Below are 114,568 nucleotides of genomic sequence, written 5' to 3'. Positions count from 1 at the left end.
CGGTGCCGCCCAAGGACATCGTTGGGGGCGGCCCGGCACCGGCCCACCTCTGCGGGCACGACATCCACACCACGGTGGCCCTCGGCGTCGCACAGGTCCTGGCACGGCTGCGCCGGCACCTGGCGGGAACGGTGGTGTTCCTCTTCCAGCCCGCCGAGGAGAGCCTGTCGGGGGCCCGTGCACTGATCGGCACAGGTGTGCTGGAGCGCACCCACGTGGCGGAGATCCACGCGCTGCACTGCGGGCCGTTCCCCGTAGGCCGGTTCGCGCTGACCGCGGGCTTCGGGATGCCGGGCCAGGACAAGGCGGAGGTGACTGCCTCCGGGCCGGACGCACCCGATGTCGCGCGGCGACTGGCCGCCGAGATCGGCGCGCTCGCCACGGTGGCACTGCCGCAGACTCCCGCGGACCTTGAGCGGATCGTCGCCGACGCCCAGACTCCTCACGGGCCGCTGGCCGAGTTCGTGGCAATCCGGGCCCGAGCGCAGGAGGCCAAGGTGAGTGTGTCCTACCGCTGCTGGCCTCCGGAGCGGTACCTGGAGGTACGTCAGGACATCCAGCGTCTGGCCACGTCACACCCGGGGGCCGGAGTGAGCTTCCCCGGCGAGCCGTTCCCGGCCATGGTCTGCCCGGAACGCGACGCCCGCGTGCTCGCCCACCATCTGCGGCGCGCACTCGGCCGGGATGCGGTTACCGAGCTCCATGCCGCCTTCCCTCCCTTCAGCGGCGAGGACTTCGCCCTCTACTTGGACCGCGTCCCCGGCACGTTCACCTTCCTCGGCGTCCGCGCCCCCGGCGCCGCCATCACCACCAGCTACCCGCACTACCCCGACTTCGCCCCGGACGAGCGCGCCATCGGCGTTGGCGTACGGGCCATGGCGGGCTGGGTCGCGGAGCGGACCCACGGAGCGCAGAGCCTGACCGGCGGGGAGGGCTGAGCTTCCAGCAGGTACGGCACCGCGCTGTCACGCTCGGCCTGCCAGCAGGTCGTCCAGTTCGGCTGCGAAGAACAGGGCCGGGTCGAAGCCCATGTTGGTGAAGTGGCCGGCGAGTTCCAGGGACAGCACGCCGTGCAGCCGGGTCCAGAAGGCCAGGGCCCGATGGAGGGCCGCGGGCGGGGCGGGGTGGTCGCCGGCCCAGTCCCGGTGGTCGTTCAGGTGGGCGCTGAACGAAGCCGCGTGGTCGTCCGGAGCGAGCGCCGTGCACGCGTCGAGCAGCGTCCTCATGATCTCGGACGCGATGCCGGTGATCTCCTCGGGCGCGTGGTACCCGGGGACGGGCGTGCCGTAGATGAGGAAATACCGCTGGGGGTCCGCCAGCGCCCAGCCGCGCAGGGCGTGGGCGAGTCCGGCCAGGTCGGCGCCGTTGGTGGCGGCCGCGCGAATGGTCTCGCCAAGGCTCCGGTACGCCTCGCGGATGAGTTCGGTGATCAGCTCGTCGCGGCTGGCGAAGTAGCGGTAGAGCGCGGGGCCGCTCATGCCCATCTGCTTGGCGATCGCGTTGAGCGAGAGCGCGGACGCGCCCGCCGTCGCGATCTGCTCCCAGGCGCGCTCCATGATCTCTGCGCGCACCTGGGCGCGATAGCGCTCCCGCGGGGTCCTCGTGTCCGTCTCCGCGTCCGCCTTCACCACGACCTGCCACCTTCCCCACTCAATTGGCTACATCTTCCAGGTTTCGTTAGAGGTTATCACGCACCTATTGCTCCCTCGCGGAGCGCGGGTTATAACTTCTAACAGGGCTAATAAGGTCTAGCCCGTGCGGGATGTGCAGTACGGCTGCGCACCGTGCACGCCACCGAACGCGGGGAACCCCCATGACCCCCATAGCCGAGTCACCTCAGCCCCACACAGGCCGGCCCGCTCCACTGCCCACCAACTGACAAGGGAGACCTCATGTCCGGCACCCCCACCACCCGCACCTCCACCACCCGCACCCCCAACACCCGCCTCCGCGCTGCCCTTTTCACCGTCCCGCTCGTCGCCATCGGAGTCCTCGGCACCGCTGCCGCACCGGCCGGAGCCACCACCTCTCCGGCCGCCAGGTCCCTCACCTGCCGCGGCGAAGGCGTCAATCCCCACGCCCTCATCCGCTACCGGACCGAAACCGTGATCCACGCGCCGCTGCGCACCATTTGGAGACTTCAGACCGACGTGGAGCGCTGGCCGTCCTGGCAGGACGCCGTCACGACCACGGAACGCCTCGACCACGGCCCGTTCCGCAAGGGTTCGGCCTTCCGGTGGACAACTCCGGTACCTCCCAACCCCACCCCCGCCACCAGTCTCGAGATCACCTCGACCGTCGAGCAGCTCAAGCGCCACTCCTGCATCCGCTGGACCGGTCCCGCGGTCGGCGAAGGTCTGCGCATCGACGGCGTGCACGTGTGGAACTTCACCAGGGTCAGGGGCGGCGTCCGCGTGAGCACCGAAGAGACCCACACCGGCGCCGAGGTCGAAGCCGACGTTCCCACCGCGACCAAGCTCCTCCGCCAGGGCCTCGAAGCCTGGCTGCGCGACCTCAAAACCGCCGCGGAAGCCCCCACCCAGAGCCGGCCGCGCTGAACCAGGGACCAGGGACCAGGAACGAGGACCGGAGCCTCGCCGTCGTTCTTCTCAGCGTCCTACGCGAGGAGGCCGGCGGCTCGGCACTACGGGCACGGACCGGCAAACGCGGGTCGGTTGACCGGTCCCCTCAGTGGCCGTGGCCGTGACCGCCGCTGTGGCCGCCACCGTCAATCCATTTTTCGTAGTCCGCCTGGTAGCCGGCTGCGTCAATCGGCTGCCTGTTCAGCACCTGGAAGTTGACGAGGTGGACATGCATCGGGTGGGCGTCGTGGTTGGGGTTGATGTACTCCCAGATCTCGGTCGAGCCCGCCGTGATGAAGTCCTGCGACGGCTCCATGAAGGGCACCGCGTTGAAGGTCATGGTGCCGAAGAGCTTGTGCTGGTGCAGGACCCACTCCCGCCGGCGAGTGTGCGGTTTCCGCTCCAGGGGAGCAACGGCCGGCAGGTTGAGTTCTTGGGCGGCGTTGTCGGGTCCGTGCCTCCGGACAACGGTTTGGTGACCTGGAATTGCATGATTTCCGAGATTTCCGGGCCCCGGCCGGGCATGCCGGGGTAGTGGACCGGCGCGTGGTAGTTCGTCAGAGTGACCTTCGTACCCATGGGAATCTGGCTGAAGTCGACAATCAGGTCGTACCGCTCGGCCGGCCCGATCAGGAAGTTCAGCATGTGCAACGGGGCACGGAATCCGCCGTCGGTGCCGATCAGCCAGTGCGGTCCTGGGAACGTCGAACCTCAGCCCTGCCGCATCGTGATCTCGTAGTAGTCGGCGCCCGGATAGACGGAAGGGTCCGGGATGGCCGTCAACGGCGTGGGCAGCGGGTCAACGTACTTCTCCAGTGGAGGAGTTGACGTCACCGAGGTGTCCGCAGGCCCTTCCCCGTGAGACGAGGACGCATACCTCTGCGCTCCCAGAACACCCAGTGGAAGCATGGCCGCGCCCCCAGGGCACCGGCCATGAGAAATGAATTCCAGGGCCCCGCGATCCTCGCACCCGGAGATGTCCCGGCCGGCCGACGAATGGCCGGCCGGGACATCGGGCTCAGGCGAGGTCGAACCGATCGAGGTTCATCACCTTGTCCCAGGCCGCCACGAAGTCACGCACGAACTTCTCTCCCGCGTCCTGGGACGCATAGACCTCCGAGAGGGCTCGGAGCTGGGAGTGCGAACCGAAGATGAGATCGACGGCGGTGGCGGTCCACTTGATCTCGCCCGTGACGCGATCCCGGCCCTCGAACACGTCCTCCGTTGAGGCCGACGCCTTCCACTCCGTGCCCATGTCGAGCAAGTTGGCGAAGAAGTCGTTGGTCAGTGTCTCCGGCCGCTGCGTGAAGACGCCATGGGGGCACCCCGCGAAGCCGGTGTTCAGGGCGCGCATCCCGCCCATCAGCACCGTCATCTCGGGAGCGGTCAGCGTCAACAGGCTGGCGCGGTCCAGCAGGAGCGTCTCCGGTGACAGCTTCTCTCCCGCCCGGAGGTAGTTGCGGAACCCGTCTGCCTTGGGTTCGAGCACGGCGAACGACTCCACGTCGGTCTGCTCCTGCGAGGCGTCCGTACGTCCAGGTGCGAACGGGACGGTGATGTCGTGCCCGGCGTTCTTCGCGGCCTGCTCGACGGCCGCGCAGCCGCCCAGGACGACCAGGTCCGCGAGGGACACCTGCTTTCCGCCGGTCTGTGAGCCGTTGAAGTCCTGCCGGATCCCTTCGAGGGTCTGCAACACCTCGGCCACCTCGGGCCGGTCGTTGACCTCCCAGTCCTTTTGCGGCGCGAGCCGGATCCGTGCGCCGTTGGCCCCGCCACGCTTGTCGGTGCCGCGGAAGCTGGACGCCGCCGCCCAAGCGGTGGTGACCAGCTGGGAGACGGACAATCCCGAGGCGAGGATCCTGCGCTTGAGGTCGGCGATGTCGTCGTCCGCGACGAGTTCGTGATCGACCGCGGGGACGGGGTCCTGCCAGAGCTGTGGCTCGGGAATCCACGGGCCGAGGTAGCGCGAGACGGGTCCCATGTCGCGGTGCAGCAGCTTGTACCACGCCTTGGCGAACGCCACCGCGAGCTTGTCCGGGTTCTCGTGGAAGCTCTTCGCGATCGGTCCGTAGACCGGGTCCACCTTCAGCCCGAGGTCCGTCGTCAGCATCATGGGAGCGTGCCGCTTCGACGGGTCATGGGCATCCGGCACGGTCCCCTGGGCCGCGGAATCCTTGGGAGTCCACTGATGCGCACCGGCGGGGCTCGTCGTCAGCTCCCAGTCGTACCGGAACAGGTTGTCCAGGTACTCGTTGTCCCACTTCGTCGGCTCGGAGGTCCATGCGCCTTCGAGCCCACTGGTGAGCGCGTCGGCGCCCTTGCCGCTGCCGTATGTGTTCCGCCAGCCGAGGCCCTGCTGCTCAAGGGGAGCCGCCTCGGGCTCCGGGCCGATGTACGAGGGATCGACCGCACCATGGCACTTGCCGAAGGTGTGTCCGCCGACGATGAGCGCCACCGTCTCCTCGTCATTCATCGCCATCCGCCCGAAGGTCTCGCGGATGTCCCTGGCGGCAGCCATCGGATCCGGGTTGCCGTTGGGTCCCTCCGGATTGACGTAGATGAGCCCCATCTGCACGGCACCGAAGGGGCCGGTGAGTTCCCGGTCGCCGGTGTAGCGCTCATCTCCCAGCCAGGTGTCCTCGGGTCCCCAGAAGATTTCCTCGGGTTCCCAGATGTCCTCTCGCCCGAAGCCGAAACCGAACGTCTTGAAGCCCATCGATTCCATGGCACAGTTGCCGGCGAAGACCAGCAGGTCGGCCCAGGAGATTTTCCGGCCGTACTTCTGCTTGACCGGCCAGAGCAAACGGCGCGCCTTGTCGAGGCTCGCGTTGTCCGGCCAGCTGTTGAGGGGGGCGAAGCGCTGAGCGCCGGCGCCGCCACCGCCCCGGCCGTCGGCGATGCGGTACGTTCCCGCGGCATGCCAGCTCATCCGGATGAAGAGCGGCCCGTAGTGGCCGTAGTCGGCAGGCCACCAGTCCTGCGACGTTTTCATCACCTCGAATACGTCCCGCTTCAGCGCGTCGACGTCGAGGGTCGAGAACTCCTCCGCGTAGGTGAAGTCCTCGTCCATCGGATTGGACCGGGACGAGTGCTGATGGAGAATCTGAAGGTCCAGCTGATTCGGCCACCAGTCCCGGTTCGTCCTGGGCCGGGTCGGCGTGGGGGCCGGGGAGGGGATTACCGGGTTCTCGCTTTCGCTGCCGGACACGTCCGTCCTTCTTCCTGTCTCGGTGTTCCTTCTGCTGGCTGCTTGCTCTTGACGTGGGTGAGAACCCACCCTTGTGCACGACGCCGGTGATCGATCCTGTGTCGGCGTCCGTATGGTCGCGCACCGCGGGCCGCACCGTTACGAGAACACGCTGAGCACCCCGCGTAACCAACACGCGAAGTCCAAAGAGAGTCGGTCAGGGTGGACACGGCGGCTCCGTGCGGGGCCGCCGGGAGACCAATCGGGCGGACGGGCGATCAGAGGGGGAGCAGCACCCCGACCCCGCGTTCCAGCGCGCGGTGCATGAGCGCGTGGCCCACCGCGATGTCGCAGACGGCCATGCCGATGTTGCTGTTGACGATGATCTCGTCGGCGTTCTCCCGGCCGGGCTTCACCCCGGCCAGCACCTCGCCGGTCTCGGCGAAAACCGCGGGCAGGCCGTCGGGGAAGTACCCCATCGACGCGAACAGTTCGTGCTCCTCGACGCTGTCGACGAGGTACTTGTCGGCGCGCCGGGACGTGCGCGGATCCCAGAAGGTGTTCAGGTCGCACGGGAGGATCGTCTGTCCGGCGCTGACCCACTCGTCCTTCACCACCGCGAGCGGCTCCCGCAGGATGACCGTCGCCGAGCTCAGCACCTCCGCGCTCTTGGTGACCGCCTCGGCCGACTCGCCCTTGACGATCCGCACGCCCAGCTCGTGCCGCAGTTCCGCGATCAGGGCATCCGCCGCGGCCTCATCGGTGTCGTGGACGTAGACCGTCTCCAGACGGGGCAGCGCCAGGGTCGCGTAGCGGACGTGTTCCCTTCCCTGCACGCCACAGCCGAACATCCCGAACGTGGTGGCACCGGGGTGCAGTGCCGCGGCGGCCAGAACCGTCACCGCCGGCGTCCGCATCGCGGTCAGCCACGCCGAGTCCATGACGGCCAGCGGCACACCGGATTCCACGTCGTTGAGCACCAGCAGCCCGGTGGTCTGCGGAAGGCCGAACCTGCGCGGGTTGTCCGGGTAGCACCCGATCCACTTCGCGCCCACGATTTCCGGCCCCGGCAGGTAGGCCGGCATGGCGTGGTAGAAGACGTTGTCGTACGGGTGGACACCGATCTTGGCCGGCATCTCGTAGCGCCGGTGACCGTGCTCGACCAGGGCCTGGCGGGTCAGCGGCAGAATGGCGTCCCGCGTCAGCTGTAGATGCTCGACGTCCTGGCGGGACAGGTAGAGCAGCTCCGAACCGAGCTTCAGCTGGTCAGCGCGGCGCTGTCGGTCGGTGGGGAAGGTCATGGCGAGGTTCCTTCACGATCGGTCCTCACCCGGGAGCCGTCGTCCGGGTCCCGCGCAGTCTCCGCCGGCCCGGTCCCCACCGGCATCGTCGCGGATCAGGAACCTCCGCGCCGCGCGTCCTCGCCGCGTAGCAATGCCGGGATGCCGCTGTCGAGGAGACGCCGCATCTTCAGCCCCAGATGCAGGGTCAACCGGTCACGGCCATTCTTCAGATCCCACCCGGTCTTGTTCTCGACCTGGGCCAGCCGGTAGTAGAGCGTCGTCCGGTGAATCGTCAGCTGCCCGGACGCGGTCGCGGTGTCCCCGGCGGCGTCCAGGAACACCTCGGCGGTGCGGGCCAGGGAGTCGGTGCGGGCACCGGCGCTGAGACGGGCGATCTGTGGAGGTACCGCCAGCTCCGGAGAGGTCATCGCGGCGAGCATGAGCGGGCCGTAGACGCCGGTGTCCCGCCAGGAGACGACGGGCGCCAGCTCCGGCAGCTCGGCGGCGGCGAACGCCGCCAGCACCGCCTGACGCAACAGCTCAGGAGCCTCGTCGAGCCGCCCGGCGTTGCTCAGGCCGACGTGGACGCCGCCGTCCGCAGGCCGGCGCCGCATCCCCCGCCGCAGCTCCTCGGCCCACCATGCCGCTGCCCGCTCCACCCCCTGCCGGCCGACGACGAGGGCCACACCGCGCTCCCCCACCGCGGCCGGGAGCGCCCGCGCCGGCGGCTCGTCGCCGCCCCGGCGGGTGGCGTCCGCGATCACGGCGGCGACCTCCTCGGGGTCCGTGGCCGCCGCGGCCGCGATGACCACGGCCTCGTCCTCCGCATCGACGAGCCCCTGGCCGACCAGGTCCGCTGCGGCGCGAGCGGAGCCCTCTCCCCCGTGCAGGAGGCCGGTCACCAGGGCCCGGCGGCGCCGCTCCTCCTCGGTCACCCGGAGCGACCGCTCCCGAAGCCGCGCCGACAGCTGCCCCACGCAGTCGCCCACCACGTCGTCAAAGCGCTCCGCGTGCGCGCCGATCAGCCACAGATAACCGAGCAGCCGCCCGTGATCACGAATCGGATAGCACCGCCGTTCCTTGAGCCCGAAGGACGGGTTGGCGGGAATCGACCGGGGTGTGGCAGAGGTGGCGATGCCGAAGCTGTTGACGTACTCGGCGACGGGGGCCGGCAGCCGCCGGGACAGCACCACGTCGATACGGAGCCGGTCCTCGTCCCCGTAGTGGCGGCTGCACACGACGAGGCTGCCGCGCTCGTCGTCCACGGCGACCGAATGCCGGATGCGGGCGGCGAGCGAGTCGACCAGCCGCTGGATCGCGTCGGTGTAGGGCAGGACCACTGCGACTCCCACTGTGGATGGACGTCGTACTCAGGTGCAACATAGCCCCGGACCTCCGCCGGCGCCGAAGCCGGCGGCTACCGCGTGCCCCGCTGGGCCGCCGCGACCTCGTTGATGGTGCGCTCGGCGCCGGAGCCGCGCTGTGCCTTCTCCGCGAAGCCGGGGAACTGGCCGGCGATGGCGCTGAGCGCCCTCAGCTCCACGGGTGCGACGTTGACTTCGCACAGATCGCGCTCGACGGCCCGCACCACTCCCGCGACCACCTGGCCCGGGGAGACCATGCGCACACCGGTCGGCGGGGTGGCGCCCGTGGCGGCGAACATGCCCACGTCGCGTACGGCGCCGGGCTGGACCAGAGAGACCCCCACCCCCGTACCGTGCAGGTCCTGGCGGAAGGAGAGCGCGAAGCCGCGCAGCCCGAACTTGGCGGCGCTGTAGAGCGAGGAGTACTTGGTGGCCGCCTTCCCGGAGATCGAGCCGACGAGGACGATATGGCCCCGCCCCGCCGCGACCATCCGGGGCGCGAGCGCGCGGGCCAGCATGATGGGGGCGCGCAGGTTCACGGTCAGTGAGCGGTCGATCTGCTCGGGCGTGTAGTCGAGGAGATCGCCGGTGGCGGGCATCGCGGCGTTGGCGATCAGGATGTCCGCGTCGGAGGCCGCCTCGGCGAGGTGGTCGACCTGGGCCGGATCGGCGAGATCGGCGATCACCGCCCGGGCCCCGAGCTCGTCGGCGAGCGCCTCCAGGGCATCGGCACGGCGCCCGGAGAGGATCAGCTCGGCCCCCTTGGCGGCCAACTCTCGGGCCATGGCCTGACCGATGCCGCCCACGGCCCCGGTCAGGAGAACGGTGGAACCTGCGATGCGCATGAGCTGCACCTCCGAAAGACTGTTCGTTCGAACGAACAGTATGGAGGGCGGGCGACGGTGTCAACAGCAGATCTCCAGGAGGGCGGCGCTGGCAGAATGACGCCATGGCCAAGCCCGCCGGAACCCGGCAGAGCATCATCGACGCCGTCCTGCGCATCATCGCCGAGGACGGCATCGCCGCGGTCACCAACCGGCGGATCGCCAAGGAGGCCAAGGTCTCCCTCGGATCGGTCACCTACCACTTCGCGACCCAGCACGAGATGCTGCGGGAGAGCCTGCTGCACTTCGTAGCGGAGGAGACCCGGCGCCTCACCGAGCTCGCCGGGCAGTGCCAGACCGACGGAATGGACGCCGACCGGGCCGCCGCCACAGTCGGCCAGGTCGCCGGGGGTACGCCGTTCGACAACAGGCACATCGCACCCTTCGAGCTCTACATCCAGGCCGGCCGCGACGAGCGGCTGCGCACCGCGGCCGACCAGTCCTTCGCCGCGTACGACCAGTTGGTCACCCGGATCTTCACCGGCCTCGGCGTACCCGACGCCGAGCGGCTGGCGAGCAGCGCCGTCGCGCTGATCTTCGGTCTGCAACTCCGCAGCCTGGCCACCGGCCGGCCCGCCGAGGAACTCGTCGACGCCCTCATGCTGCTGGCACGCGGGGCGCAGCACGCCTGACCCCGGAACCGGCCCCGGGAGCGCCGGCGACGAACCAGCACAAGCACCCCCACTTACTGTCCACATGACGCACCGTCAGCACTCGGGGATCTCGCGGCCCGGCCGATTCGGGCATCGCCGCCACGGATCCACATCGCCCTTCCCACTCGACCCACATTCCGTTCAACAGCCCTACAGGGAGAGGAAGAAGAGCGGCGGAATTCCGCATCCGCGCCGATGACTGCGGGGCCACCCGACCGAATACTGACGGGTCGGGTGCCTGCGCCCGGGTGAGAGCGACAGCCGAGGACACCTCATGCTCGCCGGACGGGCCCAGCCGGACAACGGTCGGTCGCCACGGCGGCACGACGCAGACGCGGCCGCACTCCTGATGCGCCGTCAAAGAGCTGACAACAGCAAGGGAACTTCCCGAAGAAGCGCTGAGCATCTTCGCCCGACTGGGCGCGGTGTTGGGACGCGCGGCAAGCGGAATCGCGCGTGCGCACCGTCGCAGCGGACCGGCCCGGGCGCCGACGACGCACCGTCAGCACCCATGTGTCCAGCATTCTCAGCAGCTGACACCTCGGGCTCTGCCGCTCGATGACGCGCAAGTGACCGCCCCCGGTCGGGATCAGAGCCGGACCGGGGGCGGGTCACGTCGTGCGAGCCGGCTGGTCAGCGACGCGAATCCGGAACCTCGCGCGGGGCGGACGGTGCCTGGTCTCCGGGCCGGGAGACCCAGCCGGCGGTGACGGCCAGAGTACGCAGGAAGGTGGCGCCGGCGAACACTGCCGAGGAGACCGGCCGTCCCATCCATCGCGTCAGATCGCCTCGCAGGTCGGGATCGACCTCGACGGTCACCCGGAGGTATCTGGTCTGGAGCCTGGTGACCTCGGTGGACCGAGGTGCCGAGACATCCTGCCCGCGCCGCAATGCCGCGCGGTAGCTGTCCTTGCGCCGGCTCATGAGCTCTCCTTGCGCCGGCTCATGTCTCATCCTGACGCTTCATCAGTTCCTCCGCGAAGTCCATGTACGCCGATCCCTTGGCCTGGACCGGGCTCCCGAAAGACTGGGCGTACAGGTCGAGCCGCGCGATCTGGGTCTCCAGCACCTCGAAACCCCGCTCGGTGAGCGCCTCGCGCGCGTCCGCATCGGGCCCGGTGCGCGTGGCATCGGGACGGTTGGTGCGATTGAGCAGCACCGCCGAGCGGGCCGGCTGGGCACGCAGGGACTGCACGTCCGCCATCTCGCCCCGGATGGGTGCCATCCGGTCCAACTCGATGGGGGCGGGGGTCACGGGCACGATCCACTCCCCGGCGTACCTCATGATGCTGCGGGCGATGCGGGGATGGTCCTCCAGCTGGGGCGCATCGAGCACGACGGACTGCCGGTTGCCGAGGAAGTCGTTCACCCGACGGTGGACGTCCCCCACCGGCAGGGCGATCACCGGAAACGGAAAGCCACCGGCCAGCTCGCTCCAGCGCAGCGCGGAAGCGGCCGGGTCACCGTCGACCAGCAGCGGCGGCATACCCGACTCGTAGAGCGCGTGGGCCAGCCACACAGCGCTCGTCGTCTTTCCGACGCCCGGCTTGAGATTCACAAACGCACAGCTCAAAGGCACAAGAACAGACAATAACGGGCATGATCGTCCAGTTTCGGCCGACACGAGGGCATGGTTTCGTGGTTCACCCGCAAGCAGTGAGAACCGTCGGACACCCGGTCGTGGTCGCGGCCGACCCTTTGTGCCACCGGCGCCCCGGGCGTCGGGCGGCCGGTTCCGCCGCCTGCGGTGACAACCCGGGCGTGTGCGGGTGTAGGTGACTGATTCGCCCTCGGCCGGCGCTCAGACGTTACGCCGTGTTATCCGAGCGTCACCGTGCACGGCCTGCTCCCACGCGCCTGAACCCCCCACCGCTGGGAAGACCACCCCACCCGCGCCCCTCATTCCGGGCGAGCCCCTAGGATCACTTGGCGTTCTCCGACGAACGCTGACGCCCACTGGATCGTGCCCGCCACCCAACGCCCCGCACGACGACTCCACCGCACGGCGATGGAGTCGAGCATCGAGGAGAGGAACGTTCATGCGCGCCCGGAGCATCGCCACGGCCACCGCAACAGCACTGGCACTGGTGGCCGCTCGTGACCTTGTCCAGAAGAAGCACGCATTGCTCCGGAACTTCCCTGTGCTCGGGCATGCCCGGTACCTGTTGGAGACCATCGGGCCGGAGCTGCGGCAGTACATAGTCACTTCCAACGACGAGGAACGCCCCTTCAGTCGTGACCAGCGCACCTGGATCTACGCGTCGGCGAAGGGGGAGAACAACTACTTCGGGTTCGGAACCGACAACGACGTCGAGCACATCCAGGGGCACGCCTACCTGAAGCAGCGCACGTTCGCCGGCACGCTGCCCGACCTGCACGACCCGCAGGCCCCACTGCCGTCGGCCAAGGTGCTGGGCGGGCCGCGCGGGCGGGCCAAGGCGTTCCGGCCGGCGAGCGTGGTCAACATCTCGGCGATGAGCTTCGGGTCGCTCTCCGGCGCGGCGGTCACGGCGCTCAACAAGGGGGCGGCGCTGGCGGGCACCCTGCACAACACGGGCGAGGGCGGTCTCTCGCCGTACCACCGCAACGGCGGCGACCTCGTCCTTCAGATCGGTACGTCCTACTTCGGCTGCCGCAACGAGGACGGCAGCTTCAACATCGACAAGCTCAAGGACGTGGTCGCGGGCGCCCCGGTCAAGGCGATAGAGATCAAGCTCTCCCAGGGTGCCAAGCCCGGGCTGGGCGGGATGCTGCCGGGCGCGAAGGTGACACCGGAAATCGCCGAGATCCGCGGCATCCCGCTCGGCGAGGACTGTGCTTCCCCGTCGCGGCACACCGCGTTCGACGACGTCGACTCGATGCTCGACTTCGTCGAACTGCTCGCCGCCGAGACCGGTCTGCCGGTCGGGATCAAGAGCGCGGTGGGCGAGATGGAGTTCTGGCAGGAGCTGGCCACGCTGATGGCGCGTGGTGACCGTGGTGTCGACTTCGTGACCATCGACGGCGGCGAGGGCGGCACCGGTGCGGCGCCGCTCACCTTCTCCGACTCGGTGTCGCTGCCCTTCCGGATGGGCTTCTCCCGGGTCTACGGCACCTTCGCCGAGCGGGGGCTGACCGACGACCTGACGTTCATCGCCTCCGGCAAGCTCGGCCTGCCCGAGAACGCCGCGGTCGCCTTCGCGCTGGGTGCCGACATGATCAACGTGGCCCGTGAGGCGATGCTGTCGATCGGCTGCATCCAGGCGCAGAAGTGCCACACCGACAAGTGCCCCACCGGCATCGCCACCCAGAGCCCGTGGCTGGCCCGCGGCCTCGACCCGGCCTCGAAGGCCACCCGGGCCGCCGTCTACCTGCGCACCCTCCGCAAGGAGCTGCTGAAGGTCTCGGCGGCCGTCGGCGTCGCCCACCCGGCGCTCATCACGGCCACGGACATCGAGATCATGAACGGCGACTACGAGGCCCGCACCCTGGCCGGCGTCTACGGCTACAAGGACGGCTGGGGCGAGCTCGGCCCGCACCTCGCCGAGGAGATCACCGCACTGCTCACCACCGGGCAGTCCGCCGACCAGAAGCCGACCGCCTGACACGCCGGTCACGGCAGGCACCGCGCTCGCCGCTCCCCTGCCCGGAGCGCGGGCGTGGCGCCGGCCAATGGCACCCTTGTCTTCCCTGCTCCACGAACAGCCCCTGCCTAGGTGAACAACATGAGCGAAAAAGTCAGATTCCCGAGCGTCGTCGGCCCCGAACTGGCCGGAGCGATCGACCTGCCGGACGGCGAGATCCGCGGCTGGGGGATCTTCGTGCACGGATTCACGCTCGGCAAGGACTCGCCGGCCGCGTCACGTGTCAGCAAGCAGCTGGCACGCGAGGGCATCGGCATGCTGCGCTTCGACAACCTCGGGATCGGGGACTCCGACGGCGACTGGGGGGACGGTTCCTTCACCGTCAAGGTCCAGGACACGATCCGTGCCGCAGCCATGATGGCGGAGCGCGGGACTCCGGCGGACCTGCTGGTGGGGCACTCATGGGGAGGCGCCGCCGTCCTGGCCGCGGCGGCCGAGGCAACCGGCGTCCGCGCGGTCGCCACGATCGGGGCGCCGGTCGATCCCAGCCACGTCGAGCGACAGTACGACGCGGTCGTGGACCGCGTGCTCAGTGACGGGGCGCACGAGTGGTTCGTCGGCGGGCGGACCCTGGTCCTCAAGCGCGCCTTCGTCGAAGACGTCCGCCGTGCTCATCTGCGGGACCGGATCGGCGAGTTGGACCTGCCGCTGCTCGTCCTGCATTCGCCGACCGACAACACCGTCCACATCGACAACGCCGGAGAGATCTTCCGCGAGGCACGACACCCGCGAAGCTTCGTCTCCCTCGAAGGCGCAGACCATCTCCTGACCGCCCGAGGACAAGCACAGCGAGCCGCCCACATCATCAGCGCCTGGGCCGATCAGTACATCCCCGGGTGACGGCCCGGAGCCGAGACGTCTCCAGGTGAGTCGCAGGCGGAGCGGTAAGCACCACGGCGCCGAGCGCAATGTCACTTTGTGTTACGCTCAGGCGTTTGGACGGCTGTGACGGCTGTGACGGCTGTGACGGCTGGCGATTCTGCCCGTCCGATTCCCTTGTTCGTTGGCTGCTCATTTCCTGCCGGGCCTTCCTCGGTACGTTCCGCATACGGAAGGCCCTTCATGAACCACCCGGACCACCCCGGCACCTCGCACGGCGACCTCGCCCGGCCAGTGCCCCGCACCCCGACGGTGCCCCCGGTCGTCTCCTTCGCCGACCTGGAACTGCCGGCCGAGGTGCTGCGAAAGCTCACCGAGCTTGGCGTGTGCGAGCCCTTCCCGATCCAGGCAGCCACGTTGCCCAACGCCCTCGCGGGACGCGACGTCCTGGGGCGCGGGCGCACCGGATCGGGCAAAACCCTCGCCTTCGGCCTGCCGCTGCTCGCACGGACGGCCGGGCGGCGCGCGGAACCCAAGCACCCCCTCGCCCTGATCCTCGTGCCTACCCGGGAGCTGGCCCAGCAGGTCACCGAAGCACTCGCGCCGTATGCCGAGGCGCTCCGGCTTCGGATGGCCGCGATCGTCGGCGGCATGTCGATCGGGCGGCAGGCCGCTGCGTTGCGCGACGGGGCCGAGGTCATCGTCGCCACCCCTGGCCGCCTGCATGACCTCATCGAGCGCAGGGCCTGTGGCCTGGGGCGGGTGCGGATCACCGTCCTCGACGAGGCTGACCAGATGTGTGACATGGGCTTCTTGCCGCACGTCACGGAGGTGCTCGACCAGGTGCACCGCGACGGTCAGCGGATGCTGTTCTCCGCCACCCTGGACCCCGACGTCGATCACCTGGTCCGGCGCTACCTCCATGACCCCGTCGTCCACTCGGTCGACCCGTCCGCGGGCGCGGTCACGACCATGGACCACCATGTGCTGGTCGTTCATGGCCCCGACCGGTATGCCGTCACCACCGAGATCGCCGCCCGCGACGGCCGCGTACTGCTGTTCCTGGACACCAAGCACGCGGTCGACCAGCTCACCCGGCACCTGCGGGCCAGCGGGGTGGACGCCGCGGCCCTGCACAGCGGTAAGTCCCAGCCGCAGCGCACCCGGACCCTCGCGCAGTTCAAGAGCGGCCAGATCACCGTCCTGGTGGCGACCAATGTCGCGGCCCGTGGCCTGCACATCGACGACCTCGATCTGGTGGTCAACGTCGACCCGCCCACCGACCCCAAGGACTATGTGCACCGCGCGGGCCGCACCGCCCGGGCCGGTGAGTCCGGCCGGGTCGTCACACTGGTCCTCTCGGGCCAGCGCAGGGAGATGAGCCGCCTGATGGCAGCGGCCGGCATCGAGCCGACGACCACCAAGGTGCGCTCGGGTGAGGCGGAGCTGAGCCGGATCACCGGGGCCAAGGCCCCCTCCGGCACCGCGCTCGACGGCAGGCCCACCGCCCACCGGGCCAAGAACACCCATACCCCCTTCCGCGGCCTGGGCACCAGCAAGGACGCCTCCCGCACCGGTGGCAAGTCCCGCAGAGCCACCGAGGCCCGTAAGCTCGCCGAGGCCCGCAAGGCAGCCCGGGTGCGCCGCGGCGCCTGAGAGCCCGCCCCGAACGCCGGAACCTCCTGATCGCATGATCGAGAGCCACGCCGGCGCCGTCTTCCCGAGTCCGTCATCCCCTGTCACGGTCCGCTGCCGCTCGCGCCGGGACTCAAGGCCCCGGCAGGCGTGGAAAGACCACCGCAACAGGGCTGACCGACGCCGGGAGGGCTACCCGGCGGCCAGCACTGCCGCGAGGCCCTCTTGCAGGTCCTGGACGAAATACTCGGGAACCTCCAGCGACGGGAAATGTCCCCCGGCTTCGGGCGACCCCCATCGGACGATCTGCCGGTAGCGCTCCTGTGCCCAGGGGCGCGGACACTTCTCGACGTCGCGCGGGTACATGGTGATTGCTGACGGGACGTCGACCCGAAGTTCGGGGTCCAGCGAGTTGTGGCTCTCGTAGTAAATGCGGGCGGACGATGCGCCGGTCCGCGTCAGCCAGTACAGGGTGACGTCGTCGAGAACACGGTCTCTGGAGATCGTCTCGAACGGACTGTCCTCGGTGTCCGACCACTCGGCGAACTTGTCAAGGATCCAGGCGAGAAGCCCGACCGGTGAGTCGACGAGCGAGTAGCCGATGGTCTGCGGCCGGGTCGCCTGCTGCTTCGCGTACGCCGCGCGGTGGCGCCAGAAATCCCGGGTGTCCTCGGCCCACTTGCGCTCGGCCGCCGTCAGCCCGTCCGTCGTCAGGCCGGGCGGTCCCTCCGCGAACGTCGTGTGGATGCCGAGCACCTGCGCCGGGAACCTGCCACCGAGAACCGTGGTGATATTGCCTCCCCAGTCGCCGCCGTGGGCTGCGAACTTGCTGTATCCGAGCCGTCCCATCAGTTCCACCCATGCGGCCGCGATCTTTTCGGTTCCCCACCCGGTGGTGGCCGGCTTGTCGCTGTACCCGAAGCCCGGCAGCGACGGGACCACGACGTGGAACGCCGGCGCGTCCGCATCTTTCGGATCCGCCAGCTCGTCCACTACATCGATGAACCGGGCGATGCTGTCCGGCCAGCCGTGCGTCAAGATCAGTGGCGTGGCATCCGCGCGCGTGGAGCGGCGGTGCAGGAAGTGGATTCCCAGATCATCAATGATGGTGCGGAACTGCCCGATCTGGTTGAGGCGCTCTTCGAACCGCCGCCAGTTGTACCCGGTGCGCCAGTAGTTCACGACATCGACGAGGTCGGCGAGCGGAACGCCCTGGTCCCATCGGCGAGGGCCGGGCGCGGCGCGAGGGACCGTCTCGGCCTCCGGTAGCCGCGCCGCGGCCAGTCGCGCGCGCAGATCGTCGAGGTCAGCGTCCGTTGCGTGGGCTTCAAATGCGTGCACGTCGCTGGTGGGACGGGGCATGAGACCTCCTGGCCATCGCGGAACCGGCTATGGCGGTTCTAGCAGCTTCCCGAACCACCCTGCAACCGCCTAAGGTGGTTCCATGCGCGCTGGATTCCCTGACTTCCGCCTCGGCACCGTGCTGGCGACCAGCTTCACGGGGACTCTGTCGGAGCGTCATGGCAACGCCGTGGAGCGCATTCCCACGCCGCACCGACTCGCCGACTGGCTGGCGGTGAACGGCCTCGCCGTGGACTCCTGCACCACTGCCCAGCTCGACCTCGCCCGGGAACTGAGGGAGGCGATTCACGCCGCCGCGAGAGCAGCCGCGATCCAGGACGCTCTCCCCGCATCTGCTGTCCAAGTCATCAATGACTTCAGCGCTCAGGGCCGGGCCGCGGCGATCCTGACGCCCGAGGGCAAGCGGCACTGGCGGCTCAACTCGGCTTCCTGCGTGGAAGATGCCCTCGGCGTGATCGCCGCCGACGCGATCAGCATCATCGCAGGCGAACGAGACGGAAAACTGGCCTTGTGTGCCTCACCGACCTGCCGAGCCGCCTTCTTCGACACCAGCCAGAGCCGCACCCGCAAGTGGTGTGACATGAACACCTGCGGGAATCGTCAGAAGAAAGCGCGCTTCCATGCCAACCAGCGCAAAAACCCCAGATCAGCGGAGTGATCGTTACCGCGGTAGATCCTGGGCGGCTCGTCCGCCCTCCCAGCTGAGCTTGACCGTCAAGTGGCCGTCGAGGCTGGATTTGGCGATGACGGCACCGGCTTCGGTGCTCAGGCGCACCCCGAACTCCACCTCGATCTTGTCCGGGCACACGGAAGCATCGCGGAACTGGCCGAGGATCGTGGACGAGGCGTCCCGCACACTGCTCAGTGCGGACTCCAGCGAGGTCGCCGCGGACCGGACCACGTCCCGGGAGCGGGACACCGGGCTGATCTCGGGGCCATCCTCCGCGATCTCCACCAGCACCTCTCCGCCGTTGTCCAGCGACCAGCGAGCGATCTCAGCCATGTGACTCCTCATCCATGAGTGATGTGCGTGCTGCGTAGGCAGTCCCGGCTCAGGGGCACAGGGACCCGTTGTACGCCCCGGAGGGGATCACATCCTTGATGTGGTGCGCATCGTTGACCTGGGGGCCCAGGAGCGCGCACAGGCGGTCGGCCCCGGGTGGCTTCCTGACGGCTTCGCGTGGGCCGGCCTCGGCCGCGTCCGCCACCCGCTGGAGCGGGCTTCGCCCGCCAGAGGCCGCCGACACCACGCCCAGCGCCGTGTGGTCCACGAGCAGGACCGGGCCATCGGGAGAGTCACCCAGCGGCATCAGTGTCGACCAGTCCCCCGGATAGGAGTAGCGGCCCACGCCTTTTCCCGTGGCCAGTGACCGGATGGATACGCGGCTCCTTGCCTTGGCGACGAAGTCGGCGTCGTCATTGATGGCGTCGGCATCGGGTGGGAGGGAGAACCATGCGGCGGTCCCGGTGGAGTTGAGCGCGAGCGTCCCGTCAGCCTCCGCCGGGTCGAGGCGCGGAATGTACCCCGTCTGCGCGCCGGTGGCGATGTTCCAGGCCCTCAGCTCGGCCGAGGCGCCGGGCGCGCCCTTGAGTACGGCAGCGACGGTCCGGCCGTCCGGGCTCGTGATGAAGTTCTGCGTCCGGGACGGGTCCGCCAGCGCGGTGCGGGTGACTCGATCGGATTCCACGCCCACTCGGGTCAGGGTGATCGCGGTACGGATCGATGACCCGTCCGACTCGCTCTCCCCCAGGATCGCGGACTTGCCGTCCGGCCCCAGCCAGAAGTTGAACACCGCGCTCTGCCACGGCAATACGGACTTGCGGAGAAGCTTGCCGGTCTTCAGGTCGAGGAGGTACAGGGTGTTGCGCCGGCCCGCGGCCGTCATGGGATCCATGCTGTCCGGCAGTACGAGCCCGAGTACCCGGTTGGTCGGGTCGATGCTCATGGAGACCACGCCGACCCGGGGCAGCGGGGCGAACTCGGTACCGAGGACGACCCGGTGTCCGACCGTGTCGTAGACAACCAGGCAGACCTTGTTGGTGGCGCTCGTCATGTCCGGCACGGAGCAGGAGCCGGGCACCCTCCGCTTCCCGTCCAGGTCCGGAAAGGGCTCGTCAAGGAACGCGATGTACCGTCCGTCGCGGCTGATCACTGCATGGTCGGTCTGGTCCTTCTCCTTCAGCACCCCGTCCAGGGGCTCAGCCACCAGCCCGCGCCCGGAATCCCTCCACGGGACGATCTGGCCCTTCGGGGCGCGCGTGACCAGGGTCCGGCCGCCGGCCGCCACCAGTGGGGTCAGATCCTGGAGTGCCATCTGGTCGGCGTACGACAACGGCGGAATCTTCTGCGCGGTCGGTGTCGACGTCGGGGATTCGTCACGCGGTGCCGTGGTCGCCGCATCGAGGTGGGGCACTATCCGGTCGACGGGACCCAGTCCGTCGAAGACGTCCGGCAGACCGCTGTCAGGGTGCGTGCGGTAGGCGCGCAGGCCCAGCTGCATCGCGCCGTAGGGGTCGTAGGAAGCCCGCTCCTCGGCCTTGGTGCGCAAGGTACCCGCGAGGGACGCCTCCACCTGCTCGCTGCGGTTCTGGTAGATCAGCGTCCCCGCCACCAGCGCGAGGGCCAGGGCGGCGGAGACAGCGCCGTTCACCCGCCAGCGGCGCACCCGGCCGGCCACGATGTAGTGGGTCTCCTGGGCGGAGAGATGGGCCTCATGAGTGCCCATCCACCGGCGGGCGTCCCTCAGCTCGGCGCCGGCGAGCAGCCGCCTGCCCGGGCGTCCCTGCTCGGACCAGGTGGCCATGCGCTGCCGGAGGGCGTCCTGCCAGACGCGGAACGCGCGGTGCTCGTCACAGAGTTCGCGCAGATGCCCCCAGTGCAGCAGGAGCGAGTCGTGCGCCAGCTCGATACCGGAGGTGCCGCCCGGGTCGCCGCCGATCCGGTGCATCACCAGGAGCCGTGACGTGGCGAGGCGCTGCCCGACGGTCCACTGGTTCTCGTCGCAGTCGTCACGCAACGCGGTGCGGCGTACGGCGAGGTCGCCGTCGGGCAGGGGCCGGACCAGCTGGATGAGGAGCCGGTCGGCGACCTTCCGGCTCTCCGGGTCGATGCCGGCCCAGATCCGGTCCGCGTAGCGGGCGAGTGCCTCTGAGATGCCGCCCAGTTCCTCGTACGCCGCGTGGGTCAGCAGTCCCGCCCGTCGGCGCGCCCACAGCTCGGCGAGCGTGAATTCGAGCAGGGGCAGGGGATTCGGGGTGTGTTTCAGGTCGTCCAGGATGCGTTCGACCAGCCCGTCGGCGAAGGCGACCGTGCCGACACCCTCCAGCGGCCCGGTCATGACCCGGCGCAGTTCGCCCTCGGTCATCTCGCCCACGGTGACCGGCAACCACGTCCTGGCGAGGTCGGCGGCGGCGCGGTCGGCCAGCGCCGTCCCCAGGAAGGTGTCACGCAGGTTCACCAGCACACACAGCCGGGACCCGGAGGACAAGCAGGGCAGTAGAGCGCGGACGAACGCGGAGCGGTCGTTGCCCGACGCCGCGAAGACCTCCTCGAACTGGTCGACGCACACGACCAGTTGGCCCGCATGGTGCTGCTCCAGCACGGCCGCCACGATGTCCGGCAGCTGCCCCCTGGCCAGCCGGCCCTCGGTCGCGGCGACCGACTCCAGCCGGGCCGCCGCTGTGAGGTCGGTACGCATCAGCCGGTCGAGGGCGAAGGCCAGTGCGGTCAGCGGGGTGGCGGCGTCGGACGGGCGTAACGCCAGGGTGAGCCGGATGGCGCCCGAGGAGTCGGTGGCGCGCAGCCGCGGCACCACGCCTGCGTGCCACAGCGAGGACTTCCCGATACCCGATCCGCCGATGACGCTGATCAACGGCACTCCGGAGCGGATGCGGTCGGCGAGCTGACCGGCCAACTCCTCGCGCCCGTAGTAAAGATCGGCGTCCTGCTCGGTGAAGGGGCGCAGTGCCCGGTACGGGACGCGCCGCTCGATCACCTCGGCCAGCTCGGGCCACGCCGCCAGCAGCATGTCCACCGGGAGCATGTAACCGATCTTCGTGCCCGCGCCGGTGACCCGGTAGCCGACCATGCCCACGGCAGCGTCCGCGTCGGTGCTCCACACCGGGGCTCCGGAGAAGCCGGGGGCCAGCATGGCCTGCCGTGCCGGGTCGCTCTCGATCTCCACCCAGCCCGTGGCGACGGGACCGCCCTGGCGCCCGTGTACCCAGGTGCCGAGCTCCAGACCACGGGGAAAGCCCACCATGACCAGCGAACCGTCCAACTCCCCGTGCCGCCGGCTCAGGACGAGCGGCCGGGCGTCCGCGGGCGGTGGCTCCCGCAACCGCAGCCCGACGACGTCCGTCCCGTCCTCCGGCACGGGAGGCCGCCAGGCGACGATGTCCGCGAGCTGCCGTCTGCCCGGGGCGAGCAACGGGAAATCAAGACTGACCGAGGCCCCCTCGGGCGGGGTCTCGTCGGCGGACAACCCGAGAACTCCGGCGACCACGTGCGCAGCCGATACCAAGTGCCGGGGACCGGCGAGAAAGCCGGCCCCCACGGGCTCGTCACCGTCCCAGATCCGCACCAGCCCAGCCTCAAGAGGCACGCGCATATCAGACCCCCGTGTACTGACATCTGCCTCAACGGTACCGGCATACCACCCCGCCCGGGCGGTATGCCTGAACCCTTCGGACTCGAATGGGAGAGATCGTTTTCACCGTCGAAGAGGACAGGGAACGCTGCACATCGCTGCGCCGGACGCGCCCTCACGATGGTGGATATGGCAACTTCGGTGGAACCGAGCGGTCCGCTGGTGACGTGCCCCAGGACATCTTGGTCACCCCAGGAAGCTCAGCCGGACCTGCCGGTTCGGGTTGTCGACGTTGGTGTCGACCAGGCAGACGGACTGCCACGTCCCCAGTGCCAGGCGGCCCGCTACGACGGGGAGGGTCGCGTGGGGTGGGACGAGGGCGGGGAGGACGTGGTCGCGGCCGTGGCCGGGGGTGCCGTGGCGGTGGCGCCAGCGGTTGTCGGCGGGCAGGAGGTCGTGCAGGGCGGCCAGGAGGTCTTCGTCGCTGCCCGCGCCGGTTTCCAGAACGGCGATGCCGGCGGTGGCGTGTGGCACGAAGATGTTCAGCAGGCCGTCGCGGCCGTCGGCTGCCTCGCGGAGGAAGGCGGCGCAGTCGGCGGTGAGGTCGGCGACGGTTTCCGTGGAGCCGGTGGTGACGTCAAGGGTGCGGGTGGTGAATGCGGTGCTCATGCCGTCATTTTCGTATGGCCGGCCCGCCCTCGTCCGCAGCCCCGTGGGTGTCGTCCGCAATGCCGTCTCCATGCTCCGGCAACAAAGGTCCATCAGCCGAGACCACGATTGACCCCGCTCGGAGCGCGCCGCTACGTTCGGCGGCATGTCTCCATCAGCCCTGCTCACCACGCGTGGTCACATCGACCTGGTGCGGGTGGCCTCGGCCACGTGTCACCGCGGCGGCCGTTGCTGATGCGCTGCTGTCCTTGATAGCGGCCACTGTTCACCCCTGTCGCCTTTGTTGCTTGGTGAACCTTCTGGCGTAGCGGCCTTTCCTGGCCTTGCCGCGAGAAGAAGGCCGGACTGACGCCGAAGGGTGTCACGCTCACCTACCTTCAGCCGGCCGACGCCCTCGCCGCTGCCTGGGCCAAGGCATGGGCGAAGGAGACCGGGCTGCCGGACAAGATGGCGCTGGACGCCGTCAAACGCACCCGGGGGACGGCGGTCGCGGTGGACGTGGACAAGGCGGCCGTCGCCTCCGAGCAGCGGATCGTCGGCACGTTCGCGGCGCTGAAGCCGATCCCCCTGTCCTTCGGCTTCGGCGCGTTCGTCGACCCCCGTTTCGACGGTGACCTGCCGCCCTCGGGCACGGCGCCGCGTACCTATGGAAAGGGCCACTGAGATGTCCGTACACCTGCACTGGTTTCTGCCGACCGGCGGCGACGGCCGGACCCTCGTCGACCGGCACGCCTATACCGACGGCGGGATTCGACGGGACCGCATCACCCCGGTGAGCGGGGTACGGGCCCCGGACATCGAGTATCTGGCCCAAATCGCCAAGGCGGCCGAGCAGTTGGGGTTCGAGGCGGTGCTCACACCGACGGGTACGTGGTGCGAGGACGCCTGGCTGACGACGGTGGCGCTCACCCAGGTCACCGAGCGGCTGAAGTTCCTGGTCGCGTTCCGGCCCGGGGTGATCTCGCCGGTGCTGGCGGCGCAGATGGCCGCGACCTATCAGCGGATCTCGCGGGGGCGGCTGCTGCTGAATGTGGTGACCGGCGGCGACTCGACCGAACAGCGGCGGTTCGGCGATCATCTCGACCATGACCGGCGGTATGCGCGTACCGATGAGTTCCTGCGGATCGTACGGGGCGTCTGGGGTGGCCGGCCGTTCGACTTCCACGGCGAGCACTACCAGGTGGCGGGCGGGCTGACGGCGCTGCCGCCGGACCCGCTGCCGCAGATCTTCTTCGGCGGCTCGTCGTCGGCGGCGGGGCCGGTCGCCGCCCGGAATGTGGATGTGTACCTGACCTGGGGTGAGCCGCCCGAGGAGGTCCGGCAGAAGATCGACTGGATTCGCGGGCTGGCGGAGAAGGAGGGGCGGACGGTCCGGTTCGGCATCCGGCTGCACACCATCTCGCGGGACACGTCGAAGGATGCCTGGGCGACCGCCGGCCGACTGCTGGACGACCTCGATCCGGCGACGGTGGCGGCCGCACAGCAGGCGCTGGGCAAGAGCGAGTCGGTGGGACAGCAGCGGATGCTGGCGCTGCACGGGGGCTCGCGCGACAAGCTGGAGATCTCGCCCAATCTGTGGGCGGGGGTCGGTCTGGTGCGGGGTGGTGCGGGGACCGCGCTGGTCGGAAGCCATGCGGAGGTGGCCGACCGGATCGAGGAGTACCACTCCCTGGGCATCGAGCACTTCGTGCTCTCCGGCTATCCGCATCTGGAGGAGGCGTACTGGTTCGGGGAGGGCGTACGGCCGGAGCTGGCCGCCCGGGGGCTGCTGGCGGCGGGCCCTGATCCGCTGGCCGGCGTACCGGCGGCCAATGGCCGGCCGGCGTCCGCGCCGGGCGGGGCGCCGCTGCTGATCGCCGGCGGTCGCTGAACGCCGGCCGGGGCAGGGTGGCCGGGCCGCTGGGGCGCGGGGTTGCCTCTGCGGCCCGGCCGTCGTGGCCAGGGGACCGGCCGTCATGGCCAGGGGCCTAGCCGTCGTGGCCAGGGGCCCGGCCCTCATGGCCAGCGGCCCGGCCGTCATGGCCGGGGCCCCGCCGTCGTGGCTTACGGCGCTCGGTCCGGTGCACGCGGGCGGCCGGACGCCGGGCGGGAAGAGCCGGTCGGCAAGGCGGGAAAAGCCGCCATCCACCGCGGGAAGACCTGGCCCCCTCCCCCAGTTAGTAGAAGCATGAACAACACCGGGGTGCGTGCGGTCGAGGTCGTGGTGGTCGGTGCCGGGCAGGCCGGTCTGGCCGCCGCCTTTCATCTGCGGCGGATCGGCTATCGGCCCGACCGGAACTTCGTGGTGCTCGATCACTCGCCCCGCCCGGGCGGCGCCTGGCAGTTCCGGTGGCCCACGCTGACGTACGACAAGGTGCACGGGATGCATGCGCTGCCGGGCCTGGAGCTGACCGGCGCGGATCCGCGGCGGCCGTCGTCCGAGGTGATCGGCGGGTACTTCGACAGCTACGAGCGGACCTTCGGGCTGCGGGTGCACCGGCCGGTGAGCGTGCTGTCGGTGCGCGAGGGCGCTGCGGACCCCTCCTGGCCGGAACCCGCCGGAGCCCTGGGGCGCGGGCGGCTGCTGATCGAGACGTCGGAGGGGAACTATGCGGCACGGGCGCTGATCAATGCGACCGGGACCTGGGACCGGCCGTTCTGGCCGCGGTTCCCCGGGCAGGAGGTCTTCCGCGGCCGGCAGCTGCACAGTGCGCAGTACCGGGGCCCGGAGGACTTCCGTGCGGCGCGCGTGGTGGTGGTCGGCGGCGGGACCTCGGCCGTGCAGCAGCTCCTGGAGATCGCTCCGGTGGCGGCCGCCACGACCTGGGTGACCCGTCGGCCGCCGGTGTTCCGCGCGGGGCCGTTCGGCGAGGAGCAGGGCCGGGCCGCGGTCGCCCTGGTGGCGGACCGGGTCCGGCAGGGGCTGCCGCCCCGGAGCGTGGTGAGCGTGACCGGACTGCCGATGACCGAGGCGATCCGGCAGGGCCGGGAGAGCGGCGTACTGGAGCGGCTGCCGCTCTTCGAGCGCCTCACGCCCACGGGTGTGGTCTGGGACGACGGGCGGACGGCGGAAGCCGACGCGATCCTCTACGCGACGGGCTTCCGCCCCGCCCTCGACCATCTCGCCCCGCTGCGGCTGCGCGAGCCGGGCGGCGGCATCCGGATGGACGGCACCCGCACGCTCCGTGACGCGCGGGTCCATCTCGTCGGTTACGGGCCGTCGGCGAGCACCATCGGCGCCAACCGCGCGGGCCGGGCCGCGGCCGTCGGCGTCCGCGGACTGCTGACCGAGGACCCGCAACCGGCCTACGGGGTCCCGGAGTTGGCGGGCAGCCTGGCCTCGTAGGCCGAGGCCGCGTGCTCGACCAGCCCGATCAGCACCTCCTTGCAGGACGCGCGCTCCCGGGCGTCGCACAGCAGCACCGGGGTCGCCGGATCGAGGTCCAGGGCCCGTGCCACCTCCTGCGCCCGGTGGGCGCGGACGCCGTCGAAGCAGTTGACGGCGACGACGAACGGGATGCTGCGGTGCGCGAAGTAGTCGACGGCCGCGAAGCTGTCGGCGAGCCGCCGGGTGTCGGCGAGCACCACCGCGCCGAGCGCGCCCTGCGCCAGCTCGTCCCACAGGAACCAGAACCGGTTCTGCCCCGGCGCGCCGAACAGATACAGCGCCAGGTCGTCGTGGATGGCCGACCCGTTCGGCGCGTACCTGCACCTTCGTCTGCGGGGGCGAGAACATCACCGCGTTCTCGACGAGTTCGGCCAGCAGATGGGTGAGGCCGGCCACCGCGCCGCCGGCCAGCCGGGCGTCGACGACGGAGTGCACCTCGGCCCGCGGGAAGTCCTCCACCTCGGCGACGGCCGCGCGTACCACGTCGAGCAGCGGGGCGGGATGGCGCCAGCCCCGGCCGGGCGCGGCGCCGGAGAGGATGATCAGGCTCTCCGCGTGCCGCCGCATCCGGGTGGTGAGGTGGTCGAGCCGGAAGAGGTCCTCCAGTTCCACCGGGTCCTCGGTGCGGCGTTCCATGGTGTCCAGCAGGGCGAGCTGGCGGTGCAGCAGCAGCTGGCTGCGCCGCGCGAGGCTCACATAGACACCGGAGATACCGCTGAGCGCCTCGGCGCGGCCGGCCGCCGCCTGGAGCGCGGCACGGTGCACCGCCACCAGGGCCTCGCCGACCTGCCCCACTTCGTCGCGGCCGGTGCCGCGGTCGCCGAGCGGCGCGACGGCGTCCATGTCCACCTTCTTGCCCGCGTGCAGCAGCCGCATGGAGGCGGGCAGATCCCGGCGGGCGACCCGCAGCGCGGAGTTGCGCAGCTGCTCCAGCTCGACGACCAGCCGACGGCCGATCTTGACCGAGATGAGGAGCGAGAGCAGGACACCGGCCAGACCCAGGACGACGGCCATGCCGGGTCCGCCGAGCGTCCCGGCGGACAGCGGGTCGGCGTCCTGGGCCGCCCCGGTGCTCGCGGCCCGCTGTGCGGTGCGGAGATCGTGCAGGACGGTGTCGCTGACATCGGTCCAGCGCACGGCGGGGACGGCGGTGGCGGCCCGGGTGCCCGCGCCGGCGTCCCGTACGGCGTTCTCGGCGGCGCGCAGGTCGCGGTAGGCCGAGCCGTCCAGGATCCGGTGGTAGGCCGCGGCGTCCCGGGGCCCGAGATCGTCGACCGCGCCGGTGAACAGTGCGCGCTGGGTGTGCACCGCGCCGGTGAACGCGTCGAACTGCCCCGGTGACATCCGGCCGGAGAGCTGGGCGGCGCCGAGGACCGCGTCCTCATGGGCGAGCGCCTCGCGGGCCCGGGAGAGTTCCAGGACGACGCGCGCCTCCGAGGAGACCGGCGTCTTCTCCAGGCCGGTCAGCGCGCCGACGGTGGCGAAACCGTCCTCGATGACGCCGGTGTAGTCGGCGACCAGACGGTCCCGGTCGGGCTTGTCGCCATCGACGCGTCCGCGCAGCGCGGCCAGGCCGTCGGCGTCGTGCAGCAGCCGGTCGATACGGCCGGGCAGCCGGGCGTCGGTGGTCTCCGCGTCCGCACTGCCGGCGTCGATGCCGTTTCGAAGGGCGAGCGCGGTGGAGTCGGTGGCCCGCTGCCGTTCCCGCAGCGTCTGCTGGCGTCCGGGATCGGGGGAAGCGAGGGCGCGGGCCGCGGCGCTGCGCTCTTCCTGTACGGCGGAGACGAAATCCCCGACCGGGGCGACGACGGTGGCGTTGACGTCCTTGAGCTGCTGGAGGCCGGAGACATTCCGCGCGGTGGTGAGGGTGGCGAATGCCCAGAGGGCGATCAGGGACACCACGGGCACCATGAGCAGCGCGACGATCTTCGCGCGCACCGAGCGGGGCATCAGGCGAACGCGGTAATCCGTCGCGAATTTCCAGGACTTGGCGACCGTGGGCAGCGCATGCCGGGGGCGTCGGTTCCCGGGCGGCTGGGCTTCCCCTGCGGGCCCGGACCGGTCCGGGGTCTGTCGTATGTGCATGAATTCCTCAACAGGTCTGACGAGGTGCGGAGTTCAGTGCTCGGGCAGCGAATCGACGGAGGCGGCTGCGGCACGCTCGCGGGCGGTCGGGGACAATGCGACAAAGGCCGCTGCGAGGAAGAGAAATGAACCGAGTGCGACGGCCAGCGGAAAGATGAATTCCATTGCGTTGACACCGGTCAACGGCGCCCGGCTGGGGTCAATTCGATGCGTACGGCGGCCATTCTCTTGACACACCGTTTTGCTACCGGCGAGTTCAGTGAGCCCACTTCCGGGTATATGTCCATCATTGCCCGGGCGTCCGGGACTTCTGATCGCACGTCAATTCCGGGTGAATGCCGCCCGGCTCATTTCAGCAATGAGAAAGGTCACGCATAACGCGACCACCATGCCTCCACAAGCTCCGCCATGCCCTCTTGAAGGGCGGCAGGGGCGTCATATGGGGCATCGCGAAGACTCCACACGATGCGAACAAGCACACATGCGGGCGAGCGTTCGCCAGAAAACATGATCGAAAAGGCCGGGCCTTCAATTGACTCGTAGCGACGAGCCATGATGACGGGGCGCGAGCGACGTGCTGCAGACCGTTATGGCGCCTCCGGTCGAAATCCCTTGCTGGTCCGGAGAGTTGAGTCCCGCAACTTCAAGGAGACGAATCCCCATGGACATCCTCACCAATCTGCTGGCCAACATCCTGCACTTCGTGGGTTGGCTCGTCTGACCGGCTTCACCCCCCAAGGCGCCGCCCGTCCCCGTCCCGGGGCGGGCGGCGCCTTCGTGTCCGCCGGGCTACTTGTCCAGCTCCTGCCGGGCCGTCTCCGGCAGCGTCAGATAGACGAGGAACGACACCAGGCACAGCGCGGCCACGTACCAGGGGAAGAGATCGGCGTGGCCGGCCTGCTTGAACCAGGTGCCGACGTACGGAGCGGTGCCGCCGAAGAGGGCGACGGTGAGCGAGTACGGGAAACCGATGCCGGCGGCGCGCACCCGCGCGGGGAAGACCTCGGCGTTCACGGCCGCGGCGACCGCGGTGTATCCGGTGAGCAGCACCATGCCCGCGCACTGCACCAGCAGCAGCGAGATGAACGCGTCGGTGACCAGGTGCAGCAGCGGCACGGCCAGGACGGCGAAGCCCAGGGAGAAGCCGAGCAGCAGCGGTTTGCGGCCGATGCGGTCCGAGAGCATCCCGCCGAGCGGCTGGAGCAGGGCGAAGAAGGCGAGTGAGAGGGTTCCGACGGTGAGCGCATCCCCCTTGTCGAAGCCCGCGTTGACCTGCGCGTAGGTGGGCAGGTACGTGGTCCAGGTGTAGTAGGCGATGGTGCCGCCCGCGGTGATGCCGCAGATCAGCAGCGACTGGCGGGGGTGGCGGCGCAGCGCCTCGAAGAGGCCGGGACGGTCGGCCGCCTGCTGCGCGTCGGGGAGCTCCCGAAGGGTCTCCTGGGCGCCGCGCCGGATCCACAGTCCCAGCAGGCTCAGCAGCGCCCCGATGAGGAACGCCACCCGCCAGCCCCACTGCCCCATCTGCTGCTCGGTGAGCAGCGCCGCGAGCAGCGCCGCGGTCCCGGACGCCAGCAACTGCCCGGCGGTGGTGGACACGTACTGGAAGCTGGAGAACAGCCCGCGCCGGCCGGGCCCCGCCGATTCGACGAGGAAGGTCGTGGAGGCCGCGAACTCGCCGCCCACCGACAGGCCCTGGACCAGGCGGGCGAGGACCAGCACGAGCGGGGCCAGGACTCCGGTGGCCGCATAGGTGGGGGTGAGCGCGACCAGCAGGCTGCCGCCGCCCATCAGCAGGATGGTGAGGGTCAGTGCGGTCCGCCGGCCGCGGCGGTCGGCGATCGCGCCCATCAGCAGTCCGCCGACCGGCCGCATGAAGAAGCCGACCGCGAAGACCGCGAAGGTCGAGAGCAGCGGCACCAGGGAGTTGCCGGCGCCCTTCGGGAAGACCTGCTCGGCGAAGTAGACCGCGAGGAAGGAGTACGCGTACCAGTCGTACCACTCAACGGCGTTGCCGATGGAGGCGGCGGCGAGCTGCCGCAGCCGTGACGGCGGGCGGGCGCCGCCGGGCGCCCGCTCCTCGGCTATGTGCTCGGCGTTGGTCATGGTCCTCCTCCGCTACCGGTTCTGCTCCTCGGCCGGCTGCTGGGCAGGATGAGCCGACAGGTGATCATGTACCGCGGAAGCGGGGATGGTCCAGGGGGATGAAGGGGCCGAGCACCCGCCGTATGAACTCCCTTGTAAGAGGTCGCGCGGGTAGGCACGGTGGCGCACCGATACGGAGAGGTGAGCGCGGAGTTCCGGTGATCACGGGGCTGTGACGCCACGTGATCACAGAGGTGAGTGTCCTTGTGGGCACCTCCTCACTCGGCCACCGTCGCCTGCCACGCGCCCGGGCGTTTGCCCGTGGCCTTGTGGAAGAACACCGAGAAGTTGGATGCGTCGGAGAAGCCGAGTATGTCGGCACAGCGGGCGGCGGTGAGGCGGTCGTGTGCGAGGAGCCGTTTGGCTTCCAGGGTGATCCGTTCGACGATGTACGCCTTCGCGGTGCGGCCGGTGGCCTGCTGCACCGCTCGTGAGAGGGTGCGGGGCGCGTATCCCAGCGCACGGGCGTAGTAGCCGGCGTCATGGTGTTGCCGGAAGTGCGCTTCGACACTGGAGCGGAACAACCGGAACACCGGATGTGTGAGCCGTGCTTCGGCGTGCGGTGGGTGCAGCCGGGTGATGAGCGCGGAGAGCAGGATTTCGGGCAGCTCCGTCGAGGAGTCACCGGGTGGGGCGGATGCTTCGAGGAGGAGATGGCTGCGCGCCGTGTCGACGAAGGGCCAGTCGGCGTCGGGGATGCTCCAGTGCGCGGCCAGGTCCGGGGAGGCGACGAGTTCTCGGGTGGTGTGGGTGACCGGCGCGGTCGGCACGAACAGCACGAGGTGCCCTGCCACTTCGGCGATGTCGTCCCACCGGTGCACCGCGCCGGGGGGAATCCACACCGCGGACCGATCTTGGAGCGGGTGGAGGTGGAAATCGACCGTGACCGATCCGGGTCCGGCGTCGACGACGGCAAGGACGTGGAAGTCGGCGCGCTGCGTGCCGCCGTCGTTCAGCTCGCGAAGGCGGCCGAACGTCATCGTCTCGACCGAGGCGGCGCGGCGTCCTGCGGGCTGGTAGGTCATCTGCTGGATCACGCTCACGTGTCCAGTTTTCACCATCGGGCGACCAGTCACGCCGATGCCCCGTCCGAGTGCAGAAGTTTCAATGAATACACAGGGAAATCGCCTGGAGCATCGACCGGAAGAGCCATCATGAACACGACGCAGCAGACGCTTCTGCCCGCTTACGACCATCGGCCGGGGACCGGGCCGACTCTGGTGTTCCTGCACTATTGGGGCGGTTCTGCCCGCACCTGGGACCTCGTCGTCGACCGCCTGGCGGGCCGTGACGTGCTCACGGTCGACTTCCGCGGGTGGAGCCGGTCGAGCGCTCTGCCCGGTCCCTATACGCTCGGTCAGCTCGCCGACGACACGCTCGCCGTGCTCGCGGATGCGGGGGTCACCGACTACGTCCTGGTGGGGCATTCGATGGGGGGCAAGGTCGCACAGCTGGTCGCGGCCACCCGGCCCGCCGGCTTGCGCGGCATCGTTCTCGTCGGCTCCGGCCCGGCGAAGCCCGCCGCACAGGTCACTCCCGAGTACCAGGAAGCCCTGTCGCACGCCTACGACTCCGCCGAGTCCGTGGCCGGGGCACGGGATCACGTCCTCACCGCGACCGAGCTGCCCGCTCCGGTCAAGGCGCAGATCGTGACCGATTCGCGGACCGTCACCGACGCCGCCCGCACCGAGTGGCCGCGGCGCGGCATCGCGCAGGACATCACCGAGCACACGCGCATGGTCAGCGTGCCCGCTCTCGTCGTCGCCGGAGAACACGACCAGGTGGAGCCCGTCGGCGTGCTCCGCGACAACCTGGTGCCCTACCTCTCCCAAGCCGACTTCGTGGTGGTCCCCCACACCGGTCACCTGATCCCGCTGGAAGCCCCGGCCGACCTCGTCGACGCCATCACCGCATTCGCGCCGGCAGGCTGACCGTCCCCGCGGCCCGACGACGGGCTGTGCCCCTGATCACCCGCCCACGGGGGAGGGAGCCCCTGATACAGAGGCTCCCTCGGTGCGCGTCCGTGCTCGTGCTCGTGCTCGTGCTCGTGCTCGTCAGAGCTTTCCGCCGATCTCGCACGCCTGGCACGGCGGGCGGCCGCACGTGCACTGCATGATCGCTTCCAGCACCTCGCGGTCGTGGTAGAGGCACTCGTCCTTGCAGGTGTGGCGGGGGATGAAGCCGGCCGGGATTTCACCGGGCCACGGCTCGTGCCCGTCCCGGCAACGGAGGAACCGCTCCGGGTCGGTGGAGTGCAGGTCGTGCATGCTCGACCGGGCCTCGTCCTCCAGCTCCCGCACCCGCGCCACCAGGCTCTTGAGCTCGGCGGCGATGCTGGAGTACCGGTCGGAGCCGGTCCGCACGTGTGCGGACCGCAGCGCCATGGCGGCGTTGCCCAGAAATCTGCCGGCGTCCTGGAGGTCGGTCACGTGATGCATCTGGATGCCGTTCACGCCACGTACCCACACGGCGTCGATACTGCTCACTGATCCACCTTCCCGGCGGGTTCACCTTGGTTTTCTTGCGAAACAGTATGCGCGGCGCCGGTGCCTTCGCATAAGGAAAAATCAATCTAATTACGGACGCTAAGGGCCGTGCCTCGCGCCCGTCCAGGAATTTCGGCGTGAGTCGGCTCACAGGCGGGATGGTGGATCTTCCGCGGCAAATTTCTCCTGGAATTCTGGATCTTTCAAGGACTCCGGGAATTCTCCGGTTTTCCCTGGTCCGTCGTGGCCGTCGGGGCCGTCGGGGCCGTCGTTCGTCATCCGGCGACCGTGTACGAGTGTGCGCCCGCCCCGGCGAGCCCGCCGCCGTCGACGATCAGGTACTCCGGGCGGACCGGGCGACCGTCGAGCCAGTTCTCCAGGATCTCCCGGGTGCCGGCGGCGTAGCGGGCCTGCGCCGACAGCGTCGTGCCGGACACATGCGGGGTCATCGCCTCGTACGGCATGGTGCGCCAGGGGTGGTCGGGCGGTGGCGGCTGCGGATACCAGACGTCACCGGCGTAACCGGCCAGCTGCCCGCTGTTCAGGGCCCGCACCACGGCGTCCCGGCTGACGATCAGCGCGCGTGCGGTGTTGACGATGTACGAGCCGCGCTTCATGGCGCCGATCAGGTCGTCGTCGAAGAGGTTCTGCGTCTGCGGATGCAGCGGGGTGTGGATCGACAGCACATCGATCGCGGAGGCCAGCGCGCGGACGTCGCGGTGATAGGTCAGCCCCAGCTCCCGCTCCACCTCCTCGGGCAGCCGGTGCACATCGCAGTAGTGCAGGGTGACGTCGAACGGCTTGAGGCGGCGCAGCACCGCCTGGCCGATCCGGCCGGCGCCGAGGACGCCCACGTCCATGCCTTCGAGGTCGTAGGCGCGCGACGCGCTGTCCGCGATGTTCCAGCCCTTCTTGGCGGTCACCCAGTCATGGGAGGGCAGGTAGTTGCGCACCAGGGTCAGGATCTGCATGACGGCGTGCTCGGACACGCTGATGCTGTTGCTGTACGTCACCTCCGCCACCGTCATGCCGTGCTCGATGGCGCTCGGCAGGTCGACGTGGTCCGACCCGATCCCGGCGGTGATCGCGAGTCTGAGGCGCGGGGACGCGGCGATGCGCTCGGGGGTCAGGTAGGCGGGCCAGAAGGGCTGTGAGATCACCACGTCCGAGTCGGGCAGCTCGCGGTCGAGGGTGGAGTCCGCTCCCTCCTTGTCGGACGTGACGACGAAGGTGTGGCCCCGCTCCTCCAGGAAGCGGCGCAGTCCCAGCTCTCCCGAGACGCAGCCGAGCAGCTGTCCCGGGGTGAAATCGATGGCTTGTGGGGTCGGCGCGGTCTGACCGCCCGGATAGCCGGTGATGGTGGGAATCGCATCGCGGGCGTAATCGGGGGGATATCCGCCCACGGGGTCCGGATAGAGCACCGCAAGTATCTTTGCCATGGCCGTCCTCCGTCGGTGGGGGCCATTGCTCCGGCAAACCGGTCGGTCACCTCGAACCGGTCGGTCGGCGCCGGTGATCAAATTTTAGTCGCGTGGGCATTGCCGCGGCAATCCCGGCGATAATGGAGGAGCTGTGCCAGTGGACGAGGGATACGGCTATTCCGATGTGGCCTGCGGCAGGCACTCGGGGGCCCGAGCCGGATGGTGGGCCCGGACGGCGCGAGCCGTTCCGCGCCCGTCTGCATCGGGGTGTCCTGGCGATGGTCGCGCTGGGCGGCCTGCTCGGCGGGACGGCCCGCTATGTGCTGGGCCTGGCCTTTCCCACACCTGCGGGGACGTTCCCGCTGACGGCCTTCGTCGTCAATGTGTCCGGAGCGTTCCTGCTGGCGCTGCTGCTCGTGTACGTGCTCGAGATCTGGCCGCCGACCCGGTACGTGCGGGCGTTCGCCGGCGTCGGATTCCTCGGCGCGTTCACCACCTTCTCGACCTGGATGGTCGACACCGACCGCCTGCTGGCCCACGGCCACCACACCGCCGCGGCGGTCAACGTCTTCGGCAGTCTCGCCGCGGGCCTGGCCGCCACCGTGCTGGGCCTCGCGCTCGGGCGGCTGGCGCTGGCCAGGCGGGCACGGAGGGCCGCCCGGCACGGCCGCGCCCGCCGGTACGGCTGGTGGGTCCGGTGATCACCCTGCTCGCCGTCGCCGCGGCGGCCGCGGCCGGGGCGGTCGCGCGCTACATACTCGACCAGTACGTGCGCTACCGGAGGCCGGGTGTGTTCCCGCGCGGGATCTGGCTGGTCAACATCACCGGCTCGTTCGTACTGGGGCTGGTGGTGGGCCTGGGCGCACGGCACGGACTGCCGGCGCAGGTCGTGACCATCCTCGGCGCCGGATTCTGCGGTGCCTACACGACGTTCTCCACGTTCAGTTACGAGCTGGTTTACCTGTGCGAGAAAGGGCAGGTGAGGACGTCCCTGCTGTACGCCGCGGTGAGCCTCGCGGCGGGAGTGACGGCAGCGGCGTCGGGGCTCGCCGTCGGGGCACTCTGACCGGGGACGGGCCCGGCCTTCCGGGGTTGACACGTGGATCTGCCGGACGTCTCCTGGAAGGGAGGAAGTGAACTGTGGCGGACGCCTGTCGGGGCGTCGCGCACAGTCGGGTTGACCGGCGTCCACCGGAGTCCGGAGGCTGCTGATGGCAACCTATGAATACCTGTGCAACCGCTGTGGACCGTTCGACGTGAAGCTGACGATCGGGACGGCGCCCACGACTCATGACTGCCCTGTCTGCGCAGCCGCCGGGCGACGCGTGTACTCCTCGCCCGGACTTGCGCGGACCTCGCCCGCGGTCGCCGCCCTCCATCGCCGGGAGGAGCAGGCCCGTGAGGCCCCGGCAGTGGTCTCCGAAGTGCCGCCGGGCAAGAGGGTGCCGAGGCGCCCGCATCCCGCGCTCTCGCGGTTGCCGCGACCCTGAGGGCGGTGGTCGACCAGGCAGAACGTCACAGGCGGGATTCAACGATTCCGTCCCCCACGCGGACTGAGGAGGTGCGTCCCCGTGGGCAACGTGGGACTGCTCTTTGTCGGTGCGGTGCTCTTCATCAACGGAATGCTGTTGCTGGGAAAGGTCGATGGCCGGGCAGCAGCGGTGTTCAACCTCTTCGTAGGTGCATTGCAAGTACTGACGCCGACCTACCTCATCATCGCCGCCGCTGGTGACCCCATCAAGATCCTTGCGGTGTCCGGCATTTATCTGTTCGGCTTCACCTACCTCTACGTAGGTATCGGACTGCTCACCGATCTCGACAGCACCGGCGTCGGCTACTACTCGTTGTTCGTGTCAGTCGCGGCCCTGGGATACTCGTTCGTCAACTTCCATGTCCTGAAGGACTATCCCTTCGGTGTCATCTGGCTCTACTGGGCATTCCTGTGGTTCCTGTTCTTCCTGCTGCTCGGTCTCAAGTGGGACAGCCTTACCACCTATACGGGCTATGTCACGGCCATCGAGGGCTGGGTCACCGGCGCGATTCCCGCGGCGCTGCTGCTCTCCGGTTACTGGAAACACCCCACCGAAACCGCCATCGCACTCGCGGTCTTCGGCGTGGTGGTGTTCGCCGCGCTGTGGCCGCTCACCCGGAATTCGCGGAAGCCGGCCCCGGCGGCCCCGGAGGCCGGAAGCGTCGGCGCAGCAACGTGACCGGATCGGAAATGAGGAACTGTCATGCCCGAAATTCTCTTCAATGTGGACCAGAGCAAGTCGATGCGTGACCAGGACGTCCCCGGACACAACAGGTGGCACCCGGACGTCCCGACCGTCGCCATGGTGAAGCCGGGAGCGGAATTCCGCATGGAGTGCCGCGACTGGACCGACTGCCAGGTGGGCAACAACGACACCGCCAACGACGTACGCGACATCGACCTGACCATCCCTCACATGCTCAGCGGCCCCATAGGCGTGGAGGGCGCCGAACCCGGCGACCTGCTCGTCGTCGACATACTCGACCTCGGCCCCGTGCCTCAGCAGGCCGGGGACGCGGCGGGCCAGGGCTGGGGCTACACCGGCATCTTCGCCAAGGCGAACGGCGGTGGCTTCCTGACCGACTACTTCCCGGACGCGTACAAGGCGATATGGGACTTCCACGGGCAGCAGGCGGTCTCCCGCCACCTCCCCGGCATCCGCTTCACCGGGATCACCCACCCCGGTCTGTTCGGAACGGCCCCGTCCACCGAGATGCTCGCCCGCTGGAACACCCGCGAGAAGGCACTGATCGACACCGACCCGAACCGGGTCCCGCCGCTCGCCGTCCCGCCGGACAGCAACAACGCGCTCGCCGGCACGGCCACCGGAGACCTCGCCACGCGCATCGCCGCGGAAGGCGCGCGCACGGTGCCGGCCCGCGAGAACGGAGGAAACCACGACATCAAGAACTTCACCCGCGGTTCACGGGTCTACTACCCCGTGTACGTCAAGGACGCCAAGCTCTCGGGCGGCGATCTCCACTTCAGCCAGGGCGACGGAGAGATCACCTTCTGCGGCGCCATCGAGATGGGCGGCTTCATCGACTTCCACGTCGATCTGATCAAGGGCGGCATGGAGACGTACGGCATCAGCACCAACCCCGTCTTCATCCCGGGCAACGTCGAGCCCAGGTACACGGAGTTCCTCACCTTCATCGGTGTCTCCGTCGACCACGACACGGACACCAACTACTACCTGGACGCGACGCTGGCCTACCGCCGGGCCTGCCTCAACGCCGTCGAGTACTTCAAGAAGTTCGGCTACAGCGGAGAGCAGGCATACCTGCTGCTCGGCTCCTCCCCCATAGAGGGACGTATCAGCGGCATCGTCGACATCCCCAACGCCTGCTGCTCGCTGTACGTGCCCACCGCCATGTTCGACTTCGACGTCCGCCCGACCGCCGCCGGCCCGATGAAGGCCGACCGCGGCCAGTGCGCGATGGCCGCAGCCTGACCTCACATCGGAAGGACCTGCCCTTTCGGCCCCGCGGCCTTGAGCCGGGGGCCGAAGTCCTGGCCGGACGGGCCGGGCGGGTGTACGGGCCGGGCGTACCGGCCGGGATGGGCTGCGACAGGTGTGCGACCCCGCTGTCAGTGGGGATTCCTACACTGATCGGGATGCCCTTCGCACAGGCGGTGCGGGGGCGCGCGCCCGGGGGGAGGGAGCAGCAGATGGTGCTGCGGCAGGACTTACCACCACGGCGTTCCGGTGCGGCCGACCGCTCGCCGGTGCCGGATCCCGGCCCGCCGTCCGCCGCCGCCGCGAGGGCCCTGGCGCCGTCCCGGCTGCTGCCGTGGCTGGGGCGGCTGGGCGTGCCGGCCGCCGCATTCGCCGTGTTCCAGGCGCTGTTGGGGATCCTGCCGCAGAATCTCGCGGGTGAGGCCGCGCGCTACTGCGTGGCGGCGACCGCCGGGGCCGGTGTCGGCGCCGTGGTGTGGCTGGCGGCGGCCCTGCTGCGGGCCCGCGCCGCGGCCGCCTCCGCCGCACCACCGCCCGCCCCCGTGCCGGCGCCCGCCGGGTCGCTGCCCGAGCTGGCGGACGGCACGTACCAGGCGCTGCGGCGCGGCCTCACGGTGATCGAGGTGCCCGGCCGCGGACCGCTCACCGGCTGGCCGCACTCCCTCGCGGAGAGCGAACCGCCGGTGCATCCGACGGCGTTCGGCACCGCGTACGGGCTCCATCTGCTGCTCGACATCGCGCCGTACGACGGCCGAATACGGGCCGGTGAGGTGGCCGAGACGCTGTGGCGGCTGCGGCTTCCCGGTGGCGGGTGGGCCGCGCGGTCCCAGGGCACCGGGGCGCGCCCCGAGGTGTCCGCGATCGTGCTGGGTGCGTTGGCGCGGGCCGGTGCCGATCCACGGCTGCTGGAGGCCGAAATACGCTCCTGCGAGGTGCTGTGGGACCCGGACCACGATGCGTCGGGGCTGGCGAACACCTACGTGGTCACCAATGTGCTGCGCGGGCTGCTGCGGGCGGCGCCCGGGGCCACCGCGCTGGACGGACTGCGGGAGGTGCTGGTCAATGGCGCCACGGCCGATCCGGCGCGCGGCCATCACCGCTGCTGGGGCGCGGCGCTGGCCACCGGCCACGGCAATCCGGCGCCGTCCGCGGTGCACACCGCGCGGGCGGTGGTGACGCTGGACCGGGCCGCCCGGGTCCTGGGCGAGGACGAACGGCAGCGTGCCGTACGCGAGGAGGGGTTGCGCTGGCTGCTGGCCGGCCCCGCGGCGCCAGGGGGCGGCGCGTCCGATCTGCTCAACTGCCAGGAGGAGGTACGGCGGCCGGTCCAGGAGGATCCGCTGCATCAGGAGCTGCTGTCCGTACGGCACTTCGCGGCCGCGTGGGTGGCCCGTGCGCTGATGACGGACGGCGCCCGGCAGGTGGCGGCCGAGGAGGTGGGGCTGCCGGTGTGGGAAGCGCAGCTGACCGCTGCCGTGGCGCGGGTGCACGGTATGCAGCAGGGCGGGGTGTGGCGGTGGGACGACGGGCCCATGGGCCACCCGGTCTGGATGGCGTATCAGGGCCTGTCGGTGCTGCGGCGGTACGCCTTGATGGTCTACCGGCCGTGAGGCGGACCGGGCCGGGTTCCGCGCGGGGGGATCTCCTGGGCCGGTTCGGTTCAGGAGGCGGGTGCGGGGCCAGGAGGCGGGTGCGGGCCAGGAGACACGTTCGTTGCCGGAGGCCGGTGCGGGCCGGGGGGCGGGAGCGAGGCGGACCCGGTGCGGACCAAGGGATCGGTGCGGACCAAGGGATCGGTGCGGGCCAAGGGGGCGGCGCGAAGCAAGGGATCGGTGCGGGCCAGGGGGTCGGTGAAGGGGAGGCGGAGATGCAGATCGAGGAGGCCCGGCGGCTGCTGGTGGAAGGGCTGGGCGTGGGGCCGGAGCCGCCGTCGCCCGAGTCGGCGCGGCAGGTGACCGCCCGGCTGGCGCACCCCGGCACGCTCGGTCCGCTGGTGCGCCGATTATCCGTCGGCGATCTGGAGCTCGCGGAGTGCGTCCGGCTGTCGTACCGCCACGTGCTGGGCTTCGACAAGCTGTTGCTGCTGCCCGGAGCCCCCCGCTTCATGCTGCGGGTCCATTTCTGGCACGGCGCGGCCGGCGCCGTCTCCGAGGACATCCACAATCACCGCTGTGCGATCGCCTCGGCGGTGGTCCGCGGCCGGGTGCGGATGGAGTGCTACGAGCCGGCCGCGGACGGGGTGCCCGCGGTCGCCTACCGGGAGACCATCGACGGCCCCGGCGGGGCCTGGCGACTGCGGCGGGTCGGCGACGCACGGCTGCGGCTGCTGCACACCGAGCAGTACGGCGCCGGGCGGAGCTATGGCCTGGCCGCCCGTACGCTGCACCGGGTGGTGAGCGAGGAGCCGACGGTGACGCTGTTCCTGGAGACCGCACCCCAGCGGTCGGTGACCGATGTCTATGTCAGGAGCCGCGGCCGCGTCGGGGGCAGCGGCTCCGTCAGGACCGGCGGCAGTGAGCCGGGCCGGAGCGGCGGCACAGGCCGGTCCGGCAGCACCGACCGGACCGGCAGCACGGACCAGACCGACCGGACCGGCCCCACCGACCGGCCCAGCAGCCCCGACCGGGCCGGCCGGACCGGCGACGAGATCAGCTCCGGCGGCGCCGGGCGCGCGGATCCGCCGCCCAAGACTCCGCTGCCGCCGGCCGTCTACCTTGCTGAACTCGACGCGCTGGCAGCGTCTTTGGGCTATTGAAAGGGGGCGGGCCAGGGTGCCCGAAGCGGGCCGTCATGGCACGCAGCCCGGCGGCGTCCAGCCGGCCGCCGAGCGCCTGCCGGATCACCGTGAGGTTGTAGGCGTCCACCCCGGCCCCGGCCAGCTCGTCGGGACGGACCCAGCGGTAGACCTGGTCCGGGCTGGGCAGAACGACATCCAGCGTCAGCGGACGGACGACGAAGTTCTCCTGATGGTTGTGGACGCGGCGGCCCTGGTAGTCGCTCAGGAAGCTGGTCGATCCGGTGTGCGCGACGATGGTGCCGAGCAGCCCGGTCTCTTCCTTCAACTCCCGTAGGGCACCGCTCTCGGCGGACTCCCCACGATCGAGCTTCCCGCACGGCACCCCCCAGGCGCCGGGCAGAAAACGCTCGCGGTAACTACGGCGGACGATCAGCACACGGGCGTGGTGCACCACCACCGCCGCGGCCAGATAAGTGTCGGCTGCAATCTGGTTCATCGGACTTCTCGCAATCCGAAGAGACGGGCCTCGGGCCCGTGGCGGACGTCCACCGTACCGGCGATGAATCACCGAAGGACCGGTTCCGGAGCACCCGACATCCGGGGTTCCGGCGGAGCGGCGGCACCGGCCCCTACCCCCGCAACTCCGCAAGACGTTCGAGGTCGTCGGGTGCCGACTCCCGCTCCTGTGCGGTGAGGTGGACCGCGGCGGCCTCGGCGAGGAAGGACGCCGCGGTCGCATCGTCACCGAGGCGCCCGGCGACCTCCGCACGGAGTACGAGAAGGCGGAGCAGCTGCACGGGCGTGGGCCGCTCGTCCGTCATACGCAGCACCCGGTCGATGGTCTTCGCGGCGCCCGCCGGGTCGTCCTTCGAGTCCGCGAGGAGGGCCGCGTGGTGCAGGGCCCGGGAAAAGGTCTCCTCGGGTGCGGGCCGGTGGTGGTGTTCCCGGCTGGTCTGCTGCCCGATGCGCAGGCAGTTGCCGCCCGGATCGGTCATGAGGAACTGCCGTACGCCGTGCGAGGTGTCCTTCAGCGGCCCGATGCGCGGCAGCCCGCGGGCCGGGATCCTGCCGTACGCCGCCTTGAGCCCGGTCCGGAAGTCCTCGTACAGCCCGTCGATGTCATCGGTTCGGATGCAGCAGGTGCTGTAGGACTCCGCGGGGTCGTACCGCTTCATCCCGAAGAAGTGGAGCTGGATGCCGCCGCGCGCCACGACCGCGTACGGATTGGGGCTCTTCTGCTGGAAGGTCACCTCGAACCCGAGGACGGTGTAGAAGTCGAGAACGGGCTGGAGGGTCCGGCACGGCAGCATCGGAATGGTTTTCTCGCTCATGACCGGCAGTCTAGTCAAAGTTGAATAGTGGCGGGTGGGTTTACTGGTGGTGGCGACACCAGGTTCAGCACACACTGTCGGTCATCGCGCCCTGCCCGCAGGCTGGTTGCCATGACGCGACGTACCACCTTGATCACCGGCGCCACCCAGGGCATGGGCCGCGGCCTGGCCCTCGAACTCGCCGCCCACGGGGGCACCGTCCTGCTGCACGGCCGCGACCCTGCCCGGCTCGGGAAGGTGGCGGCCGATGTGCGCGCCGCCGCCCCCGACGCCACCGTCCGTACCTACCTCGCGGATCTGGCCGACCTCGACCAGGTGTATGCGATGGCCGACCGGATCCGGGCGGCGGAACCCCGGCTCGACGGCGTGATCAACAACGCCGTCGCGGGCGGCGGCACCGAGCCGCTCCGGCGCGAGGTGAGCCGGCAGGGCCATGAGCTGCGGTTCGCCGTGAACCACCTCGCCCCGTACGCCCTCACCCGTGCGCTGCTGCCGCTGCTGACCGCGTCGGCGCCGGCCCGCGTGGTCAACGTGGCCTCGATCGGGCAGGAGGCCCTCGACTTCGACAACCTCATGCTGGAGCGGGACTACGAGGGGCTGCGCGCCTACTGCCGGAGCAAGCTCGCGCTGATCATGGCGACCTTCCACCTGGCCGCCGAGCTCGCGGACACCGGCGTCACGGTCAACACGCTGCATCCGGCCCACCTGATGGACACCGACGGAGTGCGCGCCTACGGGCTGACTCCGGTCACCGGCATCGAGGAGGGGGTGCGCCCGACCGTCCGGCTGCTGCTCGATCCGGAACTCGCCACCACCACGGGCCGCTACTTCGACCAGTTCACCGACACCCGGGCACACGCTCAGAGCTATGACCTCGACGCCAGGGAGCGCCTGATGCAGCTGACCCACGCCCTCATCGACCGGCCGGCCGCCGGATAGCCGTCGCGGCGCCCGGAACCACCGCGGCTCACCGGTCCAGATCGGCGGCCTTGAGCGCGCGCCGGGCGAAGACGTCCGCGCGACGGTCCTCCATCTGCCGCAAGGCGTCCTTGCGGTCCCGCTTGGCGAGGCGGTCAAGGTAGGTCTGGCCGTTGAGGTGATCGGTTTCGTGCTGGAGGCACCGGGCGAAGTAGCCCGTCCCCTCGATGGTGAGAGGGCTGCCGTCCTTGTCGAAGCCGCGGACGACAGCGCGGTCGGTGCGGGGAACCGCCATGGTGGCACCGGGCACGGACAGACAGCCCTCGAAGTCGTCAAGGAGCCGGCGACTGCCCGGACCGGGCAGCTCCAGCACCGGGTTGATGAGGTGGCCGACATGACGGATCCCGTCGTCGTCCGGGCAGTCATACACGAACAGCCGCAGATCGACGCCGACTTGATTGGCCGCCAGGCCCGCGCCGTCGGCCACATACATGGTCCGGAACATGTCGTCGATCAACGCCGACAGCTCCGGGGTTCCGAACGCGGTCACCTCCCGGCACCGACGGCTCAGCACCTCCTCCCCCACCACCGTGACCCGGCGCTCCGCCCCCCGTTCCGCCTCCGCCGGCAGCGCCGGATACGAGTCGACGGGACGGCCCTGCACCCGCGCCCGCCGGTCGACGGGACGGGACCGCTCGTGACGAACAGGCATGACTGTCTCCCCTTTTGCGCACGCCACAGATGCCGCGGAGGTCACCGCGGCTGAATACCGGCAGCAAGGACTGCCGAAGGACCGTCGCTTGCCAACTCCTTTGCAAAGTAGCAGACTTTGCAAAGTGACTGAAGATGACCTCAACGCCCCGGACGAGCAGACAGCCGGTACCGACGGCGCCTTGCGCGAGCACGAAGTCCGCACGGCTCTGCTGGAGTTGCTCGCCGAAGTCGGCACCGTCACGGCGACCGAAGCCGCCGCGCGGCTGGGCCACAGCTCCGGTCTCTGCTCGTTTCACCTGCGGCAGCTCGCGCGGCACGGATACGTCGAAGAGGCCCCGCACCGTGGGGGCCGCGCACGCCCCTGGCGGCTGCGGCAGCACACCCCCGCCGCCGACCGGCCCATGGCGGAGCAGTTCGGTGACTTGGCCCGAGGGCTGGAGGACGAGAGCTGGCAGCGATGGCTGACCCAGCGGGAGGAGGCGCCGTCCGCATGGCGCCAGGACGAAGCCTTCAGCGCCGTCGCCTACCTGACACCCGAGGAGATGAGCCGGGTCGCAGACGTGATCCGGCGGGCGCTCGCGCCCTACCAGGACCGCGAACAGCGGCCCCTGGCCCGGCCGGACGGCGCGCTGCCGGTGGCCCTGATCACGCGGCTGTTCCCGCTGCTCCCCCACACGGGAGACGGTGCGGACCAGGATTGAGAGTCGCCGCCCGTCCCGCGGGGGCGAGGCGACCGGCCCGTCCGTACGGTGCCCCGCAGCGGGACGCCGCCACCGGCCAGCGCCGGGGCGGCGGGCAGCCGACGAATGAGTGCGGCGGCCACCCCGACCAATGAACTGGCCGCCGCGCCTCCGACCTTACCCGTGGGTCACTTACGGGGTCATCACCTGATCGGCGACCGGGGTGAGGTATGCGTCACGCCGTACCAGCGCCGCATAACGCCCGTCGGCGGCGAGCAGCTCGTCATGGGTGCCGCGCTCGGCGATCCGGCCGGCGTCCAGCACGACGATCTGGTCGGCGTCGCGGACCGTGGACAGGCGGTGCGCGATGGTGAGGGTGGTGCGGCCCGCGGACAGCTCGTCGATGGCCTGCTGCACGGCGTGTTCGGTGCGGGTGTCCAGAGCACTGGTCGCCTCGTCCAGGACGAGGACCGGCGGGTCGCGCAGGATGGTGCGGGCGATCGCGAGACGCTGTTTCTCGCCACCGGAGAAGCGGTAGCCGCGCTCGCCGACGAGGGTGTCATAGCCGTCGGGAAGGGCGGCGATGTGGTCGTGGATCTGGGCGGCCCGGGCGGCGCGTTCGATCTCCTCGTCGGTGGCGTCCGGTTTGGCGAAGCGGAGGTTGTCGGCGACCGAGGCGTGGAAGAGGTAGGTCTCCTGGGAGACCACGCCGACCGAGCGCGCGAGGGTGTCGAAGTCGAGGTCGCGGACGTCCGCGCCGTCGAGGGTGACCCGGCCCCCGGTCACGTCGTAGAGCCGCGGCACGAGATAGCTCAGGGTGCTCTTGCCGCTGCCGGTGGGGCCGACGATGGCGAGGCTGCCGCCGGCGGGGACGGTCAGTTCGATGCCGTCGAGGGTGGCGGCGGCCTCGGGGTCGTAGCGGAACGTCACGTTCTCGAAGCGGACTTCGCCCCGGGGGGCCGGGATACGGACCGGCTCGGCAGGCTCGGTGATGGCGACCGGCAGATCGAGGTACTCGAAGATGCGCTGGAAGAGCGCGAGTGAGGTCTGTATTTGGACGCCGGTCGAGAGCAGGGAGACGGTGGGACGCAGCAGGCCCTGCTGGAGCGAGACGAAGGCGACCAAGGTACCGAGGGAGAAGACCGGGCCGCCGAACTGGAGGACCAGGCCGGCCGCCCAGTAGATCAGCGCGGGCATGGCGGCCATGACGATCCCGATGGTGGCCATCCGCCAGCGGCCGGCCATGTTGGCGCGGACCTCCAGGTCGACCAGGCGCTCGGATTCACCGGCGAAGGTCCGGGTGAGGGAGTCGGCGCGGCCCATCGTGCGGCCGAGCAGGATGCCGCTGACCGAGAGGGACTCGGTGACCATCGCGGACATGGCGGCCATCTGCTTCTGCCGCTGGGTGGTGATCTTCTTGCGTTCGTTGCCGACCCGGCGGCTGATCCAGACGAAGAGCGGAAGCAGCAGCAGCGAGACGACGGTCAGCCGCCAGTCCAGCGCGAGCATGGCGCAGACGGTGGCGAGGACGGAGGTCAGGTTGGAGACCAGGGAGGTGGCGGTGGAGGTGACCGTCGCCTGCATCCCGCCGATGTCATTGGCGATCCGGGACTGGACCTCGCCGGTCCGGGTGCGGGTGAAGAAGGCCAGCGGCATCCGCTGGAGCTTGGCGTAGACCGCGGTGCGCAGATCGTGCATCACCCGCTGGCCGACGGTGGTGGACAGCAGGGTCTGGAGCACACCGAACACGCTGGTGGTGACGGCGGTGACGATCATGCCGAGGGCGAGCAGGGTGAGCAGTCCGGTGCGCCGGCCGGGGATCGCCACGTCCAGGATCTCGCGGAGGAGGAACGGGGAGGCGACCGAGACCAGCGAGGAGGCGCCGACGAGCAGGCCGACGAGGGCGAGCCGGGCGCGGTAGGGGCGGAAGAGCGCGAGGATCCGCCGCACCGGGACCGGCTTCTCCGGGTCCTTGGGCGGTGGGGTCCACTGGGGTTCGTCGCTGCGCATGGGCTCCTTCGAGGGGGTGCGGAAGACAGGTGGGTGCGCACAGGCGCACCAGCATCGCGGAGCTTAGCCCATTGTTACCTAAGCTCACAATGAACAAGATCCTGCTTTCCGCTATCCTCGCGGTATGCCCTCCCCCGAGCCGACGGTCAGCACCACCAACCTCGCCGAGCAGCTGGTACGGCTGACCCGCCGGATGCACCGCGCCCAGAAGCACCATCTGGAGCACCTGGACCTCTCCTTCACCCCCGCACAGTCCCGGCTGCTGCGGATCGTCGGCCACTACGGCGACACCCCGCCACGGATGGCCGACCTCGCCGAGCGGCTGGAGGTCGTCCCACGCGCGGTGACCACGCTGGTGGACGCGCTGGAGGACCGTGGCGCGGTGCGCCGGGTACCCGATCCGGCCAACCGGCGGGTGATCCGGATCGAGCTGACCGACACCGGCCGTTCCACTCTGCGGGCGTTGCGCAGTGCGCGGCGGGCCGCGGCGGAGGAGATCCTGGCACCGCTCACCGCCGAGCAGCGCGAGGTGCTCGGCGGACTGCTGTCCACCCTGGTCGACGGGCCGGGGGCCGCGCATTGAGCCAGGGCCGGTCCGGTGGGCCGGTGGTGCACGCCCGTTCATCGGGGCCGGCCCTGACACCCAGTCAACCGGAGGAGTGCCGCCATGCCCCTGCTGGAGCCGGACCCCCAGACCCTGCGGCCCACCGCCCCCGGCGGCCCGGCCCCTGACCGGGTGGCCGGCCCGCGGGCGGCCGGCACCCCCGAGCCGCTGCGCGGTGACCTGATCGCGCTGCTCGGTCCGGACAAGGTGCTGCATTCCCTCTCCGACCTGGTCCGCTATGCCTCCGACGCCAGCCCGTACCGCTTCGTACCGCAGGTCGTGGTGGTGGCCGAGGACCTCGACGACATCTCCGCGGTCTTCTCCTACGCGCACGGCAAGGGCCGCAAGGTCGTCTTCCGGGCCGCCGGGACCTCGCTCAACGGGCAGGCGCAGGGCGAGGACATCCTCGTCGACGTACGCCGGCACTGGACCGGCATCGAGGTGCTCGACGGCGGGGCCCGCGCCCGCATCCGGCCGGGCACCACCGTGCTGCGCGCCAACACCACCCTGGCCCGGTACGGCCGGCTGCTCGGGCCCGATCCGGCCAGCGCGGTCGCCTGCACGCTGGGCGGCGTGGTCGCCAACAACGCCTCCGGGATGACGGCCGGCACCACCCGTAACTCCTACCGGACGCTGGCCTCGGCCACCCTCGTGCTGCCCTCGGGCACGATCGTCGACACCGCGGAACCGGACGCCGATACGGAGCTGGCGCATGCCGAACCGGCGCTGTGCGCGGGCCTGCTGGCGCTGAAGGCGGAGATCGAGGCGGATCCGGAACTGGTGGCCAGGATCCGCGCCAAGTACGAGATCAAGAACACCAACGGCTACCGCCTGGACGCCTTCCTCGACGGCACGACCCCCGTGGAGATCCTGCGCGGCCTGATCGTCGGCTCCGAGGGCACCCTCGGTTTCCTGGCCGAGACCGTCTTCGACACCCTGCCGCTGGACCGGTACACCTCCAGTGCGCTGCTGTTCTTCCCGACGCTCGGTGCCGCGGCCGCGGCCGTACCGCGGTTCAACGCGGCGGGCGCACGGGCCGTGGAGCTGATGGACGGCAACACGCTGCGCGCCTCGGTGCGGGTGGCCGGGGTGCCCGCCGACTGGGCGGCGCTGCCCAAGGAGACCACCGCACTGCTGGTGGAGTTCCGGGCGCCCGACGAAGCGGGCCAGGAGGCGTACGAGCGGGCCGCGGCGCGGGTGCTGACGGAACTGGAGCTGGTCGCGCCGGTCCCGTCCGTCACCAATGCCTTCACCCGGGACGCGGCGGCGATCGGCGGCTACTGGAAGGCCCGCAAGGCGTTCGTGACGGCGGTGGGCGGCTCCCGGCCGCCCGGGACGACACTGATCACCGAGGACTTCGCGGTGCCGCCGGCCCGGCTCGCCGAGGCCGGTACGGCCCTGCTGGAACTCCAGTCCCGGCACGGCTTCGACGCGGCCGTGGCGGGCCACGCCGCACACGGCAATCTGCACTTCCTGCTCGCCTTCGACGCAGCGGAGCCGGCCGACGTGGCGCGCTACGCCGCGTTCATGGACGAGTTCTGCCGGCTGACCGTCGAGCGCTTTGACGGCTCCCTGAAGGCCGAGCACGCCACCGGCCGGAACATCGCGCCGTTCCTGGCGCTCGAATGGGGCCCGCGGGCAACGGAGTTGATGTGGCGGATCAAGGAGACCGTGGACCCGCACGGCATCCTGGCACCCCGTGTCCTGCTCGACCGTGACCCGCGGGCGCATCTGCGCGGGCTGAAGACCCTCCCCCGGGTCGAGGCCCGCGCCGACCCGTGCATCGAATGCGGCTTCTGCGAACCGGCCTGCCCCAGCGGGGACCTGACCACCACACCCCGCCAGCGGATCGTGCTGCGCCGCGAGATGCTGCGCCAGCCGGCCGGCTCCCCCGTCACCACCGCGCTGCTGGACGCCTACGGCTATGACGCGGTGGACACCTGCGCCGGCGACTCGGTCTGCCAACTGGCCTGCCCGGTGGGGATCGACACCGGCGCGCTGATGAAGGACTTCCGGCACCTGCGGCACACTGCGCGCGAGGAGCGGATCGCCGCGCTGTCCGCCCGGCGGTTCAAGGCCGTCGAGCGGGCGGCGCGGCTGGCGGTGGCCGCCGCCGACCGGATCGGCGACCGGCTGCTGCGGCCGGTGACCGGCGCCGCCCGTAAGGCCGTACCCCCCGGCCTGGTGCCCGAGTGGCTGCCGCACATGCCCGGCGCGGCGCCCCGTACGCGGCCCGCGAGCCGGCGGGTGGGCGCGGCCGCGGTCTACTACCCGGCCTGTGTGAACCGGATCTTCGGGCCGCCCGCCGGGTTCCCCGGGCTGTCGCTGCCCGAGGCGGTGGTGGCGGTGTCGCGGCGGGCGGGCCGGCCGGTGTGGATCCCGCCGGACGTGGCCGGGACCTGCTGCGCCACGATCTGGCACTCCAAGGGGTACCGGCGCGGCACCGAGGTGATGGCCAACCGCATCGTCGAGGCGGCCTGGGGGTGGACCGCGGGCGGGCGGCTGCCCGTGGTGGTGGACGCCTCCTCGTGCACGCTGGGCCTCGCCCATGAGGTCGTGCCGTATCTGACGCCCGGTAACCGCGCGCTGCACGAGGAGCTGACCGTCGTCGACTCGGTCGTCTGGGCCGCCGAGGAGCTGCTGCCCCGTCTGGAGACGGTGCGCGAAGTCAGCTCGGCGGTGCTCCATCCGACCTGCGCCATGCAGCACTTGGGCGACGCTTCGCAGCTGCGCCGGGTGGCCGAGGCGTGTGCGCGGGAGGTCGTGGTGCCGGACGACGTGGGCTGCTGTGCGTTCGCCGGGGACCGCGGGATGCTGCACCGGGAGCTGACCGAGTCGGCCACCGCGAAGGAGGCGGCCGAGGTGACCGCCCGGCACTTCGATGCGCATCTGTCGGCGAACCGGATGTGCGAGGTCGGGATGGACCATGCGACGGCGGGGCGGGGCTACTACTCGGTCCTTCAGGCGCTGGAGCTGGCGACCCGGCCCGCTTGAGCGCGTGGCCGGGCGGCGGGCGGCCCGCATCCGCCGGGAGCGGCAGGTCCGCCCGGCGGATGCGGGAGTGCGGGTCAGCGCGTGCGGTGCAGCGCCACCGCTCCCTTGGCGGGGACCGTGAGCCGGGCCTTGCCGTCGTCCCCCACGGTGACGGTGTGGCCGTCGCACGCGGACGGCGCGGCCGCCACGACGTTGCAGTAGGTGCCGGCGGGCAGCGAGGTGGCGAAGGTCTGCTTCAGCTCCCCGTCACCGTTGTTGAGGGCGACGAACCCCTTGCCGCCCCGGCCGAAGGCGATCGCGCTGCCGCCGTTGTCCCACCAGTCGGTCAGCTCCGCCGAGCCCACCGCGTTGCGGAAACCGACCATCCCGGTGATCGCCTGCTTGGCGTGCTGACCGGTCCAGCCGTCGCGGCCGCTGGGCGGTCCGGCGTCCTTGTCGGACCACTCGTAGCCGGAGTAGACGTTCGGCGACCCGTAGGGCGAGGCGAGCATGAAGACATTGGCGAGCGTGTAGGCCGCGCCGTCCTTGTAGGTGAGCGTCGAGCCGTTGCGCTCGGTGTCCCAGTTGTCGACGAAGGTACGGGCGCGATCGCTGCCGAGCTTGCCGTCCGCGATGGACTTGAGCTGGGCGAGGTTGCCGCCCTGGAAGGCGCTCTTGAGGTGGTGGCCGTAACGGAACTCGTCGACATCGCCGTTGCCGGTGTACTCCTCGGGCTGCACCGCCTCACCGGCGCCGTGGATGACCTCCTGCACCCAGTAACCGGGGTCGTGCATCTTGCCCTTGATGGCGGCGAGGTCGGCGGCCGAGATGTGCTTGGCGGCGTCCACCCGGAAGCCGTCCACGCCCAGTGACCGCAGGTCGTCGAGGTACTTGGCGAGGGTGGTGCGGACGTGGTCACGGCCGGTGTCGAGGTCGGCGAGGCCCACCAGTTCGCAGGTCTGGACGTCATCGCGGTCGCCGTAGTCGGAGATGCTCTTGCGGCAGCCGTGGAAGTCCTGGTCCTGGTAGGTGCCGGGGTAGTCGTACTTGGTGTACTTGGTGCCGCCGGTGCCCGTACCGGAGCCGGCCGCCATGTGGTTTAGGACGGCGTCGGCGATGACCTTGACGCCCGCGCCGTGGCAGGCGCGGACCATCGAGGCGAACGCGGCCCGGTCGCCCAGCCGGCCGGCAATCTTGTAGCTGACGGGCTGATAGGAGGTCCACCACTGGTCGCCCTGGATGTGCTCGGAGGCGGGTGAGACCTCGACATAGCCGTAGCCGGCCGGGCCGAGCTGGTCGGTGCATGCCTTGGCGACGTCCGCGTACTTCCACTCGAACAGCGTGGCGGTGACGGTCTTTTCGCCGGGCGGGGCGGCCTGGGAGGCCCACGGCGCGAAGGTGGCGAGGCCGGCCGCGGCCAGCACGCCGGCCAGCGCCCCGCCCACCAGACGGGAACGTTGCTGCATCTTGCGGCTCCTTGGTCATGGGGCGCGGCAGCGCGCACCGCGCCCACGAGAGCAGCCACGCGCCGGCCGCCATGGGGGGATGTCCGTACCGGAGCCTGCCGTTTGCCTTGTGGACACGTCAAGGCTTTCTGCAAGGCTTTTCAGCGCCTTGCGAAAGGTGTTGACGGCGGCGCGTCCGGCCTGGCCGTGATGGATCCGCTCTTGCGGCAAAGAGTCCAAGTGTGCCGTAACAAGAGTCCAATCGGCCCTCTTGTGCCTCAGGCCAACGGCCGACAGGGTCCTGACCGAGGTTCACGTATGCCCCGGCACCCCACCGCTCCTGGAGGACCGATGAACGAGGCACCATCGCAGAACCACGACCCCAACGAGGCCGGTCCGAGCCGCCGTTCGGTCCTGTGGACCGCCGGTGCGGCGGGCGCCGGACTGGGGCTCGGCGGCCTCTCGGCCGGACCGGCCGCGGCGGCCGCACCCGGCGCGGCGGCCCCCGCGACGGCCGCCGCCGCGGCCCCCCGCGCCACCGGCAGGACGATGATCGGAGTGCCCTTCGAGCGGCGCGGCACCGTACGCGTCGGCATCATCGGCCTCGGCAACCGGGGCGGCAGCATGATCGACCTGTTCCTCGCGGTGCCGGGCGTCCGCGTCGTCGCCCTGTGCGACCCGGTGAAGGAGAAGACCGCCAAGGCCGCCAAGAAGGTCACCGACGCGGGGCAGCCGGCGCCTGCCGTCTACACCAAGGGCGACCATGACTTCGAGAACCTCTGCAAGCGCGGCGACATCGACTTCGTCTACGCGGCCACGCCCTGGGACTGGCATTTCGACATGGCGAAGACCGCGATGCTCAACGGCAAACACGTAGGCGTGGAATGCCCCCTGGCGCTGCGGCTGGACCAGCTGTGGGAGCTGGTCGACCTCTCCGAGCGCACCCGCAGACACTGTATGCAGCTGGAGAACTGCTGCTACGGCAAGAACGAGATGCGGGTGCTGCGGATGGCCCATGCGGGCCTGTTCGGCGATCTGCTGCACGGGGCCGGTGCGTACAACCACGATCTGCGCGGCCTGATGTTCGACCCCAAGTACTACGAGGGGCCCTGGCGCCGGCTGTGGCACACCCGGCTGCGCGGCGATCTCTACCCCAACCACGGGTTCGGTCCGGTCGCCAACTACATGGACATCAACCGCGGCGACCGCGCCGTACGGATCTCCAGCTTCGGCACCCCCGCCCTCGGTCTCGCCGCCTACCGCAAGGAGCACATGCCGGCGAACGACCCCAGCTGGAAGGAGTCGTACATCGAGAGCGACCGGACGATCAGCCTCGTCCAGACCGCCAAGGGGCGGGTGATCCGGCTGGAGCACGATGTCTCCACCCCGCACCCCTACAGCCGGATCAACAGCCTCGGCGGCACCAAGGGCGTCTTCGAGGACTATCCGGAGCGGATCTACATCGAGCCGGACCAGAGCAACGACGAGTGGGGCGACTTCAGCAAGTACGCGGAGTGGGACCACTGGCTGTGGAAGGAGCACGCCAACCCGCCCGGCGGGCACGGCGGCATGGACTACATGCTGGTCTTCCGGCTGATGCAGTGCATGCGGCTGGGCCTCGTACCGGACTTCGACGTCTATGACGCGGCGACCTGGACCGCGCCGGTGCCGCTGAGCGATCTGTCGATCAAGGCGAAGGGCGCGCCGCAGGAGATTCCCGACTTCACCCGCGGGCTGTGGAAGAAGGCACGGCCGGGGATGGATTCGAAGAAGCCGGAGGAGTAGGAGGGAGCGCTCCGGGGCCCGGCGGGCGGTGGTGGCACGCTGCCGGCCGGGCCCGGTGCCTCAGGTGTCGCGGGGCGGGGCGGAGGCGGTGCCCGGTTCGGCCACCGACTCCTTCGGCGGGTCCGGCACCGGTTCGGCCCGCTGGGGCAGCCGGCCCTGCTCCGCCCGTCCGTCGGCCGGGGAGGCGGCCGGATGTTCGCCGTTCAGGACCTTCTTCGCCGTCACCCGGTCCAGCGCGCCCTCCCAGCGGGAGACCGCGAAGACCGCGACACAGTTGCCGAGCAGATTGGTCGCCACCCGCATCGAGTCCATGATCCGGTCCACGCCGAGCAGCAGGGCGACCGCGGCGGCCGGGATGACGCCCAGCGCGGAGGCCGTCGCGGACAGCGCGAGGAACGCCGAACCCGGGACGCCCGCCATGCCCTTGCTGGTCAGCATCAGTACCAGCACCACCGTGACCTGCTGACCGAGCGTCAGATCGACCCCGATGGCCTGCGCGATGAAGAGCGTGCCGATGGAGAGGTAGATCGAGGCACCGTCGAGGTTGAAGGAGTAGCCGGTCGGCAGCACCAGACCCACCGCGTCGTCCCGGCAGCCCGCGGCCCGCAGCTTCTGCATCATCCGCGGCATCACGGTCTCGCTGGAGCCGGTGCCGAGCGCCAGCAGCAGCTCCTCACGGGTGTATCGGACGAACTTCCACAGGCTCAGCCCGGTGACGGCCTTGAGGGCCCCCGCGAGCAGGACCAGGAAGGCCAGCGCGACGCCGTAACAGACCGCGATCAGCTTGCCGTACGTTGACATCGCGCCCAGGCCGTACTCCCCGACCAGGTGGGCGGTGGCACCGAGGACCGCGAGCGGGGCGAGCCTCATGATGAAGCCGACGACGGTGAACACGACGTCCTGGGCCTGCTCGATCAGCGGCAGGATCTGCGGCACCTTCTTCTGCCCGAGGTGCAGCAGCGCGGCGCCCACCAGGCAGGCCAGCACCAGGACCTGGAGCAGCGCGTTCTCGGCGAACGCGCCGACCGCGCTGTGCGGCAGCGACTCCAGGACGAACTGGGCGGCGGAGGGCAGCTGTCCGCCGCCCGTCTTGGCGTCCACGGCACCCTCGTCCAGGGTCGCGGGGTCGATATGCATTCCGGCGCCGGGGGTGAAGACATTGGCGGCCAGCAGGCCGACGACGAGCGCGATGCTGGTCGCCACCTCGAACCAGATCAGGGCCTTGACCCCGATCCGGCCGAAGGCCCTGAGGTCGCCCGCCTTGGTGATGCCGGCGACGACCACACAGAAGACCAGGGGCGCGATCATCGCCTTGATCAGGCGGACGAAGCCGTCACCGAGCGGCTGGAGCGACGAACCCGCCGCCGGCCACAGGCGTCCGACGAGGACGCCGAGCGCCAGGGCGAGGAGGACCTGGGTGAACAGGCTGGTGCGCAAGTGACGGCCGGCGCGGCGGGCGAGAGTTCCGGTGGTGTGCGGCACGGGCACTCCTCCATGGACGGATTCTGGGATGCGGAAGTGGACTTCCGCGGTCCGTCACTATGGCCGCTTGTTGTTCGCCACGAAAGAGGGCGGGACAACTTCCCCGGAAATCTTGGAGCTTGATCCAAGGCGGATCGCGCGCCCCACCACCTCAGGCCGCGAGATGCGGCTTGTCCCCCATGACGACGACGGGGTGCCGCGCCGGATCGAGGGCGCGCAGCAAGGCCCGCATCCCGGCCTTCGGGACGCTGACACAGGCGGAGGTGCCGCTGCCGTGGTCCAGATGCAGCCAGACCCCACCGCCCTTGGACTGCCCCTGCGGCCGGGTCGGGTCCAGCGGGGAGGTCCCCTTGACGCGGTTGTAGTTGATCGCGACGACGTAGTCGAAGTCGTGACGGGTGCTCTTGGCCCAGTACGACGGCGGGGTGAAGGCCGAGGAGTGGGTGTAGGGCAGCTTGGCGCCGGGGTCCGGGAGCACACCGCCCGCATCGGTCAGCGGGAACACCCCCACGGGGCTGCGCTTGTCCCCCTCGTGATGATTCACCGTCCAGCCGCGCCGGCCGTTGTGCGCGTCCCAACTCCCCTTGCGGTCCCAGCCGTTGGCGCCCTTGTCGTAGAGGACGACGGTGGCGTCGGCGGAGTTCACGCCCGCGCCGTAGACCGCCACCACCTGCCGGGAAGCGGCCGGGATCCGTGACCGCAGGGCCGTGCCGACCTCGGGGATGTGCTTGAGGTGTGTGGTGGACGACCCGCCGCGGGCCGGGCCACGGGGGCGCTCCCCCTTCGCCGCACCGTCATCCTTGCCGTCGCCGCCCGCACCGCCGCCGCAGCCCGCCAGAAGAACCAGCCCCGCCGCGGCCACCGCCGCCGTCCGCATCGCACTGCCCGCTGTCCGCATGGCCCCCATGCTCGCACCCCGCGGACCACCGGCCACCGCACGACTGTCCGAATCACCTGGCCACAGCGGAAAAACCGTTTGAAATCCGCCCAGTCCGCGGGCCAATCTTCCAGGACCTCCACCGACGACGAGCATGCGCGGAGGGGCATTTCGCCTGCCGGGACGGCCTGCTGCCGCCCCCTCACCACGACTCCGGCTGGAACACCATGCACCTTCGTGACCTTCCGCACCCCGACCCGGGCGTCCCGGACGTCCGTACGGGCGGCGCCTTCCTCCGGTGGCTCTGCCGACAGCAGCTCGGCGGCCAGCTCAAGGCCCTGGCCTGGGGGCTGGTGAACATCGGCGCCATCGCCGCCTCCCCGCTGCCGGTGGGCCTCGCCGTGCAGGCCGTGGTGGACCGCGACGGCGAGCGGCTCCTCCTGGCCGGCGGCCTGATCCTGGCCCTGGGCGCGCTGGTCGCGGCCGGCGACACCATGCTCCACCGCGCGGCGGTCACCAACTGGATCACCGCCGTGGCCCGGATGCAGCAACTGCTCGCCCGCAAAACCACGGAACTGGGCTCGGTCATGACCCGCCGGGTGGCGGCCGGCGAGATCGTCACCGTCAGCACCGGCGACCTGGAGAAGATCGGCTGGTTCGTCGAGGCCCTCTCCCGGTTCGCCGCGGCGGCCCTGACCACCCTCGGCGTCTCCGTCGCCCTGGCCTTCTACCAGCCGGAACTGGGCATCCTGGTGGCCGTCGCGGTACCCGTCCTCGCGCTGGCCGTCCTGCCGCTGCTGCCGCCCGCCACCCGGCGCGCCGACGCCCAGCGCGAGAAGGCCGGCCAGGCCACCGAGCTGGCCTCCGACACCGTCGCCGGGCTGCGCGTGCTGCGCGGCATCGGCGGCGAGGAACTCTTCCTCGGCCGCTACCGCAGCGCCTCCCAAGAGGTACGCAAGGCCGCCGTCCGCAGCGCCCGGATGTGGGCCCTGATCTCGGCCGTCCAAGTACTGCTGCCGGGCCTGCTGCTCATCGCGGTGGTCTGGTACGGCGCCCGGCTCGCCCTCGACGGCACCATCGCCGTCGGCGATCTCGTCACCCTCTACAGCGCGGTCACCTTCCTGCTCTTCCCGCTGCGGCGGTTCGAAGAGATCGCCCAGGCATACTCCTTCGCCAAACCCTCCGCGAAGCGCACGGCCCGCGTCCTGGCCCAGCACCGGCCCGCCGGCGGACCGGGCACGGCCCAGGGGACGACGCCCACCGGCGCACTGCACGACCCGGTCACCGGTCTGACCGCCCCGGCCGGCCGGCTGACCGCGGTGGTCTGCGGCGACCCCGACGCCGCGGGCCGGCTCGCCGAACGCCTCGGCGGACACCCGCCGCAGGCCGACGAGGACGGCGAGGACGGAGCCGGTCTGTCCGTCGTCCTCGGCGGCACCCCGCTGGACGACCTGCCACGGGACACCGCCCGCAGGACCGTACTCGTCCAGGACAAGGACCCGATGCTGCTCTCCGGCACCCTCGGCGAACTGCTCGACGTCCCGGCCTCCGGGCGGGTGGGCGCGACGGACGCACTGGCCGCGGCCCAGTGCGGCGATGTGCTGACCGCGCTGGCACAGTCCTCGGTCGACGACTCGGGCGACCCGATGCACACCTACATCACCGAGCGCGGGCGGTCGTTGTCCGGCGGGCAGCGACAGCGGCTGGCACTGGCCCGGTCGCTGGTCACCGACCCGGAGGTGCTGGTGCTCGACGAGCCGACCAGCGCCGTCGACGCCCACACCGAGGCCCGGATCGCCGACGGTCTGCGGGCGCTCAGGACCGGCCGGACGACGGTCGTCCTCACCTCCAGCCCGCTCCTCCTGGACCGGGCCGACCAGGTGGTGTTCCTCCAGGAGGGCAAGGCGGTCGCCACGGCCGGCCACCGCGAACTGCTGCTCAGCCACCCCGCCTACCGCGCCGTCGTCACCCGCGAGACGGACCCCGAGCCGGCGCTGTCGACCGGCCAGATCGAGGAGACCGCATGATCGGCCTGGCGCCCCCGGAACACGATCCGGACGCCCCGCAGACCCTCACGACCCTCCCCGTCGGCTCACCGGCCACCGTCCGCGGCTACGTCCGCGGCCTGATCCGCCGTCACCGCGGGGCGTTCACGGTGCTGATCGCCGCCAACGCGGCCGCGGTGATCGCCTCCATGGCCGGCCCGTATCTGCTCGGCGGCATCGTCGAAGCGCTGTCCGCGGGCGCCCGCGACCTCCCACTGGGGCGCACGATCGCGGTGTTCGCCGTCGCGCTGGCCGCCCAGACGGTGTTCGTCCGGATGGTCCGGCTGCGCGGGGCGATGCTCGGCGAGCGGATGCTGGCGGATCTGCGGGAGGACTTCCTCGTACGCTCGGTGGCGCTGCCGCCGGGCGTACTGGAGCGGGCCGGCACCGGCGATCTGCTGTCGCGGATCACCACGGACATCGACCGGCTCTCCAGCGCGATGCGCGAGGCCGTACCTCAGCTGGCCATCGGTGTGGTGTGGGTGGCGCTGCTGATCGGCGGACTGACCGTGACCGCGCCGCCGCTGGCCCTGGCCGTGCTGGTCGCGCTGCCGCTGCTGACCGTCGGCTGCCGCTGGTACTACAAGCGGGCGCCGGGCGCCTATCGTTCGGAGGCCGCCGGATACGCCGCGGTGTCCGCCGTGCTCACCGAGTCCGTGGACGCCGGGCGCACGGTCGAGGCCCACCGGCTGGGGGCCCGCCGGATCGCGCTGTCGGAGCGCCGCATCCGGGAATGGATCCAGTGGGAGCGCTACACGCTCTTTCTGCGCTCGGTGCTCTTCCCCGTCATCGATATGGCGCATGTGCTGCTCCTGGCCTCGGTGTTGCTGCTCGGCGGCGCCTTCGTCCTGGAGGGCTGGATCAGCCCCGGGCAGCTGACGACGGGGGCGCTGCTGGCGCAGATGATGATCGACCCGGTCGGCATCATCGTGCGCTGGTACGACGAGCTTCAGGAGGCCCAGGTGTCCATCGCGCGGCTCGTCGGCGTCCGGGAGATCGCCCCGGAGGCCACCGATGCGGACCGGCACCCGGACGGCCGGGACGTCCGCGCCGACCGGGTGAGCTTCGGCTACCGCGCGGACGTCGATGTGCTGCGCGAGGTCTCGCTGCGGGTGCGCCCGGGGAGCCGGCTGGCGCTGGTCGGACCGTCCGGCGCCGGCAAATCGACGCTCGGCCGGCTGCTGGCCGGTATCTACGGGCCCCGCGTCGGCAGCGTCACCCTGGGCGGCGCGGAGCTCTCCAGGATGCCGGCCGAGCGGCTCCGCGAGCAGGTGGCGCTGGTCAACCAGGAACACCATGTCTTCGTCGGCTCGCTCCGCGACAACCTCCTGCTGGCGCGCACCGGAGCGGCCGATGCCGAACTGTGGGCCGCGCTCGGCGCGGTGGACGCCGACGACTGGGTGCGGGCCCTGGACAAGGGGCTGGACACCGAGGTCGGCTCGGGCGGACACGCCCTGACCCCCGCGCAGGCCCAACAGATCGCGCTGGCCCGGCTGGTACTGGCCGATCCACACACCCTCGTGCTGGACGAGGCGACCTCCCTGCTCGACCCGAGGGCGGCCCGCCACCTGGAGCGCTCACTGGGAAGAGTGCTGGACGGCCGCACCGTAGTGGCCATTGCGCACCGGCTGCACACCGCACATGACGCCGATGTGATCGCGGTCGTCGAGGACGGCCGGATCAGCGAACTGGGCAGCCACGACGAACTGGTCGCGGCCGACGGTGCCTACGCGGCACTCTGGCGGTCCTGGCACGGCTGATGTGGGAGGCCGGCCCTGATGCCGCTACGGCGGCCGGTACGGCCCGGCGGCGCAGACCTCATTGAAGTCCGCGCCGCCGTTCCGATGTGCGGAACGGGTCAGCCGGCGGAGCCGCCGCGCATGGCCTTGCGCAGGTCGCTGGTCTGCTGCGCCAGCGTCTTCAGGTCGATCTTCTTGAGGGAACGCGTGGACGCCTCGCCCACGCCGATCACGTCACCGACCGAGGTGCTGTCGGCCCAGACACACAGGGGGACGTAGTCGCCCCCGCTCTCGGCGACCCCGCAGCGCAGCACGGCTCCCTTCGCGTCGGGGTCCTGGAGATCGAAGTCCTTCGGCGCGACGGCCATCGAGTTGGGGCCGAAGGCCGCCGTCACCCGCTGCGCGGGGTCGGACACCGTACCCGCACCGGTGTGGACGCCCAGGGTGACCGAGGGCCGGTTCTGCGGGCGGTAGACCGCATCGGTCTGGGTCAGGCCCTTCAACTCCGGGTACATCGCGGGCTTCCGCTTCTCCGGCGGGTACATCTGCGCGGTGGCCTTCGCGTCATAACGAAGTTCCGACGGGCCCGACTTCACCACCTTGGGCGTGGTCAGCTTCACCCCCGTGGGGTTGCTCTCCCCCTCACCCTGGCCCTGGCTCCCGCCCTGACTCTGTCCCCCTTCCTGGCTCTGTTCCCCTCCCTGGCTCTGCCCCGGCCCCTTCCGCGCCTCGGTATCGTCCCCACCACCGAGCTGCGACCACGCCAGATAGCCACCCCCGGCGAGCAGCACGACGGCAACCAGGACGACGGTGAGGATCAGGCCGGTGCGGCGCCGGGGAGGCGGCGGGGGCGGCGGCGCGAAGCCCGGGCCCCCACCTTGGCCCGGCAGTCCGGTCGGCGGCGTCGGGCCGTTCTGCGGCGCAACCGGTGCACCGGGATAGGACGGCAGCGGGGCGCCATATCCGGATGGCGGTGTCTGCGGCGGCTGGTGGGTCACAGTTGTCGGTTCCCTCGTCGTCGGTTGGTCGGTTGGCCGGTTGGCCGGTTGGCCGGTTGCAGGAGCCCGGACATCCTTCCGTATCGCTCGAAGCCGCCGACGTCAGGGGGCCGGTGCGGGACACCGTGGGCAGCCACCCACCCGGCCGGTGGCGGACGTTCGTCCAGCCGGCATCAGGTGCTCGTGAGGATCACCAGTCGCTGGGTCGCCCGGGTCATCGCGACATAACGGTCGACCGCTCCTTCGATGCCCGGGCCGAACTCCTCCGGGTCGATCAGGACGACCAGGTCGAACTCCAGCCCCTTCGTCAGCTCCGGGGGCAGCGACCGGACACGGGAGGTCGCCCGGAAGGTGGGATCGCCGATGACGCAGGCGATCCCGTCGCTCTGTGCGGCGAGCCAGGCGTCGAGGACCGAGTCCAGATCCGAGGTGGATCCGTGCACGACGGGGATGCCGCTGCTGCGGATGGAGGCCGGCACATTGGCGTCCGGGAGCACGGCCCGGATGACCGGCTCGGCCTCCGTCATGACTTCTTCCGGCGTCCGGTAGTTGATGCTCAGGGAGGCCAGGCCGACCCGGTCGAGACCGACCCGCTCCAGCCGTTCCCGCCACGACTCCGTGAACCCGTGCCGGGCTTGAGCACGGTCCCCGACGATGGTGAAGCTCCGGGACGGGCAGCGGAGCAGCAGCATCTGCCACTCCGCGTCGGTCAGTTCCTGTGCCTCGTCCACGACGATATGCGCGAACGGGCCCGCGAGCAGGTCCGGTTCGACGCTGGGCAGGGCGGACTCATCGACCAGGGTGTCCCGCAGGTCCTGTCCGCGCAGCATCGTCACCGCACCCTCACCGTCGTCATCGGCCGCGAGCACGTTGTCGATGACATCGGCCATCCGCTCGCGTTCGGCGGCGACCGCGGCCTGGTGCCGGCGCCGTCGCCGTGCCGTCTCCGGGTCGCCGAGCCGCTGCCGTGCCGCGTCCAGGAGCGGCAGGTCGGACACCGTCCAGGCGTGCGGAGCGTCCTTGCGCTGCAACTTCCGTACCTCGTCCGGGCTGAGCCACGGTGCGCACATCCGCAGGTAGGCGGGCACCGACCACAGGTCTCCGACGAGATCGGCCGCCTCCAGCAGCGGCCAGGCGCGGTGGAGGGTGGTCACCAGTTCCTCGTCGCGCAGCAGCGACCTGCGGAAGGCGTCGGGCGAGACCTCACCGTCGTACTTGTCCCGCAGGATCGTGAGCAGCTCCTCCCAGATCTGCTCGCGCGCCTCGTTGTGCGGCGTGCCGGGTTCCGGTGCGTCGAACGCCTCGGCCCAGTCGTCGGCGCTCAGCCAGAGGTCGGCCCAGTCGGTCGTGACCGTCATCCCCTCGGCGGGCGGCTCTTCGTAGAGCCTGACGGCCGCCTCGATCGCCTGCACCAGCTTCGCGGACGACTTCAGCCGCAGCACATCCGGATCGGCCTCGATCGCCGCGGTGGCTCCCTCGGCGACCAGGTCCCGCAAGGTGCAGGTCTGCACGCCCTCCTCGCCAAGACTGGGCAGGACGTCGGCGACATAGGCCAGGTAGGGCCGGTGCGGACCGACGAACAGCACCCCGCCCCGACGGTGACCGAGCCGGGGGTCGGAGTAGAGGAGGTAGGCGGAACGGTGCAGCGCGACAACGGTCTTCCCCGTACCCGGGCCGCCGTCGACGACCAGCGCGCCGCGGGACCCCGCACGGATGATGGCGTCCTGATCGGCCTGGAGGGTGCCGAGCACATCGCGCATCCGTGCCGACCTGTTGCCGCCCAGGCTCGCGATGAAGGCGGACTGGTCGTCGAGCGCGGCATGCCCGGCAAACCCGTCCGAGGTGAACACCTCGTCCCAGTAGTCGCTGATACGGCCGCGGGTCCACCGATACCTGCGGCGGCTCGCCAGCCCCATCGGGTTGGCGTGGGTGGCGCCGAAGAACGGCTCGGCCGCGGGAGAGCGCCAGTCGAGCAGCAGCCGGCGCCCCGCACTGTCCGTAAGACCGAGCCGTCCGACGTACACCGGCTCGGCGTCGTCCGCGCTCACCATGTGCCCGAGGCACAGATCCAGTCCGAAGCGCCGCAGTGCGCGCAGGCGCGCGGTCAGCCGGTGGATCTCCGCGTCCCGGTCCATCGCCTGCCGGCCCACGCCGCCGGGCGCCCGGCGCTCGGCATCGAGACGGTCGGACAGTTCGGCGATCGTCTGCTCAAGGCTCTCCGCGAGGGCCGCGAAGTGCTGCTCGTCATCGGCGATCAGCGCCGGGTCGGCCTTGAGGGAAAGGCGGTCGGGAAGGTCAAACACGCTGGTGGTCAGCGGGTGCACGGCATGGGCTCCGATCTGAGGGCGCGCGGTCGTGGCGCGCGGCGAGGGGGTGGGGATGGCGTGAGGGAGGAGGCTGGTGGCTGTGGCCGTGGCTGGGGTGAGGGGGCGACGGGCGTGACGGCATGACGGGCGTGACGGGCGTGACGGGCGATGCTCCGCCGGGTGTGGGCGGCCGGGGGGCGTTGTTGGTTCAGCCGTGACGTTGTTGGTTCAGCCGTGACGTTGTTGGTTCAGGCCGTGGTCGTTGCTTCAGCCCGTTGTGGTTGTCGGTTCAGGTCGCCAGGGTCTGTCGCGAGGGCTGTCGCCAGGGGCTGGGGGTTGTGGTGTGGTTCCGCGTCCTGGCTGGACGATGACGATCCGACCGGGTTACGCGGACATCGCCGGCTTCTCCCGGGTGACCGCGTCGCGCAGCAGCTTCGCGGCCACCGCCGCCCCGTCGGTGCGGATCGTGCCGGCCACCGCCCTGGCTCGTACGTGGGTCTCCGGGGTCAGGGTCGTCCTGAGCGCGGCGGACAGGGAGTTGAAGGTCGGCGCCTGACCGTCGTGTGCCGTGCCGATGCCCAGCTCGGCCACCCGGCGGGCCCAGTACGGCTGGTCCGCCGCCTGGGGCACCACCACCTGAGGCGCGCCGGCCAAGGCAGCCGTCATCGTGGTGCCCGCGCCGCCGTGGTGCACTACGGCGGCCACCCGGCGGAAAAGTGCCTGCTGGTTGACCTCGCCGACGACGCAGCAGTCGTCCCGGTCATCGATCAGGTCCAGGCCGGCCCAGCCGCGCCTGACGAGTACGCGGCGGCCCTGTGCCCGGACCGCCTCGATGGCCACCCGGGCGAGGTCCGTGGAGGCGTGCAAGGGCATGCTGCCGAAGCCCACGTACACCGGTGGTTCACCAGCGCGCAGGAACGCCTCCAGGCCGTCGGGGAGGGGACGTACGTCGGGCCGGATCCACGCGCCGGTCTGCACGACATCGAGCTCCGCCGGCTCCTGCCACGGATCCAGGACCGGGTCCGTCGCCAACCACGGCCGGTCGCCGACGACATAGGCGCGGACGTCGTCCACCGGGGGCAGACCGATCGACGCCCGGTTGGTGTTGAGCGCCGCACCGAACAGCACGTTGACGCTCTCCGCGTCCAGGTCCCACAGCACCCGGTTGTCGGTCACCCCCGGCGGGAACGGCCGGCCCGGATACGCCAGCGGCGGATGGTGCGGCGACGGCAGACCGAGCTGCTGGAAGGTCACGGAAACGGAGCGGACGTCCAGCTTCTCGGCCACCGACAGCGCCCCGGCCACGGCCGGCAGCATGCCGGTCGCCACCAGCACATCGCACCCCTCGGCCGCCGCGGCGACCGCGCCGAGCTGGCCGGCGATCAACTCGGCCGCGTAACGGGGCAGGGCTGACGGCGGCGGCGCCGCAGCCGTCAGCTCACGCGCCGACGGCCCCACAGGCACCAGCGGCACGCCGACCCCGGCCAGCAGGTCCCCGAACTCCTCGTCCGGCGGCGCACACACCCGCACCTCCGCACCGAGCGCCCGCAACTGCACCGCGAGCCCCACCAACGGTTCCACGTCCCCGCGCGATCCATACGTGGACAACACCACACGCATTTCGCATCCCCCATTTTCCTGCATTCCGGCTCAGGCCGGTGATTCTGCGGCACAACGGGGGCCTTGCCGCAAGCCCCCCAGTGCGCTATATCTTGAGAGTGGAAAGGAGCGAGGGATCTCCTTTCCTTTTCTTTTTTCCCTCCGCGCTCTCTTTCCCCTGCTCACTCTCCTTCTCCTTTGCCGCCCTCTGTGGGTGGATGGAGCACTCAGCGAAGTGGCGTTGGGCGGCGTACGGCAGCACTGCGGTAGGTCAGTACGTCGGTAGGCCGGCTTCATACTCCAGCGGTAGATCGCGATCAGGCTTGCTTGAGGTCGGTGCGCGGTGCTGCTCTACGCTGCTCTTCATGATCGCCCAGTTGCAGTGTGTGGTGTTGGACTGTGCCGATGTCGATGAGCTGTCGCGGTTCTACCAGTCGCTTCTCGGCGGCGTGGTGAACCAGCCGGATCCGCGCTGGTCGCTCGACGACGATTGGGCGACGCTCCACACCGGCGGTGGGCTCGTGCTGGCCTTCCAGCGGGCGGAAGACCATCAGCCACCACGGTGGCCGGACCCTGTCAGACCCCAGCAATTCCACCTCGACCTGGGGGTCAGCGACCTGGAACAAGCTCAGGAAGACGTCCTCAGTCTGGGCGCCACGCTGCTCGATGAGGGCGACGGAAAGCGGAGTTGGCGCATCTTCGCGGATCCCGCGGGCCACCCGTTCTGTCTCGTCCGGGACTGACGGTACTGGCTTGGGTAATGATCGACCGGTTCCTGGGGCACCAGGCCGGGGTCGGCTGGGTGACCGGCGGCGAAATCTACGGCGGGGCGCAGGAACAAGCACCGCGAAGCCCCCATGCGACCCGACTGACAATGCTTGTGCAGGGTCGGCGAGCGCGCGGTCAGAACCAGTGCAGGCAGTGCGGGGAGCGGTCGGCGCGGAAGAGGGCGTCGGCGAGGGTGGCCGCGCCCGGGCGGTGGGCCCGGATGTGTCCGGCACGTATGAGTGTGCTCGGGGCGGTGCCGCCGAGGTAGACCGAGCCCAGGTCGCTCACGTCCAGGGACAGGTCGGGCTCCCGGTCCGTCGGGACGCAGTCGGCCTTGCTGTCCCGGACGGTCAGCAGGTAGCGGCCGTGCTCGCCGAGGAACGGGTCGTCGACGTCGAGGACGAGTTCGCCGTCCATGAACCAGCCGCGCGCGGTCAGCGCACGCGGGACGTCCAGCAGCCGCACCCAGAGCCAGTCGGTGTCGTCGTTCACCTGGCCGGCGCGGAAGTCCGCAAGCTGCCAGCGCAGCGGGTGCTCGGGCGGGAAGTGCTTGAACACGACCTGAGTGACCAGGTCGTGTCCGAGCACGAACCGGGCCAGGGCCGCGAAGACCGCGTCGTCGGTGGCGATGGTCTCGTCGACCGTCAGGGTGCCGGACTCGACCGAGTAGCTGGTGTACCCGTCCGGGACGCCGTCGGCGTCGCGGTGGACGGCGACGTAGCGGGGCGCCGGGGAGACCGGGGGCTGCCCCGCGCCCAAGGCCCACCAGCGGTGCGGCCGGGACAGCGCGCCGGGCTGTGCGCGGCGGTAGCGGTCGTAGACCGCTTCCAGGATCTGGCCGCACTCGGCACGCCGCAGCAGCTCGACCGAGCCGGTGTCCGGGCCTGCCGCCGGAGCGCCGGCCGTTCCGCTCGCCCGGGGCAGGGCAAAGGCGGCCTGGTGGGGCGACACCGTCAGCCGCTGCGTGTAGGTCGCCGGTCCATAGCCGAACCTGCCGTAGATCGGGGCCTCGGAGGCCAGCAGTACGGAGAGGAATTCTCCTCGATCCCGCAGGTCGGTGAGCTGACGCCGCATCATCGCGCTGAGCACGCCCTGGCGTCGGTGTGAGGGCAGGACGCCGACGGCGGTCACCCCGGAGGCCGGGACGAGGATCTCACCGGGCAGGGTGAGCTCGAAGGAGTACGCACCGGCCGTACCGACGGGCCGTCCGTCCGCCGTCATGGCGATCAGGCCGCGGTCCATCTCAAGCGCCGACCACCAGACCCCGCCGCCACCCTCGGCCGGGGTTTCCGGAAAGCGCCCGAACGCGCCATGGAGTGTGTCGACGAAGACGTCGAGATCCTTGTCGGTCGTAGGACGGATCTCCATTGCTGCCGTAGCCTCCCCGGGATTCCGGCACCACGGCTCGTGGTGCCCCGGCACAGTGCAGCGTTGATGCGTGAACAGGGCAAGCGAATTACGGCGCCGGGCCGCCGCTGGTCACAGCCCCGCGGTCCTGGCCCGGCCCGGGGGGAGTTGTGGTGGTCGGGCTCGGCCGGGGGGGATCCCCGCGCGTGAGCGGAGGCGTCAGGCTGTGACTGGCAGTGGGTGACAGCCGCCCCAGGCGCCGTCATGGACGCGGCGGTCAGGACCGGGCCGCCCTCATCGCGCCAGCCGCGACGAGCCGACACCACCGCATTGGTGACCTGCCACGCCCTGCCGTGCCTGCCGTGCCCGCGTACACCGGAGAAAGGCACCGGCTCGGGGGCATCTGATGCTCGGCAGGTGGCAGCGCAGGGGGCCGAGCGCGAGAGGTCAGATATAACCGAGCGCGCCCAGACCACCGAGGCCGCCGAGCACCATGAACAGCGGCATCAGCACCTTCAACTCCACCCAGCTGCCGGCCTTGAACCGCATGCCCTTGGGTGGGCCGACGGGGTACCAGCGCTTGCGGCCTATCGGGATCGGCCACAGGACGGGGCAGCCGGAAACGGTCAGGGCATCGCCGATGTCATGGACCAGCGCGCCGAGGACGACCGGCAGACCCAGCCAGAGGTACTGCTGCCCCGGCTCGGTGAACAGCCAGCTCGCACCATTGCCCGGCTGGTCGAGAACGCCGACCAGGATCCATGCCGAGGCCGCGCCCAGCAGCCACACCAGTACATCGCTGGAGACCCGTGCCGCCCGCCACAGCAACCCTTCGATGGCGAGCACCAGATGGACGAAGAGGATGCCGAGGACCGCCCAGCGTCCGCCCTGCATCGCCAGCAGCGACATCCCGCCGCCGACCAGCACGGCCCACACCCAGGTGTGGGTGAGCGTGCGGTGGCCTCCGTTGCGGTTCGAGTCGCCACGCATCTTTGTCGCCTTGTAGACCGCGTGCGAGATGGCGTCGACCACCTCGCACAACATCCGCGACAGCGGCCCGAACGCCCGGGAAATGGTCGCGGACTTGTGGTCGAGGTCCGGGGCGAGCGCCGCTCCGGCACAGATCAGAGCCCCGCAGACGAGCACCGGCCAGGGCATCGGATGTCCGGCGGCAGCCGCCGCCGCACCCACCCCCAGCCAGGCCGCGGCCCCGGACAGCGAGTGCGCCGGTCCCATCATGGTTCTTCCCACCCCTTGTTCTCTTGCGCATGTCCACCTGCGCGGCACGTCGCTCCCGCACCGCTGAGCCGCCCCACTGACGCCCGGTCGGCGACTCAGCGTAGCGCCAGATGATCTCCCCCCAAGGAGCGGGTGAACCAACTCCCTCCCACCCGTCCGAGACAGCCCGCTGCGGCTGGGCGGAGGCATGGGATGCCTGAGGAGCGCTGGTTGTCGATGACGCGGTCCTCAGGAAGCCCTGATGCAGTTCTGATGTGACGTCAGTTCCCGTGCGTGGGGGGTGACTACAGCGCGTTGCCGGCGTGAGGGCGAGGGGCAAATAGACCCGAAGCGGGGGCAAGGCGGACGAGGGGCGAGGGGCGAGGGGCGAGGGGCGAGGGGCGAGGGGCGAGGGGCGAGGGGCGAGGGGCGAGGGGCGAGCAAGGGTGGGGCCACGGGGACGAGTGGAGGTGAGGTGGGGCCGAGCTGTGCCGGCGAGCAAGGACGGGACAAGGCAGGGCGAGGCGCCTGAGCCAAAAGGAGTGAGCAATCGCCCGGGCCAAAGCGGCGAGCGGAGGTAGGGAGAGTGGGTGGGACCGAGGGGTGAGGGCGGGGCGACGGGAACCAACGGCGCACACCCGGCCCCGCACCCCCGCCACGGAAGGGGCGCCGCTCCCCCCGGCCTCTGCACCGTCGGCCTCGGGTGATCTCCGCCACGCGTCGAGCGCGCTGCCGCGCCAGGAGCCTTCGTTCACGACAGCGCGTTCGCGGTCGTGCACAGATTGTAAAGACCTTGCGTGGAAGCCTCCCTCGATGCCGGGGCCACTCGGGGCAGCAAGGCGCCGCCACGGTCTCCGCTCCCTCGGCACCGCGGGTCCGTTCACCCCGGCGGGAGGTGACCGCCCCCCGGGCGCGGTGGCCCACGTTTCCGCAGGTCAGGGCGGATGACATAAGAGGTCGCAGGGCTGCCAGCGCGACCTCCGAGGGAAGGGCCGAGCCGTGGGGCGACCCGTAATCGGCGCTGTCGATCTTTGGCTGGGCTGTCCTTTGGCCGCCGGTTCCCTGATCTGGGTCGAAGACAGGCAGTATGGGGGCGTGACCCTCATCGATCATCTGCCGAATGACGCCGACCCCGATGCCCTCTTCGAAGCCTTTTCGGGCTGGGCCGAGCAGCAGGGCATCTCGCTCTACCCTGCCCAGGAGGAGGCGCTGATCGAGGTGGTCTCCGGAGCGAACCTCATCCTGTCCACCCCCACCGGCTCCGGTAAGAGCCTGGTGGCGGCCGGCGCGCACTTCACCGCTCTCGCCAATGATCAGGTCACCTTCTACACCGCGCCCATCAAGGCGCTGGTCTCGGAGAAGTTCTTCGATCTGTGCAAGCTGTTCGGCACCGAGAATGTCGGCATGCTCACCGGTGACGCATCGGTCAACGCCGACGCGCCGGTCATCTGCTGCACCGCCGAGGTACTCGCCTCGATAGCGCTGCGGGACGGCAAGGATGCTGACATCGGCCAGGTCGTGATGGACGAGTTCCACTTCTATGCCGAGCCGGACCGCGGCTGGGCATGGCAGATTCCGCTGCTCGAACTGCCGCAGGCGCAGTTCATTCTGATGTCGGCGACGCTCGGCGACATGTCGCGCTTCGAGGAGGATCTGACCCGGCGCACGGGGAAGCCGACGTCGGTGGTGCGCTCGGCCACCCGGCCGGTGCCGCTGTCGTACGAGTACCGCACGACGGCGCTGACGGAGACGCTCACCGAACTGCTGGAGACCCGCCAGTCCCCGGTCTACATCGTGCACTTCACTCAGGCCGCCGCCGTGGAGCGGGCGCAGGCCCTGATGAGCATCAATATGTGTACGCGTGCCGAGAAGGACGAGATCGCTCAGCTCATCGGGAACTTCCGGTTCACCACGAAGTTCGGCCGCAACCTGTCGCGGTATGTCCGCCATGGCATCGGCGTGCACCACGCCGGCATGCTGCCGAAGTACCGCCGGCTCGTCGAGAAGCTGGCGCAGGCGGGTTTGCTGAAGGTCATCTGCGGTACGGACACGCTCGGCGTGGGCGTCAATGTGCCTATCCGTACGGTGTTGTTCACCGCGCTGACCAAGTACGACGGCTCGCGGGTACGGACGCTGCGGGCGCGGGAGTTCCATCAGATCGCCGGCCGCGCCGGGCGGGCGGGCTTCGACACCGCGGGCTTCGTGGTCGGGCAGGCTCCCGAGCATGTCGTGGAGAACGAGAAGGCGCTGGCCAAGGCGGGCGACGACCCCAAGAAGCGCCGGAAGGTGGTGCGCAAGAAGGCGCCGGAGGGCTTCGTCAACTGGGGCGAGAACACCTTCGAGAAGCTGATCGCTTCCGACCCCGAGCCGCTGAACTCCCGTTTCCGGGTGACGCACACAATGCTGTTGTCCGTGATCGCCCGGCCGGGGAATGCCTTCGAGGCGATGCGCAAGCTCCTCGAGGACAACCATGAGCCGCGCAGGAACCAGCTCAGGCATATCCGGCGAGCCATCGCGATCTATCGCTCGCTGGTGGACGGCGGAATCGTGGAACGGCTGGCGGAGCCGGACGCGGAGGGCCGGATCGTCCGGCTGACCGTCGACCTTCAGCAGGACTTCGCACTCAACCAGCCGCTGTCGACGTTCGCCCTGGCCGCGTTCGACCTGCTGGACCCCGAGTCGCCGTCCTACGCGCTGGACATGGTCTCGGTGGTGGAGTCCACGCTGGACGATCCGCGGCAGATCCTGGCCGCGCAGCAGAACAAGGCCCGGGGCGAAGCGGTCGCCCAGATGAAGGCCGATGGCGTCGAGTACGAAGAGCGCATGGAACGGCTCATGGACGTCGAGTACCCGAAGCCGCTGGAAGAGCTGCTTTTCCACGCCTACGGCCTCTACCGCAAGAGTCACCCGTGGGTCGGCGACCACCCGCTGTCGCCGAAGTCGGTCATCCGCGATATGTACGAACGCGCCATGACCTTCACGGAGTTCACGTCCTTCTACGAGCTGGCGCGCACCGAGGGGATCGTGCTGCGCTACCTGGCGAGTGCGTTCAAGGCGCTGGATCACACCGTGCCGGACGATCTGAAGTCCGAGGACTTCGAGGACATCATCGCCTGGCTGGGCGAGATGGTGCGGCAGGTGGACTCCAGTCTGCTGGACGAGTGGGAGCAGCTCGCCAATCCGGAGGTGGAGACGGCGGAGCAGGCCGCTGAGCGGGCGGATCAGGTCCGGCCGGTCACGTCCAACGCGCGGGCGTTCCGGGTGCTGGTGCGCAATGCGATGTTCCGGCGGGTGGAGCTGGCGGCGCTGGACAAGGTCGAGGAGCTCGGCGAGATGGATGCCGATTCCGGCTGGGACGTGGACGCCTGGGGCGAGGCGATGGACGCCTACTGGGACGAATACGACGAGCTGGGCACCGGCCCGGATGCGCGCGGCCCGAAGCTGCTTCAGATCGAGGAGGATGCCGCGCACGGGCTGTGGAAGGTGCGGCAGACTTTCGCCGACCCGAACGGTGATCACGACTGGGGCATCTCCGCGGAGGTGGATCTGGCCGCCTCCGACGAGGAGGGGCGCGCGGTCGTGCGGGTCACGGACGTGGGTCAGTTGTGAGGCGGCGGCTTCGGCCGAAGCCGCCGGAGGATGTGACGGAGGGCCACCGGTCATGACCAATCCTGCCGAGAAGCTGGTCGATCTGCTGGATCTCGAGCAGATCGAGGTGAACATCTTCCGGGGCCGCAGTCCCCAGGAATCGCTACAGCGGGTCTTCGGCGGGCAGGTCGCGGGCCAGGCGTTGGTGGCGGCCGGGCGGACCACGGAAGGGGACCGCCCGGTCCACTCCCTCCATGCGTACTTTCTGCGGCCCGGCCGGCCAGGGGTGCCGATCGTGTACCAGGTCGAGCGGGTCCGCGACGGGCGGTCCTTCACCACCCGCCGGGTCGTGGCCGTCCAGCAGGGACGCACGATCTTCAATCTGACCGCCTCCTTTCACAAGCCGGAGCCCGGCTTCGATCATCAGTTGCCGATGCGCCGGGCGGTGCCCGACCCGGAGGAACTGCCGACGGTCGCGGACGAGGTCCGCGAGCGCCTGCGCGATCTGCCCGAGGGTCTGGAGCGGATGGCGCGCCGGATGCCGTTCGAGATCCGGTATGTCGACCGGCTGCGCTGGACACCGGACGAGATCGAGGGCGCGGAACCGCGCAGCGCGGTGTGGATGCGCGCGGTCGGGCCGCTGGGCGACGATCCGCTCGTCCACACCTGCGCGCTGACCTACGCCAGCGATATGACGCTGCTGGACGCCGTCCGCATCCCCATCGAACCGCTCTGGGGGCCGCGCGGGTTCGACATGGCCTCGCTCGACCATGCGATGTGGTTTCACCGTCCGTTCCGCGCGGACGAGTGGTTCCTCTACGACCAGGAGTCGCCGATCGCCACCGGCGGCCGGGGCCTGGCCCGCGGGCGGATCTACGACCGGGAGGGCAGGCTGTTGGTATCGGTCGTCCAAGAGGGGTTGTTCAGGAAACTCGGCGGCTGACCGGGGCGGGCGGCGGAGGTCGCGGCGGCGGGTGTCCGCAGGCGTCCCGGGGCTTCCCTGCGGGCCGTTTCGAGTTCTCGGGAGAGGTTGACGCGGTACCACATCACCTCGTCGAAGTCGTCCGCCGTCAGCACCCGCTCATAGGATTCCCGGGCGGCCGGGGTCACCGTGATCACGGATGCCAGAACGGGCCTGAGCCGGCGCAGCAGGGCCCGCTCCCGCGGGTCCTCGGCCACCGAGGCGAGTTCCTCCGGGGGCAGCACGGCGGCAATCACCGCGGCCGCTTCCCAGGGGTCGTCGGTCTGCCCCATGAGCTGGGCGACCCGTCGGCTGCGCCACTGGCGGGCCCGCCAGTCCTGTCCGCTGTCGAGCATCACCCGCATCGCCGCGGGGGTGTTGCCCCGCATCAGGTCGGGTTCGCGGTCGGCGAAGTCGGAAACCTCGGCCGCGAGATAGAGCCAGACCACCGCGCCGAAGCGGTTCACATAGAACCTGACGGGGCCGAAGCAGCCGGCCCGGGTCAGGCGCAGGACGCGTCCGGGGCCGATGCCCATCAGTGCGGCGGCCTCGTTGGTGCTGACCGTCCGGATCCGTTCGCGGAGCGCCTCCGGGAAGCCGGGCTCGGCCTGGAGGCGGGTGATCTCCTCCGCCGGGACCCGGCGTCGGCCGAGCGATCCGGCGGCTCCGGGCCGGCCGTCGGTCCCGGCCGGGACCGTCCGCACCTTTCCGAGCTGGGTGGCGAGCTCGAACTCGCCGTTCCTCAGCTCCAGTTCACGGGCCGCTCGTCCCATCGTGAGCGTCTGCTGCCCGTCGCACATCACTGTCATGCCATTCCCCCCGCAACTCGGTCGATCACTGACAGTGACGACTGTAGCCGCAGGCGATGACAGCGGGTCAACCCCCGCCTCAGACCTGTGGATAACTTTCCGGCTGGCGGGCCGCGACGCCCAGATGCTCGCCGACGCGGTTGACCAGCAGCGTCATTTCGTAGGCGACCTGACCCAAGTCGGCGTCGGCCGCGGCCAGCACGCACAGGCAGCTGCCGTCGCCCGCCGCCGTCACGAACAACACCCCGTCGTCGAACTCGACCATGGTCTGCCGCACCCGCCCGATGCCGAAGTGGAGCGCCGACCCCTTCGCGAGGCTGTGCAGTCCCGACGCGACCGCCGCGAGATGCTCGGCGTCGTCCCGCTGGAGTCCTTCGCTGGCCCCCGTCACCAGGCCGTCGTTGGAGAGCACCAGCGTGTGCCGTACCTTCTCCACCCGTTTGGTCAGGTCGTCCAGCAGCCAGTCGAGTCCGCTGCTCAATGCCATTGCCGCTTCCTCCCCGTGTCATTGCCCGCACTCTTGGCCGGACCGCAGCCCGTGGTCCGTTCGAGGGCCGCCGTGCCAGCCTGTCCCACCTCGGCCGTCTCGGCAAGCGGCCCCTCGGTCCGGCGTGCCAGGGGACACCGGTTCGTGCCGGATGGCCGAGGATGTCGGCATGGCACACAAGATGACGAAGGACGAGTGGCAGAGGTTCCTTTCCGAGGGGACCCGGACCGGCAAACTGGCGACCGTACGGGACGACGGCGGCCCGCACCTCGCGCCGGTGTGGTTCCTGATGGACGGTGACGAGCTGGTGTTCAACACCGGGGCGGAGACGGTCAAGGGCCGCAACCTCGCCCGCGACGGGAGGGTGGCACTGTGCGTCGATGACGACCGGCCACCGTTTTCCTTCGTGGTGGTGCACGGGACGGCGGAGATCAGCAGCGATCTGACGGAGGTCCGTCACTGGGCGGCCCGGATCGCGGCCCGCTACATGGGCGAGGAGCGGGCGGAGGAGTTCGGCGCCCGCAACGGTGTGCCGGGCGAGCTGGTGGTGCGGGTCAGGGTCGACAAGGTGATCGCCCTGGCGGACGTAGCGGACTGAGGGCGCCCGTGGCGCGGCCCCCCGCGCCGCGCCACGTGCCGCCGCGGTCATCCCACCGAATCCAGCACCCTGCCGGAGTGCCGCCGCCCCGCGTGCTCGACGAGCCGTACCAGCACTTCCTTGCCGGAGTCGCGGTCCCTCGCGTCGCAGAGCACGACGGGGGTGCTGCGGTCCAGGTCCAGCGCGCGGGCCACCTCGTCGGCGCCGTAGGACCGGGACTCCGCGAAGCAGTTGACGGCCACCAGGAACGGGATCGCGCGGCGCTCGAAGTAGTCGACCGCCGGGAAGCAGTCCTGGAGCCGCCGGGTGTCGGCCAGGACGACGGCGCCCAGTGCGCCCTCCGACAGGTCGTCCCACAGGAACCAGAAGCGGTCCTGCCCCGGGGTGCCGAAGAGATAGAGCGACAGGCCCTGCCGGATGGTGATGCGGCCGAAGTCCATCGCCACGGTGGTGGTGCCCTTGAGGTCCACTCCCCCGGTGTCGTCGACCGTCTCACCCGCCTCGCTGAGCCGTTCCTCCGTACGCAGCGGGTGGATCTCACTGACCGAGCCCACCAGTGTTGTCTTGCCCACGCCGAAGCCGCCCGCGACTAAGATCTTCAGGGTCAACTCGGCGTCGAGGCCCGGGGCTGCGCCCTCCGGGGCCCCTTGTGCGGCGTTCATCGGCCGTCTCCTCCAGGATGCAGGGTCCTGCGTGTCACGGGGTATGTGGATGCATGGCTCGACGGGGGGGGAGCCTTCGGCGGCAGAGGGCCGCCCGAATTCCATGGCGAGGACCGTACCGCCCGCTGACAGGGATTTTCGCGGAATCGCCAAAGCCGTCACGTCTTCCGATCAAGAAGCCCATCAACCTCCGGATTCGTGATAGTTGAGCCGGGGCGAGGCATCCGCTGCCGGAGTCCGGTCCGTCCTCCGCGGCGTGCGCCGGGTGGCCGGCCGGGCGGTGCGGGATCATGGGCTCATGAGGCGGCAGCAGGCACCGGAGCGGCACGGGGTCACCGCCCGTGGCGCCCGTCCCGCCCGGTGCCGTCGAGTGCCACGGCATCGCCGCCCTCGCCGCCCGTCGCACTCCCGGAGGAGCCCGATGACCGACCACCACGCCGACCGTCCGCAGGAGGTCCGTGCGTTCTTCGCGTCCCGCGCCGCCACCTGGGACACGAAGTTCCCCGACGACGGCCCCGCCTATGCGGCCGGCGTCGCCGGACTGGGCCTCCAGGAAGGCGAACGGGTCCTGGACGCCGGCTGCGGTACCGGACGCGCGCTGCCCGCGCTCCGGGCGGCCGTGGGCCCGCTCGGAACGGTGCTGGGCGCCGATCTCACGCCCGAGATGCTGCAAGCCGCCGTACGGGCCGGGCGCGACCGGGACGCGGCGCTGCTGCTCGCGGACGTGGCCCGGCTGCCGCTGCCCGACGCCGCGCTGGACGCCGTGTTCGCCGCGGGGCTGCTGTCGCATCTGCCGGACTCTGCGGGCGGCCTCAGCGAGCTCGCCAGGACCGTACGCCCCGGTGGCCGGCTGGCCCTCTTCCACCCCATCGGGCGGGCCGCCCTCGCCGCGCGCAAGGGCCGCCCGCTCACGCCCGACGATCTGCGGGCCGAGCCGAATCTGCGGCCTCTCCTCGCCGACTGCGGCTGGGACCTCGTCCGGTACGAGGACGAGGACTCCCGCTACCTGGCGCTGGCGGTCCGCCAGGGCTGACGCCCGCGCGGACGGGACCGGTGTGTCAGGCCGCCGGGCCCTCCCCGTGCGGAACCGGGCAGGTGCCAGTGGGGCGGGAGGTGGGGAAGGTGCCGAGCTCGGCCAATCGGAAGCCGTTGGGATAGCCCTTGATCTCGGGGTTCTGGCGGGCGTAGTGCGGGGTGCGGCGGGGCGGCAGCAGCCGTACGGCCTTGGCGCGCAGCTTCAGGGCGGTGCGGACCGCCTTCTGGACCGCCGGCTTGGGCCGCTCGTACCGGAAGGCGTCCAGCAGCGAGTCGTCCAGGAGGGCCATGCTGGCACCGCGCACCACCGGGGCGAACGGGCCGTACCACCCCGCCATCAGGTCCAGGGTCGCGTCCGAGACCCGTCGCGCGCCCTCGTCCCAGCCGAAGTGCGCCTCCTCGTAGGCGTCGAGGCACTGCTCGAAGTCCTCGTAGGTCTGCGGGAGATCGGTGATGCCCATGTGGCGGCCGAGGGTGCGGTAGTAGGTGGCCACGGCATGCTGCTCGTGCGCGGTCAGCCGCCGCCAGCCGTACTCGTCGAGCCAGCGCTTGGGCACCACCACGAAGGTGCACAGGACATAGCGCATGTCCTCGTTGCTGATGTCATAGCTGCGGTGCATCTGGTTGATGCGCCGGATCGCCGTCCGGCCGTCCTCGCCGTCGAAGCCGTGCTCGACGACTGCGTCCAGGAGGAGGGCGGTGTCGTCATAGCGCTTTTGGGTACGGTCCGTCAGCTCCGCTGTCTCGGCGAGCAGCCGGCCGATGCTCGGCACGGCATAGGTGCGGTAGAGCGCCAGCTCCAGCGCCCGGGTGAGGTCCCAGGGGAATTCGTGGGTCGCGATGATGCGGTAGATCCGCAGGAAGTCGCGCTCCGGGTCGAGCCGCCGGATCTCCCTCAACCAGTCGTAGCGCCGCACCTGACAACCGTCCCTTCGTTCGCCGAACCGCCAATTTTACGGGCGTGGGCGGCACTTGAACGGTGCGGCGGGGTGTCAGATCACGCCGCGCGGTGGCCGGAATCAGCCGCGGCGGGCGGTCTCCCGTGAGCGCTTCGGCACACCGGACGGCCGACGGGCGCCGCGGGTGCCACGCCCCGGGGTACGGGCGTCGGCGCCGTAGCGGTCGGTGAGCGTGGCATCCACTACGGCCAGCGCCGCCTTGACCGGCATACCCGTGCGGCCGGCGAGCGTCAGCCGCTCCTGGACCTCGCGTGGTGTGCGCGGGCGGTAACCCGGTCCCGTACCGCAGCACCCGCCGTGGAAGGTCAGCCCCGCGCGCAACACTGCCTCCAGAGCGCGCCACCCGGCCGCGTCGCGCCGCTTGGGCACCGCCAGGTCCGCGCCCGCGTCGATCAGCTCACCACGACACTGCGGGCAGTGACCCGGTCCCCGCGAGGTCGGCGTCTTCTTCCACGCGGCCCGGCAAACCAGGCACACGAAGTGCATCCGGCGGCTGTAAAAACACATCCGCGCAGCGTACGGCTGGTGACAAGCCCGTACCAAGCCAATTAGGGTGCGCCGACATACTCCGCAATGGACCCGATGGGGAGGCCCGCGTGCCCACGACCGAGAGCGCCGACAACGATCAGTTGTTCGTGCTGACGGCGGTGCTGCTGACGCCCGCGCAGTTCCCGAGCGTGCTCGGCGACGACTACCCCGAGGTGTGCGCGGGCCTGGGGCTCGAACCGTACGCGGAGGGCTACGGGCTGGTCCTGGGTCAGGACGGGGACGGCGGGCGCTGGACCGTCGTGACGGAGGATGTGTCACTCGTCGCCTGCGCGATCGCGGCCTGGGACTGCGGCATGGAGTACGACCTCTCGCCCGGCGAGAACAGCATCGTCGGGGCGCTGCCCGGATGGCCGCTCGCGCTCGCCGTGGCGGCACCCGGTGTGCCGAAGCCGCACGATCCCGAGCCACAGGAGGGCGACCCGGCGCCGCTCACCCCTCCGGACGCCGAGGAGTGGGGGCCGGCGCAACGGCGGCTCGGCGCGGACGAGATCGCCATGCAATGGGCGGCGTGGCGGGAGCAGGTGGAGGGCGATGTCAGCTTTGCCGAGCCGGGGGATGAGGCGCATGAAGGGGTGCGGCGGGTGCTGAAGGAGGCCCGCGGCTATGTGGACGAGCCGCCGCCGCCCGGGCGGGTGCGGTCGTCGTTCGCGGCGGGGGAGGCGCGGACGCTGCGGGTGGATGGGCCCGGGTGGAGCATGGTTGCCCGTACCGATGACATTGCGTTCGTGCTGCTGGATGACGAGCCGGGTGAGGTGCATCCGGTGGGGCGGGGGCCCGAACTGCCGGGGCTGTTGGCGGCGCTTGACGAGTTGGCGGCGCGGCCCGTCTGAAAAGTCGGTGCCCTCCGCTTTTGGCGATGCTTGGGTGGGGCTCGTGTTTGGCTGCGGGTTCGTTGTGGCTGGGCGCGCAGTTCCCCGCGCCCCTGTGTGGTCGCCGGTGCGTTGTTTGGTGCGGGGCCGTGGTGGCTGGTGCGCCTGTCTGATCGCCGTACGTCGCTTGGTGCGGCGCCGTTGGTGGCTGGCGCCGTTGCGGGGTCTGTGGTTGCCGCGGGGGTCGGAGGGGACGCACCGGGGCCCGTCCTCGGCGCGGGCGACGCGGGTGCGTGGGATTGATTGCCCCGGTGTTTGCTCCGGTCCTGCGGGCGGGCCCCGGTACATCCCCTCCGACCGTCCCCCGTTGCCGACTGCCGGACGGTGGCACCGTCCGTCACAGCCCAGCTCGGCCCGCGTCCAAGCTGCTGGGGACGGCCCGGCCAGGTGCTTGCCAAGAGGTGCCGCTGTATTGCCGTAACGGTGATCGGTATGGCGGGTCAGCCGCGTACGGACGGTGGTCGGAGGGGATGTCCGGTGCCCCGCCCGCAGGACCGGAGCGGACGCCGGGGTGCCTTACCTCTGGGAGCAGGGCCGCCCGCGCCGAGGACGGGGTACCGGGCGTCCCCTCCGACCCGCCACCCACCCGCCGTAGGCGCAACCGGCCCAAGCCCACGGCAACCCGCTCAGCGGCCGAGTTGTTTGCGGCTGACGCGGCGTAGGCGGCGGCGTTGGGAGGAGTCGAGGGTCAGATACGCGACGGCCGGGATGCCGACCATGACCAAGAGGGCCGCCCAGAAGGGCAGCAGCCACAACAGGATCACTCCCACCGCGACGCCGCCGACCGCGACCTTCGCTTGAGTGGACATCTTCACGCCCCTTCCGCGGCGCATGCCGCGCTCTGTGTACTCCATTGAACGCCGTTTTCGCGCCGCAGGTTCCTGCGGGGGGCACGCAGTCCTGTACTCTCGGGCGCTCCAGGCGTGACTAGTCAAACTTGAGGAGCCCGGAACCCCGTGACACCCCCTCCCGCGGTCACCCCCGCTCAGCTCTCCGCACTCGCGCCCTGCGCAGCGGTCTTTCTGCCGTCGGATCCGCCGCGGGCCGGGCGGATCGCGTTCTGGCGGCCTGATGGTGAACCCGTGGGGGACGCGTCGCTGGGCGTTGCGCTGCCGGATGACGACGGCGGGGTTTCGTTGTGCGAGGTCCCGGCACTGGTGCTGACGGTGGCCGAGGCGGTGCCGGTGCTCACCCGTGCGCGGGCCGGCGGGGACGCCCATCCGGCCGCCGCCTTCTGGGGGGCCGCGTCCGTATTGGCGCTCCAGCTCGCTGCCCGTGGGCGGATGCTGCCGGGGGTCAGTCCGGCGGGATACGACGCCTGGCGGCTGGGGCCGCTCGATCCGGCGGACCTGGCGCGGCTGCGTGATCTCGCCGCCGCGATGCCGCCGTACGCGCACGCGAGCCCGCTGCCGGACACCGACCCGTTGGAGCTGCCGGATCCCGAACGGCATGTACGGGCCTTCCTCGACGCGGTGGCGGACGGGCTGCCGCGCTCCCCGGGCGCCGCGCTGGCCACCGGGGCGCCGGCCTTCGCGGTGACCGCGCCGCAGCACATCCCCGAACAGCGTGCCTGGGCCGCGGAGGTCGCCGCGGGGCATGACGCGGGGGTACGGATCTCGTTGCGGGTGGAGGTGCGGGGCTGGGAGCAGGCCGGTGAGGCGGGTGTGCGCGCAAGCCTGCGGCGCGGTGGTGTGAGCGGGGAAGGCGAGGGGGGTTCCGACGGGGCGGCGTTCTCGTTCGCCGCCGTGGTTCAGCTGCACAGTCTCAGCGATCCGGCGCTGGTCGCGGATGCCGCGGAGGTGTGGGCGGGGGCCTCGGCGGCGGGGCAGGCGTTCGGGGCGGGGGCGCGGATGGACACGCTGCTGACGTTGCGGCGGGCGGCGGCCGCCTGGGCGCCGCTCACGCCGTTGCTGTCGGCGGCGGTGCCCGATGCGCTGGAGCTCGCCGATGAGGAGATCGCCGAGCTGCTCGGGCCGGCCGCCGGTGCGCTGGCCGCCGCGGGGGTGGCGGTGCACTGGCCGAAGGAGCTGGCCCGCACGCTGACCGCCCGTGCCGTGGTGGGGCCGCCCGACGGGGGCGACGGTGACGGGGAGGAGGGAAGGGGGGCGCTGCCGTCGTTGTTGTCGGCGGACGCTCTGTTGTCGTTCAGCTGGCGGTTCGCGATCGGGGACCAGGAGGTCGACAAGGCGGAGCTGGACCGGCTGGCCGAGGCGGGACGGCCGCTGGTGCGGCTGCACGGGCAGTGGGTGCTGGTCGATCCGGCAGCGGTACGGGCCGCCCGGGACCGGCAGGAACGGAAGGTCACCCCGCTCGACGCGCTCGGCGCCGCGCTCACCGGCAGTGCCGAGGACGGGGACGGCGGCCGGGTGGCGGTGACGGCCTCCGGCTGGCTGGCCCGGCTGCGCGACCGGATCGCCGCCCCTGAGGGCGACGCCGCGCCCGTCGGGCAGCCGGCGGCGCTCACCGCGACGCTGCGCGACTACCAGCTGCGCGGTCTCGGCTGGCTGCACCGGATGACCTCGCTGGGGCTGGGCGCCTGTCTCGCCGACGACATGGGGCTGGGAAAAACGATCACGCTGATCGCGCTGCATCTGCACCGGCAGGCCACTCCCGAGTCGGCCGGCCCCACCCTGGTCGTCTGTCCCGCCTCCCTCATGGGCAACTGGCAGCGGGAGATCGAGAAGTTCGCACCGGGCACACCGGTACGCCGCTTCCATGCCGGGCGGCGCAGTCTGGCGGAGCTGGCGGACGGTGAGTTCGTGCTGACCACGTACGGGACGATGCGGCTCGATGCCGGGAAGCTGGCGGAGGTGGGCTGGGGGCTGGTCGTCGCCGATGAGGCCCAGCACATCAAGAACCCGTTCTCCGCGACCGCCAAGGCGCTGCGGACCCTGCCCGCCAAGGCCCGGGTGGCACTGACCGGTACCCCGGTGGAGAACAATCTGTCGGAGCTGTGGGCGATCCTGGACTGGACGACGCCGGGACTGCTGGGGCCGCTGGGCCGGTTCCGTACGCACTATGCGCAGGCCATCGAGGGCGGCGCGGCGTCCCCGGAGGCGGGGGCGGCGGCCGAGCGGCTGGCCCGGCTGGTGCGGCCGTTCCTGCTGCGCCGCCGTAAGTCCGATCCGGGGATCGCGCCGGAGCTGCCGCCCAAGACGGAGACCGACCGTGCGGTGGCGCTGACCAAGGAGCAGGCCGGGCTGTACGAGGCCGTGGTGCGCGAGGGGCTCGACGAGATCGCCGGGACGGGCGGGTTCGCCCGCCGCGGGCTGGTGGTCAAGCTGCTCACCTCGCTCAAGCAGATCTGCAACCACCCCGCGCAGTACTTGAAGGAGAGCGGCCCGGCGGCGGACGGCCGGGCGGCGGAGGCGGTGCGGATCGCGGGGCGTTCGGGAAAGGTCGAGCTGCTGGACGAGTTGCTGGACAGCATCCTCGCCGAGGGTGCGAGCGTGCTGGTGTTCACGCAATACGTACAGATGGCGCGGCTGCTGGAGGGGCATCTGGCGGCGCGCGGGGTGCCCACGCAGCTGTTGCACGGCGGGACGCCGGTGGCCCGCCGGGAGGAGATGGTGCGGCGCTTCCAGGAGGGGGCGGCGCCGGTGTTCCTGCTGTCGTTGAAGGCGGCGGGTACCGGTCTGAACCTCACCAGGGCGGCGCATGTCGTGCACTTCGACCGCTGGTGGAATCCGGCCGTCGAGGCGCAGGCCACCGACCGCGCCTACCGCATCGGGCAGACCCAGCCGGTGCAGGTCCACCGGATCATCACGGAGGGCACGATCGAGGACCGGATCGCCGACATGCTCGCCCGTAAGCAGCAGTTGGCCGATGCGGTGCTGGGGTCCGGCGAGGCCGCGCTGACCGAACTCACCGACGCCGAGCTGGCGGATCTGGTCGCCCTGCGGGGGAACGAGCGATGAACATGCCGGGAGATGAGGGACCGATGTATCTGGACGAGGGGGCTTCCGCTGCCGTTGAGCGGACGTTCGAGGCGTTGCCCGCGGCGCATGGGCGGGCCTTTGCCCGGAGCTGGTGGGGGCAGGCGTGGCTCAAGGCGCTGGAGGACACCGCGCTGGACAACGCGCAGGTGAAGCTGGGGCGGCGGCATGCGCGGGCCGGTGCGGTCGGTGCGGTGTCGGTGCGTCCCGGCCGGATCACCGCGGTGGTGCAGGACCGGGACCACACGCGGCACCGGTCCGATGTCCTGCTCCAGCAGTTGAGCGCGGCGGACTGGGACCGCTTCCTGGACCTGGTCGCGGACCGGGCCGGGCACATCGCGGCGCTCCTGGACCGTGACATGCCGCCGGTACTCGTCGAGGACGCCGCCGCGGCCGGGATCGAACTCCTGCCGGGCATCGGCGACCTGGAGCCGGAGTGCAGCTGTGAGGCATGGGACCACTGCGCGCATTCGACCGCGCTGTGCTACCAGTTGGCGCGGCTGCTGGACCAGGATCCGTTCGTGCTGCTGCTGATGCGCGGCCGGGGTGAGCGGGAGCTGCTGGACGAGTTGCAGGCGCGCAGTGCGTCGCGGGCGGAGGGACCGGCGGGCGCGGACGTGGCGGAGTCTTCCGGTGCGGGGGTGCCGGCGGTCGAGGCGTACGCGGCGCGCGACATTCTGCCGCCGCTGCCCGCGCCCCCGCCGCCGGTCGCCGCACCGGGCGCCCCGCCGGTGCTCGGCGGCGGCACCCCGCCCGCGCCCGGGGTGGAGGTGGCCGCGCTGGAGTTCCTGATCGGGGACGCGGCGGCGCGCGCCCAGCGGCTGCTGGCGGAGGCGCTGTCCCCGCGGCATCCGGACGGTCCGCCGCCGCCGGTCCTGACGCCCGCCCAGGATGCGGTGCGGCTGGCGGCGGCCGCACCCGGGGCGGCCATATCGGCGCGGCTGGCGGCCGGTTCGGGGCGTGATGCGCGGGCTCTGGCGTCGGCGGTACGGGCCTGGGAGCTGGGTGGCGCGGCGGGGCTCGCGGTCCTGGAGGAGGACTGGACGCCGGGGCCCGAGGCGCTGGCGCGGGCCACGAGCCGGCTGGCGGCCGCGTGGGAGGACGACGAGGCCCGGCCGCGGCTGCGGGTCACCGGTAACCGCTGGACGGTGGTGGGCGGGGCGGCCCAGTTGCGCTACGGGCGGGACGGCCGGTGGTGGCCGTATCGCCGGGAGGGCGGGCGGTGGGTGCCCGCGGGTCCGGCCACGGACGATCCGGCGGGCGCGCTGGCGGGGTTGTCGGCGGAGGGGTGAGGAGGGAGAGGGGAGGAGTGGCGGGGTGAGGAAGGGCAGGGTGCGGCGGGGCGGCCGTCGGCCGGGGGCGGCCTCGCGGGCGGCTCGGCGGCGGGCGGCTGACCGGGGGCACCTCGGCCGCTGACCGGGCGGCCCGTAGGCCGGCCGGGCCAATCCCCTCATCCGCCTGCGCCGTGCCGCCGCTCGTGCTTCGCTGAAGCGATCCCCCACCGCCCGGCACCTCGCCCGCAGCAGGAGGACCAGTGACCGGCACTTCGCCGCATGCGCCGCACCCCCCGTCGTCCGCACCGCCCGCGCCGACCCCCGACGAGACGGCCGGCGCACCGCACCGCCCCCACCACCCGCCGTACTACGAGGACCGCTCGCCGGGAAGCGGGACCCTGCCGCCCCGCGCCTGGTACGCGCGCTCGGATGCCGCCCGGATCTCGCTGGACGGCACCTGGCGGTTCCGGCTCTCGGCAGGTGCCACCACCGAGGACGACACGTTCGCCCGGCCGGACTTCGACGACGCGCAGTGGCAGGAGCTGCGGGTGCCCGGCCACTGGCCGCTCCAGGGGCGCTTCGCCGCCGAGGGCTCGTACGGGGGCGGTGACCGGCCGCAGCTCGGCGGGGCGCCCGTCTACACCAACACCGCCTACCCCTTCCCGGTCGATCCGCCGCGGGTCCCGGACGAGAACCCGACGGGTGATCACCGGCGCCGCTTCGATCTGCCCGAGGGGTGGGGCGAGGGGCCCGCGGTGCTGCACTTCGCCGGGGTGGAGTCCTGTGCCCGGGTCTGGCTCAACGGGACGGAGCTGGGGCACTTCAAGGGCAGCCGGCTGCCGCACGAGTTCGAGGTCGGGCAGCTGCTGCGGCCGCGCGGCAATGTGCTGGCGGTGCGGGTCCACCAGTGGTCGTCGGGCAGCTATCTGGAGGACCAGGACCAGTGGTGGCTCCCCGGCATCTTCCGGAACGTCTCGCTCCACCGCCGTCCCGAGGGCTCGGTCGCCGACCACTTCGTGCACGCCGGATTCGATCACGTCACGGGCCACGGCACCTTGCGGGTGGAGTGCGCACCGGCCGGCCGGGTGACCGTCCCCGCGCTCGGTCTCGAACTGGCCACTGGGGAGAGCGCCACGGTGCCGGTGCGTCCCTGGACGGCCGAGGAACCGCACCTCTACGACGGGGAGCTGATCACCCCGGGCGAGCGGATCCCGCTGCGGATCGGCTTCCGTACGGTCCGCGTCGAGGGCGGGCTGCTGACGGTCAACGGCCGGCGGATCCTGCTGCGCGGCGTCAACCGCCATGAGTTCCATCCGCGTTCCGGACGGACGCTCGGCCCCGAGACGATGCGCCGTGATCTGCTGCTGATGAAACAGCACAACATCAACGCGGTGCGCACCAGCCACTATCCGCCGCACCCCGCCTTCCTGGATCTCTGCGACGAGCTGGGCCTGTGGGTGGTCGACGAGTGCGATCTGGAGACGCACGGCTTCGCCCAGCAGGGCTGGCGGGACAATCCGGTCGATGATGCGCGCTGGGAGCCGGCGCTGCTCGACCGGGCCCGGCGGATGGTCGAGCGGGACAAGAACCACCCGAGCATCGTGCTGTGGTCGCTGGGCAACGAGTGCGGCACGGGGCGCGGGCTGTCCGCGATGGCCGCCTGGATGCGCGAGCGCGACCCGTCCCGCCCGCTGCACTACGAGGGGGACCCCAGCTGCGCCGACACCGATGTCTACTCCCGGATGTACGCCGACCACGCCGAGGTGGAGCGCATCGGGCGGCGCGCGGAGGCTCCGCTGCCCGACCCGGAGCTGGACGCCCGGCGGCGGGCGCTCCCCTTCCTGCTGTGCGAGTACGCGCATGCCATGGGCAACGGTCCCGGCGGACTGAGCGAGTACCAGCGGCTGTTCGAGCGCCATGAGCGCTGCCAGGGCGGTTTCGTCTGGGAGTGGATCGACCACGGGCTGCGGCAGCAGACGGCCGGCGGTGAGGTCTTCCACGCCTACGGCGGTGACTTCGGCGAGGAGCTGCACGACGGGAACTTCGTCTGCGACGGGCTGGTCCTGCCCGGCCGGGTGCCCTCCCCCGGCCTGCTGGAGTTCAAGAAGGTCATCGAACCGGTGCGGATCGAGGCCGCGCGCGACGACGGCGCGGCGGGCGCGGTCCGGATCACCAATCGGTATGACTTCGCCGGCCTGGACCACCTCGTGTTCCGCTACGTCCACGAGGTGGCGGGCGAGCCGCGCGGGCACGGCCGGCTGGTGGTGCCGCCGTTGGCACCCGGCGCGTCGGCCGTGGTGGAGCTGCCGGCGCCGCCGGGCGAGCCGGGCGGCGAGGGTGAGGCGATCTGGACGGTCCAGGCCGTACTGGACCGGGACACTGCTTGGGCGCCCGCCGGGCACGAGGTCGCCTGGGGCCAGCTCCCGGCCGCGCCGCGCGCCGCCGCCACTCCCCCGGCGGCCACCGCCACCCCGCGCCGCGGCGAGGGCAATGTGCTCGTCCTCGGCCCGGGGATCTTCGACGCCACCACGGGGACCCTCGACTATCTGGGCGGCGTACGGCTCGGCGGGCCCCGGCTGGACGTGTGGCGGGCGCCGACCGACAACGACGAGGCCGCGCCCTGGCAGCCGGAGCCACGGCCGGCCACCGAGTGGCGGCGGCTCGGTCTGCACCGGATGCGACACCGCGTCGATGCGGTGGAGACCGGCCCGGACTCCTTGGTGGTGCGCACCCGGGTCGCCCCGGCCGGCACGCCGGTGGGGCTGCGCACGGTCTACCGCTGGACGGCCCAACCCGCCCTGCTGCGGCTGGAGTTGCGCGTCGACCCGGAGGGCGACTGGCCGGTTCCGCTGCCGCGGCTGGGGGTGCGGATGCGGCTGTGCGGCAGCCTGGGTCTCGCCACGTGGTTCGGCGGCGGGCCCGGCGAGGGCTATCCGGACACCCGGGCCGCCGCCCGGGTCGGCCGCTGGTCGATGCCGGTGGACGCGCTCCAGACGCCGTATGTCCGGCCGCAGGAGAACGGGGCGCGGCCCGGTGTGCGCTGGGCGGAGCTGACCCGTACGGACGGCTCGGGTCTGCGGATCGAGGGTGACCCGGACTTCTTCTTCACCGCCCGCCGGTGGCCGGCCGAGGAGCTGACCGCGGCCCGCCACACCACGGATCTGCGGCCCGGTGAGGACCTGTGGGTCCATCTCGACCATGCGCAGCACGGCATCGGCAGCCAGTCGTGCGGGCCGGGGGTGCTGCCGCAGCACCGGCTGGAGCCGGCTCCGGCGCGCTTCTCGTTCGTGTTCTCGTCGCTGGGCTGAGCCCCGCGCCCCACCCTGCGCCGGCCGGGGCGTGCGCGAATGCCTCGGCCGGGGCCGTGCGCACCACCCGGCACTACGATCTTGGGTGAGGCGTGGGTTCCCACGCGTCCCGCCGCACCGAGAGGCTTCCCACCATGGTCAGCACGTTCCCGCCGCTCGCCGACGCCATGGCCGCCGGGCCGGTCGTCCTCGACGGCGGGCTGTCGAACCAGCTGGAGGCCGACGGGCACGACCTCAGCGACGCCCTGTGGTCGGCGCGGCTGCTGGCCGAGGAGCCGGAGGCCGTGGTGCGGGCGCATCTGGCCTACTACGAGGCAGGGGCGCAGGTCGCGATCACCGCCAGCTATCAGGCGACGTTCGAGGGGTTCGCGCGGCGCGGCATCGGCACGGAGCAGGCGGCGGAGCTGCTGGCCCGGAGCGTGGAACTGGCCCGTGAGGCGGCCGGGCGGGCCACCGCCGGCGGCATCGCCGGGCCGCTGTATGTGGCCGCCTCGGCGGGCCCGTACGGCGCGATGCTGGCCGACGGCTCCGAATACCGCGGCCGCTACGGGCTGTCGGTGGCGGAGCTGGAGCGGTTCCACCGGCCGCGGCTGGAGGTGCTGGCCGCGGCCCGGCCCGATGTGCTGGCGCTGGAGACGGTGCCGGACGCCGAGGAGGCCCGGGCGCTGCTGCGGGCGGTGCGCGGGCTGGGGGTCCCGGCCTATCTGTCGTACAGCGTCGCCGGGGACCGGACCCGGGCCGGGCAGCCGCTGACGGAGGCGTTCGCGGTGGCGGCGGAGGCCGACGAGGTGATCGCGGTGGGGGTGAACTGCTGCGCGCCGGACGATGCGGACCGGGCGGTGCGGCTCGCGGCGCGGGTCACCGGCAAGCCGGTGGTGGTCTATCCCAACAGCGGGGAGCGCTGGGACGCGGCGGCGCGGGCGTGGTGCGGCAGCCCGGAGTTCAGCGTGGACCGGGTCGCCGCCTGGGCCGCGGACGGTGCCCGGCTCATCGGGGGCTGCTGCCGGGTGGGGCCGGAGGCGATCGCGGAGCTGGCGGCCGGGCTCGGCCGCTGACGGGCGCCGGGACGGGGACCGGCGGCGCGCGGCCCGGACGCGGGCCGAAGGCGTTACACAGACGCAACCGAAGCGGCGGCGACAGAGCCCCGGGCCGATGGCAGTATGCAGCCACATCGCAGCATGCACGGCTTGGATGATCTGTATCCGCTCTGGAGGACCAGTGTCCGCTCGCTCCACGTTGCCTGTCATAGCCATTGCCACGGCCGTCGTCGTCCTGGCGGGGTGCAGCAGCACCAAGTCCGACGGGAAGAAGGGGTCAGGCGGCCTGGAACTGGTCTCCTCCGGGACTCTGAAGACCTGCACCCACCTTCCGTACGCACCGTTCCAGGTGAAGAAGGACGGCAAGGTCGTCGGGTTCGATGTGGATCTGGTGGATCTGGTCGCCAAGGATCTCGGCGTCAAGCAGGAGATCGTCAACACGCCCTTCGAAGGCATTGAGACCGGCCAGGACTTCACCATCCGCAAATGTGATCTGGCCGCCGCCGGCATGACGATCACGGACGCGCGGGACAAGGTCATGGATTTCTCCGACCCGTATTTCAACGCCACCCAGGCGCTGCTGACGAAGAAGAGCAAGCCCGTCAAGAAGGTCGAGGACCTCAAGGGCAAGAAGCTCGGCTATCAGAAGGCCACCACCGGCGGGATCTACGCCAAGGACCACGGCAAGGGCGTCGAACTGGTGGAGTTCGAGGATCTGGGGCTGTTGCTGACCGCGGTGAAGTCCGGCCAGGTCGATGCCGGCATCAATGACAACGGGGTGCTCTTCGACTATGTGAAGCAGAACCCGGACACCAAGGTCACCGCGGAATTCAACACGGGTGAGCACTACGGTATCGGCGTCCGCACCGGCAATGACGCGTTGCGCAAGAAGATCAACGCGGTGCTGAAGAAGGCGAAATCCGACGGGAGTTACGACCGGATCTACAAGAAGTGGTTCGGCACCACCCCGCAGAGCTGAGGCCGCCCGTTATGTCTGTGTCCAAAAGACAGCGCGCGCGGATCACCCGTGGCGTGCAGTACGGCGTGCTGGTCGCCGCGGTGGTGGTCTTCGCGCTGATCGCCGACTGGCATCAGCTGCGGATGGCGTTCTTCGACGTCGAGGTCGCGAAGGCGCTGTTCCCGGAGATCATCACCACGGCGCTGGTGAACACCGTCCTCTACACCCTGCTGGGATTCGGTTTCGGTCTGGCGCTGGGGCTGGTGCTGGCGCTGATGCGGCTCTCGTCGGTGCCGCCCTACCGCTGGATCGCGGTCACCTATATCGAGTTCTTCCGCGGTATCCCCTGTCTGCTGGTGTTCATCGCGCTCGGCTTCGGTGTGCCGCTGGCCTTCGAGGTCGCGCTCGACATGAACGTCACCGTGATGCTGTCGCTCGGGCTGGTGGGCGCGGCCTATATGGCGGAGACCATCCGGGCCGGCATTCAGGCCGTTCCCAAGGGGCAGACGGAGGCGGCGCGTTCACTGGGAATGTCGCAGGGGCGGGCGATGGCCTCGATCGTCATTCCGCAGGCGTTCCGTATCGTGCTGCCGCCGCTGACCAATGAACTGATTCTGCTCACCAAGGACTCCTCCCTGGTGTATCTGCTGGGTCTTTCCCTCACCCAGTTCGAACTGGCCAACTTCGGCCGGGACGCGCTCAATGAGCACAAGAGCCTGACCCCGATCCTGATCGCCGGGCTGCTCTATCTCGTGATCACCCTCCCCCTCGGCCAGCTGGTCCGTCGGCTGGAGGCCCGTACGGCGAAGGCCAGGTGAGTGGCGTGACGACCGAGCAGGCGGCACCGGAGACGGTGGACGCGAAGGCCATCGATGTGCAGGGTCTGCGCAAGGCTTTCGGGGAGCTGGAGGTGCTGCGCGGGATCGACTTCTCGGTGTCGCGCGGTGAGGTGGTGTGTGTCATCGGGCCCTCGGGCTCCGGGAAATCGACCCTGCTGCGCTGTGTGAATCTGCTGGAGGAGCCGAGCGCGGGCCGGGTGGTGGTGGCCGGCACCGAGGTCACCGACCCGGACGTGGACATCGACCGGGTCCGCCGGCGGATCGGGATGGTCTTCCAGTCCTTCAACCTCTTTCCGCATCTGACCGTGCTGGAGAACCTCACGATCTCCCAGCGGCGGGTGCTGCGCCGCGACCGCACGGAGGCGGAGCGGATCGCCCGTGCCAACCTCGAACGGGTCGGGCTGAGCGACAAGGCGGCCGCCTATCCGGCGCAGCTGTCGGGCGGGCAGCAGCAGCGGGTGGCCATCGCCCGTGCGCTGTCGATGGACCCGGAGCTGATGCTCTTCGACGAGCCGACCTCGGCGCTGGACCCGGAGCTGGTCGGCGATGTGCTGGCGGTGATGCGGGGGCTGGCGCAGGAGGGGATGACGATGCTCGTCGTCACCCATGAGATGAGCTTCGCCCGGGAGGTCGCCGACCGGGTGGTGTTCATGGACGGCGGCGTGATCGTCGAGCAGGGCACCCCGGAGCAGGTGGTGGGGGCCCCGCAGCACGAGCGGACCAGGACGTTCCTGGCGCGGGTGCTGGATCCGGCGGCCGCCGAGGTCGGCGAGGTCGCGGACACCGGCGCGGCGGGCAAGCGGGTGGACCGCTGAGCGCGGACTGAGCCCTCGGGCACCGAACTGCCGCGGTGCGCGCGCCGACGGGGCGGGGGCGGAACGCCGGGTTGTCCGGGTTCCGCCCCCGCCCCGTGAAGTGGTCCGCCCTCGCCCGTGGTGGGGTCCGCTGTCCTCCGCGGTGGTCAGGACAGCGGCTTGGTGAGCTTCTTGGTGAGGGAGCGGTTGCCGGTCAGGCTACAGCTGATGGTCTTGATGCCGAGCCGGTAGCCGCTGAGGCTGGGGTACTGGACGTAGGTGCCCTCGGCGGTGCCGGCGGGCTGCTGGGCCGCCTTGCGCTCCAGCTCGTTGCGGCACAGCGAGGCCGCCTTGTTCTGGATCCCCGATTCGGTGGTGAGCCCGGACGCCAGACGGTGCGTGGCGACGACCTCGGCGTCGTGCGGGCCGTTGCAGGAGGCTTCGTCGTTGTTGCCGCCGCCGTCCGCGGGGCGGTCGTAGCAGTCGCCGACCTTCAGCAGGTAGAACGGGATCTTGCCGTTGGAGGGCGTCGGCAGGGACTTCTCGAAGTCACCGCCGGTGGGCGTCGCGCTGGGCGTGGGCTCCTCGTAGGGCGTCGGGGACGCGCTCTCGGACGGGGTGGCGCTGGTGCTCGAACTGGACGGCTGGGCACGGTGGTTGCCGTTGTCGTCGCTGTTGTTCACCACGATGACGGTGATGACGGCGGCCAGCACGACCACGCCACCGGCGATGATCGCCGCGATGGTCTTGCCGTTGCCGCCACCGCCGGGCGGGCCGGGCGGCTGCTGCCAGCCGCCGGGGCCGCCCGGTCCCGGCGGCCCGTAGCCGCCCGCGGGCGGGCCGAAGCCGCCGGGGGCCTGGTGGCCGCCCGGGGGCGTGCCGTAGCCACCCGGGCCGTATCCGCCCTGGCCCTGACCGCCCGGCCCGTAGCCACCGGCCGGCGGACCGAAGCCGCCCGGAGGGGCGTTGGGCGGCTGGTTCGGCTGATTCGGCGGGGGCGGAGGAAAGCTCATGGCGGAAATGATCGCTTCTTTACTCGGTTTTACGGGACTCGGTGACCAACCTGGAACAATTCACGTCTGAATTGTCCGGACCCTGGGCACCGTTGGCGACAGACAGCAAGCCAGCCTACGGCTCGGAGGTTTTCCGTGTTCACCGACCTTCCCCTGGACGCGCTGCACACCTACTGTCCGCCGCGTCCCGAGCCGGCCGGCTTTGACGCGTTCTGGCGGCGCACCCTCGTCGAGGCCCGCACCCACGCCCTTTGCGCGCGCTTCACCGAAATCGATGCGGGGCTCGCCCTGCTCCGCACCCATGACGTGACGTTCGCGGGTTTCGGCGGGCAGCCGGTCCGCGGCTGGTTCCTGCTCCCGCGCGCGGCCTCCGGACCGCTGCCGTGCGTCGTGCAGTACCTCGGATACGGGGGCGGGCGGCTGCTGCCGCACGACTGGCTGCTGTGGCCGTCCGCGGGGTACGCCACCCTGGTCATGGACACCCGGGGACAGAGCGGCCCCAACCGGCCCGGCGACACCCCCGATCCGGTCGGCTCCGACAATCCGGGCGTCCCCGGCAAGCTGACCCAGGGGCTGCTCGATCCGCACGGCTACTACTACCGGCGGCTGTTCACCGACGCGGTACGGGCCGTGGAGGCGGCGCGCGGCCATGACGCGGTGGACGCCGACCGGGTCGTGGTCGCCGGCCACAGCCAGGGCGGCGGCGCGGCCCTGGCGGTGGCGGGCCTGGTCCCCGGCCTTGCGGGGGCCTTGATCGATGCGCCGTTCCTGGCACACATCCGCCGCGCGGTGGAGGTCACGGACGTGGGCCCGTACGGCGAACTCACCCGCTACTTCGCGGGGGCGCGCGACCTGATCGACACCGCGCTGCACACCCTGGACCACTTCGACGGCCTGAACTTCGCCGCCCGCGCCACCGCCCCGGCGCTCTTCGGCACCGCACTGCGCGACGAGGTGACCCCGCCGTCCACCGGTTTCGCCGCCTTCCATCACTACGCGGGCGAGAAGGAACTGAAGGTGTGGCGGTTCAACGCCCATGAGAGCGGCGGCGGTGCGCAGCGGGCCGCCGAAATAGCCTTTCTGCGCTGCCTGCTCGGGTGAGCGGCCGGCCTCGGAGCCGACCGGATCGGGCCGGACGCGGCCCCTCAGACCGCCCCGAGCAGATGCTCCAACGCCAGCTGGTCCAGATGCTCGAAGGCCATCCCGCGGGCGGCCGCCGCTTCGACGTCGAAGGTCTCGTAAGCGGTGGCGTCGGCGAGCAGTCCGGCCAGACCGTCCTCGGCGGTGGGGTGGCCCAGCTGGTCCAGGCGCGCGGCGCGCAGCGCGTCCTGGACGGCCGGGTCGGACCGGAAGGCCGCCGCCCGCTCCTTGAGGAGCAGATAGTTGCGCATACAGCCGGCCGCCGAGGTCCAGACGCCGTCCAGGTCCTCGGTGCGCGGCGGTTTGAAGTCGAAGTGCCGCGGCCCGTCGTAGCCGGCCACCTCCAGCAGGTCGACGAGCCAGAAGGCGGCGCGCAGATCACCCGCGCCGAAGCGGAGGTCCTGGTCGTACTTGATCCCGCTCTGGCCGTTGAGGTCGATGTGGAAGAGCTTGTCCGCCCACAGTGCCTGGGCGATGCCGTGCGGGAAGTTCAGCCCGGCCATCTGCTCGTGTCCGACCTCGGGGTTGACGCCGAAGCGCTCGGGGTGTTCCAGCCGCTCGATGAAGGCGAGGGCGTGGCCGACGGTCGGGAGGAGGATGTCGCCGCGCGGCTCGTTGGGCTTGGGTTCCAGGGCGAACTTCAGGTCGTAGCCCTGCTCGATGACGTACTGGCCGAGGAGGTCGAAGGCTTCCTTGAGCCGGTCCAGGGCGGTCCGTACGTCCTTGGCCGCGCCGGATTCCGCGCCTTCCCGTCCGCCCCATGCGACATAGGTGCGGGCACCCAGCTCGGCGGCGAGATCGATGTTGCGGAGCGTCTTGCGCAGGGCGTAGCGGCGGATGTCGCGGTCGTTGGCGGTGAAGGCGCCGTCCTTGAAGACGGGGTGGGTGAAGAGGTTGGTGGTGGCCATCGGGACGATCAGGCCGGTGGCGTCCAGTGCCTGCCGGAAGCGTTTGACGGCCGCCTCGCGCTCGATGCCGCCGGCGCCGAACGGGATCAGATCGTCGTCATGGAAGGTGACGCCGTAGGCGCCGAGGTCGGCGAGGCGGTGCACCGATTCCACCGGGTCCAGGGCGCGGCGGGTGGCGTCCCCGAAGGGGTCACGGCCCTGCCAGCCGACGGTCCACAGGCCGAAGCTGAACTTGTCCGCGGGCGTGGGCCGGCGACTCATCGCGACTCCCTCGATCATTTCGTCAAGGCACTTTACAAATTCTGCCGCGGCCAAACTAATATGCGACAGCACGCCGGGGAACCCCCTGGACCGAGACATGGATGACGGGCCGCCGAGGGAGAGCGCACCATGGCCGCACAGGCAGCGGGACCGCTGGTCGTCGGGGTGGACAGCTCCACACAGTCCACCAAGGCACTGGTCGTGGACGCGGTGACCGGCGCGGTCCTCGCCCGCGGCCAGGCACCGCACACGGTCAGCGGCGGCGCCGGCAAGGAGAGCGACCCCCGGCAGTGGTGGCAGGCGCTGGGTGAGGCGCTGGACCAGTGCGGCGACGTGGCGCGGCAAGCCTCGGCGGTGTCCGTCGGCGGACAGCAGCACGGGCTGGTCACCCTGGACGCGGCCGGCGAGCCGGTGCGTCCGGCCCTGCTGTGGAACGACGTCCGGCCGGCGCCGCAGAGCGAGCGGCTGATCGCGGAGCGGGGCGGCGCGAAAGCCTGGGCGGACCGGGTCGGGAGCGTGCCGGGACCGGCGTTCACGGTGGCCAAGTGGGCCTGGCTGCGCGAGCACGAGCCGGCCGCGGCCGCCGCCACCGCCGCGGTACGGCTGCCGCACGACTACCTCACCGAGCGGCTGACGGGCGAGGCCGTCACCGATCGCGGCGATGCGTCCGGGACCGGCTGGTGGGCGTCGTCCACCGGGTCCTATGACACGGAGATCCTGGCGCACGTCGGGCTGGACCCCGCGCTGCTCCCGCGAGTGGCGCTGCCGGGCGAGGCCGCCGGGACCGTACACGCCGGTCATCTGCCGCTGCCCAAGGGCGCGTTGGTGGCGGCCGGCACGGGCGACAACATGGCGGCCGCGCTCGGCCTGGGCCTGCGCCCCGGCCGGCCGGTGCTGAGCCTGGGCACCTCGGGAACGGTCTACGCGGTCTCCACCCACCGGCCCGCCGATCCGTCCGGCACCGTGGCGGGCTTCGCCGACGCCCGCGGCGACTGGCTGCCGCTGGCCTGCACCCTGAACTGCACGCTCGCCGTGGACCGGGTGGCGGCGCTGCTGGGCCGCGACCGGGAGGCCGTGGAGGAGGGCGGCGGGGTGGTGATGCTGCCGTTCCTGGACGGTGAGCGCACCCCGAATCTGCCCGGCGCCTCGGGCCTGGTGCACGGGCTGCGGCACGACACCACGGCCGGCCAGCTGCTCCAGGCCGCCTACGACGGCGCGGTGTTCACCCTGCTGGAGGCCCTGGACCGGGTGCTGGACGAGGACGCCGCGCCCGATGCGCCGCTGCTGCTGATCGGCGGCGGCGCCCGGGGCCGGGCCTGGCGGGAGACCGTGCGCCGGCTGTCGGGCCGCCCGGTGGTGGTGCCCGAGGCGCGGGAGCTGGTGGCGCTCGGGGCGGCGGCGCAGGCGGCCGGGCTGCTGCTGGAGGAGGATCCGGCGGCGGTGGCGCGCCGCTGGGGGACGGCACGCGGCGCGGAGTACGAGGCGCGGCCGCGGGACGACGCCGCCTGGGAGCGGCTGACGGCGACGCTCGCCGACGGCGCGCCGCTGCTACGGCGGTGACCGCATCCGTGCGGCCGTGGCCCGGCTGCCGTCCGCACCCTTGGGAGAGCTCATGACCGCGCCCGGCGGCGACACCCAGCACGGCATCCGGCGGCGCAATCTGGCCCGGGTGCTGCGGACCGTGGCCGCCCAGGGCCCGGTCTCCCGGCCGGCGGTCGCGGCACGGATCGGGCTGACCCGGGCGGGGGTGGCGCCGCTCGTCGACGAGCTGCTGCGGGCCGGGCTGCTGGTCGAGACGGGGCGGGCGGCGACCGGTGGCCGGGGCCGGCCGGGCAGTGAACTCGCGGTCAGCGACCGTGGACCGGCCGGGATAGGGGCCGAGATAGGCGTCGACCACCTGGCGGTGTGCGCGGTCGATCTGCGCGGACGGGTCCGGGCCCGGTTGGCGGCCGATGCCGCGAACCGGCACCGCGCGCCCGGGCCCGTGCTGCGGCAGCTGTCCGGTCTGCTCGCCGAGGTGACCGCGGAGATGGCCGCCGAGGGACTGCGGCCGGCCGGGCTGACGGTCGCGGTGCCCGGTCTGGTGGCCCGTGATGCGACGACCGTGGTGCACGCCCCCAACCTCGGCTGGCGGGCCGCCGATCTCGCACCGGGGCTGGCCGGGGTGACGGCCCCGGAGGGCGGCTCGTTCGCCGTCCCGCTCACCGTCGAGAACGAGGCCAACCTCGGTGCGCTGGCCGAACTCCGGCTGGGCGGGGGCGCCGGCCGGCCCGGCCCGCCGCCGGACTTCGTGCATGTGTCGGCCGAGGCCGGGATCGGCGCCGCGGTCGTCGTGGACGGCCAACTCCTGCGGGGCGCAGGGGGCTTCGCGGGGGAGCTGGGGCATGTGCCGGTGTATCCGGACGGCCCGCCGTGCGACTGCGGCGGCCGTGGCTGTCTGGAGCAGTACGCGGGTGAACCGGCCGTGCTGCGGGCGGGCGGGCTCACCCCCGAGCGGGCGGCGGCCCATCCGGGGCCGGGTGCCCGTATCGCTCTGCTGGCGCGCCGGGCCGCCGACGGGGACGCCGCCGTCGTCCGCGCCCTGCACGAGGCGGGGACGGCGCTGGGCATCGCGCTCGCCGGGGCGGTGAATCTGCTCGATCCGCAGGCGGTGGTCCTCGGGGGTGCGCTGGCCGGGCTGGCGCCCTGGGTCCTGCCGTCCCTGGAGCGGGAGTTGACGCTGCGGACGGCCGTCACGGCGGAGAGCGGGCGGGCCGGCGGACCCGCGGTGACGGTGTCCCGGCTGGGCGCCGACGGGCCGCTGCTCGGAGCGGCACACGCGGCGCTCCAAGGCGTCCTGGACGACCCCCTCCATTCCTGCGCCCCGGCACACTCTCCCCGGAATTGAGCCCGCTAAACCTTTCCAGGGAGCGGGAATTCCATGCCACCCCATCGAGCGATTGTGCCGATAAAAACAGCACCACTACCTTCGGTTCGGCGGGCTGCCGCGGAACCGCCTTGAAACGGGGTTTCGGGGCGGGCCGCATCGCACCGTTCGAGGAGACAGGTGGCACTGTGACCATTGCCGATGAATCGCTGCACGGCACCGCGGAAGAGGCCCGGAATTCCAGCCTGAGTACCACCGCGGCGCGGAATTTGGCGACCACCACCAAAACCGCTCCACAGATGCAGGGCATCACTTCCCGATGGCTGCTGCGGCTGCTGCCCTGGGTGCAGGTTTCCGGTGGCACCTATCGCGTGAACCGCCGGCTGACCTACACCCTCGGCGACGGGCGCATCGATTTCGACACCAGTGGCAGCGATGTCGCCATCATCCCCGAGGAGCTGCGCGAGCTGCCCGCCCTGCGGGAGTTCACCGATACCGAGGTGCTGGCGGCGCTCGGCGACCGCTTCACCCAGCAGGAATACGCCCCTGGCGAACTCATCGGGGAGGCCGGCGGGCCGGGCGACCGGCTGGTGTTGCTGGTGCACGGCCGGGTGGACCGGATCGGCACCGGCAAATACGGCGAGGACACGGTGCTCGAAGCGCTGGCCGGCGGGGACCACCTCGGCGACGAGCCGCTCACCGACCCCGAGGGGACCTGGCGGTTCAGCTATCGCGCGGTGACCCGGGTGACCGTCATGACGCTGTCCCGGCAGGCCGCGCAGGAGATCATCGACCGCTCCCCCGGGCTGCGCGAGCATCTGGCGGCGGCCGGTCAGGGCACCGCGCAGCCGATGAACACGAGCGGGGAATCGGCGGTCTCCGTCGCCTCCGGGCATCAGGGCGAGCCCGCCCTCCCCGGCACCTTCGTCGACTACGACGTCACGCCCCGGGAGTACGAACTCAGCGTCGCGCAGACCGTGCTGCGCACCCACAGCCGGGTCGGCGACCTCTACAGCGATCCGATGAACCAGGTGGAGGAGCAGCTCAAGCTGACCATCCAGGCGCTGCGGGAGCGTCAGGAACACGAGATGATCAACAACCCCGAGTTCGGGCTGCTGCACAACGCCGACCTCAAGCAGCGCATCCACACCCGCACCGGCCCGCCCACCCCCGACGACCTCGACGATCTGCTCGCGACGGTCTGGAAGGACCCGGGCTTCCTGCTCGCCCATCCGCTGACGATCGCCGCCATCGGGCGGGAGTGCAGCGCCCGCGGGATCTATCCGACCGCGGTCGATTTCATGGGGCATTCGCTGCCCTCCTGGCGCGGGGTGCCGATTTTCCCGTGCAACAAGATTCCGGTGACGGAGGAACGGACGAGTTCGGTGCTGCTGCTGCGCACCGGCGAGGAGCGGCAGGGCGTCGTCGGCCTGCATCAGACCGGAATTCCCGATGAATACGAGCCGGGCCTCTCGGTGCGTTATATGGGCCTGGACGACCGGGCGGTCATCAAGTATCTGGTCAGCGCCTATTATTCGGCGGCCATTCTGGTGCCCGATGCGCTGGGTGTGCTCGACGACGTACAGATCGGCCACTGAACGACCTCCGGCGGAAAAGCAGCCGCGCCCCGGCAGCGGCATTTCCCGCCGTCCTGGCGCGCGGGGTATTTCCGCGCACCGCACCGGCCTACGCACCGCCCCGGTCTACGCACCGCACAGACAAGAACAGGTGAGCCTTCCTCATGACCACATCGGTGGACCCGACGTCCGGCCCGCAGGCGTCCGCGCCCGAGCAGACCCGCTCCAGCCTGGACACCGCGGCAGCGCGCAAGCTGGCGACCACGACCAAGACCGTGCCGCAGATGCAGGGGATCTCCTCCCGCTGGCTGCTGCGCATCCTGCCCTGGACGCAGGTCTCCGGCGGTGCGTACCGCGTCAACCGCCGGCTTACCCACACCCTCGGTGACGGACGGGTGGAGTTCGTCTCGACCGGCTCCGAAGTCCGGGTGATTCCGGCGGAGTTGCGCGAGCTGGCGCCGCTGCGCGGCTTCGCCGACACCGCGACGCTGGAGGCGCTGGCGGGCCGGTTCGTCCAGCGGGAGTTCGCGCCCGGTGATGTGCTGGCCCGGGCGGGCGGGCCGACCGACCGGATCGTGCTGATCGCCCACGGCAAGCTCGACCGTCTCGGCACCGGCAAGTACGGCGACGAGACCGTGCTGGGGGTGCTGGCCGACGGTGACGCGATCGGTGCGGCGGCGCTGCTGACCGCGGACGCGGAGTGGGAGCACTCCGTACGCGCGGTGACCCGGGTGACCGCGCTGACCCTGTACCGCAGCGACCTGGAGGAGCTGCTGGGCCGGTCGGAGTCGCTGCGCAGCCACCTCGCGGACGTCGGTGCCGCGCTGGTGCCGGCGCAGAACAAGCACGGTGAGGCGGCCATCGAGCTGGCCGCCGGCCATGTCGGCGAGCCGATGCTGCCGGGCACCTTCGCCGATTACGAGCTGGCACCGCGAGAGTACGAACTCAGCGTGGCCCAGACGGTGTTGAAGGTGCATTCGCGGGTCGCCGATCTCTACAACGACCCGATGAACCAGCTGGACCAGCAGCTGCGGCTGACCGTGGAGGCGCTGCGGGAGCGCCAGGAGCACGAGATGGTCAACAACCCCGGGTTCGGGCTGCTGCACAACGCCGACCTCAAGCAGCGCATCCACACCCGCAGCGGTCCGCCCACCCCGGATGACCTGGACGAGCTGATCTCCCGGCGCCGTAAGACGCAGTTCCTGCTGGCGCATCCGCGGACGATCGCGGCGATCGGGCGGGAGTGGAACGCCCGGGGCATCTATCCCACCACGGCGGAGGTCGAGGGCGCCACGGTCCGTGCCTGGCGGGGCATTCCGCTGCTGCCGTGCAACAAGATCCCGGTCACCCCGGACCAGACCAGCTCGATTCTGGCGCTGCGGGTCGGCGAGGAGAACCAGGGCGTGGTCGGACTGCACCAGACCGGCATCCCGGACGAGTACCGGCCCGGCCTGTCGGTGCGCTTCATGGGCATCAACGACCAGGCGGTCATCAATTACCTGGTCAGTGCCTACTATTCGGCGGCGGTGCTGGTGCCGGACGCCCTGGGCATTCTGGAGGACGTCGAGATCGGTCACTGAACCGGCGGGTCACCGCACCCGGGTGCCGCGTCCGCGAGCAGCCGCCGGCGCCGTCGGCGTGGCACCCGAGTGACGTCCGATCAGGTATCCCGTATCCCTCCTGACCTGCGCCGTTCTGCCTTTGGTCGAGCCATTGGCAGAACGGCCATTCCCTTGGCAGGGCGTGCCCTGTTGCGCATCATGAACGCACCGCATGTGCGTGACATGTACGCGACCACCCCTCGGTCCTTGTCAGGAGTTCACATGGAGCCCGCCCCCCGCCGCCCGGCCCGCCGGCGCCTGCTGACCGGAGCGGCCGCGCTCGCCGCGTCCGCCGCACTCACCCCCCGCACGGCGGGCGCCACCGCCGCCGCCCCGCACCGGCGAACGCCGCCCGGCGGCGCCTACCCCCCGGTCCACTGGGTTCCGGCGAACCCGGCCAACTTCACCGCCGCCGACCGCCCCGCGCAGTATCCGGTCGAGCGGGTCGTGGTGCATGTGACCCAGGAGACCTACCGGGACACCCTCAAACTGTTCCAGGACCCGGCGCACAAGGCGGCCGCGCACTATGTCGTACGGTCCGCCGACGGCTATCTCGCCCAGTGCGTACGCGAGCGGGACGTCGCCTGGCACGCCGGGAACTGGGGCTACAACACCCGCAGCATCGGCATCGAGCACGAGGGCTGGATCGACGACCCGACATGGTTCACCGACCCGCTCTACGAGCAGTCCGCCCTGCTCACCGCGGCCATCTGCGACCGGTACCGGATCCCCAAGGACCGGGAGCACATCATCGGCCATGTCGAGGTCCCCGGCACCGACCACACCGACCCCGGTGAGTTCTGGGACTGGGCGCGCTATCTCCAGCTGGTCAACGACGTCTCCTGGCACACACCGGATGACCCGGTCCGGCGACACGACGGCCGTTCCGCTGGTCTACGGATTCCTGACACCTCCGGGTCATAGTGAGCGTCTCCGGCGCCTGGGACAGTTGACGTGAGGTCAGGGGGGATCGTGAAGCGGCGATTCGGTCGGGTTCGCGCGATGCTGACGGTGCTGGTGGCGTGGGGTGTGCTGGCCGGTGGAGGGGTGGCGGGCGGGACGCCGGCCGCTGCCGCGGAGGCGGATCTCCGCCGCTCCGGTGCCGTGTCGGTGGCACCCGGGGTGGCCTACGACGAGTTCCGGATGACGCTGCCGCGCGGGACCGTGCACGGGCATCTGCTGACCGTCGATCTGGCCGACCCGCGGGTCACCGTGGATCTGCTGTACCCGGGGGCGGTCGGCGCTCGGTCGCCGGTCTCCCAACTGGCCGCGGACCGCCGGGCGGTGGGGGCCGTCAACGGCGACTTCTTCAACATCACCGAGACCCAGCACCCGGGAGTGCAGCCGACCGGCGCTTCGGTCGGCCCGGCGGTGGCCTCGGGACGGCAGCTGAAGGGCGCGGTGCCCGACGGGCAGCGGTTCGGTCCGGCGATGCCGCCCGGGGCGACCACCGAGGACGTGATCGGCGTCGGCTATGACCGCCGCGCCCGGCTGGACCGGCTCACGCTGCGCGGTGCGGTGCTGACCGGCCGGGGAACACTGCCGCTGCGCGGACTGAACCAGTACGCGCTGCCGGTCGGTGGGATCGGTGCGTACACCGCGCAGTGGGGTCCGGCGTCCCGGGTGCGCGCCACCTGCGGGACGGACACCGACCGGGCGGCGCCGTGCAGTACGGAGACCACGGAGGTGACGGTCCGGCACGGCCGGGTGACGGCCATCGGGGAGGTGCCGGGCGCCGGCGGGGTGGCCGTGGGCAGTGTGGTGCTGGTGGGCCGGGAGGACGGGGCGCGGCAGCTGCGCGGGCTGCATCTCGGTGACCCGGTGCACGTCAGCTCGTACCTCGCCGGACAGCGGCACGGCCGGCTGCGCTGTGCGGTGGGCGGCTTCCCGATCGTGCGGGACGGCGCGCCGCTGGCCGGCCTGGACACCCTCGCCGTGGCGGTGCGGACGTCCGCGGGGATCGGGGCCGGCGGACGGGTGCTGTACCTCATGGCGCTGGACGGGGCACCGGGCCAGACCGGCCTGACGGTGCGCGAACTGGCGGAGCTGATGGCGCAGTTGGGGGCGCGGGACGCGATGGACCTGGACGGCGGCGGGTCCTCGACCCTGGTCACCGGCGACGAGTACGGGGCCACGGTCCGCAACCATCCCTCGGGGGGCGCGGAGCGGCCGGTGCCCAATGCGCTCGGGGTGTTCTCCGCCGGGTGAGCGGACGGGGACGCGACGCCGGCGCCGCGTCCCCGGCGCCGGCGGGCCGTCCTCGTCAGGGACGCAGGCTGCTCACCACATCGGCGGCGCCGGACAGCCCCTGGTGGATGTCCGGGGCGAGGCTGCTGCTCGCCAGATAGAAGCCGAGCAGCGCGCACACCAGGGCGTGCGAGAACTTGAGCTTGCCGCTGCGCAGGAAGATCACGGCCAGGACCACCAGCAGCAGGACGACCGAGATGGAAATCGCCACGGGACGCACACCTCCTCAACCGCCGCCCGAACGGACGGCAAGGGGTGGCCAGTTTGGCGTATTTCAGGGTATGTCCGGTTCTTGTGCGGGTGCTCCGATCGGGTGATCACTACGGGTCACGGAGCGGCGGGATGCCGGGACGCGGCGGCTCCGCGGGCCGGGCGGCACAGCGTCGACGTGGCGTGGATCACCTCACTCCCTGCAACGAAGTGTGGCGATCGGTCGTCTTAGCGGCCGACAGCGCCGCCCTCCCCCCTGCCGACGGAAAGCCCGAGATGAGCCAGCCCCCTTCTTTCCGCCACCGGACGTTCCGGCGGCGGTGCCCCGCAGTCGCCCTGGTCACGGCCGTCGGCGCGGGCACGCTCAGCGCGTGCGCGGGCCTCGCGGCGCCGGCGCAGGTGGCCGACCCGGTGAAGGTGGCGCTGGGGGCGGCCGGCGGCACCAGGACCGTGCAGGCCGGCGACAAGCTGAAGGTGACCGCGGAGGGCGGTGTGCTGACCGAGGTGACGGTCACCGACCCCAGGGGCCGGCGGCTGCCCGGCGGGTTCGGGGCCGACGGCACCTTCTGGACCTCCAGCGCCGAGATCGCCCCGGCCACCAAGTACTCCGTCGTCGCCAGGACCAAGAGCGACCGGGGCGGCGTCGGCGCGGCCAAGGAGTCGCTCACCACCGCGCAGCCGGCCAGGCTCAACACACTGGTACTCGATCCCGGCACCCAGGACACCGTGGTCGCCGTCGACCGGCTGCTCACCCTCACCTTCGACCACCCGGTGACCGACCGGGCCGCGGTGGGGCGCCGGCTGCGCGTCACCACCGACGACCGGACGACCGGTTCCTGGGACTGGACGACGGACCGCGCCGGCCAGGACCAGGTGACCTGGCGGCCCGCACAGCGCTGGAAACCGGGCACCGCGGTCCGGCTGCGGGCGGAGCTCGACGGGGTGGATTCCGGCGGCGGCCGCTACTTTTCCGGCGACTATGACCTGAACTTCACCATCAGCCGGAGTTGCACCGACTCGGACCTGGGGCGGGTTTGTGGCAAGGTCCACGTGGGTGACCCCGCCGGGATCACCCCGTCCTCCGTACGAGGGAAAGACGACCACACCACCGGGATCGGAGACTGGCACGACCGGCGATCCCCATGGCGGGCGAAACAGCGCCCTCGCGTCGAGCAGCTGACCCCTTTCAGAGCCTAGTGTGACGGAATGAGCACCGTGCAGGACCAGGATCAACTCACGGGGTGGCGGCGCTTCCGGCGCCGGGTCCCCAATGGCTTCGCCATCATCTTCAGCGTATTGGGGCTCTTTTGTGCCCTGACGGCGCTGATCGGGCCGCTCCGGCGCGGACTCCACCCGGTGATCTACTGGCTGGACACCCTCACCATCCCGGTGGCGCCGAACTTCGCCTATGCGGCCTTCCTCTTCCTCCTGGGCGCGGCGATGACCGCCCGGAAACGGGTGGCGCTGTGGTTCGTGGTGGCCTACATGGTGCTGGTCACCCTGGCCGACGCGCTGTTCCTGGCCGCCGGGTACTGGGAGTTCACGTTCTCCCTGGTGCTGTGTGCCGGGGCGCTGGTGCTGCTGCTCGTCTCGCACCGCGAGTTCTACGCGATCACCCGGCGCGGTGCGTTCCTGCGCGCCATCCTGGTGCTGGCCGGCGGGCTCGTGGCGGCGGTGCTGATCGGCTGGGGACTGGTGTCGCTGGCCCCGGGCACGCTGGAGCCCGGCGCCGCCAACCGGCTGCTGTGGGCGGCCAACCGCGTCTGCGGCGGGCTGGTCGTCGGCCCTCTCGTCGAGGGCCATCCGCCGCACTGGATCAGCGCCGTCCTCGGTCTGCTCGGTGCGCTGGCGCTGCTCAACGCGGCCGCCACGCTGTTCCGTTCGCAGCGGATGGAGGCCGCGCTGCACGGTGACGAGGAGGACCGCATCCGGGCGCTGCTGGACCGCTACGGCAGCCAGGACTCGCTCGGTTACTTCGCCACCCGCCGCGACAAGGCCGTGGTCTTCTCCCCCAGCGGCAAGGCCGCCGTCACCTACCGCGTCGAGGCCGGGGTCTGTCTGGCCAGCGGTGACCCGGTCGGTGACCGTGAGGCATGGACCCAGGCCATCGAGGCATGGCTGGAGGTCGCCGGGCGGTACGGCTGGCAGCCGGCCGTCATGGGCGCGAGCGAGGACGGCGCCAAGGCGTTCGCCCGCAGCGGTCTGAACGCGCTCCAGCTCGGCGACGAGGCGATCCTGCACGTCAAGGACTTCGACCTGGCCGGCCGGGAGATGCGGGTGACCCGCCAGGCCGTCAACCGCGTCGAACGGACCGGTGCGACCTTCCGCGTACGGCGCCACTCCGCGCTGACCGACAAGGAGATGCAGGAGGTCATCCACCGGGCGGACGCCTGGCGGGACACCGAGACCGAGCGCGGCTTCTCGATGGCGCTGGACCGGCTGGGCGACCCCGCGGACGGGGAGTGCCTGCTGGCCGAGGCGTTCGACGGTGACGGCAACATGATCGCGCTGCTGTCGTTCGTCCCCTGGGGCACCGACGGCATCTCGCTGGACGTGATGCGCCGCGACCGCACCGCGCCCAACGGCGTCATGGAGTTCATGGTGGCCCAGCTGTGCGCCCAGGCCGGGGCGATGGGCGTGCGCCGGATCTCGCTGAACTTCGCGGTGTTCCGCTCCGCCTTCGAGGAAGGCGCCCGGATCGGGGCCGGCCCGGTGCTGAAGGTCTGGCGCCGGCTGCTGCTGTTCTTCTCCAAGTGGTGGCAGCTGGAGGCGCTCTACCGCTCCAACGCGAAGTACAACCCGGAGTGGTATCCGCGGTTCCTGTGCTACGCGGACGCCGGTGCGCTGGCCCGGATCGCCCTGGGCTCGGGTATCGCCGAGGGCTTCGTCGACGTACCGAGCCTGGGCGCGCTGTGGGGCAAGGGCCACAAGAAGCGGGTGCTGGCCCCGGCGAGCACCGCCGGTCTGCCCTCGCTGGACGAGCTGGGGCTGGTCAAGGCGGCGCCGGCCACCGATGAGGAGCAGCACGCACAGGAGCTGGCCGCGCTGCCCGAGCAGGTGCGGGTGCGCCACCTCAAGCTGGAGCGGCTGCGGGAGGCCGGCACCGACCCGTATCCGGTCGGCGTGCGGCGTACGCACACCCTGGGCGAGGTCCGCGACGAGTACCCGGACCTCACGCCCGGTACGCGCAGCGGCAAGTCCGTCAGCGTCGCCGGGCGGGTGCTGCTCACCCGTGACCACGGCGGAGTGCTCTTCGCGGTGCTGCGCGACTGGTCGGGCGATCTCCAGATCGCGCTGACCCGGGACGGCAGCGGCAAGGAACTGCTGGACCGCTTCGGCTCGGACATCGACCTCGGTGACCATGTCGAGGCGGAGGGCGAGGTCGGGGCCAGTGACCGCGGTGAGCTGACCGTGTTCGTCACCGGGTGGCGGCTGACGGCCAAGTGTCTGCGGCCGCTGCCCGACAAGCGGCGCGGGCTGTCCGACCCGGAGGCCAAGGTCCGCCAGCGGTATGTGGACCTGGTGGTCTCGACGGACGCGCGGGACAACCTGCGGGCGCGCAGCACGGCCGTGCAGGCGCTGCGCCAGGGGCTGATCGACCGCGGCTATCTCGAGGTCGAGACGCCGATGCTCCAGCAGATCCACGGCGGCGCCAACGCCCGTCCGTTCCACACCCATATCAACGCCTACGACCTCGATCTGTATCTGCGGATCGCGCCGGAGCTGTATCTCAAGCGGCTGTGTGTGGGCGGTATGGAGAAGGTCTTCGAGATGGGGCGGACGTTCCGCAACGAGGGCATCTCCTACAAGCACAACCCCGAGTTCACGATGCTGGAGGCGTACCAGGCGTTCGCCGACTACGACGTGATGCTGGACCTGACCCGGGAGCTGATCCAGGGTGCGGCGATCGCCGCGTTCGGCAGCGCCACCGCCCGTAAGGCGGACGGGAACGGCAGGCTCGTCGAGCACGACATCTCGGGGATCTGGCCGGTCAAGACCGTTTACGGCGCGATCTCCGAGGCGCTCGGTGAGGTGGTCGACGCGGACACCGAGCCGGACCGGCTGCGCCGGCTGTGCCATGCCTCGGCGGTGCCGGTGAAGCCGGAGATGGGCCGCGGCGACATCGTGCTGGAGATGTATGAGCGCCTGGTGGAGGAGAAGACCCAGCTCCCCACGTTCTACAAGGACTTCCCGACCGATGTGTCGCCGCTGACCCGGCAGCACCGCAAGGACCCGCGGCTCGCCGAGCGCTGGGACCTGGTCGCGTTCGGCACCGAGCTGGGTACCGCCTACTCGGAGCTGACCGACCCGGTCGAGCAGCGCCGGCGGCTCACCGCGCAGTCGCTGCTGGCGGCCGGCGGTGACCCGGAGGCGATGGAGCTGGACGAGGACTTCCTCCAGGCACTGGAGTACGCGATGCCGCCGACCGGTGGTCTGGGCATCGGCGTGGACCGGCTGGTGATGTTCCTGACCGGTCTGTCGATCCGCGAGACGCTGCCGTTCCCGTTGGTGCGGCGCCGCTGACGGGCAGCATCCCAGGGCTCGCGGTCAGAGCGGGCGTACGGCACCGGCCACCTCCTTTGCGGGGGTGGCCGGTGCCGTTGTTCGCGGGTGCCGCCCCGCACACGGTCGGTCGTCGGTGGTCGCAGGTTCGTCGTCGGTCGTCGGTCAGAACCAGTTGACGGTGAGCGGGAAGTCGGCGGTGGCGGTGGCGCCCCTGGCGTCGGTGGCGGTGACGGTGACCGGGAGGGTGCCGGTCTGCCAGGGTCTGCCGGTGATACGGCCGCCCGTGGCGTCGAGGGTCAGGCCCAGGGGCAGGCCGGTGGCGCGGTACGTGAGCGGGGACGTGCCGCCGGTGGCGGTCAGCTGGACGGTGCAGGACCGGCCGAAGCGGCAGGTCTGCGGGCCGGGGGTGGCGAGCGTGAGGTCGTCGCCGGGCGGTTCGGTGCCGCCGGTGTCGAACACCCCCGTCACGGGGGTGGCGGTGGCGGCGTTGCCCGCGTGGCCGGTGCCGTACATGTCCTCGAAGGTCCGCAGCAGGCTGAAGTGGTTGTAGTCGCCGCTCACCGCGCCCCGTTTGACATGGGCGCCGTGGAAGACGGTCGCGATCCGGTTGGAGCCGAGGTAGTTGTCCTCGTCCCAGGTGACCATCAGCAGGCTGTTGTGGTCCTTGGCCCACCGGGCGTAGGAGTCGAGGTTGTTCCTGAGCCAGGTGTCGCCGCTGCCGACCGCGCAGTCGTGCATGTCGTTGCACATGTCCGGGATGACGAAGGACAGCGTCGGCAGCTGTGTGAAGTCGTCCTTGGGGAACTGGGCGAAGGTCTTGCCGGAGGTCACCGGGACGTTCTTGAAGGCGAACCAGGGGTTGTGCTTCTGCGCGTAGCGGCCGCTGGAGCAGGTGGTGGAGCCCTCGTCCGGCAGTCCCTCGTTGTAGCTGGCGAAGGTCTTGCCGGCCGCGATCAGCTCCTGGCCGAGGTTGGCGGCGGACAGCGACTGCGCGGTGTAGCAGCCGTCGCCGGTGACGCCCTGGGTGGCGCCGGAGAAGAGGTTGAAGTAGTTCGGCTGGCTGGGGTGGGTGAGGGCCTTCATGCCGGTCAGCTCGGCGCCGTCCTGGGCGAGTTGGTTGAGGTAGGGCGCCTGGGCGTTACCCATGATCTCGCCGTACTGCTTGTTCTCGAAGACCACGATCACGACATGGTCGTAGGACGGCAGCGCGGACCGGACGGTCCGGGCGTCCGCCGCGGAGGCGACGGCGAGCAGGCCGAGCGTGCCGAGTGCCGCCACGACCGCCCTGCGCAGGCGGATCGCTGTGCGTCTCATCAGGTTCTCAGCTCCTTGTCCGGGGGGTGAGGGACGGGTGGGGGGGTGGTCAGTCCTCGCGCCGGGCCGCGTCCGCGACGGCGATCCGCAGAAAGCGCGGTACGGGCAGGTCGCAGCGGCGGCAGGCATCGGCCACCGCGGTCCGGACCGCCGCGCGCCGGTCGGGCGGCATCAGCAGCAGCACGCTGCGGCCCGGCCGCTGTCCGGGCCACGAGGCGGACCAGGCACCGGCGCGCAGGGCGTCGTGGACCGCGGTGGCGAGCGCGGTGGCGGTGGCCGTGGCGCCGCCGGTGGAGCGGCGGGCCGTCACCAGCAGCAGGCTCGGCTGCGGGCCGCCGTCCGGGGCGCGCAGCGGCCGGCAACTGCCGTCGGGCGCGAGCAGCCGGCCGGGCCGGGCGAAGAGCACGGCCCGGCGCAGCGCGTCGTCGCCGGGTACTCCGGCCGCCAGCAGCCGCGCCAGCTGCGCGCGGGCCGGCGGGCAGCCGCCCCGGTCGGCGTGCACGGACGCCACCGCCAGCGCGGCCGCGCACTCCAGCGGCTCGGCGCCGGACAGTCCCACGGCCTCCGGCAGGGTGGCGTTCAGGCAGAGATCGGCGCCGTCCCGGCCGATGCCGGCGGCGGCGAGCGTGCGCAGCGCGGCGTACGGGCGGGCCGCCCAGCCGGGGGCGTGGCCGGCCGGTCCGGTGAGCGGGAGTTCGGTGGTCTCCGCCGGGTGGTGGAGCGAGCCGCAGCGCAGCATGCCGTCGTCGCGCGGGGCGACGGCCGCGGCGACATACCAGTTGGCCGCCGCGACCCAGCCGGTGCGGGGCGCCGTACCGGTGCCGGGCGGAGCGGCGGGCGGGGTGAGCCGGAAGGCGTACGGTGCCCGCCACACCGCTTCGGGCCGGCGGTCGTACGCCGTCGCGAAACCGTGGGCGAGCAGCCGCACCAGGGGGTCCGCGGTCGCGCGGCGGGCCAGGTCCACCGGGTTCATCCCAGCTCTTTGCGGGCGAGCAGCCGGTAGGCGTTGCCTCCGTCGGTGGCCCGCGCGATCGCGGTGCGCAGGTTGTCGACGGCGAGGGCGGCGGCGTAGCAAGGAACGGCCAGGGCCTGTACGGCACTTCGAGCGGCCAGGCGGGTGCGGGTGGCGGGGACCGTGGCCCAGGGGGCGAGCGGGTCGGGGACGAGCCCGTTCGCGGCGAGGGCGACGGCGCCGAGGAAGTCCGCGTTGTTCTGGTGGGCGGGGCCGTGCTGCTCGGCGAGGACGGTGAAGCCCCGGGCCTCCAGGGCCTGTTTGAGGTTGCCGGCCGGCATCAGGTGCTGGTGCTGGGGCTGGAACCAGGGCAGCCAGTAGCGGCCTAGCAGCCGGGCGATCCGGGACTCGGGGTCGGGGAGTTCGATCAGCAGATGGCCGCCGGGGGCCAGGACCTTGACGGCCGCGTCGAGTTCGGCCCGCGGGTCCCGGGTGTGTTCGAGGTAGTGGTGCATGCTCACGGTGTCGTAGCGGCCGGCGAGGCGGTCGGCGAGGTCGGGGAACTGGCCCTGGTAGGCGGTGTCGATCCAGCCCCGCCGTGCGGCCTCGTGGACGCCTTCGCCCATGTCCAGCCCGTCGAAGCGGGTGTCGGGCCAGACGCCGCGGGCGACGTTGCAGAAGTGCCCCCCGGCGGTACCGACGTCGAGCCAGGCCCTGGGGGTGGTGAAGGGCCGCAGCAGCTCGGCGCGGTCGCGGTAGGTGGCGGTCATCCGGCCGAGGACGAGGGCGGCGCCCTCGCCGCCGAGGCCCTCGTAGAAGTCGCGGTAGTAGAAGTCGAGTCCGTCCGGGGTGAGCCGGGGGTTCTGGAAGACATGGCCGCAGTGGCGGCACTCCTCCAGGGTGAAGCGGCCGGGCTTGCCCTGGAGCAGGTCGGGCATCCGGACCCGTACGACGGGGTCGGGAGCCGAGCACCAGGGGCAGTCGGTGCGGCGGGGTTCGAAGAACCGGTCGGTGCCGGCGGCGAGGTCGGCGGTGTACGCGGCGTGGCGCGCCGGGGCGCCGGCGGCCCGGGGCTGCTCGGCGGGCGGGGTGGCCAGGGTGCGCAGCGCGGCGGACAGGGAGCGCAGCGGACGGGACGCGGTGGCGCGGGCCAGGCCGGCCGGGCGCAGGCCCCGGGCCGGGCTCAGGACGGCGGCGGGCTGGAGCCAGTACAGGGCGGCCGCCGCCGCGCCCCAACGCGGCGCCGAGAGCGCGCACTTCACCAGCAGGGCCAGACCTGCCAGCTGGGCGGCGGACAGCAGGGCCGGCGGCAGGCCCCGGGCGCGGAGCTCCTCGGCGCGCCGGGTGGGGTCGGGGTGCGGTGACCGCAGGCCGGGGGCGATGGCCCAGCCGGTGGCGTCCGGGGCGTACTCCTTGAGGGTGCGCAGGAGGCGGATCAGGCCGGCCACCGACCGCGGCGGCGCCTCGGTGTCGAGCCCGGCCCGTTGGTGGAGGTCGTCGGCCACCAGCAGGGCGTGGCCCGCGCCGTGGCCCGGCGCGCAGCGGTCCGTGCGGTGGGCGGCCGGGTCGAGCAGCCGGAGCAGGCCGAGGACGCTCTCGGCGTCCAGGTGGGCCGGGATCAGGTCCACCACGCGCAGTCCTTCGCGGGTGGCGTGCGCGACCGCGGCGCGCAGGGTCGCCTCGTCGGCCACGACGCCGGGCGCGGTGATCAGCTGCCAGCCGGACAGCGGGGGCCGGGCGGGGTCGTGCGGCCCGGCGGGATCGAGCACGGGCAGCGCGGCGAGCCTGCGGCGGGCGCGTACGGTACCCGCCCCCAGGGCCGTCACGGCGACGGCCGCCGCCCATCGCGTGCGGTGTCCCGAACGGTGCGCTCGCGTCATCTGGCTCACGGTCCCTTCTCGTTGTCGGTCGGGGCGGTGCCGGGTGCGGCCGGGCCGGGGCGTGGTCCGGGCCGCAGTTTCTCCAGGCGGTCGGCGGCGGTGGCGGCGCCGCCCGCCGCGGCGAAGGACGCCTGGATACGGCGGGCCGCACGGCGGTGGGCCGGGTCGTCCAGCACGGCGGACAGGGCCTGGTGCAGTTCGTCCGCACGCGCGCGGCCGAACCGCACCCGCACCCCCGCACCGGCCTCGGCCACCTGGCGGGCGACGATCGGCTGGTCGTCGCGTACGGGTGCCACCACCAGCGGCAGCCCGTAGGCGAGCGCCTCGCACACGGTGTTGTGGCCGCCGTGGCACAGCACCGCGTCGAGGTGCGGCAGCAGCTGGAGCTGGGGGACGTACTCCTGGTGCAGCATGTGCGGCGGGATGTCGCCGGCGAGGTCGCCGGGGGCGGCGAGGATCAGCTGTGCCCGGTCCGCGAGGGCGTCCGCGGCGCGCAGGACCGCCGGGTAGAAGCGGGCGCCCGCCGCGCGGTTGAGGGTGCCCAGCGAGACGAGCACCCGGGCGCGGCCGGGGTCGAGCCGGCGCCATGGGAAGTCGCCGCCGGCCGGGCGGGCGCCGAAGGCGGGGCCGACGAACGCGTAGTGCGGCGGGTACCGCCCGGCGCCGCCGCCGGGCCCGGCGTCCTGGCTGCGCGCCGCGGCCCGTTCCGGGCCGTCGTCACCGATGAGTGCGGGGGTGGAGAAGACCAGGACGAGGTGCGGGGAGAAGCGCGGGTCCCAGCCGCCGGGCGCGCCGCACTCGGCGAGCAGTGCCGCGATGCGCCGGCTCACCCACTCCCCCACCTTCGGGAAGTCGTCGAACGGCCGGACGATCTCCGCCGAGGTGGTCGCCGAGGTCGCCCAGGGCAAGCCGTGCCGGCGCGCCACCACGGGCCCGGCGAGGGCCTGTTGGTCGGTCACCAGGAGGTCGGGGCGGAAGGCTTCCACGGCGGCGTGCACGCCGGGCAGCATCGCGCGGGCGAGCGGGATGAGGGCCTCCGCCCAGAGGAAGCGCAGCGCGGCGATGCCCCGCAGATCACGCCACCGCGCGCCGCCCAGCTCCTCGCCGCCGGCCGCGTCCCGGTCTCCCGCCGGGTAGAGCAGGGAGCCCGTGGGGAGCAGCGGTGTCACGGCCGCGGCGGGGCCGGTCCAGGCGACCTGGTGGCCGCGCGCGGTGAGTTCGGCGGCGACGGCGAGGGTGGGGTTGACGTGCCCGGCCAGCGGCGGGACGACGAACAGCACTCTCATCGGGCCACCGCCCCGGCGGGTGCGCCGAGCCGGCCCAGCAGCGCGTCACACAGCCCGTCGGTGGCCTCGTTGAGCACGGTGTGCCCCACCCCCGGCAGCACACACAGTTCGCAGTCCGCGGCGCTCAACGCCAACTCCCGTGCTCCGGGCAGGAGTTCGGAGTACTGTCCGTAGACCGCGAGGACCGGACAACGCAGCCGGCCGAAGTCGCGGGAGGTGAAGGGCGCATCGGCCGCGATGTCCTCGATGAGGGTGGTGTGGTTGAGCAGGGCGTCGGCGGCGGCGGTCAGCCGGGCCTCCTTGCGCCGCCCGAGCGCGGACAACTGCTGGGCCAGTGAACGGTGTTCGAGGCCGAGGGCCGCGACCGAGAGGGTGTCGGTCATGTCCTCGATCCAGTCCCCGGTCAGATGGGCGTCGATCAGGACGACGGAGGCGACGAGATCGGGCCGGACGAGGGCGGTGTGCAGCGCCAGCGCGCCGCCGTAGCTGTTGCCGACGAGATGGACCGGGCGGCGGTCGAGCCCCAGGGAGCCGAGCAGGGCGACGAGATCGGCCACCGAGGTGGCCCGGTCGTAGCCGGTGGGCGGGCGGTCGCTGCGGCCGTGCCCCCGCTGGTCGTACAGGAGCACCTCGTGTCCGGCGCGGGAGACGGGGCCCGCGAGGGTGCAGTAGAAGCTCGACAGGTTGTCCATCACCAGCCCGTGGAGGAAGACGACGGTCGAGTCGTCGGGCCGGGGGCCACCGTGGCCCGGCAGCCGCTGGGTGTGCAGGCGCAGCCCGCCCGCGGGTGTGAGGGCCATGGCGCGGTCAGCTCGCGCAGGCCGGGTCGGCGACGGTGACCCGGTCGATATGGGCGGCGAGTTCGCCGACCGTCATGGCCAGGATCTGGTCGATGTCCTTCTCCGCGAGCAGGCCGAGGAAGTCCACCGAGGTGCCGTAGCGCTGCTGAAGCAGTTCGGCCAGCGCGACGAACTCGATGCTCTCCAGGGCCAGATCGTCATTGAAGGTGGTGGCACAGGTGATCTCGCCCACGACGAGAAGTTCGTCGCCGACGACGCTCACCAGCATCTCGGTGATCTCGGCCAGGATCGTCCGGGTGCGCTCGGGGAGCGGGTCAGCTGCCATGGGTGGCCTCCGTGGGAGTGAGGGTGTCGGTGCCCGTACTGTCCTCGGGCCGCGGCCCGGTCCAGGCGACGACATGGCGCCCGGACAGGTCGTCGACGGAGTCGAGATGGACGAGGTGGGGCCGGCCGTCCGGGGAGACCACCCGGAGCGCGCCGCCCGGTGCGGGCGTCACGGCCCACTCCAGCGGCCGCCGGCCGGTGCCGCTGCCGGCTGCCTTCGCCGCGGCCTGCTTGGCGCACCAGAGTGCGGTGAGCCAGTAGGCGCGGCCGGTGTGCCCGGGCGCATGGCGTGCGTGAAGGTCGTCCGCCAGGCGGCGTTCGGCCGGGGAGAGGGCGATCCGTTCGAGGGCCTGCGGATCGTCGGTGACGCGCTCGATGTCGATGCCGACCGGGCCCGACCGGTGGGCGAGGGCGACGGCGAGCCGGTCCTTGTGCGCGAGCGTGAGATGGAGGCCGTGGGCGAGCGGGCCCTCAGGGGAGGGGCGGCCGTGCCCGTCGGTGCCGATCCGGATCTCCGCCGGGAAAACGGGCCCCGCTCCCGACTCCCACAACAGTTCCCGCACCGCGTCCTTGGCCGCGATCCGGCCCAGCAGCCAGGGCGCGCGGGCGCGGGGCGCGCACCCTTCGTAACGGGCCCGCTCGGCCGCGTCCAGATAGCGGCGCATCACCAGCTCCTGCGAGGCCGGGTCCGACCAGCGGCGCCGGGCCAGGCACCAGCCGCCCGGCCGGGGCTCCCCGATGCCGCACACCTCCGGCGTGAACTTCATCGGCCACACCCGCTCATCGGCACCGAAGCGCCGGTACGTCCAGCCGTCCAGACGCGCCCACACACGGCCGTCGGCGCCGCACAGCTCCACCTCGCCGCGCACCGAACCGGCCCTGACCTCGCGGATCCGGGCAGTGGCCGCCAGCAGCGCGCCCGCACGGGGCGGCGGGCCGTAGAGCCGTACGCGTTCCAGGGACGCGGGGAACACCAGCCGGTCGCCGCTCAGTTTCAGCTGCATCCAGTGGCCGAGGAGCTGCCCCGCGGCGTCCAGCAGCGCCCCCGGAGCGGGCAGGGCGCGCAGCGTGCCGCGGATCCCGTCGGCGGCGAGCGTACTGACCTCGTGGACCCCGGCGAACGCGGGCCCGTGGAACATCCACCGGTCCCGGTAGAGCGCCTCCGCACTCACCGGCGCCGGCCGCCCGGCCGCCAGCCCCGCGGGGTCCGGGGGCGGCGGAGCCGGATGCCGCGCCGCCAGATGGACGGTGACGGCGGCGTAGTTCCCCAGGCTCACCCGCACCCGGCCGTCCCCGTCGGGGGTGGCGCTGACGGCCAGGTCGACGGGCGGCGCAACGGCCAGCCAGCGCAGGGCCCGTACGTCGGAGTAGCCGGTGACCAGACCCCCGGGGCACGCCTCCCGGGCCGCCTCGGCGGCCAGCTCCAGCAACGTGGTCATGGGAACGACCGGGAACCGGTCAGCGGGTTCCGGCCAGCCCTCGGGCTGAAGGTAGACGCAGTGGTCCCGGACGTAGGGGACGGTCTCCAGGGAGAGGTGGCGGAGGGTGTGGTGGGTGCGGTGGGGGGTGGGGGGTGGGGGCGAGTCGACAGGCGCGGCGGCGGCAGCGGCGGCGGCAGCAGCGACGGTCCGGGTGGCGGCCCGGGTTTCGGCGAGGACGGCGTCCAGGGCCTGTCGGACCGGTTCCGCTGTGGTCGGCCAGATGGGCGGCAGGGCTTCCTCGCCCCTTCGGAGGAGCGGTAGCGCTCCCCCGCCCCCTCCCCCTCCTCCCCCTTCGGGGGAGGGGGCGGGGGTGGGGGTGGGC

Annotated in this window: 95 protein-coding genes and 2 pseudogenes (1 of these 97 cut by a window edge); 48 read left to right on the top strand and 49 right to left on the bottom strand. The window is 71.5% G+C overall.

Going from position 1 to position 114,568, the window contains the following annotated elements:
* A protein-coding gene (locus ACFWJW_RS07885; protein WP_387236636.1) for a M20 family metallopeptidase crosses the window boundary here: on the top strand, positions 1-938 show its 3' portion. Its footprint begins 355 nt before the window's first position; 938 of the gene's 1,293 nt are visible here — the last part of the coding sequence; its start codon lies beyond the left edge, outside the window; the stop codon is at positions 936-938.
* A 27-nt stretch (positions 939-965) separates the two neighbouring features.
* Here the strand turns inward: ACFWJW_RS07885 and ACFWJW_RS07880 are convergent, their stop codons facing one another.
* Positions 966-1,556 carry a TetR/AcrR family transcriptional regulator gene (locus tag ACFWJW_RS07880; protein ID WP_387236634.1) on the bottom strand — a complete coding sequence of 197 codons (591 nt, stop codon included), beginning with the start codon at positions 1,554-1,556 and terminating at the stop codon, positions 966-968.
* Between the two features lie 336 nt (positions 1,557-1,892).
* Between ACFWJW_RS07880 and ACFWJW_RS07875 the strand changes: the two genes are divergently transcribed.
* Entirely contained in the window at positions 1,893-2,558 is a 666-nt protein-coding gene (locus ACFWJW_RS07875; RefSeq protein ID WP_387236496.1) for an SRPBCC family protein, read from the top strand.
* Between the two features lie 130 nt (positions 2,559-2,688).
* Here ACFWJW_RS07875 and ACFWJW_RS07870 read toward each other — a convergent pair whose 3' ends face one another.
* The 7 genes from ACFWJW_RS07870 to ACFWJW_RS07840 form a co-directional block, all read right to left on the bottom strand.
* Complete coding sequence (locus ACFWJW_RS07870; RefSeq protein ID WP_387236494.1) at positions 2,689-2,922, bottom strand: multicopper oxidase domain-containing protein; 234 nt, start codon at positions 2,920-2,922, stop codon at positions 2,689-2,691.
* Positions 2,919-3,227 carry a hypothetical protein gene (locus tag ACFWJW_RS07865; RefSeq protein WP_387236492.1) on the bottom strand — a complete coding sequence of 103 codons (309 nt, stop codon included), beginning with the start codon at positions 3,225-3,227 and terminating at the stop codon, positions 2,919-2,921. The genes ACFWJW_RS07870 and ACFWJW_RS07865 overlap by 4 nt, the downstream gene beginning before the upstream one ends.
* 66 nt (positions 3,228-3,293) lie before the next feature.
* Entirely contained in the window at positions 3,294-3,416 is a 123-nt protein-coding gene (locus tag ACFWJW_RS07860; RefSeq protein ID WP_387236490.1) for a hypothetical protein, read from the bottom strand.
* Positions 3,417-3,600: 184 nt separating this feature from the next.
* Positions 3,601-5,790, bottom strand: coding sequence for a catalase/peroxidase HPI (gene katG / locus ACFWJW_RS07855; RefSeq protein WP_387236488.1), 2,190 nt, complete (start codon positions 5,788-5,790; stop codon positions 3,601-3,603).
* Positions 5,791-6,047: 257 nt separating this feature from the next.
* Complete coding sequence (locus ACFWJW_RS07850) at positions 6,048-7,070, bottom strand: ornithine cyclodeaminase family protein (RefSeq protein WP_387236486.1); 1,023 nt, start codon at positions 7,068-7,070, stop codon at positions 6,048-6,050.
* A 95-nt stretch (positions 7,071-7,165) separates the two neighbouring features.
* Positions 7,166-8,392 carry a PucR family transcriptional regulator gene (locus ACFWJW_RS07845; RefSeq protein ID WP_387236484.1) on the bottom strand — a complete coding sequence of 409 codons (1,227 nt, stop codon included), beginning with the start codon at positions 8,390-8,392 and terminating at the stop codon, positions 7,166-7,168.
* 77 nt (positions 8,393-8,469) lie between these two features.
* The gene (locus tag ACFWJW_RS07840) at positions 8,470-9,261 is read right to left on the bottom strand and encodes an SDR family NAD(P)-dependent oxidoreductase (RefSeq protein WP_387236482.1); all 792 of its coding nucleotides are present in this window, start codon (positions 9,259-9,261) and stop codon (positions 8,470-8,472) included.
* 104 nt (positions 9,262-9,365) lie between these two features.
* Here ACFWJW_RS07840 and ACFWJW_RS07835 point away from each other — a divergent pair, with 104 nt between their 5' ends.
* Positions 9,366-9,932, top strand: a complete 567-nt coding sequence (locus ACFWJW_RS07835; RefSeq protein ID WP_387236480.1) for a TetR/AcrR family transcriptional regulator — start codon at positions 9,366-9,368, stop codon at positions 9,930-9,932.
* A gap of 654 nt (positions 9,933-10,586) precedes the next feature.
* On the opposite strand, the gene ACFWJW_RS07830 is transcribed toward ACFWJW_RS07835, so the two are convergent.
* Both ACFWJW_RS07830 and ACFWJW_RS07825 read right to left on the bottom strand, forming a co-directional pair.
* On the bottom strand, positions 10,587-10,877 hold the full coding sequence (locus ACFWJW_RS07830; RefSeq protein ID WP_387236479.1) for a hypothetical protein: 291 nt from the start codon (positions 10,875-10,877) through the stop codon (positions 10,587-10,589).
* Positions 10,878-10,896: 19 nt separating this feature from the next.
* Complete coding sequence (locus ACFWJW_RS07825; protein ID WP_387236477.1) at positions 10,897-11,511, bottom strand: hypothetical protein; 615 nt, start codon at positions 11,509-11,511, stop codon at positions 10,897-10,899.
* Between the two features lie 481 nt (positions 11,512-11,992).
* On the opposite strand from ACFWJW_RS07825, the gene ACFWJW_RS07820 reads away from it, so the two are divergent.
* The 3 genes from ACFWJW_RS07820 (at position 11,993) to ACFWJW_RS07810 (ending at position 16,051) form a co-directional block, all read left to right on the top strand.
* On the top strand, positions 11,993-13,537 hold the full coding sequence (locus ACFWJW_RS07820; RefSeq protein ID WP_387236475.1) for an FMN-binding glutamate synthase family protein: 1,545 nt from the start codon (positions 11,993-11,995) through the stop codon (positions 13,535-13,537).
* Between the two features lie 120 nt (positions 13,538-13,657).
* Positions 13,658-14,416, top strand: coding sequence for an alpha/beta hydrolase family protein (locus tag ACFWJW_RS07815; protein WP_387236474.1), 759 nt, complete (start codon positions 13,658-13,660; stop codon positions 14,414-14,416).
* Between the two features lie 222 nt (positions 14,417-14,638).
* Positions 14,639-16,051: a DEAD/DEAH box helicase gene (locus ACFWJW_RS07810; RefSeq protein WP_387236472.1), complete on the top strand. Its 1,413-nt coding sequence runs from the start codon at positions 14,639-14,641 to the stop codon at positions 16,049-16,051.
* A gap of 171 nt (positions 16,052-16,222) precedes the next feature.
* Here ACFWJW_RS07810 and ACFWJW_RS07805 read toward each other — a convergent pair whose 3' ends face one another.
* On the bottom strand, positions 16,223-17,392 hold the full coding sequence (locus ACFWJW_RS07805) for an epoxide hydrolase family protein (protein ID WP_387236470.1): 1,170 nt from the start codon (positions 17,390-17,392) through the stop codon (positions 16,223-16,225).
* Positions 17,393-17,474: 82 nt separating this feature from the next.
* On the opposite strand from ACFWJW_RS07805, the gene ACFWJW_RS07800 reads away from it, so the two are divergent.
* Positions 17,475-18,050 (top strand): CGNR zinc finger domain-containing protein, encoded by a 576-nt coding sequence (locus ACFWJW_RS07800; protein ID WP_387236468.1) that lies wholly within the window; start codon positions 17,475-17,477, stop codon positions 18,048-18,050.
* A gap of 3 nt (positions 18,051-18,053) precedes the next feature.
* Here the strand turns inward: ACFWJW_RS07800 and ACFWJW_RS07795 are convergent, their stop codons facing one another.
* The 3 genes from ACFWJW_RS07795 to ACFWJW_RS07785 form a co-directional block, all read right to left on the bottom strand.
* A complete protein-coding gene (locus ACFWJW_RS07795) occupies positions 18,054-18,395 on the bottom strand; it encodes a CU044_2847 family protein (RefSeq protein WP_387236466.1) in 342 nt (113 codons plus the stop codon).
* 49 nt (positions 18,396-18,444) lie between these two features.
* Entirely contained in the window at positions 18,445-21,996 is a 3,552-nt protein-coding gene (locus ACFWJW_RS07790; RefSeq protein WP_387236464.1) for a trypsin-like peptidase domain-containing protein, read from the bottom strand.
* Positions 21,997-22,227: 231 nt separating this feature from the next.
* Complete coding sequence (locus tag ACFWJW_RS07785; protein WP_387236462.1) at positions 22,228-22,650, bottom strand: YjbQ family protein; 423 nt, start codon at positions 22,648-22,650, stop codon at positions 22,228-22,230.
* A 145-nt stretch (positions 22,651-22,795) separates the two neighbouring features.
* Between ACFWJW_RS07785 and ACFWJW_RS07780 the strand changes: the two genes are divergently transcribed.
* The 4 genes from ACFWJW_RS07780 to ACFWJW_RS07765 all read left to right on the top strand — a co-directional run bounded on the left by ACFWJW_RS07780 (position 22,796) and on the right by ACFWJW_RS07765 (position 25,975).
* Positions 22,796-22,885 (top strand): putative leader peptide, encoded by a 90-nt coding sequence (locus ACFWJW_RS07780; RefSeq protein WP_387236460.1) that lies wholly within the window; start codon positions 22,796-22,798, stop codon positions 22,883-22,885.
* Positions 22,886-23,097: 212 nt separating this feature from the next.
* Positions 23,098-23,313: a hypothetical protein gene (locus ACFWJW_RS07775; RefSeq protein WP_387236458.1), complete on the top strand. Its 216-nt coding sequence runs from the start codon at positions 23,098-23,100 to the stop codon at positions 23,311-23,313.
* Position 23,314: 1 nt separating this feature from the next.
* Positions 23,315-24,520, top strand: a complete 1,206-nt coding sequence (locus tag ACFWJW_RS07770; protein WP_387236456.1) for an LLM class flavin-dependent oxidoreductase — start codon at positions 23,315-23,317, stop codon at positions 24,518-24,520.
* Between the two features lie 297 nt (positions 24,521-24,817).
* Entirely contained in the window at positions 24,818-25,975 is a 1,158-nt protein-coding gene (locus tag ACFWJW_RS07765) for an NAD(P)-binding domain-containing protein (protein ID WP_387236454.1), read from the top strand.
* Here ACFWJW_RS07765 and ACFWJW_RS07760 read toward each other — a convergent pair.
* The 4 genes and pseudogenes from ACFWJW_RS07760 to ACFWJW_RS07745 form a co-directional block, all read right to left on the bottom strand.
* A pseudogene (locus ACFWJW_RS07760) lies at positions 25,936-26,313 on the bottom strand (ATP/GTP-binding protein); the annotation flags it as partial. The gene ACFWJW_RS07765 and the pseudogene ACFWJW_RS07760 overlap by 40 nt on opposite strands.
* Before the next feature lie 832 nt (positions 26,314-27,145).
* Positions 27,146-27,928: pseudogene (locus ACFWJW_RS07755) on the bottom strand (nitrate- and nitrite sensing domain-containing protein); the annotation flags it as partial.
* Positions 27,929-28,891: 963 nt separating this feature from the next.
* Positions 28,892-30,205 carry an MFS transporter gene (locus tag ACFWJW_RS07750; RefSeq protein WP_387236452.1) on the bottom strand — a complete coding sequence of 438 codons (1,314 nt, stop codon included), beginning with the start codon at positions 30,203-30,205 and terminating at the stop codon, positions 28,892-28,894.
* 257 nt (positions 30,206-30,462) lie between these two features.
* Positions 30,463-31,287 (bottom strand): helix-turn-helix domain-containing protein, encoded by an 825-nt coding sequence (locus ACFWJW_RS07745; RefSeq protein ID WP_387236450.1) that lies wholly within the window; start codon positions 31,285-31,287, stop codon positions 30,463-30,465.
* 111 nt (positions 31,288-31,398) lie between these two features.
* Between ACFWJW_RS07745 and ACFWJW_RS07740 the strand changes: the two genes are divergently transcribed.
* Positions 31,399-32,175, top strand: a complete 777-nt coding sequence (locus tag ACFWJW_RS07740; protein WP_387236448.1) for an alpha/beta fold hydrolase — start codon at positions 31,399-31,401, stop codon at positions 32,173-32,175.
* Positions 32,176-32,298: 123 nt separating this feature from the next.
* On the opposite strand, the gene ACFWJW_RS07735 is transcribed toward ACFWJW_RS07740, so the two are convergent.
* The 3 genes from ACFWJW_RS07735 to ACFWJW_RS07725 form a co-directional block, all read right to left on the bottom strand.
* The gene (locus tag ACFWJW_RS07735; RefSeq protein ID WP_387236632.1) at positions 32,299-32,721 is read right to left on the bottom strand and encodes a hypothetical protein; all 423 of its coding nucleotides are present in this window, start codon (positions 32,719-32,721) and stop codon (positions 32,299-32,301) included.
* 156 nt (positions 32,722-32,877) lie between these two features.
* Positions 32,878-33,009: a hypothetical protein gene (locus ACFWJW_RS07730; protein ID WP_387236446.1), complete on the bottom strand. Its 132-nt coding sequence runs from the start codon at positions 33,007-33,009 to the stop codon at positions 32,878-32,880.
* Positions 33,006-34,169, bottom strand: coding sequence for an NAD-dependent formate dehydrogenase (locus ACFWJW_RS07725; RefSeq protein WP_387236444.1), 1,164 nt, complete (start codon positions 34,167-34,169; stop codon positions 33,006-33,008). Before ACFWJW_RS07725 ends, ACFWJW_RS07730 begins: the two co-directional genes overlap by 4 nt.
* Before the next feature lie 260 nt (positions 34,170-34,429).
* Here ACFWJW_RS07725 and ACFWJW_RS07720 point away from each other — a divergent pair, with 260 nt between their 5' ends.
* The 7 genes from ACFWJW_RS07720 to ACFWJW_RS07690 all read left to right on the top strand — a co-directional run bounded on the left by ACFWJW_RS07720 (position 34,430) and on the right by ACFWJW_RS07690 (position 40,397).
* A complete protein-coding gene (locus ACFWJW_RS07720; protein ID WP_387236442.1) occupies positions 34,430-34,852 on the top strand; it encodes a CrcB family protein in 423 nt (140 codons plus the stop codon).
* Positions 34,849-35,217, top strand: coding sequence for a fluoride efflux transporter CrcB (gene crcB / locus ACFWJW_RS07715; RefSeq protein ID WP_387236440.1), 369 nt, complete (start codon positions 34,849-34,851; stop codon positions 35,215-35,217). The genes ACFWJW_RS07720 and crcB overlap by 4 nt, the downstream gene beginning before the upstream one ends.
* A 145-nt stretch (positions 35,218-35,362) precedes the next feature.
* Positions 35,363-35,641, top strand: coding sequence for an FmdB family zinc ribbon protein (locus ACFWJW_RS07710; RefSeq protein ID WP_387236438.1), 279 nt, complete (start codon positions 35,363-35,365; stop codon positions 35,639-35,641).
* Between the two features lie 81 nt (positions 35,642-35,722).
* On the top strand, positions 35,723-36,361 hold the full coding sequence (locus ACFWJW_RS07705) for an AmiS/UreI family transporter (protein ID WP_387236436.1): 639 nt from the start codon (positions 35,723-35,725) through the stop codon (positions 36,359-36,361).
* A gap of 24 nt (positions 36,362-36,385) precedes the next feature.
* Positions 36,386-37,636 carry a formamidase gene (gene fmdA, locus ACFWJW_RS07700; RefSeq protein WP_387236434.1) on the top strand — a complete coding sequence of 417 codons (1,251 nt, stop codon included), beginning with the start codon at positions 36,386-36,388 and terminating at the stop codon, positions 37,634-37,636.
* Between the two features lie 164 nt (positions 37,637-37,800).
* A complete protein-coding gene (locus ACFWJW_RS07695) occupies positions 37,801-39,252 on the top strand; it encodes a hypothetical protein (protein ID WP_387236431.1) in 1,452 nt (483 codons plus the stop codon).
* Positions 39,253-39,509: 257 nt separating this feature from the next.
* Positions 39,510-40,397 carry a hypothetical protein gene (locus ACFWJW_RS07690; RefSeq protein ID WP_387236428.1) on the top strand — a complete coding sequence of 296 codons (888 nt, stop codon included), beginning with the start codon at positions 39,510-39,512 and terminating at the stop codon, positions 40,395-40,397.
* Here ACFWJW_RS07690 and ACFWJW_RS07685 read toward each other — a convergent pair.
* Both ACFWJW_RS07685 and ACFWJW_RS07680 read right to left on the bottom strand, forming a co-directional pair.
* Complete coding sequence (locus tag ACFWJW_RS07685; RefSeq protein ID WP_387236425.1) at positions 40,291-40,875, bottom strand: NUDIX hydrolase; 585 nt, start codon at positions 40,873-40,875, stop codon at positions 40,291-40,293. The genes ACFWJW_RS07690 and ACFWJW_RS07685 overlap by 107 nt on opposite strands.
* A 133-nt stretch (positions 40,876-41,008) precedes the next feature.
* Positions 41,009-41,710 (bottom strand): bleomycin resistance protein, encoded by a 702-nt coding sequence (locus ACFWJW_RS07680; RefSeq protein ID WP_387236423.1) that lies wholly within the window; start codon positions 41,708-41,710, stop codon positions 41,009-41,011.
* A 111-nt stretch (positions 41,711-41,821) separates the two neighbouring features.
* On the opposite strand from ACFWJW_RS07680, the gene ACFWJW_RS07675 reads away from it, so the two are divergent.
* The gene (locus tag ACFWJW_RS07675) at positions 41,822-42,649 is read left to right on the top strand and encodes an SDR family NAD(P)-dependent oxidoreductase (protein ID WP_387236420.1); all 828 of its coding nucleotides are present in this window, start codon (positions 41,822-41,824) and stop codon (positions 42,647-42,649) included.
* Positions 42,650-42,677: 28 nt separating this feature from the next.
* On the opposite strand, the gene def is transcribed toward ACFWJW_RS07675, so the two are convergent.
* Positions 42,678-43,340, bottom strand: coding sequence for a peptide deformylase (gene def / locus ACFWJW_RS07670; RefSeq protein WP_387236417.1), 663 nt, complete (start codon positions 43,338-43,340; stop codon positions 42,678-42,680).
* A gap of 124 nt (positions 43,341-43,464) precedes the next feature.
* On the opposite strand from def, the gene ACFWJW_RS07665 reads away from it, so the two are divergent.
* Entirely contained in the window at positions 43,465-44,043 is a 579-nt protein-coding gene (locus ACFWJW_RS07665; protein WP_387236414.1) for a winged helix-turn-helix transcriptional regulator, read from the top strand.
* Between the two features lie 171 nt (positions 44,044-44,214).
* On the opposite strand, the gene ACFWJW_RS07660 is transcribed toward ACFWJW_RS07665, so the two are convergent.
* Positions 44,215-46,032 (bottom strand): ABC transporter ATP-binding protein, encoded by a 1,818-nt coding sequence (locus ACFWJW_RS07660; protein ID WP_387236411.1) that lies wholly within the window; start codon positions 46,030-46,032, stop codon positions 44,215-44,217.
* Positions 46,033-46,156: 124 nt separating this feature from the next.
* Between ACFWJW_RS07660 and ACFWJW_RS07655 the strand changes: the two genes are divergently transcribed.
* A complete protein-coding gene (locus ACFWJW_RS07655; protein WP_387236408.1) occupies positions 46,157-46,615 on the top strand; it encodes a MarR family winged helix-turn-helix transcriptional regulator in 459 nt (152 codons plus the stop codon).
* Between the two features lie 84 nt (positions 46,616-46,699).
* A complete protein-coding gene (locus ACFWJW_RS07650; protein WP_387236405.1) occupies positions 46,700-49,630 on the top strand; it encodes an FAD-binding and (Fe-S)-binding domain-containing protein in 2,931 nt (976 codons plus the stop codon).
* 74 nt (positions 49,631-49,704) lie between these two features.
* Here ACFWJW_RS07650 and ACFWJW_RS07645 read toward each other — a convergent pair whose 3' ends face one another.
* Positions 49,705-51,075: an alpha-amylase family protein gene (locus ACFWJW_RS07645; protein ID WP_387236402.1), complete on the bottom strand. Its 1,371-nt coding sequence runs from the start codon at positions 51,073-51,075 to the stop codon at positions 49,705-49,707.
* Between the two features lie 330 nt (positions 51,076-51,405).
* Between ACFWJW_RS07645 and ACFWJW_RS07640 the strand changes: the two genes are divergently transcribed.
* Positions 51,406-52,839 (top strand): Gfo/Idh/MocA family protein, encoded by a 1,434-nt coding sequence (locus ACFWJW_RS07640; protein WP_387236399.1) that lies wholly within the window; start codon positions 51,406-51,408, stop codon positions 52,837-52,839.
* A 60-nt stretch (positions 52,840-52,899) separates the two neighbouring features.
* On the opposite strand, the gene ACFWJW_RS07635 is transcribed toward ACFWJW_RS07640, so the two are convergent.
* Positions 52,900-54,321: a cation:dicarboxylate symporter family transporter gene (locus tag ACFWJW_RS07635; RefSeq protein WP_387236396.1), complete on the bottom strand. Its 1,422-nt coding sequence runs from the start codon at positions 54,319-54,321 to the stop codon at positions 52,900-52,902.
* A gap of 151 nt (positions 54,322-54,472) precedes the next feature.
* Entirely contained in the window at positions 54,473-55,219 is a 747-nt protein-coding gene (locus tag ACFWJW_RS07630) for a hypothetical protein (protein WP_387236393.1), read from the bottom strand.
* A 206-nt stretch (positions 55,220-55,425) separates the two neighbouring features.
* On the opposite strand from ACFWJW_RS07630, the gene ACFWJW_RS07625 reads away from it, so the two are divergent.
* Together ACFWJW_RS07625 and ACFWJW_RS07620 are read left to right on the top strand one after the other, a co-directional pair.
* The gene (locus ACFWJW_RS07625) at positions 55,426-57,225 is read left to right on the top strand and encodes an ABC transporter transmembrane domain-containing protein (protein ID WP_387236391.1); all 1,800 of its coding nucleotides are present in this window, start codon (positions 55,426-55,428) and stop codon (positions 57,223-57,225) included.
* Entirely contained in the window at positions 57,222-59,003 is a 1,782-nt protein-coding gene (locus tag ACFWJW_RS07620; protein ID WP_387236388.1) for an ABC transporter ATP-binding protein, read from the top strand. The genes ACFWJW_RS07625 and ACFWJW_RS07620 overlap by 4 nt, the downstream gene beginning before the upstream one ends.
* A 98-nt stretch (positions 59,004-59,101) precedes the next feature.
* On the opposite strand, the gene ACFWJW_RS07615 is transcribed toward ACFWJW_RS07620, so the two are convergent.
* From ACFWJW_RS07615 to ACFWJW_RS07605, 3 genes are all read right to left on the bottom strand, one after another.
* On the bottom strand, positions 59,102-59,980 hold the full coding sequence (locus tag ACFWJW_RS07615) for a hypothetical protein (RefSeq protein ID WP_387236385.1): 879 nt from the start codon (positions 59,978-59,980) through the stop codon (positions 59,102-59,104).
* A 173-nt stretch (positions 59,981-60,153) separates the two neighbouring features.
* The gene (gene helR, locus ACFWJW_RS07610) at positions 60,154-62,304 is read right to left on the bottom strand and encodes an RNA polymerase recycling motor ATPase HelR (RefSeq protein WP_387236382.1); all 2,151 of its coding nucleotides are present in this window, start codon (positions 62,302-62,304) and stop codon (positions 60,154-60,156) included.
* A gap of 366 nt (positions 62,305-62,670) precedes the next feature.
* Positions 62,671-63,906: a glycosyltransferase gene (locus ACFWJW_RS07605; RefSeq protein ID WP_387236380.1), complete on the bottom strand. Its 1,236-nt coding sequence runs from the start codon at positions 63,904-63,906 to the stop codon at positions 62,671-62,673.
* A gap of 344 nt (positions 63,907-64,250) precedes the next feature.
* Between ACFWJW_RS07605 and ACFWJW_RS07600 the strand changes: the two genes are divergently transcribed.
* Positions 64,251-64,628: a VOC family protein gene (locus ACFWJW_RS07600; RefSeq protein WP_387236377.1), complete on the top strand. Its 378-nt coding sequence runs from the start codon at positions 64,251-64,253 to the stop codon at positions 64,626-64,628.
* Between the two features lie 160 nt (positions 64,629-64,788).
* Here ACFWJW_RS07600 and ACFWJW_RS07595 read toward each other — a convergent pair whose 3' ends face one another.
* Both ACFWJW_RS07595 and ACFWJW_RS07590 read right to left on the bottom strand, forming a co-directional pair.
* Entirely contained in the window at positions 64,789-66,021 is a 1,233-nt protein-coding gene (locus tag ACFWJW_RS07595) for a GNAT family N-acetyltransferase (RefSeq protein ID WP_387236374.1), read from the bottom strand.
* A gap of 426 nt (positions 66,022-66,447) precedes the next feature.
* Complete coding sequence (locus ACFWJW_RS07590) at positions 66,448-67,239, bottom strand: metal-dependent hydrolase (protein WP_387236371.1); 792 nt, start codon at positions 67,237-67,239, stop codon at positions 66,448-66,450.
* Between the two features lie 1,074 nt (positions 67,240-68,313).
* Here ACFWJW_RS07590 and ACFWJW_RS07585 point away from each other — a divergent pair.
* Together ACFWJW_RS07585 and ACFWJW_RS07580 are read left to right on the top strand one after the other, a co-directional pair.
* Entirely contained in the window at positions 68,314-70,827 is a 2,514-nt protein-coding gene (locus ACFWJW_RS07585) for a DEAD/DEAH box helicase (protein ID WP_387236368.1), read from the top strand.
* Positions 70,828-70,879: 52 nt separating this feature from the next.
* The gene (locus ACFWJW_RS07580; protein ID WP_387236366.1) at positions 70,880-71,749 is read left to right on the top strand and encodes an acyl-CoA thioesterase; all 870 of its coding nucleotides are present in this window, start codon (positions 70,880-70,882) and stop codon (positions 71,747-71,749) included.
* Here the strand turns inward: ACFWJW_RS07580 and ACFWJW_RS07575 are convergent.
* Together ACFWJW_RS07575 and ACFWJW_RS07570 are read right to left on the bottom strand one after the other, a co-directional pair.
* Entirely contained in the window at positions 71,680-72,576 is an 897-nt protein-coding gene (locus ACFWJW_RS07575; RefSeq protein ID WP_387236363.1) for a DUF6397 family protein, read from the bottom strand. The two genes, ACFWJW_RS07580 and ACFWJW_RS07575, sit on opposite strands and share 70 nt — an antisense overlap.
* A gap of 79 nt (positions 72,577-72,655) precedes the next feature.
* Positions 72,656-73,063: a roadblock/LC7 domain-containing protein gene (locus ACFWJW_RS07570; RefSeq protein WP_387236360.1), complete on the bottom strand. Its 408-nt coding sequence runs from the start codon at positions 73,061-73,063 to the stop codon at positions 72,656-72,658.
* A 169-nt stretch (positions 73,064-73,232) separates the two neighbouring features.
* On the opposite strand from ACFWJW_RS07570, the gene ACFWJW_RS07565 reads away from it, so the two are divergent.
* On the top strand, positions 73,233-73,661 hold the full coding sequence (locus ACFWJW_RS07565) for a PPOX class F420-dependent oxidoreductase (protein WP_387236358.1): 429 nt from the start codon (positions 73,233-73,235) through the stop codon (positions 73,659-73,661).
* Positions 73,662-73,708: 47 nt separating this feature from the next.
* Here the strand turns inward: ACFWJW_RS07565 and ACFWJW_RS07560 are convergent, their stop codons facing one another.
* Complete coding sequence (locus tag ACFWJW_RS07560) at positions 73,709-74,323, bottom strand: ATP/GTP-binding protein (protein WP_387236355.1); 615 nt, start codon at positions 74,321-74,323, stop codon at positions 73,709-73,711.
* Between the two features lie 421 nt (positions 74,324-74,744).
* On the opposite strand from ACFWJW_RS07560, the gene ACFWJW_RS07555 reads away from it, so the two are divergent.
* Positions 74,745-75,356: a class I SAM-dependent methyltransferase gene (locus ACFWJW_RS07555; protein WP_387236352.1), complete on the top strand. Its 612-nt coding sequence runs from the start codon at positions 74,745-74,747 to the stop codon at positions 75,354-75,356.
* A gap of 25 nt (positions 75,357-75,381) precedes the next feature.
* On the opposite strand, the gene ACFWJW_RS07550 is transcribed toward ACFWJW_RS07555, so the two are convergent.
* Both ACFWJW_RS07550 and ACFWJW_RS07545 read right to left on the bottom strand, forming a co-directional pair.
* The gene (locus ACFWJW_RS07550) at positions 75,382-76,275 is read right to left on the bottom strand and encodes an oxygenase MpaB family protein (protein WP_387236349.1); all 894 of its coding nucleotides are present in this window, start codon (positions 76,273-76,275) and stop codon (positions 75,382-75,384) included.
* A 102-nt stretch (positions 76,276-76,377) separates the two neighbouring features.
* Positions 76,378-76,824 (bottom strand): hypothetical protein, encoded by a 447-nt coding sequence (locus ACFWJW_RS07545; protein WP_387236346.1) that lies wholly within the window; start codon positions 76,822-76,824, stop codon positions 76,378-76,380.
* 89 nt (positions 76,825-76,913) lie between these two features.
* Between ACFWJW_RS07545 and ACFWJW_RS07540 the strand changes: the two genes are divergently transcribed.
* The gene (locus ACFWJW_RS07540) at positions 76,914-77,696 is read left to right on the top strand and encodes a hypothetical protein (protein ID WP_387236343.1); all 783 of its coding nucleotides are present in this window, start codon (positions 76,914-76,916) and stop codon (positions 77,694-77,696) included.
* A gap of 665 nt (positions 77,697-78,361) precedes the next feature.
* Here ACFWJW_RS07540 and ACFWJW_RS07535 read toward each other — a convergent pair.
* Positions 78,362-78,544, bottom strand: a complete 183-nt coding sequence (locus ACFWJW_RS07535; RefSeq protein ID WP_042161392.1) for a hypothetical protein — start codon at positions 78,542-78,544, stop codon at positions 78,362-78,364.
* 147 nt (positions 78,545-78,691) lie between these two features.
* Here ACFWJW_RS07535 and ACFWJW_RS07530 point away from each other — a divergent pair, with 147 nt between their 5' ends.
* The 7 genes from ACFWJW_RS07530 to ACFWJW_RS07500 all read left to right on the top strand — a co-directional run bounded on the left by ACFWJW_RS07530 (position 78,692) and on the right by ACFWJW_RS07500 (position 89,901).
* A complete protein-coding gene (locus ACFWJW_RS07530; protein WP_387236339.1) occupies positions 78,692-81,652 on the top strand; it encodes an SNF2-related protein in 2,961 nt (986 codons plus the stop codon).
* On the top strand, positions 81,649-82,962 hold the full coding sequence (locus tag ACFWJW_RS07525) for an SWF or SNF family helicase (RefSeq protein ID WP_387236336.1): 1,314 nt from the start codon (positions 81,649-81,651) through the stop codon (positions 82,960-82,962). The genes ACFWJW_RS07530 and ACFWJW_RS07525 overlap by 4 nt, the downstream gene beginning before the upstream one ends.
* A 242-nt stretch (positions 82,963-83,204) precedes the next feature.
* The gene (locus ACFWJW_RS07520; RefSeq protein ID WP_387236334.1) at positions 83,205-86,252 is read left to right on the top strand and encodes a glycoside hydrolase family 2 TIM barrel-domain containing protein; all 3,048 of its coding nucleotides are present in this window, start codon (positions 83,205-83,207) and stop codon (positions 86,250-86,252) included.
* 134 nt (positions 86,253-86,386) lie between these two features.
* Positions 86,387-87,307: a homocysteine S-methyltransferase gene (gene mmuM, locus ACFWJW_RS07515; RefSeq protein WP_387236332.1), complete on the top strand. Its 921-nt coding sequence runs from the start codon at positions 86,387-86,389 to the stop codon at positions 87,305-87,307.
* Positions 87,308-87,470: 163 nt separating this feature from the next.
* Complete coding sequence (locus ACFWJW_RS07510) at positions 87,471-88,268, top strand: basic amino acid ABC transporter substrate-binding protein (protein ID WP_387236329.1); 798 nt, start codon at positions 87,471-87,473, stop codon at positions 88,266-88,268.
* A gap of 11 nt (positions 88,269-88,279) precedes the next feature.
* Positions 88,280-89,065, top strand: coding sequence for an amino acid ABC transporter permease (locus tag ACFWJW_RS07505; RefSeq protein WP_042160743.1), 786 nt, complete (start codon positions 88,280-88,282; stop codon positions 89,063-89,065).
* Between the two features lie 5 nt (positions 89,066-89,070).
* Positions 89,071-89,901 (top strand): amino acid ABC transporter ATP-binding protein, encoded by an 831-nt coding sequence (locus tag ACFWJW_RS07500; RefSeq protein ID WP_387236326.1) that lies wholly within the window; start codon positions 89,071-89,073, stop codon positions 89,899-89,901.
* Positions 89,902-90,047: 146 nt separating this feature from the next.
* On the opposite strand, the gene ACFWJW_RS07495 is transcribed toward ACFWJW_RS07500, so the two are convergent.
* A complete protein-coding gene (locus tag ACFWJW_RS07495; protein WP_387236323.1) occupies positions 90,048-90,893 on the bottom strand; it encodes a hypothetical protein in 846 nt (281 codons plus the stop codon).
* Positions 90,894-91,028: 135 nt separating this feature from the next.
* Between ACFWJW_RS07495 and ACFWJW_RS07490 the strand changes: the two genes are divergently transcribed.
* Positions 91,029-91,994, top strand: a complete 966-nt coding sequence (locus ACFWJW_RS07490; protein ID WP_387236320.1) for an acetylxylan esterase — start codon at positions 91,029-91,031, stop codon at positions 91,992-91,994.
* 44 nt (positions 91,995-92,038) lie between these two features.
* Here ACFWJW_RS07490 and xylA read toward each other — a convergent pair whose 3' ends face one another.
* Positions 92,039-93,202, bottom strand: coding sequence for a xylose isomerase (gene xylA / locus ACFWJW_RS07485; RefSeq protein ID WP_387236317.1), 1,164 nt, complete (start codon positions 93,200-93,202; stop codon positions 92,039-92,041).
* 129 nt (positions 93,203-93,331) lie between these two features.
* Between xylA and xylB the strand changes: the two genes are divergently transcribed.
* From xylB to ACFWJW_RS07455, 6 genes are all read left to right on the top strand, one after another.
* Entirely contained in the window at positions 93,332-94,762 is a 1,431-nt protein-coding gene (xylB, locus tag ACFWJW_RS07480; protein ID WP_387236314.1) for a xylulokinase, read from the top strand.
* Between the two features lie 52 nt (positions 94,763-94,814).
* Positions 94,815-96,089 carry an ROK family protein gene (locus ACFWJW_RS07475; protein ID WP_387236311.1) on the top strand — a complete coding sequence of 425 codons (1,275 nt, stop codon included), beginning with the start codon at positions 94,815-94,817 and terminating at the stop codon, positions 96,087-96,089.
* A gap of 167 nt (positions 96,090-96,256) precedes the next feature.
* The gene (locus tag ACFWJW_RS07470; protein ID WP_387236308.1) at positions 96,257-97,666 is read left to right on the top strand and encodes a family 2B encapsulin nanocompartment shell protein; all 1,410 of its coding nucleotides are present in this window, start codon (positions 96,257-96,259) and stop codon (positions 97,664-97,666) included.
* A 143-nt stretch (positions 97,667-97,809) separates the two neighbouring features.
* Positions 97,810-99,225, top strand: a complete 1,416-nt coding sequence (locus ACFWJW_RS07465) for a family 2B encapsulin nanocompartment shell protein (RefSeq protein WP_387236305.1) — start codon at positions 97,810-97,812, stop codon at positions 99,223-99,225.
* A 243-nt stretch (positions 99,226-99,468) separates the two neighbouring features.
* The gene (locus ACFWJW_RS07460; RefSeq protein ID WP_387236302.1) at positions 99,469-100,170 is read left to right on the top strand and encodes an N-acetylmuramoyl-L-alanine amidase; all 702 of its coding nucleotides are present in this window, start codon (positions 99,469-99,471) and stop codon (positions 100,168-100,170) included.
* Between the two features lie 78 nt (positions 100,171-100,248).
* Positions 100,249-101,454 carry a phosphodiester glycosidase family protein gene (locus ACFWJW_RS07455; RefSeq protein WP_387236299.1) on the top strand — a complete coding sequence of 402 codons (1,206 nt, stop codon included), beginning with the start codon at positions 100,249-100,251 and terminating at the stop codon, positions 101,452-101,454.
* Between the two features lie 55 nt (positions 101,455-101,509).
* On the opposite strand, the gene ACFWJW_RS07450 is transcribed toward ACFWJW_RS07455, so the two are convergent.
* Positions 101,510-101,704, bottom strand: coding sequence for a hypothetical protein (locus ACFWJW_RS07450; protein WP_387236296.1), 195 nt, complete (start codon positions 101,702-101,704; stop codon positions 101,510-101,512).
* Positions 101,705-101,979: 275 nt separating this feature from the next.
* Here ACFWJW_RS07450 and ACFWJW_RS07445 point away from each other — a divergent pair, with 275 nt between their 5' ends.
* Together ACFWJW_RS07445 and lysX are read left to right on the top strand one after the other, a co-directional pair.
* A complete protein-coding gene (locus tag ACFWJW_RS07445; protein WP_387236293.1) occupies positions 101,980-102,900 on the top strand; it encodes an Ig-like domain-containing protein in 921 nt (306 codons plus the stop codon).
* A 9-nt stretch (positions 102,901-102,909) separates the two neighbouring features.
* Positions 102,910-106,227 (top strand): bifunctional lysylphosphatidylglycerol synthetase/lysine--tRNA ligase LysX, encoded by a 3,318-nt coding sequence (gene lysX / locus ACFWJW_RS07440; protein WP_387236291.1) that lies wholly within the window; start codon positions 102,910-102,912, stop codon positions 106,225-106,227.
* Between the two features lie 144 nt (positions 106,228-106,371).
* On the opposite strand, the gene ACFWJW_RS07435 is transcribed toward lysX, so the two are convergent.
* The 7 genes from ACFWJW_RS07435 to ACFWJW_RS07405 all read right to left on the bottom strand — a co-directional run.
* The gene (locus ACFWJW_RS07435) at positions 106,372-107,523 is read right to left on the bottom strand and encodes an alkaline phosphatase family protein (protein WP_387236289.1); all 1,152 of its coding nucleotides are present in this window, start codon (positions 107,521-107,523) and stop codon (positions 106,372-106,374) included.
* Between the two features lie 49 nt (positions 107,524-107,572).
* Positions 107,573-108,496, bottom strand: coding sequence for a galactokinase (locus ACFWJW_RS07430; protein ID WP_387236287.1), 924 nt, complete (start codon positions 108,494-108,496; stop codon positions 107,573-107,575).
* Positions 108,493-110,355: a methyltransferase domain-containing protein gene (locus tag ACFWJW_RS07425; protein ID WP_387236284.1), complete on the bottom strand. Its 1,863-nt coding sequence runs from the start codon at positions 110,353-110,355 to the stop codon at positions 108,493-108,495. The genes ACFWJW_RS07430 and ACFWJW_RS07425 overlap by 4 nt, the downstream gene beginning before the upstream one ends.
* 5 nt (positions 110,356-110,360) lie before the next feature.
* Positions 110,361-111,635 carry a glycosyltransferase gene (locus ACFWJW_RS07420; RefSeq protein WP_387236630.1) on the bottom strand — a complete coding sequence of 425 codons (1,275 nt, stop codon included), beginning with the start codon at positions 111,633-111,635 and terminating at the stop codon, positions 110,361-110,363.
* 2 nt (positions 111,636-111,637) lie between these two features.
* Positions 111,638-112,441 (bottom strand): alpha/beta fold hydrolase, encoded by an 804-nt coding sequence (locus tag ACFWJW_RS07415; RefSeq protein ID WP_387236281.1) that lies wholly within the window; start codon positions 112,439-112,441, stop codon positions 111,638-111,640.
* A gap of 7 nt (positions 112,442-112,448) precedes the next feature.
* On the bottom strand, positions 112,449-112,766 hold the full coding sequence (locus ACFWJW_RS07410; RefSeq protein WP_387236278.1) for a phosphopantetheine-binding protein: 318 nt from the start codon (positions 112,764-112,766) through the stop codon (positions 112,449-112,451).
* Positions 112,756-114,568, bottom strand: a 1,813-nt coding sequence (locus ACFWJW_RS07405) for a polyketide synthase dehydratase domain-containing protein (RefSeq protein WP_387236275.1), incomplete at its 5' end; no start/stop codon positions are given. The genes ACFWJW_RS07410 and ACFWJW_RS07405, both read right to left, overlap by 11 nt.

It is taken from the genome of Streptomyces sp. NPDC127097, assembly GCF_042724075.1.
Classification (GTDB): domain Bacteria; phylum Actinomycetota; class Actinomycetes; order Streptomycetales; family Streptomycetaceae; genus Streptomyces.
The sequence above is the reverse complement of the archived record's forward strand: the minus strand, read 5'-3'. Positions and strand labels throughout refer to the sequence as shown.

Bases quoted from the DNA above. Each gene is read 5' to 3' on its own strand.
- ACFWJW_RS07880 (WP_387236634.1), bottom strand. From the start codon at position 1,556: ATGGAGCGCGCCTGGGAGCAGATCGCGACGGCGGGCGCGTCCGCGCTC.
- ACFWJW_RS07875 (WP_387236496.1), top strand. From the start codon at position 1,893: ATGTCCGGCACCCCCACCACCCGCACCTCCACCACCCGCACCCCCAAC.
- ACFWJW_RS07870 (WP_387236494.1), bottom strand. From the start codon at position 2,922: ATGACCTTCAACGCGGTGCCCTTCATGGAGCCGTCGCAGGACTTCATC.
- ACFWJW_RS07865 (WP_387236492.1), bottom strand. From the start codon at position 3,227: ATGCTGAACTTCCTGATCGGGCCGGCCGAGCGGTACGACCTGATTGTC.
- ACFWJW_RS07850 (WP_387236486.1), bottom strand. From the start codon at position 7,070: ATGACCTTCCCCACCGACCGACAGCGCCGCGCTGACCAGCTGAAGCTC.
- ACFWJW_RS07840 (WP_387236482.1), bottom strand. From the start codon at position 9,261: ATGCGCATCGCAGGTTCCACCGTTCTCCTGACCGGGGCCGTGGGCGGC.
- ACFWJW_RS07835 (WP_387236480.1), top strand. From the start codon at position 9,366: ATGGCCAAGCCCGCCGGAACCCGGCAGAGCATCATCGACGCCGTCCTG.
- ACFWJW_RS07830 (WP_387236479.1), bottom strand. From the start codon at position 10,877: ATGAGCCGGCGCAAGGACAGCTACCGCGCGGCATTGCGGCGCGGGCAG.
- ACFWJW_RS07820 (WP_387236475.1), top strand. From the start codon at position 11,993: ATGCGCGCCCGGAGCATCGCCACGGCCACCGCAACAGCACTGGCACTG.
- ACFWJW_RS07815 (WP_387236474.1), top strand. From the start codon at position 13,658: ATGAGCGAAAAAGTCAGATTCCCGAGCGTCGTCGGCCCCGAACTGGCC.
- ACFWJW_RS07810 (WP_387236472.1), top strand. From the start codon at position 14,639: ATGAACCACCCGGACCACCCCGGCACCTCGCACGGCGACCTCGCCCGG.
- ACFWJW_RS07805 (WP_387236470.1), bottom strand. From the start codon at position 17,392: ATGCCCCGTCCCACCAGCGACGTGCACGCATTTGAAGCCCACGCAACG.
- ACFWJW_RS07800 (WP_387236468.1), top strand. From the start codon at position 17,475: ATGCGCGCTGGATTCCCTGACTTCCGCCTCGGCACCGTGCTGGCGACC.
- ACFWJW_RS07795 (WP_387236466.1), bottom strand. From the start codon at position 18,395: ATGGCTGAGATCGCTCGCTGGTCGCTGGACAACGGCGGAGAGGTGCTG.
- ACFWJW_RS07785 (WP_387236462.1), bottom strand. From the start codon at position 22,650: ATGAGCACCGCATTCACCACCCGCACCCTTGACGTCACCACCGGCTCC.
- ACFWJW_RS07780 (WP_387236460.1), top strand. From the start codon at position 22,796: ATGTCTCCATCAGCCCTGCTCACCACGCGTGGTCACATCGACCTGGTG.
- ACFWJW_RS07775 (WP_387236458.1), top strand. From the start codon at position 23,098: ATGGCGCTGGACGCCGTCAAACGCACCCGGGGGACGGCGGTCGCGGTG.
- ACFWJW_RS07770 (WP_387236456.1), top strand. From the start codon at position 23,315: ATGTCCGTACACCTGCACTGGTTTCTGCCGACCGGCGGCGACGGCCGG.
- ACFWJW_RS07765 (WP_387236454.1), top strand. From the start codon at position 24,818: ATGAACAACACCGGGGTGCGTGCGGTCGAGGTCGTGGTGGTCGGTGCC.
- ACFWJW_RS07750 (WP_387236452.1), bottom strand. From the start codon at position 30,205: ATGACCAACGCCGAGCACATAGCCGAGGAGCGGGCGCCCGGCGGCGCC.
- ACFWJW_RS07740 (WP_387236448.1), top strand. From the start codon at position 31,399: ATGAACACGACGCAGCAGACGCTTCTGCCCGCTTACGACCATCGGCCG.
- ACFWJW_RS07730 (WP_387236446.1), bottom strand. From the start codon at position 33,009: ATGACGAACGACGGCCCCGACGGCCCCGACGGCCACGACGGACCAGGG.
- ACFWJW_RS07725 (WP_387236444.1), bottom strand. From the start codon at position 34,169: ATGGCAAAGATACTTGCGGTGCTCTATCCGGACCCCGTGGGCGGATAT.
- ACFWJW_RS07720 (WP_387236442.1), top strand. From the start codon at position 34,430: ATGGTCGCGCTGGGCGGCCTGCTCGGCGGGACGGCCCGCTATGTGCTG.
- ACFWJW_RS07710 (WP_387236438.1), top strand. From the start codon at position 35,363: ATGGCAACCTATGAATACCTGTGCAACCGCTGTGGACCGTTCGACGTG.
- fmdA (WP_387236434.1), top strand. From the start codon at position 36,386: ATGCCCGAAATTCTCTTCAATGTGGACCAGAGCAAGTCGATGCGTGAC.
- ACFWJW_RS07695 (WP_387236431.1), top strand. From the start codon at position 37,801: ATGCCCTTCGCACAGGCGGTGCGGGGGCGCGCGCCCGGGGGGAGGGAG.
- ACFWJW_RS07690 (WP_387236428.1), top strand. From the start codon at position 39,510: ATGCAGATCGAGGAGGCCCGGCGGCTGCTGGTGGAAGGGCTGGGCGTG.
- ACFWJW_RS07685 (WP_387236425.1), bottom strand. From the start codon at position 40,875: ATGAACCAGATTGCAGCCGACACTTATCTGGCCGCGGCGGTGGTGGTG.
- ACFWJW_RS07680 (WP_387236423.1), bottom strand. From the start codon at position 41,710: ATGAGCGAGAAAACCATTCCGATGCTGCCGTGCCGGACCCTCCAGCCC.
- ACFWJW_RS07675 (WP_387236420.1), top strand. From the start codon at position 41,822: ATGACGCGACGTACCACCTTGATCACCGGCGCCACCCAGGGCATGGGC.
- def (WP_387236417.1), bottom strand. From the start codon at position 43,340: ATGCCTGTTCGTCACGAGCGGTCCCGTCCCGTCGACCGGCGGGCGCGG.
- ACFWJW_RS07660 (WP_387236411.1), bottom strand. From the start codon at position 46,032: ATGCGCAGCGACGAACCCCAGTGGACCCCACCGCCCAAGGACCCGGAG.
- ACFWJW_RS07655 (WP_387236408.1), top strand. From the start codon at position 46,157: ATGCCCTCCCCCGAGCCGACGGTCAGCACCACCAACCTCGCCGAGCAG.
- ACFWJW_RS07650 (WP_387236405.1), top strand. From the start codon at position 46,700: ATGCCCCTGCTGGAGCCGGACCCCCAGACCCTGCGGCCCACCGCCCCC.
- ACFWJW_RS07645 (WP_387236402.1), bottom strand. From the start codon at position 51,075: ATGCAGCAACGTTCCCGTCTGGTGGGCGGGGCGCTGGCCGGCGTGCTG.
- ACFWJW_RS07640 (WP_387236399.1), top strand. From the start codon at position 51,406: ATGAACGAGGCACCATCGCAGAACCACGACCCCAACGAGGCCGGTCCG.
- ACFWJW_RS07630 (WP_387236393.1), bottom strand. From the start codon at position 55,219: ATGCGGACAGCGGGCAGTGCGATGCGGACGGCGGCGGTGGCCGCGGCG.
- ACFWJW_RS07625 (WP_387236391.1), top strand. From the start codon at position 55,426: ATGCACCTTCGTGACCTTCCGCACCCCGACCCGGGCGTCCCGGACGTC.
- ACFWJW_RS07620 (WP_387236388.1), top strand. From the start codon at position 57,222: ATGATCGGCCTGGCGCCCCCGGAACACGATCCGGACGCCCCGCAGACC.
- ACFWJW_RS07605 (WP_387236380.1), bottom strand. From the start codon at position 63,906: ATGCGTGTGGTGTTGTCCACGTATGGATCGCGCGGGGACGTGGAACCG.
- ACFWJW_RS07600 (WP_387236377.1), top strand. From the start codon at position 64,251: ATGATCGCCCAGTTGCAGTGTGTGGTGTTGGACTGTGCCGATGTCGAT.
- ACFWJW_RS07595 (WP_387236374.1), bottom strand. From the start codon at position 66,021: ATGGAGATCCGTCCTACGACCGACAAGGATCTCGACGTCTTCGTCGAC.
- ACFWJW_RS07590 (WP_387236371.1), bottom strand. From the start codon at position 67,239: ATGATGGGACCGGCGCACTCGCTGTCCGGGGCCGCGGCCTGGCTGGGG.
- ACFWJW_RS07580 (WP_387236366.1), top strand. From the start codon at position 70,880: ATGACCAATCCTGCCGAGAAGCTGGTCGATCTGCTGGATCTCGAGCAG.
- ACFWJW_RS07575 (WP_387236363.1), bottom strand. From the start codon at position 72,576: ATGACAGTGATGTGCGACGGGCAGCAGACGCTCACGATGGGACGAGCG.
- ACFWJW_RS07570 (WP_387236360.1), bottom strand. From the start codon at position 73,063: ATGGCATTGAGCAGCGGACTCGACTGGCTGCTGGACGACCTGACCAAA.
- ACFWJW_RS07565 (WP_387236358.1), top strand. From the start codon at position 73,233: ATGGCACACAAGATGACGAAGGACGAGTGGCAGAGGTTCCTTTCCGAG.
- ACFWJW_RS07560 (WP_387236355.1), bottom strand. From the start codon at position 74,323: ATGAACGCCGCACAAGGGGCCCCGGAGGGCGCAGCCCCGGGCCTCGAC.
- ACFWJW_RS07555 (WP_387236352.1), top strand. From the start codon at position 74,745: ATGACCGACCACCACGCCGACCGTCCGCAGGAGGTCCGTGCGTTCTTC.
- ACFWJW_RS07545 (WP_387236346.1), bottom strand. From the start codon at position 76,824: ATGTGTTTTTACAGCCGCCGGATGCACTTCGTGTGCCTGGTTTGCCGG.
- ACFWJW_RS07535 (WP_042161392.1), bottom strand. From the start codon at position 78,544: ATGTCCACTCAAGCGAAGGTCGCGGTCGGCGGCGTCGCGGTGGGAGTG.
- ACFWJW_RS07525 (WP_387236336.1), top strand. From the start codon at position 81,649: ATGAACATGCCGGGAGATGAGGGACCGATGTATCTGGACGAGGGGGCT.
- mmuM (WP_387236332.1), top strand. From the start codon at position 86,387: ATGGTCAGCACGTTCCCGCCGCTCGCCGACGCCATGGCCGCCGGGCCG.
- ACFWJW_RS07505 (WP_042160743.1), top strand. From the start codon at position 88,280: ATGTCTGTGTCCAAAAGACAGCGCGCGCGGATCACCCGTGGCGTGCAG.
- ACFWJW_RS07495 (WP_387236323.1), bottom strand. From the start codon at position 90,893: ATGAGCTTTCCTCCGCCCCCGCCGAATCAGCCGAACCAGCCGCCCAAC.
- xylA (WP_387236317.1), bottom strand. From the start codon at position 93,202: ATGAGTCGCCGGCCCACGCCCGCGGACAAGTTCAGCTTCGGCCTGTGG.
- xylB (WP_387236314.1), top strand. From the start codon at position 93,332: ATGGCCGCACAGGCAGCGGGACCGCTGGTCGTCGGGGTGGACAGCTCC.
- ACFWJW_RS07475 (WP_387236311.1), top strand. From the start codon at position 94,815: ATGACCGCGCCCGGCGGCGACACCCAGCACGGCATCCGGCGGCGCAAT.
- ACFWJW_RS07465 (WP_387236305.1), top strand. From the start codon at position 97,810: ATGACCACATCGGTGGACCCGACGTCCGGCCCGCAGGCGTCCGCGCCC.
- ACFWJW_RS07460 (WP_387236302.1), top strand. From the start codon at position 99,469: ATGGAGCCCGCCCCCCGCCGCCCGGCCCGCCGGCGCCTGCTGACCGGA.
- ACFWJW_RS07455 (WP_387236299.1), top strand. From the start codon at position 100,249: ATGCTGACGGTGCTGGTGGCGTGGGGTGTGCTGGCCGGTGGAGGGGTG.
- ACFWJW_RS07445 (WP_387236293.1), top strand. From the start codon at position 101,980: ATGAGCCAGCCCCCTTCTTTCCGCCACCGGACGTTCCGGCGGCGGTGC.
- lysX (WP_387236291.1), top strand. From the start codon at position 102,910: ATGAGCACCGTGCAGGACCAGGATCAACTCACGGGGTGGCGGCGCTTC.
- ACFWJW_RS07435 (WP_387236289.1), bottom strand. From the start codon at position 107,523: ATGAGACGCACAGCGATCCGCCTGCGCAGGGCGGTCGTGGCGGCACTC.
- ACFWJW_RS07430 (WP_387236287.1), bottom strand. From the start codon at position 108,496: ATGAACCCGGTGGACCTGGCCCGCCGCGCGACCGCGGACCCCCTGGTG.
- ACFWJW_RS07425 (WP_387236284.1), bottom strand. From the start codon at position 110,355: ATGACGCGAGCGCACCGTTCGGGACACCGCACGCGATGGGCGGCGGCC.
- ACFWJW_RS07415 (WP_387236281.1), bottom strand. From the start codon at position 112,441: ATGGCCCTCACACCCGCGGGCGGGCTGCGCCTGCACACCCAGCGGCTG.
- ACFWJW_RS07410 (WP_387236278.1), bottom strand. From the start codon at position 112,766: ATGGCAGCTGACCCGCTCCCCGAGCGCACCCGGACGATCCTGGCCGAG.